Source organism: Bifidobacterium sp. wkB344, assembly GCF_003688305.1.
Lineage (GTDB): Bacteria > Actinomycetota > Actinomycetes > Actinomycetales > Bifidobacteriaceae > Bombiscardovia > Bombiscardovia mizhiensis.
Genome location: NZ_NPOQ01000004.1, coordinates 1 through 115,343, shown reverse-complemented (window position 1 = coordinate 115,343; position 115,343 = coordinate 1). Strand labels below are relative to the sequence as shown.

The window sequence follows — 115,343 nt, the reverse complement described above, 5'->3', positions numbered from 1 at the left end:
TCTTCCTTCTGGACCGGGGGATGTCCAAAAGCATCGGGGAAACAATAGCGTGCACGCAAGTCCCCGGGGTCAAGAGATGGGGCTCCATGGTCAGCCGCCGCAAGCAGTGCCCGCTGGGAGGTTCGGAGCCTTCCCGGTCTTCATGAGTATACCGATTGAGCCGGCCTTTCATGCGCTTACGGGGGTCCCCGGGCCGGATTTTCACAAATGTTCGCCTATCGCGAGCGCAGTCTGTCCACCATTTCGCCTTGAGGTGTCAACTTAGCGCACATTGTCCATTAATACTGTTCCTGGATATCGTCATTCCGTATAATGGACGATGCGACGTCGATCCTCATGCGACCCTGCACTCGGAGATTCCTTCATTGGTCGAACGAACCCTGCTAGTCGGGCCTGCGGCAGCCCGCCCGGGATTGCGTGGCGGAAAGGAAGCCCGTGGAAACATTCATCCTCATTCTGTGCATACTTGCTGCCGTCCTCGTCTCTTCCTTTATTTCCAGATTCATTCCCCGGATCTCCACCCCTCTGGTCCAGATCGTCCTGGGCGCAGTAATGGCCCTGCTGCCCATTTTCCCGCGGATGCGGCTGGATCCTGAGCTGTTCATGGTCCTCTTTATCGCTCCCCTGCTCTATTACGAGGCCCACACCATCAACAAGGTAGAGCTGCTCAAAGGACTGCGATCATCCCTTTCCCTGGCCATCGGACTGGCTGCTCTGACCATGCTCATGGTAGGTGTCATTCTGCATGCTGCCTGGCCCATGTTCCCGCTGGCTGCAGCCATGGCCCTGGGCGCCGCGCTAGGGCCCACCGATGCAGTGGCCGTTTCCTCCCTGGGCGAGAGCGCCGACCTTACACCGGACGAACATTCAATTCTTGCCGGCGAATCGCTCTTCAACGATGCCACCGGCGTCATCGGCTTCCAGTTCGCCATCCTGGCTACCGTGACCGGCTCCTTCTCCCTGCCCCAAGCCCTGGGCGAGTTCTTCGTCGAGTTCGTGGGCGGCATCGGCTTCGGCCTGATTATGGGCTTTGTGGTCAATTGGCTCTTTGAGTCAGCCCGTCGCCTGGGCTGGGAAACCACCACCACCAGGATCCTGCTGGAGCTCTTCCTGCCTTTCCTGATCTACATGGTCGGGCAGAACATCCTGCATGTGTCCGGAATCCTGGCCGTGGTCTCCACCGGACTGCTGGTTCGCTTCGACCACACCGGAGTAGGCCCCAACACATCCAAGGCCAACATCGTCTCATCCAGCGTCTGGAAGGTGCTCTCCTTCAGCCTCAACGGCGCAGTCTTCGTCCTTCTGGGCATGCTGCTGCCAGCAGCCATGGGCACCAGCTGGCGAGATCGGCGGGTCAGCAACTGGATGCTGGTGGCCACCATCACCCTGGTCTGCCTGACCGTGATCGTACTGCGCTTCATCTGGACGGCCAGCGTCCTGATCTTCACCAAGGACCACGAAACCGGCAGCAGGCCAAAGATCACGTCCAAGCTCCTGAGGTCAGCGGCCGTCATGACCTTCGGCGGCCCCAAGGGGACCATCACCCTCTCTCTGGCCCTGACCATCCCCTATATGACCGATGACGGATCTGCCTTCCCCATGCGCAGCGAGCTGATCTTCGTGGCCGCCGGGGTCATCATCGTCACCTTGGTGCTAGCCAATTTCGCTCTGCCGCTGCTGGCACCCTCCCAAAACAGCGAAGTTCCGGCCCAACAGGTCGAAAAATCCATCAAGGTGCTCAGAGGCACGGTCCGGGAGCTCTCCAGCAGAATCACTGACGAGAACCGACTGGCCATCCAGCACGTGATCAAGCAGTACAACCACCGCATCGCCAAGCTCAAGTCGCGGATCGGCCAGTATTCCCCCAAGGACTTCCAGGACCTGCAGGTGCAGACCATGGAGTGGGAGCAGGATTACATGGAGGAACGGCTGAGCCGGATTGAGGAGGCCCAGGATCTGCTGGAGGAGCGGCTCAAGAGCAAAGACGCCAGTATTGAGCAGGCACCTGCATCAGCACAGCCTGCGACCGAGGCCGAACCCAGCACTGAGGCCGAGACCGTAGCAGACAGGGATGCCGATGCCCAGCTGATCGACCGGCGCAGCGAGCGTGGCGACGACCAGGATGAACTGCTGAATCTGCGCAGCCAGGAACAAGCCGCCCGCAGGATTCTGTCGACCATATCCGGGTCCCTCTTCCACTTGGACAGGGGCGGAGAGCTCCGCTGGAGGGCCTACACGGCTCGCAGGCGACTCAGGGGCCTGTTGCACAGCCAGTTCCACCGCCTGAAGCACCTGACCCAGCCGATCGACAAGGATCGCGTCTTCGTGGCCGGACGCCACCTGCAGGCGGAGATGAACCACTTCCTGATTGAAAAGCTCTACTCCGAGCTGGGCAAGGGACGCTTCAAGACCGAGGACCTGCTCAACACCATCATCAACCACCAGATGATCGAATCCTCGGCGGAGGGAAAGACCGAATACGCGGGTATGCCTGCCGTCAGAGATCAGGTGGAGGAGGCCAAGCGCGAAGGGTATGCCATCGAGCTGGGCCAGATCCAGGACATGGTCGAATCCGGAGAGATCTCGCGCACCACGGCCAGGAAGATGCGCCGCAACGTCTACGTCATGCAGGTCGATGCCGACTCAGCCCTGTGAGCCGACCTACATAAGGCCCGAGGTCACGTCGATCTCGCCCAGCCACTGGCGAAGGTCGTTCATCTCGCGCATGTCGACGGCATGGTCCAAGTGATCGTACTCGGTGGTGTGCAGCCATACGTGCTCGTCCAACCAGGCGGCCAGGGCCCGGAATTCGTACTTGGGCACCGTGGTGTCATCCGAACCGAAGCCCAGGAAGACCGGCTTGTTCAAGCCAGCCAGGCGCTCATCCGCCGGAGCAGTGCCGGACACCAGACCTGGGGCAAGGAACCCGGACAGGCATATGGATGCCCGGTAGCGCTCAGGGTTGACCCGAAGCAGATGAACCGCCAACATAGCCCCCTGGGAGAAGCCCATGGCCACCACAGGTCGGTCCTCGGGGATGTTGGCTGAAACCCAGGCATCCACAGCCCGGGCCGCTGCGTAGCCATCCCGATCCAGGTCCTCCTGTTCGGGGCGCATATCGTGAAACCATGTGTACCCCGGGCCGAACATGCCGCGCTCGCTGCCCGGCACCACCATGGGCGCCCGCAGGGATGCATAGTCGTTGTAGGGGGCCACGTAGCGCATCAGGTCAGCCATGTCCTCCTCGTTGGAGCCCCAGCCGTGCATCAGTACAAAAATGGGTCGCGAGGGGTTGCCTGTGCCCTGCTTGCGGGACCAGCGGACCTGCTCGACCTTAAGCTCCTGCCCAAAACGTCCGGGCACCACCGTGGAGGGCCGGCCCACCAATCCGCCATCATCCTTTTGTGCTTGATCCATATCTGCCACGATAGTCGACTGGTCCGGTCATTCAATGCTGGCTCATGAGCGGCTCAGCCTGGCCACCCCACTGGCCCTGCAGTCCGGTCACCTGGGCCTTGCTGCCCACCACCATCCAACGCTTGCCGGTCAGCAGCCATAGATCCTGGGGCTGCAGCCCACCTCCGTAGCGGGAGAGCAGATCAGGCACGCGGGCGCGGATGGGACCCTTGGCCAGAGATGCCGCAGAATCGTTGTCGAAGACCACGTAGGCCATGGTCGTATCCGTGCAATACCGGGCCTGGGAGATGCCCACATACCCGTCTAGGCCGATGTCATGCCAACCCGAAGCACACTGACCGACAGCCTTGTCGATACCGCCGGTCATAGCCTGGGCCGAACTGATGGGCGCTTCGTCACGCGCAGGAGCCTTGATGATGCCCTTGGGAAAAGAGTTGGCGATGAGCAGGCCAGCTACGGTCAGGAGCATTCCACAGATAAGAAGAATAATGCCCGCTGAGCCCACCGAGGGTCGGTTCGGGATTGTTCCGGAGTGACGGGCTATGACGACCAGGATTATGGTCAAAAGGGCAAAGGCCACGGAGACGCCCACCCAAGCCGAGATGCCCACCTGGCCTATGACCCCCAGCCTGGAGGGGGCTATGGCATGGGCCAGCAGGGCAGCGCCCGCCAGGGCAGAGACCAGCCCCGTGACCGCTGCAAACCGACTCCATATGTTGGCATGGGCTATCTGAATAGGGCGCTCATCAATATCAGGGCGAGGAGGATAGGAGGCTGGCAGACCCTCGTCATACCCGCTGTCCGCCAGCCGCTGATCCAGCTGGTTGAATCCATCGGCCATCGACCTCGCCACCTTTCACGGTTGGTTTCAGTCTATGGGGGCGGACACATGCAGACCAGCGACGGCGGCCAATGCTTCACCATCCCAACATCCTGCTGAGCTGATAGATGGGCATAATTACTTACTTCCGCGACACTTGGCATCCGTATAGGCCCGGTGGCGGCGAAAGATACAAGAGCCCAGCTGGAGTTCAGCCCTTGATGTCTCGGGGATCCTTCTTGCCTATGGTGCGCTTGTCGCGGATTTTGTTGCCACCCTTGTTATGGATGTTGACCTCGCCGCCGCCGGACCGGTCTGCAAAGACCTTGGCCTGCTTGGTGGCCTCCGCCTTGGTAGCGAAGGTGCGGGAAACGCGTGAGGCTCCGGCCCGCTTGACTGTCCAGAGATCGCGATCCCCGTCGTATTGCACGTGATAATCAGCCATGATGGCCGTCCTTTCCATACTTCCCTGTACTCCCTCATCTTCCACTGCCCGACCTGAGGCACCGTGCTTCGACACTCCAGAATTTTCAGGAATATTGTTCATCAAAGACCCGGCCCTGTGTTGCAACTCCTATCTCAAATACGAAGTGGCTCTGTGATTAGAGCGGAGTCCGGCGACAACTCGACATGATCCTGCGAATACCAAAAAGCACACGCATGACTTCGGCATTTATTCTTCCGCGTTTGTTATTGAGCAATAATTTTCAAGAGTCTTCTTACCTAGAACCAACAAAAAGCCGTTTAGGAATAAGGCGCTTTGCGGAGATATACGGACTCGATAAGCCTATGAACTGGAAACACCCACGTAAGCACCCCATATTCCATATGTCAGATTTGCGACATATGGCGCGAGCTCAAAACCAGATTATGTTAATAAAGCTCAAAATATATGCAAATATGAAAGGTTTGAAATCCCGATCTTCATCGACATGTCCGTGAATCCGACTGGAGCGGGCGACGGGAATCGGACCCGCCTCTGAAGCTTGGGAAGCTTCCATTCTACCAATGAACTACGCCCGCAAATCCGGCTACCGGGGTCAGACCTCGGCCAACCGCATGCGAGTCACCATGGTAGCAGGTCTCGGCGATGTGCGCGAATCACCAACTCCGGGCACGGTTGCGAGACAGGTCTTCAATCCACTTTCAGACGGTGCCGTCAGGCTCGATCAGGTCGGCAACCACTGTGGAGCAGGCCCCAAGCAAGGCGGCATCCTCACCCAGGGCCGAGCGGTCAACTACAAGGGGCCGCCGGAAATCAGTGGCCAGGGCATCGTTCATGGTCTTCTCCATGGCGCTCAGAAAGATGCGGTTGACCACCCTGGAGTCGCCCAGAACAGCCACGCGAGGAATGTCCATAAGACCGGCAGGCATGGTCAGAACACGGCCCAGCAGTTCACCGGCCCGGCGCAGAATGCTGGCCAGATTGTCAGGATCCCTGTCCATTGCAGCAGTCAGCTTGGGAACACTGATCAGCGATTCCAAGCAGCCGCGCTTACCGCAACGGCAGTGAGGACCGGTGGGGTCCACCACCACATGGCCGATCTCGCCGGCCGCACGGTTGCAACCGGTCACCAGCTCGCCGGAGACCAGCAACCCTGCCCCAACCCCGTCACCCAGGTGGACCAGCAGCAGGTCGGACTGACCTGAGCCAAACTGCTGCTCGGCCAGAACCTCATTGTTGGCATCGTTGTTGACCGTAACCTCCAGGCCTGTCTTCTCATGAAGATAGCCGCGCAGATCGGTCTGAACCCAACCCAGGTTGGTGGCATCATCGACCACGCCTTCAGCACTGACAATGCCGGGACTGGATACGCCGATGCCCATTATGGGATGGGTTGCACGTTGCATCAATGAATCGGTAAGCTCTCCCACCAAGTCCAGGGGAACCTTGCCGTCAGCAGTCAACGGAATCTCCTCACGTGCCACCACCTGCCCGGTCAGATTGAGCACCGCCCCCCTGAAGACGTAAGGAGTGGAAAGGTCCAGGGCCAGGATGCTGCGCCCGTCAGGATTGATGCGCAGCAGCCGTCCCCTCTTGCCCGGCCCGGTGGATTTGCTATAACCCACCTCCATGAGCAGATGCTCGCCCAGCAGCTCGGCCACGATGTCCGATATGGCGACCCTGGTCAACCCTGAAGCGCGGGCCAGATCAGCCCTGGTCATACTGACATCGGGGTAGAGCAGCCTGAGCAGGATGGCTCGGTTGTGATGCCGCACCGACTTGGGCAGCGCCTTGGACAGGTTGGCGGTATTGCTGGTCATAATTCGCCTGACGATAGATAATGCGGGAACGGGGACCCGCCATGGGGATTGGGCCTTGAACCCCGTGACCATGCCCATCCATGCTTGCTCCTTATATTGTAAACTTCCTTGCCCTGGCAGGCCCAGATCTCGTCATAGCAGTATCAAAACGGTTCGTTTTCAAGACTGCGCAATAGCATCGTAGACAAGACCACGGGGGCTGCCAGTAAAAAGTTCAGTTTCCTAACAATTACGTGTTAGGCTGTGAACAGATACCAGAAACAGCTGCATCCCCTCGCTGAGCAAAGGAGCGATCGCCATGACCACGACATCGAACCATTCGGGAGACTCACCGTCCGCTATCAATCCCCGATACCTGCTGGGCAACGAGGCCAACCGCATCTTCATGGCCTCGCAGACCTACGGTTTCCTGGACTTTGGGCGCGGGTTCCCCACTGAGCAGGGCGGCGCCGGCTGGCTCAATGACGACGGCAGCATTGACCCCGACCAGGGCATCCAGACCTGGATCACCTGCAGGATGACCCACGTCTACGCCATCGGCAGCCTCCTGGGCTACCCGGGAGCGGCGGAACTGGTTCACCGCGGTGTTCAGGCCCTTCAGGGCAACCTGCACGACGACGAACATGGCGGCTGGTACCCCTCGGTCTCCTGGCAGGGCCAGCCCGAGAGCGGCAAGTCCTGCTACACCCATGCCTTCGTAGTCCTGGCTGCCTCCTCGGCCATGCTGGCTGGCGACCCCGACGGGCAGGCCCTGCTGGATCAGGCACTGGAGATCTTCAACCGCTACTTCTGGGATGACGAGAAAGGCCTGGCCGTCGACACCTGGGACAGCGGCTTCACTCGGCTGGACCCCTACCGGGGGCTCAACGCCAACATGCACAGCACCGAGGCCTTCCTGGCCGTGGCCGACGCCACCGGCAAGGAGGAGTACCGCGAGCGCGCCGGACGCATCATCGACCAGGTCATCAGCTGGGCCGAGAACAACCAGTGGCGCATTCCCGAGCATTTCAACAGCGACTGGCAGGCCGACCTGGACTACAACCAGGACAACAAGGCCGACCAGTTCAAGCCTTACGGAGCCACACCGGGCCACGGGATCGAATGGGCCAGGCTGATCACCCAGTACGCACTGAGCAAGTTCGATCAGGAGGCCGACCGCCGCCGCTACATCGAAGCTGCCGAGCACCTGTTCGCCAGGGCTGTTGAGGATGGCTGGGCCGCCGATGGAGCCGAGGGTCTGGTCTACACCACGGACTGGCAGGGCCGCCCGGTGGTCCACGACCGCATGCACTGGACCCTGGCCGAGGCCCTGAACACCTCGTCCACCCTCTACGCAGCCACCGGCAAGGCCACCTACGCCAACTGGTACGCTACCTTCTGCAGCTACGTAGACCACTATCTGATCGACCACCAGGGCGGGTCCTGGTGGCATCAGCTGGATGCCGACAACCATGTCATCGGCACGGTATGGCCCGGCAAATCCGACCTCTATCACGCCTTCCAGTCCACCCTGATTCCCTACAACGATCCGGCAGTCTCCATCGCTACGGCCATCAAGCAGGCCTGCGGACAGGGACGGGTGAACCAGGGCCAGGCCCGCTGAAACCCCATGGCAACATCGACCCCGCATCCCAGAGCGGACGCAGATAGCGTCCAGGCCGGCCCGATCAGCCTGGGAATTGACATCGGAGGCACCAAGATCGAGGGCGTGGTCATGGATGGTGACGAACACCTACTGGCCTGCCATCGAATCCCCACACGCGAGGGCAACCAAGCGGTTCATGACGACACAGTGACACTCATCCGCCACCTGCTGGATCAGGTGGGCCCGAACCAGGGTCCGGTCACCGTAGGCATGGGCATCCCGGGGCGCGTGGATGCCAATCGGGGAATGGTGGATGACGCGGTCAACCTGGGTATCCGCCACATGGCTCTGGGCCCTGCCGTCGCCAAGACTACCGGTCTGCCCGTCCGCGTCGAGAACGATGTCAACATCGCTGCTCTGGGAGCTGCCTCGCAGGCTGGCAACACCCTGATGGCCCCTGGAACTTCACCCCACGCCCAAGCTGCTCGGGACCAGGCCCGACGACCCGGGTCAGAGCCTGGGCGTGACGAACCCAGGGCCCTGCCCGACCAGAATGACCACGTGGTGGCCTTCATCAACCTAGGCACCGGTCTGGCAGCAGGCATCATCCGCGGGGGCAGGATCGAACACGGAGCCAGCGGGGCAATCGGCGAAATTGGCCACATCTCGGTGGATGCCCACCAGTTCCCCTGCAAGTGCGGTCAGTGCGGCTGTCTGGAGACCGTGGCCTCAGGTTCGGCCGTGGAAGCCCTCTGGCCGGGAATCGCCCACCCCCTGCCTGACCTGATCGCCCAGGCAAGCCAGGGGAATCAGCGTGCCCAGGAAGTCGAAGACATTATCGGCCATGGCATTGCCCTTGCCGTACAGATCGTGGCCCTGACCATCGATCCCGCAGTCATCATCCTGGGCGGCGGCATGAGCAGAACCGGCCAACCCCTGCTGGATATGGTCACCGAGCATCTGAATAGGAGCGCGGCCTGCAGCCACTTCATCGCCTCGCTGAGTCTGCCCGACCGGCTGCGTCTGGCCCCGGCCGACCTGCCCATCGCAGCCATCGGCGCCGCCCTGGCAGGGCGCATGGCCGCTGATAGTCGCCCATCTGACCTTATTGGAAAGGAAATCGCACCATGACCGAAATTATCATCGTCAAGTCCCAGGAGGAAGCCGGCGAAATCTACGCCCGCTGCACGGCCGACCTGATCCGGCGCAAGCCTGACTGCGTGCTGGGTCTGGCCACGGGGTCCAGTCCCCTGGCGGCATACCAGGCGCTGGCCGATCTGGTCCACAAGGAGGGAATCGACGTCTCACAGGTACGCGGCTTCGCCCTGGACGAGTATGCAGGCCTGGACCCAGCCCACCCACAGTCCTACCGGTCCACCATCGACCGGACCGTAGTCGAACCCCTGGGACTAGACCCCGCCAAGGTGAGGGTGCCCAATGGGAACCTGGACACTATCAAGGACGCTGGCCGGGTATACGACCAGGCCATCGAGGATGCCGGCGGCGTCGACCTGCAGATCCTGGGCATCGGCACCGACGGGCACATCGGCTTCAACGAACCCGGATCCTCCCTGGCCTCGGGCACCCGCATCAAGACCCTGACCGAACAGACCCGGATCGACAACGCCCGCTTCTTCGACAACGACATAGACCAGGTGCCCACCCACTGCATCACCCAGGGGATCGGGACCATCCTCAAGGCTCGCCAGCTGGTCCTCCTGGCCTTCGGCGCCGGCAAGGCGGAAGCCGTGGCGGAGAGCGTGGAGGGTGGCATATCATCCTTCTGCCCAGCTTCCGCTCTCCAGATGCATCCACATGCCACCGTGATCGTGGACGAGGCCGCCGCCTCCCGCCTGCGCAACCGCGACTACTACAAGTGGGCATATGCCAACAAGCCTGACTGGCAGTCCATCTAGAAGGCAAACCAAACATGTCCAAGGAAGCATACGAGTCGGCGGGGCTCGCGGTCGAGTCATCCCTGAATGGACCGGCCCATCCCCTTGTCCTGACCGGCGCAAGACTGATAGACGCTCGAGGAATCAGGGAAGATAGCTGGATTTTGGCCCTGGAGGGCAGGATTGAACAGGTCGGACAAGGCAGAGAGAGCCTGGAATCCGCCCTGAGGGCCGCTGGCCTGCCCAGCCTGTCCCCCTCCGTCCAAGCTGGATCAGATACCCATGACGTGAATGCTGACGGTGTGGAGTTCATCGATGCGACCGGCTTCATCCTCACCCCTGGGTTCATCGACATCCACTCCCACGGCGGCTGGGTTCACTCTTTCGATGACGGCGACGAGGCCATTCGCACAGCCAGGGCCTGCCATATGGTCCATGGAACCACCAGGCAGGTGCTCAGCCTGATCACCAACCCAGTCGACACGATGTGCACCAATCTGCGCTCGGTCAGGCGGGTCATGAACTCCAGGCCCGACGTACTGGGCGCCCACTTGGAGGGGCCCTTCATCGCCCTCTCCCGGAAGGGAGCGCACGATCCCAAGTGCCTGCGCGACCCTGAACCCGCGGTTCTCGACAGTCTCCTGGAGGCCGCCGACGGTTGCATACGCCAAGTGACGCTGGCCCCCGAGCGCGATCACGGCTACGAGGCCATATCCCGCCTGGCCGGATCCGGCGTGGTGCCTGCGGTCGGCCATTGTGATGCCGACTACGACCAGACCCGGCGTGCCTTCGATGCCGGTGCCCGCATACTCACACATGTTTTCAACGCCATGAACGGCATCCACCACCGTCAGCCAGGGCCCATTCCGGCCGCCGTGGAGGACCCTCGGGTCACGGCCGAGCTGATCAACGACGGTTTCCATGTGCAGGACCCCTGCGTCGATCTGGCCTTCAGGCTCTTCCCCCATCGGATAGCCCTGGTCACCGATGCCATGGAGGCTACCGGCTGCGAGGACGGCGCCTACAAGCTGGGTTCCCTGGCTGTAACCGTGAAGGGCGGCCACGCCCGCCTGACCTCCAACGGAGCCATCGCTGGTTCAACCCTGACCCTGGATGTGGCAGTCGGCCGAGCCGTCCAGGCCATCGGCCTCCCAGCCCCACAAGCCGTGGAAGCCGCCACTCTGACACCTGCCCGGGCCCTGGGACTTGACCGCCCCAACCCGATCACCGATGCTCCGCTGGGTCTTCTGGCACCCGGCTATGCTGCCGACCTTCTCCTCCTGAACCCGACCGACTGGTCCGTTAAAACCGTGGTCTGCAACGGGCGCAAAATTCAGATCTAAAGCACGGATAGCCAAGGGCAGCGGAGAGGAACCACCGCTATATTGGCAGGCGGCCGCCTCAGACCGCTGTTCTCTCAGTACCCTACCTGGGCTCCATGCCCGGAATTCACCTGGGTCTGCCCCATCTCCTGGCTCATCTGCATCAGGCGGGCTATGCGCTCATTGGTGGGCGGATGGGTGGAGAAGAGCCTGCTGAATCCTCGAACAGAGAAGGGATTCTCGATCATCATGGCGGCGGCGCTCTGGGTGCCGGCGGTCTGCGGCATAGGCGCGGCCTGAGACCCATAGGATATTTTGTTCAGCGCCGATGCCAGAGCCGCCGGGTCCCCAGTCAGCCGACTGCCGTCCTCGTCGGCGTCATACTCACGGGTGCGCGAAATGGCCATCTGGATCAAGGAGGCGCCCAGAGGGGCCAGAATCGAGCTGATTAGCACGCCCAGGAGGCCGAAGACACCGGAATCGTTATCCCTGTCCCGGCTGTCGCCGCCGAAATACATGAGAGAGTAACCCAGATAGGTGATGACCGTGGCCATGGCCGAAGCCACGGCAGAGGTCAGAATGTCATGGTTGTAGACATGCATGAGCTCGTGGCCCAGCACTCCGCGGATCTCACGCTCGTTGAGAATGCGCAGGATTCCCTGGGTGCAGCAGACGGCAGCATGGCGCTCGTTACGGCCTGTGGCGAAAGCGTTGGGCGAGTCGGTGGGGGCAATGTAGATGCGGGGCATGGGCTTGCCGGCCCTCCCCGACAGCTCTCGGACGATCCGGTAAAGGTCGGGCGCCTCCTGCTCGCTGACCGGCCGGGCATGCATGGAGGCGATCGCCACCTTGTCGGAGAACCAGTAGGACCCGAAAGTGGTGGCCAGGCCTATGAGGATATAGATGCCCAACGTCCCCTGGCGACCGCCAGTCAGCCACCAGATGAGCATAATAACGGCCCACATAAGGGCGAACAAAAGCGTCGTTTTAAGGCCGTTGAAATGTCCGTGAACCTTCAGCTTGCCATTCATGGGTTCCATGGTAGACAATGCCGCTGAATTTTTGCTGAACGACCGCTGAAAAGATGAAACTGTCGATGTCCCCTCTTCATCTCAGAACAATACGATTGGATCTCCGCTCTTCTTGTCACGAGACTTAGGAACATACCGGGCTTTCTTCAACCTCCCGTTTTCATCAAAGAACCGACGCAGGCTCATGGTCTGCACCCCAAAATGGTCTGCGATGTTAGGGATCTTGGGCTCTTTCTTCATGTGCTGCCCCTGTTGCAGCGGGACCCGGGCCTCATCCGTCACGATGACTGCCCCCTCGACCTTGGCCACGGCGATCAGCCAGGGATCCGCCTTGCTCTCTGGCTCCCAACATTGACGTGACTCTTCTGCGTAATGCCCGCAGGTGACCAGATAATCCTGGATTTGCGCATAGACCTGCGCATACCTGTCATCCTTATGACTTATTTGGCGGCCTTTGAACACTGCACGCACCCAAAGATCCAGCATATCGGGATCAGCGGCTTGCTCGTTGACCAGCTCGTCGTAGACAACATCCACCATGGCAATCGCCTTGTCCTCAGCCAGCTTTTCCATCCATCGCCAGAAGGGGTGAAACTCCTTGTAGTTGAAAGGATGGTTGAGCCGGTAGGAGGCGATGAAGATGTTGGAATCAGGCAGGTAGAGGGTAGCGGTCATATCAGCTTCTTTTCACGAATCAATCCCTGATAAGACTGCGGGGAGCGCACCCCCACCAGGTCGAAGCCCTCAGTTGGAGCCAGTCTGCCCCCGTCCATGGCGGCATTGACCAAGCGGACGAAACCGGTATCGACCCTGGAGGCATTGGTCCTGTTGCCATTACCATGGGACTCCCGTTCCTGACGATGAGCAGTCTTGTCCTGAAGATGCCGATCCATTCGTGCCCGCAGCTCCGCAAGCGTATCCTCGCCAGTCAAGCCGAACTGACGGGCTTGTATTCCCATGACCAAGGCACTCAGATGGAAGTCGTCAGCTATCGACTCCGCGGCATCGGCCGGCTCCTTGCCCCCGTCCAACTTCTCCTGCCAGAGCTGCCGAAAGCGCTCATCGCCAATCACGGCCTTTACCACCGCCCGGTTTATCGCGCGCTCCGTGGCCTTGCGATCCCCTTGGCCGCCAATGCCGTCGAAGAGCTCCTGAGTGCCCAGCAGTACGTGTCCCACCTCGTGAATCAAGGTGAAGATCATGCCGTCAAAGGAATCGTTTCTGTTGATGAACACCAGCGGGGCCATGTCGTCGATCAGCACGAATCCCCGGAACTCCTGGAGATCCAGTTTTCGAGAACTCACGGAGCCCACCTGGGAGTTGAGCATGATCATGATGCCCGCATCAGATGCCCGTTCCTTGAGCTGACGGAAACGGTCGCTGGAATTGCCGCCCTCCCAGGCAGAGCGCCCATCCAACCCAAGGGTGGAGCGAAGCGCATCAGCCAGGGCATCGTCCTGCTCGGAATCTCGCACCGAACCTACCAGCGGGTTGGCATCCAAGCCAGACTCAAGCAATTCATCCCTGGCCCACTCCTGCCTAAATCGCATTTGGTCGATGGTGTCCTGCAGATTTTTGCTGGGCTGAACAGACGTGTTGCCTACAGTCCGGTAACGGACCAGGGGCTCAAGGCGACGCTGGGGCACAACTGACCGGACCAAGGCACCGAAAGGCACATGCAGGGCCCTGCTGAGCTGCTCTACCTTGTTGAAGGATACGGACACGGGTTCCTTGGATTCCAGCCAATCCGGCAACTGGCCAAGCCCTCGGCGCTGAGACAGGGCCACTGGATCGGCATCACCCTCCTCAACGGCCCACTGGAGAGTGGCCGGATAGAGAGTCAGGTTAGCCATGTCACGCTCCTTCGATTCCGTGATGGGCTCTAATGACAATGATAGCTACGCAAGGCCCATCCGTCTGCAGTAAGCACCCAGTATTGAATGCTAAGAAAATAGGACCCGGGTGAGGATTCGTGAACCTCATCCAGGTCCTGCCACTGCCGACACAGGCCTAAGAGCGATCGCCTATTCGCCGTGGGCGAGCTGGCGGAGCTGGTCGGGGTCGATGACCTTGATATGCTCGCGGCCGACCTTAGCGCCCTCGGCCCGCTCATAGGCATCCACCCGCTTCCAACCGGCGAAGTCGATAGGCTGGATGCCCTTGTCCGCCAGGAAACGATCAATTGAATCATCGTCCCGGTCCTGGGCAAAGCGGCCACGAGTCGGGCTGGCCGCCAGGTCATCCAGCATGTTGCCGATGGTCTCCAGGGCATCGGATTTGGTGGACCCGATCAGGCCCACAGGCCCCCTCTTGGCCCAGCCCGTGGCGTAGAGACGGTCGATGGGTCGGCCGTCCTGCCCCTCGGGAGCAGTGGTCACACGACCTTGGACGTTGGAGAGGGTGTAGCCGGAGAAATCGTAGGGAATGCCGGGAACCTCGGCAGGCTTGTAGCCGATGGCGTGGTAGACGGCCTGTACCGGATACTCCTCGTACCGGCTGGTCTCCTCCATGGCGCCCTCGGGCGTGACCTTGGTCTTCTCCACGCGAATGCCGGTCACCCTGCCGTCCTGGCCGATGATTGCGGCAGGCATCCGGTAGAAGTGCATATAGAAACGGCGGTCGGCGGGATTGCCCTCGAAGTCGACGCCGCCGTCCTCAGCCATGTCCTCGGCCATTTCCCTGATGGTGAAGAGCTCCTCCAGCATCTGGCGGGTCAGCTTGTCGGCACCGGCCCGGTCGATGGTCTCCTGATCCAGGTCGAAGTCCTCCTCGTTGATGATGATCTGCACTCCGGGCAGCTTCTCCAGCTCGCGCAGCTCCTGGACCGAGAACTTGGCCTGGGCCGGGCCGCGGCGGATGAACATGTGCAGTTCGCGGGCCTGGTTGCCCTGAATCCCCTGGTAGACATTGCCGGGGATGTCGGTGCCCAGCAGGTCGTCAGCCCGCCGCATCAGGATTCTGGAGACATCCATGGCCACGTTCCCGCCTCCGATGACGGCCACCTGCTTGGCATCCAGGGGCCAGTCCTGGTCAGCGTCGGGATAGCCGTCATACCATTCGACGAAGTGGGCGGCCCCGTGAACGCCATCAAGCTCGTGCCCGGCGATCTCCAAGGGACGGTCGTCCACCGCACCGGTGGCGAAGAGGACCACATCGTAGCGTTCAAGCAGATCATCCAGGTTGACGTCCCTGCCGAACTCCACATCCGCATAGAGGTGGATCTCGGGATTGTCCAGGGTCTTCTCCAAGGCGCCGGCGATGTACTTGATGCTGGGATGGTCCGGGGCCACGCCGTAACGGACCAGACCGAAGGGGACGGGCAGCTTCTCGAACAAATCAATCCGGGCCCGGTCGCCCAGTCCAAGGTCGGCGCCTTTCTCCCGAAGCTGCCGCAGCAGAATGTCAGAGGCGTAGACCCCTGCTGGCCCCGCGCCTATGACGGCCACGCGCAGGGGGGAGCCGGCTTCCTCGCCGCGGGCCGGTGCGGGCATGGTGGAATCGTTGACAGTAATATCGCTCATGCTTGTCAGCCTAACGCAAAGCGTCGGTCGGGAACAGAGCTAGTCGGGCTCCATCCCCGGGACTTTCACCAAGCGTCGCGAAATGGCCTCAGTCCCGGTCTATCAGCGCAGTCAGGGCCCAGAGGATGGAAACCACGTCGATGGCCTCCTGGGTAAAGGCGCCGACAACCACCGGGATCAGGTCGAAGGCGGCACAGAGCATGCCCACCGTGGCCAGTGTCAGTCCCAACATGACCGCCTGGAGCATGACCCGCTTGGTCCTGCGGGCGATGGTGATCGATCTTGGTAGACAGGCGATGTCGTCATTCATGATTACGGCCTGAGCGGACTCAGAGGCAGCCGTGGTAGTGCCGTCAGTGATGGCCATACCCACGTCGGCGGCAGCCAGGACCGGAGCATCGTTAACCCCGTCCCCCACCATCACGGTGATTGATTTGGTCACTGACTCCCCCAGGAATTTGGACAGCCAGATGTCCCAGAGGGGCTGTCGGTTGGGCTCCTCCTTGGAGGCCTTGGCGATCAGATCGGCCTTGTCCTCAGGGAATAGGCCGGCATGCAGGTCGGTGATGCCCACCTGGTCGGCGATGATCCGGGCCGAGGCCTCCTTGTCACCGGTAACCATGGAGAGACGGGTGATCCCCAGCTCCCGAAGCTGGGCGATGGTCTGGGCGGCATCCGACCTGGGCACATCCTTCATGACGATTCTGGCAGCCAGGACCCCGTCAATAGAGACGTAGGAGGCCATCTCGTCAGGCGCCAGGGGGCCAAAGGAATCACTTGAATTCCCGTCGGCCACGAACTGGGCCCTGCCCACCTTGACCTGATGGCCGTCGACCATACCCTGGACCCCGTTGCCGGAGTCCTCCTGAACCTCCTGCGCATGCAGATGGATCTCGTCATTGCTCTGCGCCCGCAACCGCTCCTGGGCGGCAGCCCCGGCCTCAGCGATCCCGTTGGCCAGGATGTGGACCGAGTAGGCCTCCACAGCGCCCGCCATAGCCAGAATCCGGTCTGTATCGACCTTCTGCTCCCTACCCTCGGGCAGGTCGATCTTGGCCACTTGGGGACGTTTGACGGTCAGCGTGCCGGTTTTATCGAAGAAGATGTGCGAGACCCGGCCCAGATTCTCGATCACGTCCTGGGTTTTGATCAGCAGACCCGCCTTGGCCAGCCTCCCGGTCCCGGCCATGTAGGCCACAGGGGCGGCGATCAGCAGAGGGCAGGGGGTTGCCAGAACCAGAACCTGGGCGAAACGGGTCGGCACACCGGAGATGATCCAGGCCACGCAGGCGATGATGAAGGCCACCACGGTGAAGGGAACCGCCATCAGGTCGGCTGTTCTGACGACTGCAGCCCGCGAGTTCTGGGCGGAACGCACCAGGTTGAGGATGCGCTGATACTGGGAATCACGGGCCAGCTGCCGGGCCCGCATCAGGAAGGTGCCCGAGCCATTGACCGCCCCGGACATGACCTGGGCATCCTGGTAGAGCCTGCGGGGCATGGGCTCACCGTTGATGGTGGACATATCCAGGGTGGCGGTGCGGCTTATCAGCTCGCCATCGACGGGCACGGTCTCACCGGGCTTGACCACCAGGAGATCGCCCAGGCGGACCTGATCGACCGCCACCGTGCTCCAGTCGCTCTCCTTGGGAAGGCCATGCTCCCCCTCCGGCAGGTCTACCTGGACTACATGGGCCACCTGAGGAGCGGCCTGAACCAGTACCGTCAGGTTGTTCTGTGCCCTGTTCCCTGCATACTGCTCGATGGCATCGCCGGAGTAGAGCATGAGGACCACGGCCCAGCTGGCCCAATACTGCTTGACAGCCAGGGTGGAGAGAATGGCGACCACAGCCAGGATATCCACGCCCACGTGGCCCTGGCGAACGTCATCGATCATCCCCTTGAGGGTGTCCACCAGCGAAACGGCCACCAGGACGGCGACCAACCATTGGGCAGCCTGGCGATAGGGGTGCCAGAGCAGGCCCATGACCAGCCCGCATATCAGAACCACCCAAAGCATGGGTACTTTCTTGGCGAAACCCAGGATTTTCGACATGACCACTTCCCCGCTCCGGACTTGTCAGCCTGACAGCCGTAGCCGGATCACGGCTCTCTTCTGCACCTGACATATCAAGCCTATACCGCGCCAGGCCCAGCGGCGGACGGCGGATATGACAAGGGGCCGCGCCCGTCATCTGACGGATGCGGCCCCTAGGGGTCAGCCCCGGATCACTGCCCGAAGAAGAAGCGGAAGGGATCCATGGAATCGTCGTCGCCCGAACCGCCTTGGTCAGAGTCGCCGTCCTGACCGCTGCCGTCCGAGTTCCTCTTGTTGGTCCTGGGCTTGCCCTGAACGGTCTGCTCCTCGCGGTCCAGAGTGGCGTTCACTTCGGAGGTCTTGCCGTCCCTGACCACGGTGATCTTGACCGAGTCACCGAAGGCGGCAGCCCGGACGAAGCCCAGCAGGGAGTAGTTGTTGTTGACTGCATGACCATTGAAGGCCACGATGGTGTCGCCAGTCTTGATGCCCGCCTTGTCGGCCGGGGAGCCGGAGACCACCTTGGTGACCTTGGCCCCGCCTCGGGTGACCCCATCGGCCTGTGCTGTGCTGCTCTGGATGGTGACACCCAGGGAGACATGCTTGGCCTTGCCGTCCTTGATGATCTCATCGGCGATCCGCTTGACCAGGTTGGACGGGATGGCGAACCCGATGCCGATGGATCCCGCCTCGGACTTGGAGGAGGCCATGGAGGCGATGGAGGAGTTGATCCCGATGACCTCGCCGGCCGCGTTGAAGGTGGGGCCGCCCGAGTTGCCGGGGTTGATGGCCGCATCCAGCTGGACCGCGTTGGTTACGATCGGGTTGTTGTTGCTCTCGTCCATGACCGAGACCGGGCGGTTCAGAGCCGAGACGATGCCGGTGGTGGCCGTGTTCTCATAGCCCAAGGGATTGCCGATGGCCATGACATTCTCGCCCACAGCCAGCTTTTCGGAGTCGGCGAACTTCACAGGCTTCAGGTCGGAGGGCGCCTGATCCAGGCTGAGGATGGCCAGATCGGCCGTGGTGTCGGTGCCGACCACCTTGGCCGTGTACATCTGCCCGTTGGAGAGGGTGACGTGAATCTCCTGAGCGCCATCGACCACGTGGTTGTTGGTGACCACATGGCCCTGGGTGTCGAAGACCGCGCCCGATCCGGCCCCCACCCCGCTCTTGGTCTGCACCTGGATAGAGACCACGGACTCGGAAACCTGCTTGCTGATGGCCTGCCAGTCGGGAGCCTGGCCGCCCTGGACCTTGGCTGTGCCCTGGCCCGAGGAATTGGAGGAGACCCCGTTCAGCGAGGAGGACGAGGGCAGGGTGATCCATCCGTTGGACAGTGCCGCCCAGCCCAAGCCCAGCATGAGGGCTGCGGCCACTAGGGCGGCCACCACAGCGGTGAAGACGTACTTGCCCGTGCCGCTCATGCTGCTGCCGGCGTTATTGCCAGGACCGGACCGGCCGTTGTTGGGGCCGCCGGATCCGAAAGGCACGAAGGGACCCTGGCCGGAGGGCTGGCCACCCTGGGGGCTCTGGCCGGCATTCGGACGGGGCTGGCCATTCTGCCCGAACTGGCCTGGCTGTCCGTATTGTCCGAAGAAGCCCTGCTGAGGACTGGAGCCATACCCCTGGCTGGGCTGCTGCTGACCCTGATCGCTGGCGGGCGGGCGCGAGCCTGCAGGTGCGTAGGCACCATACTCGGGCGCAGGCCGGTAGTAAGACTGCTGCTGCGTCTGCGCATCCTGCCCTGTGGCCGAGTCGCTGGAAGCGGAGGTTGAAGCCCCGGTGCCACTGCCGTCATCCGACGCGGTTTCCGCAGTCGTGGACCGTGCATTGCCACCAGGCATGGCAATAGGGGTCGTGGGCCTCTGATCCCAGGCCTGAGTCTGCTGGTCCCCTGCTTCTGGCCCGGGAACCTGAGCAGAATCGGTCTGATCCGCGGAGGATCCCGTCTCCTGCTCTTGATTGGCGGCCCCGCGCTCGATGTGGCTTGGCTGCCAGGACTGATCGTCATCGCCGCCCCTCCAAGGGTCGGCCTTGTGCTCTTCAGCCATTTCTGCTCCTTCGGATCGATGCCGCTGCCTGCTATTCGGTCACGCTTGTCAATCTACCCCGTCGCCCGCGCTTTTTGCTGTTTCCGGCTGACAGGCGAAGCGGGTCCTCGCATGCATTGCTTCCAAGTCTAGGGCCGAAATGCTGAATGTTGTCTGGACATTGCATGAAAGTCATATCGACTGTACGCAGGGCAGCAACGGGACGGTTGGATGTCTTGGATACAGTGGAGCCATGAGCCTGATCACCAACCCGCTGGGAGCCACGCCGGGCCGACCCGGCGACCGCACCGCATTCTCATTCGAGACCCTGAACCGTCTGCCTGACAGCCCCGAAGGCCTGGGACGCAATGGCCGCCGCTACGGCCGCACCGGCATCATCCACACTCCTCACGGAGACATCCACACCCCCGCATTCATCCCCGTGGCCACCCAGGCGGCCATGAAGGCCGTCCTGCCCGAGCAGATGCGGCAGCTGGGCGCCCAGGTCCTGCTGGCCAACGCCTTCCACCTGTTCGAGCGCCCCGGCTCTGACATTCTGGACCAAGCTGGAGGCCTGGCCCGGTTCATGAACTGGGACGGCCCCACCTACACCGACTCGGGCGGCTTCCAGGTGCTCTCGCTGGGGGCGGGATTCAAGAAGACCCTGGCCATGGACGTGACCGGCATGAAGTCGGACCAGGTGATCGCCGAAGGCAAGGAACGCCTGGCCTTCGTGGATGAGGACGGGGTCACCTTCAAGTCCCCGCTCAACGGCGACCGGCACCGCTTCTCGGCCGAGATCTCCATGGGCATCCAGCATCGCATCGGAGCCGACATCATGTTCTCCTTCGACGAGCTGACGACCCTGATGAACACCCGCACCTACCAGGAACAGTCAGTGGAGCGCACCTTCCGTTGGGCCAAACGCTGCGTGGACGAGCACCACAGGCTGACCCAAGCGCGGACCGGCAAGCCCTACCAGGCCCTGTTCGGCGTGGTGCAGGGGGCCAATTATGAGGATCTGCGCCGACGCGCCGCCCGCCAGATCGCCTCCCTGGACTTCGACGGCGTGGGCATCGGGGGCGCCATAGAGAAAAGGCTGCTGGGGCAGACCTGCGCCTGGATCTGCGACGAAATGCCCGAATCCCGGCCCAGGCACGTCCTGGGCATCGCCGCTGTGGACGACATCTTTGCAGGCGTGGAGAACGGCGGAGACACCTTCGACTGCGTATCCCCGGCCCGCTGTGGACGCAACGGGGCCGTCTTCACCCGTGACGGCCGCTGGAACATCAAGCGTGCCCAGTTCAAGACCGATTTCAGACCCATCGAAGAGGACTGCGACTGCTATACCTGCACCCACTACTCCCGGGCCTACATCGACCATCTGCTCCGCGCCCACGAGCTCAACGGCTACACGCTGGCCACCATCCACAACGAGCGCTTCTTCGTAAGGCTGCTGGACGAGATCCGCCAGTCCATCGATGGCGGCTACTTCGACGACTACAAGAAGGAGACGCTGGCCAGGTTCTACGCCCACGGATCCAAGGGCTGAGCCAACACGCCATTATTGCGCCGCGCAGACAACCGTGCTAACCTTTCCAGTTGTCTGCGAACGTGGCGGAATGGTAGACGCGCTGTCTTCAGGTGGCAGTGAGCTGATGCTCGTGAGGGTTCAACTCCCTCCGTTCGCACGAAGAAATGGAAATGTCTTTGGCTGACTGATGTCGGTCGAAGGCATTTTTTATTGGTCCGATGGCAGCCGAGGCCGTTCAGCCTATTCGATGTTCCAGGCACGCCCACCAGAATCCCCAGTCCGATTGGACCTGTCTGACAAGGGCTGCTAGGCGCGAACCAGCCGGGCGATGGCCTCGGAGGCCTCCTGCATCTTCTCGTCGGCCTTTTCACCCCCCTTTTCGGCAGCTTCGCGGACGCAGTGGTTCATGTGGTCGTCCAGCAGGGTCAGGGCCACCGACTTCAGGGCGCTGGTCGAGGCGGCGATCTGGGTGAGGATATCGATGCAGTAAGTGTCCGACTCAACCATCTGCTCGATGGCCCTGACCTGGCCCTCGACACGCCGCAGTCTGGTGATGGTCCGCTTTTTATCGTTGGCATATCCGGGCACGATTCACTCCATTCGCATTCATCCCATGGCCTTCATGACGCAGCCAAGACTGACTCGAATTCATGAAACCCATCTCGAAATTCACTATCAGTATACCCCTGGGGGGTATAGTGAGCCACATGAGCAGCATCCTGGTCCTTATCGCGGCCCTGGCCATCACGACGGGCATCATCTGGTACTTCTTCGCGCCCAGAAAGGCCACCCAGGCCAAGGATGAGGGCGGCCTCCAGACAGTCCACATCACAGTCAAGGGCGGATACAGCCCCCAGCTGATCCAAGTCCAGGCCGGGCGGCCGGTCAAGCTGGTCTTCGACCGCCAGGAGAGCGGAGAGTGCTCCTCGCACGTGGTCTTCAACGATTTCAACATCGACAAGACCCTGCCCGCCTTCCAGACCTCGACCGTCCAGCTGACCCCGCCCAAGGCCGGCGACTATCCCTTCGCCTGCGGGATGAACATGCTCCACGGGATGCTCCGGGCCACCGATGGACCGAAAACCGGCAGCGCCGAGGCACAATCCAAACAAGCACAGGGCAGCCAGTCACAAGGCGAGCGCCCACAAGCCGAACCCACCGAATCCGCCAAGCCCGCCCAGACCAATGGCGGCAGCGACCAGGACGAGGCGGATCAGGAGCGCACGGCAGAAATCCGTGACCTGACCAGGCGGTTCATCGTAGCCCTGGTCTTTACGCTCCCGGTCTTCATCCCGGCCATGTTCGGCATGTTCCTGCCCATGCCCCACATGCTGATGAACCCCTGGGTCCAGCTGGTCCTGATCCTGCCGGTGATGTTCTACTCCGGCTGGCCCATCCACCGCACCGGATGGCTGGCCCTGGCGCACCGGGCCCCGGAGATGAACTCCCTGGTCGCCCTAGGCACTGCCACGGCCTTCCTCTACTCACTGGTGGTCACCGTGGCCCCGCAGCTCCTGCCTGAGGGAAGCCGCGAACCCTACTACGAGGCTGTGGGCACCATCATCACCCTGATGATCCTCGGCCAGATCCTGGAGGCAAGGGCCCGGCGCGGCACTGGCGACGCCATCCGCGCCCTTGTCGGATTGAGACCCAAGACCGCCACCGTGGTGAGGACCGACCAGGACGGCAGGGAGACCACCCAGGAGATCGCCGTCGACGATGTGGCCGTCGGGGACGTGATTCAGGTCCATCCGGGCGAGAAGCTGCCGGTGGACGGCCAGGTCATTTCCGGATCATCCTCAGTGGACGAATCCATGGTGACCGGCGAGCCCATGCCTGTCCTCAAGCAGGAGGGCGATTCCCTGGTCGGAGCCACCGTCAACGGCACAGGCTCCCTGCGCTACAAGGCCACCCAGGTAGGGCAGGACACCGTTCTGGCGCAGATCATTCGGCTGGTCAAGACGGCTCAGACCTCAAAGGCACCCATCCAGAAGCTGGCCGACCGGATATCGTCAATCTTCATCCCCGGGGTCATCCTGGTGGCGCTCTGGACCTTCGTGGCCTGGTGGGCGTTCGGCCCCATGCCCCGCGGAGTATACGGAATCGTGGCGGCGGTCTCCGTCCTGGTCATCGCCTGCCCCTGCGCCTTGGGACTGGCCACCCCCCTGTCCGTAACGATCGGCACTGGACGCGGCGCCCGTGCCGGCGTGCTCTACCGGTCGGCGGAGGCCCTGCAGGGAGCGCATGACGTCGATACCATCGTCCTTGACAAGACTGGCACCATCACCCAGGGCCGACCTGAACTGGCCGATGCCCTGAGCGTGCAGGGTCTGGATGAGGATCTGCTGATCAGGGCAGCCGCGAGTGCCGAGAGCAATTCCGAGCACCCCCTGGCCCAGGCCATCGTCCAGGCCGCCAAGGACCGCAATCTGGAGCTGGTCCCGATCAAGGACTTCGACTCGGTCACCGGCGCCGGCATCGATGCAACCTTCCCCTCCGGCTCCTTCAAGAGCATGACAGAAAACAGCCGGAATGAAGAGAATACCCTCCATGTCCTTGTCGGCAACCGCAGACTGCTCGAGGGCAAGGGAATCGATCTAGGGAACGAAAAGGCGGACCAGGCTGGCGCACAATCCCTCTTGGACACCGCCCGCAGCTGGGAGGATCAGGGCCGCACAACCATCTTCGTGGCCATCGACGGCAGGCTTGCCGGGGTCCTGGCCGTGACCGACCAGGTCAAGGCCGGCTCCAAGCAGGCCATCCACGACATGAACGAGCGCGGCATCCAGACCATCATGCTGACCGGCGACAACCAAGGCACCGCCGAGCAGGTCGGCAGCCAGGTCGGGGTTACCCGGGTGGTGGCGCAGATCCATCCCGAGGACAAGGCAGGCATCGTCAAGGCCCTCCAGACCCAGGGGCACAAGGTGGCCATGATCGGCGACGGCATCAACGACGCCCCGGCACTGGCCCAGGCCGACCTGGGCATGGCCATCGGCACCGGAACGGACGTGGCCATCGAGTCCGCCGACGTGACCCTGGTCTCGGGCGACCTGAACGCGGCCGTCAAGGCCATCGACCTTTCGGCGGCGACCATGCGCAACATCCATCAGAACCTCTGGTTCGCCTTCGGGTACAACGGCCTGGGCATACCCATCGCCGCCGGCGTGCTCTACCCCTTCATCGGCCTCCTGCTCAACCCCATGATCGCCGGAGCAGCCATGGCCTTCTCATCTTTATCAGTGGTGCTCAACGCCAACAGGCTGCGCCACACGCCCCTGAAGGCCAGGCCGATCAAGGAGGCCAAGCCAATCGACATGGATGCCCTGACCAGGGACCTCAGCATTTCCACCCACCAAGAACACGACAAAGAGAAAGGAAACGAGATGGGACTCTTCCATCATCATGACGACATGCAGCAAGACCAGGCAGCGACGGACAAGGTCACCGACCCAGTCTGCGGCATGACCATCGACCCCAACACAGCCGCAGCCAAGCGCGACTACCAAGGCAAGACCTACTACTTCTGCTCGCAGAACTGCGTCGATACCTTCGATGCCGATCCTCAGAAGGTGCTCAACAAGTAAAATTGCAGGCGTATCATATTCCTGTAGACACTTTTTCTGTCTACAGGAATATTGGTGACTATCATGCGTCTGCTCAGAATGGTCGTCGAGGGCCTTGAACCCTTTGAAAACCAGACCCTGGCCCTGGATCTTTACGCCCGCGACCAGGTCCGCTCGAAAACCCCTGGCAACGGACTGACTTATCTGGAGAACAGTCCAGGCAGTCACATTTACGCGCAGAACGTGCTGTGCCTTACGGGAATCAACGCGTCCGGCAAAACCACGGCACTCAACGCCTTGGCCCTGGCCGTCAGCGTCCTGAGCAAGGATGCCAGCCCTATGCTGTCTTCCGTCAGATCCCTCAGCGCCTTCGGGCCCAGCCTGCAGATTTCTTTGATCTTCGAGTCCAAGCAGCACTTCTACCTGCTCAAATCACAGCTGGATGCGGTCCACGACGACACTTCCGACGAAAGCATGGATCTCCTGACCGACAGCACCTATCGGTTTTCTCAGGAACAACTTTGGCGCTATCCAAGCAAGCCCCTGCCCAAGTCCGTACTTCGCAATACAGACGCTTTCCAACAACGCTCGAAGCTGATCAAGGTCCGGCGTCCGGCAGCCCAATCCTCAGGTGATGCATCCACCGACACCTACCTGACCAAGGAGGCCTTCGACTACCTCTCCCCTCACTCCAGCATTGTTCTGCCCTACACCAGGACGACTAGCGCTCAGGTCATCGCCCGCATCGGACCAGAAACCTACTTCCCCATCGTTCCGGTCGGCACCATCGCCGATCCCGTGCTGCACGTCTTCGATGACAGCATCGACTACTTCCATATCGACCAGGAACACCGCGCCCATCTGCGATTTGCCGGCACCTCTCAAGAAGTGGTCATGTCCAACATGGACACGGCCGGACTGCTTTCCCTGGGCACAGTCCGCGGATCCCGAATCGTCAAAGCAGCCATCCGGGTCCTGCGCACCGGCGGCTATCTGCTGATCGACGAAATCGAGAACAGCATCAACAAAGAGCTGGTGCGCATGATCATCAACCTCTTCATGTCTACGACCAGCAACCCTCACGGCGCCACCCTGGTGTTCACGACCCACTACGCGGAACTGCTCGACCTGATCCAGCGCAAGGACAATATTTACTTCCTCAGACGCGGCGAGGACGAGCGCAAGGGCATCCAAGCGATCAATTACTCGGAGGCAGTCAGGCGCGGGGAGCTCAAGCACAGCGAGGTTTTCCTGTCCAACTATATCGGAGGCACCGCTCCCAAAGCAGCCGAGCTCAAGGCCATGCGCCAATACGTAGCCGACCTGGTGGCAGGGCAAGAACATCATGCATAGCAGGCGGGAGGAGCTTGCAAGGGCCATCGGGGACGATGCAGTTCTCTTCTCGTGCGAAGGCGTAGCCGAGCAGGTCATCGTCGACAAACTGGTCACCAAGCACCTGACCTTCATCAATCGGGATCGCATCATCACCGATCCTTACAACGACGATGCCTGGTCAACCCGCGACAGAAGCGGCGAGAGCCTGGCTCGTGACTTCCTGACCCAGGACTACGGAAGAAATGTGACCATCCTCTGCATACAGGACCAGCTGAGCCACCGCACCTTGCTGCGCCAGCCTTACGCTGAACATGCCCGGACCATCAACGTCACCACGCATCCAGAGATCGAGATGCTGATCGTCTACCGCGAGGGCAAGCTGGACGAGTACAACAGTTGGAAGTCACACCATCGCGGCGCAAAGAACAGCAAACTGAAGCCCAGTCTCTTCTGCAAGGAAGTGCTGGGCAAGGACGACCACGACTTCCGCAACATCAAGAAATATCCTTTTCTGAATCAATACTGGGATGATGCGGATGCGCTAGTCAGAGCTTTGGAACTGTACAGGGAGCTGGCCTCGGCAAAAAAGCAGGGTAGTGACTTTCTGCTGGCCGATCTGCTCGGCGTCTGATCAGCGGTCGTCAGCGAGCTGCCATGGCTGGTCGAAGAAGTCGAAGATGCGCTCCAAGTAAGGCCTCAGAACCTTGTCGGGCATCTGGTAGAGCTCGTGCATGCTGCCCGGGATGCGCACCAGCGTGGCCTGGCAGCCGCCCTGCTGGACCTGGTCGACAAAACGGTTCTGGGGCATCGGCAGCACGAACCGGTCGGGTTGCGCCTGGAAAAGCAACAGAGGAGTCTCCACCCGACTGCACCGGTCGGGACGCAGTATGGCCCGGCTCATCTCCAGGCTCTCCCTGACCCAGCCGAAGGTGGCGGCGCTGGTCTGGTAATGCACCTCCTTGGCCCGCAACTTATGGGTCCAGGACACCCGAGCCTGGCTGCCATTGGGGTACTTGCCCATATCCAGCTCGGGACGGAAGGGGCCGAACCCCGGAGCCATGCTGCGCGAGCGGCCCATCATGCAGGCGGCGTTTGTCGCCGTCCATGCCACCGAGGGCATCAACCCGGTCCGCGGCGCAATCATGGGCGATGACAGGACCGCCTTATCAATAAGTGAAGGAAAAGTTTCCAGCATCCTTGCAGCCACACCGCCGCCCATGGAATGGGCATAGAGCACCATGGGCTTGTCCTGGGCGTACTGCTGGCCCACCTGGGAGCAGAAGGCGGCCAGATCCGCCACATACCGCTGCCAATGATCCACCCATACCAGACTGGGATCGTTTACGCCCCGGCCGGAGAAACCGTGTCCCCAGTGCTCGGGAATGCAGACAGAGTACCCCTGCATCAGGAAGTACCAGGCAATCTCCTGATATTTGTCGGCGAATTCCGAAAAACCGAAGGAGATGATTACGGCCCCGCGCACGCGAGCCGACCCTGACTCCACTGCACCCTGACGAAACAGCGTCCGGTCATAACAGACGTAATGCAGAAGCCGGGAGGGATCCACGCCGCCGAGACGGGCCTTGTCCAGCACGGTTCCCCCATCCTCGCCGCCGTCATGGGAGATCATCCATCCGTCACTGCGACAGGAGGCCAGGTCAGGAAGGACGCGATCCTTCATGATCTGGTCGTAGCGGCGCTCCTCAACCAGTTGGACGCTCATGCTCTCACCCTATACCACCTTCTGTTGGACTCGGCCCTACATGAGCCGGGTGCTCTCCAGGTTTCTGACGATCCAATCATTGAAGCGGATGACGGGCTTACGCAGGACCAGCCCCAGCAGCAGCGAGGGTACCAGGAAGAGGGCCAGGGTGGCCATCTCCCGCCAGAATTCCATGCCGTAGGCTCCGGCAACGGCCGACTGCATGGCCCCGATGGCGTGGACGAAGGGCAGGAAGGGATAGACCCCCTGGAAGAAGCCGGGCAGGGTCTCCATGGGGAAGGTGCCGCCCGAGCCAGCCACCTGCATGACCAGGAGGATGACAGCGATGGCCTTGCCGATGTCCCCGAAGGAGACGACCAGGGTATAGATCAGATTCATGAAGACGAAGGAGGCGAAGACCGCCACCAGCACGAACATCAGCGGATGCACGCACTGGACCTTCAGGTAGAAGAGGTCACCCAGGGCGATCAGGCAGCCCTGGAGGATGGCCATCAGCGCGAAGACCGCGAATCTGCCGAAGTACTCCTGGTAGAGCTGAAGGCCGAAGCGGCGGGCGTTGCCTGGCGACTCCGGGCGGAAGACTCCCCAGGAGCGGCTGCCCTCGGAATCCTCATCCAGGTCATCGGCCCTCTTCCAGGCATCCTGCAGGGAGTCCAGGTGCAGGACGAAGGCCTTCTTCTTGTCGGACAGAGCCACCTTCATCATGGCTGCCAGAATGGTGGCGCCCACCCAGATGGAGAGGATGGTGTAGAAGGGGGTCATGGCCGACCCGTAGTTCATGACCGGGAAGACCGCATGCCGATGGATGCCTACCGGCGAGGACAGAAGCGCGGCCAGGGTTTCGGAATCCCCGCTCAGCAGGGTTTTGACCTCCTGCGCATCCTTGCCCTGCGAAGCCTGGGTCAGGTGTCCCCCCAGGTCGGTCAGCCGCTTGGAGGCCTGGTCCAGGCGCTGGGAGATCTCGCCCAGCTGGTCCTTGGCCTGGCTGATGTCGTTGGTCATAGGGCCCGTTAGCCCAGAGGCGCCTTTGACGGTTCCATCCAGCCCCGTCAGCAGCCGGTCGGTCGAGGTGACCACGGTGTCCATGGAGGAAGCCAGGTCGTCCAGGCGGGGCTTCAGGTCATTGCGGTACTGGGTGCGGACCTGGTCCACCGAGGCGCGGGCCTGGGCGATCCGGTTCTTCAGATCCTGCCGCTGACCGCCCAGCTTGTCCTTGCCCTCCTTGGCTGTCTGGGAGGCCTGGCTGATCCGGTCCGCCAGGTCGCGCTGGGTTGCCTGTGCCGCGCGCATCCCGGCCTGGGCCTGATCGATGGCGGTCAGCAGGGCCTGGCGCTGGTCCGCTGTCAGATTGGCGTCGGATTCCACAGTGCTGCGCAGATCCTCCAAGCTGGCGATCATTCCGTCGTAGTCAGCCGCCGATTCCCTGATCCGTTCGCTCAGGTCGTTCAGCTGGCTGCTGACGGCATCGCTCTGCTGGCCTACCTTGTCAAAGGCATCGTCGATCTTGGAGCCGATGGTGTCATAGGCGCCCGATGCCTGGTCAAGGGCAGCGTCGACCGCCTGGGCCGACCCGGAGAGGGACCTGCCCAGATCCTTGGACCCCTTGGTTCCTTGGTTCAGGACCTTTCTGGCATCGGCCATGGCGGAGTCGGATCGGCCCAGGATCCTGCCGGTGGAGTCGATCATCTGTCCGGAGGAGTCCAGAAGGCCCGCATAGGCATTCACCTGGCTGGATGCAGTGGTCAGCCGCTGTGACATCTGATCGATGTGGCCGGTCGTCCTGGTCAGATAATCCTGGACTTCGGGACTCTGAGAATAAGTGAAGACCTGGCTGGCCAGGTCGATCCCCACCTGCCCCACGGTCTTGACGAAGGTCTTGTCGATGGTCGTGGCCACGGTGTCGGCCCCCTGCTCGGTGACATGGGGGGCGATGGCGTTCTTCTTCTCGTTCAGGTAGTACTCGAGGTTGGCGTGCTTCACATCCTTTGAGAAGAGGGTCATCATGTCCGCGCTGAAATCCTTGGGAATGACGATGGCGGCGTAGTACTCGCCTGAGCGCACCCCCTCCAGGGCCTGGTCGCGGTTGACGAACCTCCAGTCCAGCTGGTCGTTGGCCCGCAGCGTGCTGGTGACCGTCTCCCCCACGTTGATCTTGACCGGGATCAGGTCGGACTTGTACCCCTTGTCGGTGTTGGCCACGGCCACCTTGATGGCCTTGGTGTTCTTATAGGGGTCCCAGCTGGCGGCGATGTTGAACCAGGCATAGAGGGCCGGGACGATGATCAGGCCCATCAGGACGATGATGGCGATGACGTTGCTGGTGGCATCGGCCAGGTCCTTGCGCAGGATCCTCCAAATGTTCCTCATCAGCGGTCACCGTCCTCGTGAGCGTCTTCCTCATCGTGGTTCAGGACTGATTCGCGCACGGCCGTGGTCAGCCTGGTCACGGCCGAGGGACCTTGCCGACGCGGACGAATCAGGGTGTGGAAGTCCATGCCAGGACGCTCGGTCAGACCCAGCTGCTGCACATAGCTGTCGCAGATGTACTCGACGATGATCAGGTAGGCGTCAATCAGGACGATGGAGGCGATGCAGGCGATCAGCATGACGATCTTGGCCTCGGTGCTGAACAGCAGGATAAGGAAGAGGACCGGCAGCAGAACCAGGGCCAGACCAGCCCGGATCAGCGTTGGATAGAGGGCCAGGAAGCGATGCGCCCGCCGCCTGATGACGGCACGGTAGTCGCCCTCACCCAGGATGGAGCGGGCCAGGCTGCCAAGGCTCAGACGACGGTCGGCCGAATGGTTCTGTTCAGTCAGCATCAGGTCAGTGGCACCCAGCCGCCGGTCGAAGAGGGCATTCAGGTTGAGCAGGTACCGCCGCACCACCAATCCGATCAAGAGGGCCGCCGGCAGGTACCAGAAGATGCGGAGCATGTCCTGCCAATAGTGGTTGCCGTACATGCCGCCGATGGTCTCGCGCATGGCGTTGATCCCGTAGGTGAAGGGGAGCCAGGGGTTCAGATTGCGGAAGAAGTCGGGCATCATCTCAATGGGATACATGCCCGAGGAGCCAGGTATCTGCAGAATGACCAGGACCACGGCCAGGGCCTTACCGATGTGCCTGAAGGAGGCGGCCAGGGCATAGATGATGTTGATGTAGACGAAGGAGGCGAAGACCCCGGCCAGGACGAACAGAGCCGGCTGATGGCATTGGATGCCCAGCATCAGGTCGCCCACTGTAGCGATCAGCGCCTGGAAGAAGCCGACGAAGACCAGCAGAAGCCAGCGGCCCAGGTAGGCCTGGGTGGCAGTGCACTTGCGGATGCCCTCCTTGTCGACCTCCAGCTTGTAGATGGCTATCAGGATGAACCCGCCCACCCAGAGGGCCAGATTGGTATAGAAGGGCGCCACGGATGATCCGTAGTTGCTGACCGGGTAGACCGTGTGCGAGGCCAGCTCCACCGGTGAGGCCATGGCCTTTCCGAAGGATTCGGGGCTCAACCCCAGGGTCTGGGACATCCGGTTCCAGGCGGCCGAGGATCCCAGGGCCGCCACATCGGTGCGGACCCCCTCCAGGTCGGACCTGACCGAGGCCAGGGAGGTCCTGGTGGTGGACAGGGTCGATTGGGCCTGACCAATGGTGGAATCCAGCTGATCCAGCAGGGCATCGGTCTGGGCGGCCGTGGTGGACAGGCTGCTCAGGGCACCCTGCAGGGAGCCGTTGGAGGCATTGAGGTTGTCCAACCCGGTAAGAAGGTTGGGCATGGTGGTCCCCGTCAGGCTTTGGCTGGCTGCGGTCAGGGCCTTGATGCCTGTGTCTCCGGTGTCGGTCATGGCCGAGCTCAGGTCCGATGCGGCCTGCTTGCCCGAGTCCAGGGCTGTCGAGGAGTTCTTCTTGAAGGCATCCAGGGATGCCTTCTGCTGCTGGTTGGTCTTTTTCAGATCATCGATCTGCCGCTGGATGCTCTCGTAGGCCGGATCCCCGGGATGCAGCCCGGACTGATCCAGACCCGACTGGAGCCGGTCCACGGCCTTTCCGTTGGCTTCGACCAGCTGGCCCAGGCCGGAGTTGACCCGGTCCACCTTGTCCTGGGTGGCGTTCAGGTCGGCCGTTATCCCGCCTGCAACTGTATTCACATCAGTGACCGCGCTTGACAGCCGAACTGACCCGTCCGCCAGGGCCTGATTCAGTGCAGATGAAAAACGAAGACTGTCGTCGCGGGTCCTGGTCATCTGGTCCTGGGCCTTGCTCAGGGTGGCCTGAGTGGCCGATATCTGACTCTGCAGATCCTTGATGTCGCTTCTGGAGCTGGCCACGGTCTGCCGGGCCTGACCCATGGTGGAACCGATCCGGTCAAGCTGGCCGTCCGTCCGATCCAGCTGGTCGATGATATCCCCCAAGTCACCCACCACCTGGCTGCGGCTCTGCTCGGCCGCGCCCTTGGCATCGCCGGCTGTCTGCAGGACCTTCCCGGCTAGGGCATCGCTGACGGCCGAGACGAAGACGGTGTTGATCTCCTGGTCGATAGTGGAGGCGCCGGTGTCGGTCACCTTGGGAGCGATGGCGTTCTTCTTCTCGTTGACGTAATAGTTCAGGGCAGGCCTGTTCCCGGTCCCTTCAACGATGCCGACCAGGTCGGCACTGAACCGCTCAGGAATGATGATGGCCGCGTAGCACTGGCCCGAGCGGACCTCTTCAATGGCTCTCTGGTCGTCGTCCATGAACTTCCAACCCAGGCTTTTGTTGGCGCGCAACTCCTGGATGACTGATCTGCCGGCGTTGATCCTGCCGGTTTGCGCGGATTGCGCCCCTCGGTCCATGCTGACGACGGCCACGGGCAGGTTCTTGGCATTGCTGTAGGGGTCCCAGAGGGCCATGATGTTGAACCAGGCATAGAGGGAGGGCAACACGGCCACGCCTATGGTCACCACCAGGGCCACGGGGTTGCGCAGTATCCGCCAGAGATCTCGCCTGAAGATGGCCAACACGGTCTTCACCGCCAGGCACCTCCTTATTGTCTGTCCGGGGGATCGCGGCGCTGGCCTGCTCCACTTGGATCGGCTGCATCCTCCCGGGACCTACGTCCGGCCCGAGTATAGCCACCCTTCCTTACTGGCCCAGGCCGGTCAGCTGATCGTGAATGCCCACTCCAGGCTGGAGGCGGAAGGGCAGGCATGCGACCAGTGGTGGTTTCATCGTATATGAGTAAGGACGAATTCCCAGGGCGACACGGGCTCCCGACAACGGTTTATGCTTTGGCCACGAACAGACGCGAGACCGCCATCGACAGGGCCACAGCCAGGCCCATGGGCATGAAGGCCATGACCGGCAGGTGACAGACCTCCATCAGCATGGCCATGGCCATGAGCGGAGCCTGCTGGGAGGCGGCCAGCAGGGAGGCAGCACCAATCACGGCGCACTGCCAGACCGGCAGGCCGGGCACAAGGCAAGCCAGCAAGAGGCCCAGAACAGCGCCCATGGCGGATCCCAGGGCTATGGACGGCGTCAGGGTGCCGCCGAAGGCCCCGGCACGGATGGTGGCTGTGGTCAGCAGGGCCTTGGCCAGTGCGAAGAGAACCAGCAAGGCGAGCGACTGAGCCAGCTGGAGCCCTGAGAACCCTGCAGACAGGCGCTGATCCATGCCCATCTGAGCCAGGGCCCGACCGTTACCCATGACCTGCGGGACGGCCAGGGCGACCAGACCGGTCAACAGAGCTACCACCGTCAGCTGCCAGATAGCCGCAGGACCAGTGGTTCTATGGGCCTCTGCCCAGGAGGTCATCCGCCGAAATCCGGCACCCAGCAGTCCCATGACCGGCCCGATCAGCAGGACCGCCGCCATGAGCCAGGGCCGGAAGGGCTCGGAGCCGACCTTATAGTAAGGAGCAAACCCTTTGATGGATCCGCCAACCAGGGTGGCCAGGGCTGACATGGCCAGATTGACCGTCACCACTTCGGCATCCACCCGCCGCAGCAGCACCTCGATGCCGAAGAAGGCACCGGTCAGAGGCGCAATATAAATGCCGGCGAAACCCGCACCAGCAGCCGAGGCGACCAGCAGCGGACCGTCCTGATCACGCAGTCCAAGTCGCCGACCCATCCTGGTCCAGAGACCGCCCAGAAGGGCCCCGGCCTCGCGCGGGGCCACCTCCCTGCCGATGGAGCCCCCGGCAGATACAAAGAAGATCTGGGTGAGCACATGGACCACGGTCCGCCCCGGGGGCATGGGCGCACCCTTAACGGCCTGGCCTACCGAGGGAACCAGCCTGGTCCTCGTCCGCAGCCAGGCCCAGACCAGCCCGGCCACCAGACCGGCAATGGTCACCGAGGCCAGCCTCCTGATCGGCGGCACCGCCTCAGCCGTGGGGGTTCCTGGAGTCTCAGCGAAACCCAACAGGCCGACCTGGGTCAGCTCGAAGAATCTTGCTAGTAGGCCCGAGGAAAGTCCGACCAACAGGCCCAGGCAGAGTACTGAGACCGCCAGACCCCAGCTACGGGGAAGCTGGAAGCCGCGATTGGATCCTGAAGCCTGGTCAGGCTTTCGTTGGGTATGCACAACCCCAATCTAGCGGAAGCAACCGCCAGCAGAGCTTTAGCCCAAGCAGCCTTTTGTCAGTCGTCAGTCCGTCTTGTTCTTGAGAGCTTCCCGCAGGAAGTCCCGCTGCAGAATAAGCAGGTTCTCGGCCACGGTCTCGTCGTTGGTCATGTGGGTGATGCCGGTCAGCGGCAGGACCGTATGGGGACGGCCAGCCGCCATCAGAGCGCCGGAGAGCCTCAGGGTGTTGGCCACGGAAACGTTGTCATCCGCAAACCCGTGGATCAGCATCAGCGGGCGGCGCAGCGAAGGGGCGTCATCAATGATCCCATTGCGGCGGTAGACGGCCGGGTCCAGACCCAGATAGCGCTCAGTGTAATGGGTGTCGTAAAGAGTCCAGTCCGTGGGTGGGGCGCCAGCGCAGGCCGCATGGATACGGTCGGGAGCCCGCAGGACCGAGAGGGCCGACAGGAAGCCGCCATAGGACCATCCGATCATGGCCACATGCCCCAGGTCGGCCTCGGGAGCAAAGTCCGGCAGAGCCGCCAGAGCCTCAAGTTGATCATCCAGAGTCACCTGGGCCATGTCCTCGAAGATAGCCCGATCCCAGGCAGGCCCACGACCCGGCGTACCCCGACCGTCGGCGGTCAGGACCAGGAAGCCCTGATCCGCCCACCACTGGGACTCCCAGTAGTAGGACTGGTTGAAGACCACCTGCTGGGCGCCCGGCCCGCCGTAAGGCTTGAGCAGGACGGGCAGGCTGTCGGCGCTGGCGTAGGGGCTGGATTCGGACGGTCTGACGATGGCAGCGAACAGCTCGTGCTGGCCCATGCGCACGAAGTCCACGTTGGGGGTGAACCCGGGATCGCTGCTGGTGTCGGCCAGGACGGCGCTCATAGCCCCCTGGCTATTGATATGACCGGCATCCACGGCCCGCCGATCAGGACGATCCTGATGCTCCGGCCGTACAGACTCACCAGTCTGCCTAGCGCTGCTGTCGGGGCGGGCTTCGCCCACCAGACCCAACCCTTCAGCACCCAGTCGGTCCAGATCTCCATCAGCTCCCAAGTAGCAGTGGCGCACCTGCCCTTGCGCCGAAGCCATGGTCCGGCCGCTGACCACAATGCCATGGCCGGCTCGCGAGGCGGACCACACTCCGGGCAGACGGTTGAGCACATGAATGGAGCCGTCATAGCCCAGGCGCATCAGGTCGAAGCTGCGGGGATCAGTGGAGACCACCGCCAGCACGTCGCGGTCCTCCACAGACAGCACCTGTCGAATCTGGCAGCCAGCAGGAGAGAATACCTTTCCGTCCAGGCGCAGCCGCGTGGTATCGGCTTCTGTATCGATGAAGGCATCCACCAGCCCGCCCTGGGGCTGGTAGGCCGGCAGCCCCGGCACCAGGTCGATCCACTGGTCGTTGCCATGCTCCTGCAGCACCCTGGTGGCCACCTTGGGCGCCGCCTCGGGATCAAGCAGGGTCATATTCTGCCCCGGCTCCAAGCCCTGGCGGGCATCCGGCACCTGCACATCCAGGATCCTGTCCTCGGTCTGCCGACGGTTCTGAACCAGCAGCAGGGGCCGATGCCCGTCCTGCCAGCGGACCACGGCCAGGTACTCGAAGGCCTGATGGTCCCAATCCACCTCGCCCACCCAGGGATCGTCGTCATCCTGGCCCAGGAGGACCAGGCTCAGCCCGACGCGGGCGTTGGCGGTCAGAGCCTGGGGATACCGCCGGGCGCGCGGCCCGACCTGGGGATTGGCCGGATCGCTGATGTACCAGATCGGCTCTTCGGAGGAATCCGTGTGCTCGACCAGCAGCGCCTTGGAATCCGGCGACCACCAGAATCCCTGGTAGCGGTCCATCTCCTCGCCGGCCACGAACTCGGCCAGCCCCAGCCGCATTCGATCATCGGTGCCTGGGCGCAGGGCCAGGACAGCCCTTTCTCGATCCTGCCCGGCATCCTGCCCGATAGTGACCACCATCAGCCGGTCGCCAGTCGTATAGGCCACCATAGTGCCGTCCGGACTGATGGCAGGATTGAGCACGGCCGAATCGCTGTCTTCCAGGCTCAGGGGCCGTGTGGAGGCGGTGAGACCATCGGGGGCTATCAGCGAGAGCCAGAGCCGACCGCCCAAGGCAAAGACCACCCGATCCCCGGCAGCATCCACACTGTAATCGACAATGCCCTCGCCGCCCTCTCGCGAGCGCTCCCTGCGAGCTTGCTCGGCGGCTGGCACCTGTTCCTGGTCCGCATCATCCAGCAGGGCCCTAGGGTCGGCCAGGAGCACCTCATGGTGGCGGCCTTCCTGGTCAAAGACGGACAGCCAGAGCCCGGTCACCAGGTCTTCAGGTCCGTCGGAGCGTAGAAAGACAGCCCGTGAGCCGTCCCCCACCGCCAGGGCCGACCGTGGCGCACCCAACGTAAACCGCAGGGTCCGGGCCTTGGCCCGCGGATATGCCTCCATCGCCCGATCCACCTCTTCGGCCATGCTCGCTCCTCTACTATCTATGACATGATCCCCATGACCATGCGTCTGCCACGATGATAAGCGCCCAGGTGCCAAAGGGGAATTCGAATAGCTCAACTGCGATGCGCCACCCAGTCCGCAGCAGACGTTAATCGTTCTACATGAGAAATTTTTATTGCCGAATATGGCCTCTTCCCGGACTTCGGCCGGCCGATGACCATTCCCTGCGGTAAAATTATTGCGTGTTATCACCAAAGACTGGTCGATGATGCCTGTTTCCCAGGGGTCGGGGTGTCAAGGCAGGACACCCCATGAATGTATCTGGGGAGCAACCGACAATAGAGAAAATAGAGGTAACCAATGAATATCATGGTTCGTTTCAAACGCGCATGCGCAGTACTCGCTGCCGGCGCCACCCTGGCAGGCGGCCTAGCGTTGCTGCCTACCGTGGCCCAGGCTGTGGAGAGCAAGAATGTCCAGACCAAGGCCGCTACTTACACAATCACGTTTAACGACACCGGTGCTGGAACCGTGATTACTCGTACTACCGGCACAGACGGCAAGCTGAAACTCGAAGATGTCCCAACGCCTACAGTGTCCCGTGAGTTGACCGAGCAGAATGTGAAACCTGACGGCTGGGTTGAGGATCCAACAAACCCAAATCAACATCCGATCGACTTCGCCAATCGTGTTTTCACCGACAATGCCAATCTCTATCCTCACTTCGTGGAGTTAAAGCCCACCCCCACACCCACATACAGGATTAGTTTCATCACTGTGAATCCGGCAGATCCGGACAATCTCGGTGCAGCCGAGATGGAATCGTTTGAAACTAATAGTGAACGCAAGCTGCCTAAAGACGAAAGTACAAACGAAGAAGTACAACCCAAGGTTTACAACTTCGATGGTTACACCTTCGACGGTTGGTTCAGCGATAATGGCGGGTCCCGTTTCGTCCCCGGTGGCGCCTACACCGCAGACACTATTTTCAGGGCCAGGTACACCAAGGTGACCACTCCCAACGAGCCTAACAAGCCTGGTCAGACCGCTCCGGTTGACAACAACACCAAGCAGCCTGCCAAGGACAACAAGGCTCCCGCCAAGGATCCGGCTAAGAAGGATGCCAAGAACAACAACACTCTGGCTCAGACCGGCGCCGACGCCGTGGCTCCTCTGGCCATTGCCGCTGGCCTCTGCCTGGCTGCCGGCATCACCCTGGGTCTGCGTCGCAAGCTGGCTCTGTGAGCCTGCAGGCTTCGGCCTGACCCATGATGATTGAAGTTCAAAGGCCCCTTGGTCCATTGTGGCCACGGGGCCTTATCCATGCCCGGCAGTCGCGGTCGTTCGAACCTGTTCATTGGAGAAATTGCAAGCATCCGACCGCCCATTACCCCCTTCCGGCAGGGTCACGTACTATGAAAGGGTTATATGGAAAGGGATGACTATGAGCGTTCTCGATCGTTTCGAGAAGAGCGTGGAAGGCGCCGTTAACGGTGTCTTCTCGAAGTTCGGCTCCAAGGACCTACAGCCCGTCGACCTGTCGAGCGCCCTCGAGCGTGAGATAGACTCACAGGCCATGCCCGTCGGTCGCGACCGCACCGTGGCGCCCAACGAGTATCGGTTCAGACTATCCACCCCAGACTTCGACCGCATCGAGCAGTGGGGTTCGGAGGCTCTGGCCAACGAGCTGGCAGACAACCTGACCAAGTACGCCGAAAGCCAGCACTATGCCTTCGTCGGCCCGGTCGTGGTCATTTTCGAGGAGGATCTCAACCTGAACAAGGGCGACTTCCACCTGTCTGCCGAGTCGGTCCAGGGCAACGCGGCACCCGTCACCACACCCGAGGAGTCCAAGGACTGCCCGGTGCTGGAGATCAACGGCCGCCAGTACCTGCTGACCGCCCCCATCACCACCATCGGCCGTGGATCCTCCTGCGACATCGTCATCGACGACGCAGGCATCTCCCGTCGACACCTGCAGATCGAGATCACCGACAAGGGCGTGGTAGCCCGCGATCTGGGGTCCACCAACGGCACCTATGTAGAGGGACATCAGGTTCCCGCAGCCACCCTGCTGGACGGCAATACCATCACCATCGGCCGTACCCGCATCCTCTACTGGGCATCGTCACAGGAACAGGATTCGTAAGTCGCCCAGACCTTGAAGTAAGGTCGAATCATTATGCTGACTGAACTGACATTCGCCATCCTCAAATACGGATTCCTGGCTCTGTTATGGGTATTCGTCTGGCTGGCCATCCGTTCACTCCGCAAAGACATCGAGACTTTCAGCCCCAAGACCTCTCATACCCGCCGACGCAGCGAACGCGCAGCCCAGGGCAAGCTGCCGGCGGCAGCCAGATCCGTACCTATCGCCCCGGCCAGCAAGACAGAGCGTGCAAGCGACGACCCCTCCTTGTTGGTAGTCATTGACGGGCCCCTGGCAGGCTCCTCCACGCCGCTGTCCGGACGGCCCATCACCCTAGGGCGCTCCTCCTCGAACACCCTGGTGCTGGACGACGAGTTCGTCTCAGGCCATCATGCGCGGGTCTACCAGGATCCTGCATCAGGCCGATGGGCCATCGAGGATCTGGGGTCCACCAACGGCACCGTCGTCTCGGGGCAGAAAATCACGGCGCCGACAATCCTACCGGCGGAGGTTCCCGTACGCATCGGTGCCACCACCTTCGAGTTGAGGTAGCCGCCCATGACCAGGAACGATGCGAGCCAAAAGCTGTTCCTCTACTCCACGGCGGTTTCAGACGTGGGGTACGTGCGCAGCAACAACCAGGATTCCGCCTTCGCCGGCGAGCGCCTGGTGGCCATGTGCGACGGCATGGGCGGCCACGCAGGCGGGGATACGGCCTCGACCATAGCCATCCGATCCCTGGCCCACATCGAACGCGACGACCGTGAGCAGGACGTGCAGTCCCTGGCCCGGATGATGGAGACCTCGGTCATCGCGGCCCATGACGCCATCGTGGGCAAGGCCAAGCGCGAACACCGGCTGTCAGGCATGGGCACCACGGTCACGGCCCTGGCGCTGGCCGACGACTCCTGGGTGCTGGCCCATATCGGGGACTCCCGGGGCTACCTGCTGCGGGATGGCAAGCTGATCCGGATGACCCAGGACCACTCCTACGTGCAGCACCTGATCGACACCGGCCGCATCTCCCCGGCCGAAGCCCGCAACCACCCTCAGCGCAACGTGGTCATGCGGGTCCTGGGGGATTTCGACATCGACCCCCGTCCGGATATCTCCATCACCAAGGCCATGCCCGCAGACCGCTGGATGATCTGCTCGGACGGCCTCTGCGGTGTTCTGGAGGACTCGACCATCGCCGAGGTGCTGTCCACGGTCTCGGACCAGGCGGAGTGCGCCCAGCAGCTGGTCACCTTCGCCCTGAAGGCCGGCAGCACCGACAACGTGACCGTGGTCATCGCCGATGCCACGCTGGCCTTGGACGCCGATGCCTTTGACCTGCCCCATCAGACCCCTCTGGTCGGCGGCGCAGCCAGCTCCAACCTGGAGGCCCTGGCTGACATCCTGGATGAGCCCGTAGCGGCTGCACCGCGCCTGCGCGACCAGTCCCGGGAGTCCCCTGCCAAGCGTGCCGCCGATCTGACTCAGGACCGGGATACCGCCAAGCAGGAGGACGAGGACGAAGATGGCCGCACTGCCCAGCCCTCGGCGGCCCGCGAGGAGAGCGGCGAACGGCATGTGCCCGACACCAGCGAGATCCCCGTCGTCCGCAAGAAGGACGGCTCGGCCTCAGCCGACCCCTACGACCCCGACGTGGCTGACGCCATCCACAAGGAGCACCTGGAGCAGCGCAAGCGCCAGCGCTCCAGGCACCGGAGAATTCGACTGATCCTGGCCGGCATCATCACCTTGGTAATCCTCGCTCTGGCCGGAGGCACAGGCGCCGCCTATCGCTGGAGCCAGGAACAGTACTACCTGGGCACGGATCAAGGCCATGTGGTCATCTACCAGGGTGTGCCCACCAAGGCCTTCGCCCTCTCGCTGTCCCACCCGGTGCAGACCACGGACATCGCCGTCAAGGGGCTGCCCCAGTCCTGGCGTGACCAGCTGGAAGAGGGCATCACCGTCTCCAGCATGGACGACGCCCAGGAGCACGCCAGCCTGATCCGCAAGGAGGCCGGCGACCTCAAGCGCGAGCGCGCCAAGACGGCTGCTTCCCCGTCAGCCTCGTCCTCGCCGTCGAAAACCAGCCAGGACGGGCGGCACTCGTCATGATCGCCATCCGTCTGCGCCGCATAGGCCTTCTGCTCTTCTCCCTGCTGGTAGGGTTCATCGGCTTCTTCCAGATGTTCGCCCGCTCGGCGGGCCGCTTCCCTGGAGACTACGCCGCCCTGCTGGCAGTCACCGCCGCCCTCTTCATCGCCCTCTGGGTCCTCTTGGAGATTTTCCAGCCTTATGGCAGCCAGGCCATCCTGCCCAGCATCGTCATTCTGAGCTCGCTGGGCATCACCCTGATCACCCGCATAGATCTGCGCAACGCCCGGATCGGCCAACCCACACGAGTGGGCTTCACCCAGCTGATCTGGCTGTGTCTGGCCCTGGTCCTGTGCGGGTTGCTGGTGGTGCTGCTCCGGGACTACAGGCTGTTGCGACGCTTCTCCTATGTGAGCATGGTGGTGGGCCTGGTCCTGCTCCTGTCGCCCATGCTTCCCGGCATCGGCCGCGAGATCGGCGGCGCCCGCATCTGGATAGGCGTGGGGTCGCACACCCTGCAGCCCGGCGAATTCGCCAAGCTCTTCCTGGCCTTCTTCTTCGCCGCCTACCTGTTCGACCACCGAGACCAGCTGGCCGTGGGCGGCAAGAAGGTGCTAGGCATGCGGATGCCCCGAATCAAGGATCTGGGCCCCATCATCATCGTCTGGCTCATTTCGCTGGCCGTCCTGGTCATCCAGCATGACCTGGGCACCTCGCTGATGTACTTCGCCATGTTCGTCTCCATGCTCTATGTGGCCACCGGCCGCACCAGCTGGATCGCCATCGGCTCGGTCTTCTTCGTCATCGGGGCCGTGGCCGCATCCATGATCTTCGCCCATGTGGGCGCCCGCGTGGACGCCTGGCTGCACCCCTTCAGCGACGCTGAGTTCAGCAAGGCCTTCGGAGGATCCGGCCAGCTGGTGCGCGGCATCTTCGGCCTGGCCGCCGGTGGGCTGACCGGCACCGGCCTGGGCCAGGGACGCCCCTGGATCACCCCCCTGGCCAACTCCGACTTCATCTACACCTCGGTGGGCGAGGAGCTGGGGCTGAGCGGCCTGCTGGTGGTCCTGGCCCTCTACCTGGTCATCGTGGCCTCGGGCATGATCACAGCCATGAAGATCAAGGACGGCTTCGGCAAGCTCCTGGCCTCCGGCCTGGTCTTCACCATGGCCTTCCAGGTCTTCACCGTGGTGGGCGGCATCACCCTGGTCATCCCCCTGACCGGCCTGACCATGCCCTACATGGCGGCGGGCGGCTCAAGCCTGGTAGCCAACTGCATCCTGGCCGTCCTGCTGATCATCATCTCCAACGCGGCCAACAAGCCGGCGCCCGAGGTCAGCTCGGACACCTTCAAGTACGAGGCCCTGGCCGTCCTGCGCCAGCAGGAGACCAGCAAGCGCAGCGGACAGGACGACTCGGACCATAACGATTCGAACCAGGATGAGGAGACCGACCTGCCAGCCACCGGCCGCATCCCCGCCCGCCAGGTGCGAGGAGGTGGACAGTGAACAAGGCCCTGCGTCAACTTTTCAACGCCGTCATCGTCCTCTTCGTCATCCTGGGGCTTTCCAGCTCCATCATCATGGTGATCCGGGCAGGAAGCCTGAACTCGGATCCGCGAAATCTGCGCGCCCTCTACCACGAATATGCGGCACCCAGGGGAGCCATCCTGACCTCGGACGGCGCCGTCATTGCCCAGTCCGACCCCATCAACGACTCCTTCCAGTACCAGCGGCACTACAACAAGGGGGCCGTCTACTCGCCCATCACCGGCTACTACTCCATCACCAGCCCGGCCGACCGGGGAATCGAAGCCTCGCGCGACCGCCTGCTGAGCGGCCAGTCGGACAGCCTGTGGATGGACCGGCTCAAGTCCCTCTTCACCGGCACCCAGAACAAGGGCGCATCCATCGAGACCTCCATCAATCCCGGCATGCAGGAGGCGGCCTATACCATGCTGGGCAACCTGTCCGGATCGGTGGTGGCCATCGAGCCCTCCACCGGCCGCATCCTGGCCATGGTCAGCACGCCGAGCTACAACCCCGGCGACCTGACCGCCCACGACAGCGGCGATGCCTCCCAGGCCTACCAGAAGCTGGCCTCCCGCTCCGACAACCCCATGCTCAACCGGGCCACCTCGCAGCTGTATCCGCCCGGGTCCACCTTCAAGGTGGTCGTGGCCGCCGCCGCCCTGGAGTCCGGCCAGTACCACCCCGACAGCCAGCTGCCGGCAGGAGCCTCGTACACCCTGCCCGGCACCAACTACAACCTGACCAACGCCACAGCCACGGGCAACGGGGTCAACGGCAGGATCAGCATGGAGAACGCCCTGGCCTACTCCTCCAACACCGCCTTCGCCCAGCTGGGTGTCAGCCTGGGCGGCAAGACGCTGGCCGAGCAGGCCCGCAAATTCGGCTACGGCTCCACCATCACCTTGGACGGGACCAACTCCACAGGCCGGCCCATGAAGGCTGTAGCCTCCAAGTTCCCCGAGGACCAGTCCCAGGACCGGCTCGCCCTGGCCTCCATCGGCCAGGGGGACACTCTGTCCACCCCCATGCAGGCGGCCATGACGGTCGCTGCCGTGGCCAACGGGGGCAAGCTCATGCAGCCGACCCTGGTTGACCGGGTGCGCTCCAGCGATCTGAGCGTCATCAGCGAAACCACGCCCTCGGTCTACTCGCAGGCCTTCTCCACGGACACCGCCAAGGCCCTGACCACCATGATGGATGCGGTGACCACCAAGAGCTACCCGGAGCTGGCCATCCCCGGCATGCAGGTGGCGGCCAAGTCCGGCACGGCCCAGATCGGCGCGGGCAATGCGGCAAATGACGGGTGGATGGTAGGATTCGCCCCGGCCGATAACCCCAAGGTGGCTGTTGCCGTCGTGGTGCATGGCATCTCCTCCTATGGCATGGAGATCGCCGGGCCGATCATGAAACGCGTCATGCAGGAGGCTGCCAAGTGAAACTGGTACAGGGACAGCTCATCCATCGACGGTACCGTCTGGACCGCCGTCTGGCCCAAGGGGGCATGGGCGAGGTCTGGAAGGGCTACGACATCGAACTGGGCCGTGTGGTGGCCATAAAGGCCCTGCGCGAGGACCTGACCAACGAGGAGTCCAAGCTGCTGCGGCTGCGGGCCGAGGCGCACAATTCCGCCAACCTGGCCCACCCCAACATCGCCGCCCTCTTCGAGTACTACGAGCATGACGGCATCGGATTCCTGATCATGGAATACGTGCCCAGCCAATCCCTGGCAGACATCTACCGGGACCGGGGCGCCCTGGACCCCATCGAGCTGCTGCCCATCCTGATCCAGACGGCCCGGGGGCTCTACGTGGCCCACTCCCACGGTGTCATCCACCGGGACGTCAAGCCGGCCAACATCATGGTCTCCGACACCGGCGAGGTCAAGATCACCGACTTCGGGGTCTCATACTCCACCAACCAGGGGCAGATCACCCAGGACGGCATGGTGGTGGGCACGGCCCAGTACATCTCGCCCGAGCAGGCCCAGGGCCTTCAGGCCACCCCCCAGTCAGACATTTATTCCCTGGGCGTGGTGGCCTACGAGGGGCTCTGCGGGCACCGGCCCTTCACCGGCGCCACCCCGGTGGACATCGCGGCGGCACATGTCAACGACCCTGTGCCGCCGCTGCCCGACTCGGTGGACAACCAACTCATGAACTTCGTCATGTCCATGCTGGCCAAGGACCCGCGGGACCGCCCGGCGAATGCGCTGGTGGTCTCGCACACACTGGCCAGGATCGAGCAGCGGCTGCTGGATCAGCAGGTGGGCGAGACGGAGGTCATCAATCCACGCGCACCCATGCCTCGACGCATTATGAGCAGGCCGCACGCGGTAAAAGACATCTTCAGGCCCTTCTGGGGGCACTATGGAGAAGGAAGCGCACAGCGCGGCCTTGAAGCGACGAACGGAGGGGATACCCTATGAGCATCACACTGCCGCCGTCCCTAGCGGACGGACGATACCGTCTGGGACAGCTGATCGGACGCGGTGGCATGGCCGAGGTCCACAAGGCTGTGGACACACGTCTGGGAAGGACCGTCGCGGTCAAGATCATGCGGTCCGATCTGGCCAACGACGAGGTCTTCCTATCGCGGTTCCGGCGTGAGGCCCACTCGGTCGCCCTGCTCAACAACCCCAACATCGTCTCCATCTACGACTCGGGCGAGGAGATACTGACCGACGACCAGGGCAACCATGAGCGGGTGCCCTACCTGGTCATGGAGTACGTCAAGGGCCAGACCCTGCGGTCCATCCTCAAGGAGAACGGCGCCCTGAGCCAGCGCGACAGCGAGCAGGTCATGCTGGGCATGCTGAGCGCCCTGGACTACTCCCACCACATGGGCGTCATCCACCGGGACATCAAGCCCGGCAACATCATGATCTCGGAGCAGGGCATCGTCAAGGTCATGGACTTCGGCATCGCCCGGGCCATGGACGACTCGGCCGCCACGATGACCCAGTCCCAGGGCGTGGTGGGCACGGCCCAGTACCTGAGCCCCGAGCAGGCCCGCGGCGAGAGCGTGGACATGCGCTCCGACCTTTACTCGGCCGGCTGCGTCCTTTACGAGATGCTGACTGGACGGCCGCCCTTCAACGGGGATTCGGCCGTGGCCATCGCCTACCAGCACGTCACCGAGGTGGCCACTCCGCCCAGCAGCATCGTGCCCGGCCTGCCGAAGATGTGGGATTCCATCTGCGCCAAGGCCATGGCCAAGGACCGGCAGAACCGGTATGCCACGGCCTCCGCCTTCAAGAGCGACATCCTGGCCTTCATGAACGGCGGAACCCCGGTGGCTGCCGCCTTCAACCCGCTGACGGACCTGGCCAACGTCAAGGCCCGCAAGGATGCCGAGCAGGGGACCGAAACGGCCACCATGCCGCTGACCGAAGAGGAGACGGCCGCCACCCAGGCCTTCAACCCCGTCCAGGATTCGCTCAACCCTGCTGCCACCGGCGTAGCCACAGCTGAGCGCACAGCCGCCAAGACGGCCCAGCAGAAGGCCAAAAAGCGCAAGAAGATCATCATCGGCGCCGTCCTGGGAGCCCTGCTTCTGGTAGCCGCCGGGCTGGGTCTCTGGACGGTCGTGAACCGGAACCATCATCAGATGGCCGAGGTGCCCACCATCAACGCGCAGATGTCACGGATCCTCGCCCGCGAGAAGGTCACCGCCGCAGGCTTCCACTACCAGGAGAAGGAGGACCACGACTCGGCTGAGCCCAAGGGGACCTTCACCAAGCAAAGCCCCAAGGGCGGAAGCATGGCCCCCAGAGGCTCCACAGTGACCGTCTGGTTCTCCTCCGGGCCTAAGGACACGGCCATTCCCGATGTCAAGGGCATGAACCAGCAGGAGGCCCGCAGAACCCTGGAGAAGGCCGGATTCAAGGTCTCCCCCGCCGCCTCGGTGGAGGACAGCCAGGACGTGCCCAAGGACCATGTGACCCGCACCGATCCCGCCGCAGGCCAGAGCGTGGCCAAGGGAACCAGCATCCTGATCTACATCTCCTCGGGCATGACCAAGGTGCCTGATCTGTCTGGCAAGACCAAGGACGACGCAACCAAGACCCTGCAGAGTCTGCACTTCAACATCACCATCCGCGAGCAGGCCTCCAACACCGTGGCCAAGGATATGGTCATCAGCACCGATCCGGCTGCCGGGTCCTCCGTCCAGCAGGGAGCCATGATCACGGTTACCGTCAGCAACGGCATGCAGTTGGGCAACTACATCGGCATGACCCTAGGCGAAGCCAAGCGCACCCTGGGCCAGGGGGTCAAGATCACGGTCAACGGCCCTGGCAACGACAACGCCGAGGTCACCGGCCAGGATCCTGCCGCAGGCGCCTCCTTCGACAAGTCCAAGGACACCATCACCCTGACCACAGCCATCCGCATCCCGCCCTTCTCCCAGGGCGAGACCTTGGGCAGCTACCGGCAGAAGCTGACCAACAGCGGTGTCAGCGCCGACAGGATCACCTCCATCGGCAAGGACACGGACAAGGTGACCGCTGTAAACCCATCGGCAGGAAGCAGGGTGGACGACAACACCCCCATCACGGTGACCACCATCAGCTCCGCCAACTGACCTGATATGGCCCCGGCGGGCACAGTCCTGCCGCCGGGGCCATATGTTGGGTCATATAAGGCCGGGCAGCATGAGTAGGGGTGAATACCACCGTGGTGTCTTAGATAAACTAGGGCAATCACTTCCGGCAGTCGGCAAGATATGACATCAATAAGCGGCGGGGCCGCAGGATCACATTGGATCCTGCGGCCCCGCCGCTCTTCCTATGCCGTCTAGGTCAGAAGGTGGAGTAGTTGGACATCTGTCTGAGCATGGGCACGTTGCTGGCCAACCATGGGAAGCCCCATTCCATCAGGGCACAAACCAGAGTCAACAGAAGCAGAATCAGTAGAAGCCATCGAATCGGGGCTATGCCGGACTGGTGCCGCAGCAGCCAGCCGTAGAGGCTGATCATGGGCTGGGGCTTCTCGCCCTTACGAATCTGCTTCAGCAAGGGGTACCGCCAGGCAGCCAGTGCCGCCAGGTAGATGATCAGATAGGCCGCTGCCAAAACCAGGAAGACCGGCTGCAACGAACCCAGCCTGGCCATGATCGAGCCCTTGTCGTCGGCAAAGGCCACGTTGCTGCCTCGGTCGCCCAGCAGCTCCTTGGGCACACCGTCGGACACCTTGGCCCAGTAGCCGAATTCGCCCCAGCTGATCCACCGATGGGTGGCCGTGGTGTACTTGGGCTCGCAGGTGGTCAGTGTGATCATGCGCCGATCAGGAGCGTCGTTGGGCGAATAAGGGTTGGGGGCGATGACGCTCACCTCTTCGGGCGAGACGATCTTGTAGCGGGTGTAGTGGTAGACGTACCAGTAATCCTTGGTGCGCAGGACGATGGCGTCGCCCACCCGCAGCTCGTCCACATGGCCCAGCGGCTCACCATAGCCGGCGCGGTGTCCGGCAATGGCCACGTTGCCCATTTCGCCCGGCATCTGCGTATTGGGGTAGTGCCCCAGTCCCGCGTAGGCCAGCTCTCGGGGTGACGTGCCCTGAACCACGTTGCGCTCCCAGTGCTGCCCAAACCGAGGAATGTAGGCCTGGGCCATCAGTTCACCCTCGGAGGCCTGCTTGGGCTGCACCGGCGGCGCCCCTTTCTGCGGCTTGGCCACCTTGCGGGAGTCGCCCGATCCTGGGTTGCTCCAGGAGGTCGAGGCGCGTGCCTGCAACTGCTGATGCTCGGACTGCACGCCGGTCCACCAGAGCTGCCAGACCACGTAGAGGGCGCAGATGACGGCCAGGGTAATCAGCAATTCCCCTACGATTTCTGCAATGCCCACCAGCCAGGTTCGTCGCTTATCCGCCGGCTTATCGGCCGCCGGCTTGTCGGCCGACGTCTTGTCGTTCTCCGCGTCCTCTGTCGTCATTTACCGTGCCTTCTCATCTAGCGATGCGTACTGGAGTGGCTGCAGGACAGCCGTCGTCTCAGGGAATCTCAGATTGTCCGAAGATTCGACATTCCAACCCAGACCCACCGTGTTCACATACTCCTTGTAAACGCGGATGGATGGCGAAGCATTCAGGGACTTGGTCATCCGATCGACTGGTCCTATGGCTGAAATCTTATATGGCGGCGAGTACTTTCGGCCGTGCAGTAGCAGCACATTGCCCACGCATCGCACGGCCGTGGTGGGCAGCACCCGCTGATCCTGGATCCGCATGGATTCGGCTCCCCCGGCCCAAAGCGCATTGACCACGCTCTCCACATCCTGCTGGTGGATGACGTAATCGTTGATGTTGGCCGTCGACCCGTCGGACCCCACCTTCTGCTGCCAGAGCGGGGAATCGTTGAGGGTCACCGTCAGCCCCGGCCCCTGGACGGCCTTGAGCACCGTGCCTGAGCCAGGATCCTCGCGGGACTGGTCCGAGCTGCCCTTGTCGTCGGTCAGGGTCTTCAGCGCGTTGATCTGCGAGCTCATGTCATTGATGTCCTTGCGCAGCTCGGCAGCCTTGTTCTGGCGCTCCTCCACCAGCCCGGCCGTATCCGAGGTGACCGTGACCGTCCTGTTGACACGGATGTTGGTGGTCAGCATGTACCCCACCAGGGCCAGCACCACAGCCACGGACACTGTGCCGACCAGGGACCTGCGCGCACCGTGCCGTCCCGTCCGTCTGGTCATAGGCATACCCTCATCCTCGTCTGCGATAGTATTACGTTCGAGTCTAACCGCTACTATGGCTTAGTAGATCTACTGAAGGAGAATAACCTCATGGCAGAGCATCAACTCCATGATGACGAGGACCAGGCGGTGGACGAGGCCAAGACCGCTGACACTGGCGAGGACGCCGAGGACGAGGAGTACGGCCTGTCCATGGACAAGGTGGAGGCTGTGCTCAACCAGAACGTTGACAAAAAGCACATGACCCCGCAGATGCGCCGCATCGTCCAGCGTCAGGAGGAGAACACCCGCCGCGTGGAGGACACCATCAAGAGCACCAAGGCTAATCCACGTTGGTTCGTGCCTCTCTTCGTCACGCTGATGGTGGTGGGCCTGATCTGGATCGTGGTCTACTACATCGCCTCCACTCGAGGCAATGTCTTCCCCATCCCTGGCATCGGCAACTGGAACTTGGCCGTGGGCTTCGGCATTCTGCTGGTCGGCTTCCTTATGACCATGTGGTGGCACTGAGTAAGCCGCATTGTTCTTCAGGGACCCCGCAACCGTCCAGGCACGGCTGTGGGGTTCTTTGTATACCCATCCACACCTGAGCGTCAGGCATGTGTGGATTCGGCTGCTCAGCTCCACCGATTTCATCCACTAGTTCCAGACTCAAGCCAAAGTTATCCACAATCGCCCGAATTTCTCGTGGACGCACTAGGACACTCGTCCACAACCCTACTGCTGATTGGGTTCTGCCTTCACTTATCCACTTTTTACTGCTATATATGCACCAGTTCTGGATACTTATTCCCAGGTTATCCACACGATTGTCAACAAATGTGGATAGATGACATCCATGTCATTTGTTGAAAACGAGACCCAAGACGGGGAAGAAAAAGTTGACCGTCGACAGCAGGGCGGTCAACTACAGACAGATGCTGATTTTCAGCGCATAGGGTTGGCCATGTTGCAGCCCAGAGCCAGCAGGACCAGGACCGCTAGGAAGATCAGCGTGGGCAGCAGCCAGGAGGGCAGGCCATGCACCCGCGAGCTAGGCCGGCCCATGTACAGCAGGGCCAGCATGAAGAGACCGCCGACTATGAATCCGCCCACATGGTCCTGCCAGGCGATGCCGGGCACAAACAGGGGCATGCAGAAGTTGATGGCCATCCAGACCACCATGGAAACGATGTCAATCCCCAGACGGCGGTAGACCACCAGGATGGCGGCAAAGAGCCCGAAGAGCGCGCCCGAGGCCCCGATGGCCGACGTGCCCCATCCGTTGGGCGCCAGGACCGCATAGACCATCAGTCCCAGGTCTCCGCCCAGCCCGCTGATCAGATAGAGGGCCAGAAAACGCCCGTGCCCTATCAGGTTTTCCAGCACCGGCCCCACAACCCAGAGGGTGATCATGTTGAAGAGGATGTGCGAGACATTGGTGGCGTGCAGAAATATATTGGTCACGAACATCCAAGGCTCATGAATAGCTGCGATCGGCACAAAGGCCCAATAGCCCAGCAAAAGACGCTGGTAGCGAAGCGGAGCCAGCAGGTACAGGGCCATCTGGACGACCCAGGCCACTATGCAGATCAGGGTGATGGCTATGGTTACCACCGGAGCATGGTCACCCCAGTGCCGCCGGATCCATCCCAGCGGCCCCCGACCGTTCCCTCCGCCTGTGAAACCGGTGCCCGTGCCATTGACCATGAACCTTACCTTACCTGACCGTCCGGCCCGGGGTGTGCGGTTTCCGTGCCGCAATGGCACCGATGCGCCCCACAGTTCGCCGCTTTCTACTAGGATGATGACTAGGTCGGTCGAAGTGGGCAGGACCGACGAAAGTCGTCGAAAGGAGCCAAACATGGAGAATTCATCTTCAAACGGCTGGAAGTTCTTTGCACTGCTCTTCGGCACGCTGCTGGCCGGCGTTGTCGCTCTGTTCGTATACAAGCAGCAGAACCCGGATTACGATCCCTGGGAGGAGCCCTGGGAGAACAGCTCATCGCCAGTCGACCTGGGCCTGGCCAAGGATGAGGAGGACAAGGGATCCGAGGATCCTGAGACCCCTCTGCAAGCGGGCGCACAGGCCTGACCGTTCCGGTCGGGAAGGAATCCGACCCAGCGTCGAAGACGTGAGGGCAACGGATTCCTTTTTTCATGCCTGAATTCGGCTCGGCTGCAGCCTGCTGGGACACGCCTGTTGGGGCGGCGCGTCACAATGGAGCCATGAGTGCCATACGGGAAGCAGACATGGAAGAAGGCCGCCGGGATTTTCTGGCCTGGCGCGATGCAGCCAAGGAGGCCGCGAACAATCTGGGCCCGGAGGGCGACCGGCTGACAGTGGCCCCGCAAACCGACAGGCGCCGCAAGGCCATGGCTGTCCGCTATTCCCTGCACATGCTGGAGATCAAGGCCCCCGGCCCTGGCGTAGAGGTCAGGGTGGCGCCTTGGGGGGCCGTCAAGATTCTGGATGGGCCGGCATCCGACCCGCATAACCTGACTCCGCCCGACGTCATCGAACTGGATCCGGATGTCTGGCTACGGCTGGCCACCGGCATCACCAGTTGGAGTGAAGAAGCCGCCGCCGGTCATATCAGCGCCGTGGGCGAGCGCGACGACCTGCACGAGCTGCTGCCACTGGTATGAGGCCGGCTACCTCTGCGGCCGGCTACTTGCTCGACGACCCCTTGGCCGCGGTCTTCTGGTCCTTGTGGTGTGTGAGCGCGCTGGGCACGGGAATGGGTATGCGCTTGTGGGGCTTGGGCGTGGCTGGCATCTCCCCAGAGGTGGCCTTGGCAGCAGCCTCAGCGGCCCACCGGGCGTAATCGTCCAGATCATCGTCCCTGGAATCCTCGGGGTCCTGGCCCCCCGATTTGCGCGAATCCGGCTTGGAGTATTCCTCTTCAACCATTTTGAAGGGATCTTTGCCCCTGGTTCCGGGTTCCTTGCTGCTGAGCTCTTTGGCCAGCTCGTCGTAATCCGTGTCCGTTGTCAGATATTTGAGCTTCCGGGCTATTTTCGTCTGCTTAGCCTTCTGACGTCCGCGGCCCATCCGACCCCCTTCGCCAGGTAACGTGCACTTAGGCAACTTGAATGTGAATTTGCATCATTTATGAGAGTACCACCTGAGCATCTTGTCGGCTCGGACTTTTACCATAAAAGCAATTCCCAGAACGACATTCGGCACGACGGCAAGGGTGGGACCATGCAGGAAGAAGTCACAGCGGCAGGCAACGAAATCAGCGACAGCTTCAGAGCCGCCAAGCATCGGTCCGACCAGGTGCTGGCCGAGCTGGACAAGAATCCGAGCCGCTACACCATGCTGACCGGAGACCGTCCCACCGGCAGGCTCCACCTGGGCCATTACTTCGGGTCCATCCGCGAGCGCGTCCAGATGCAGAATCGCGGCGTGCACACCAACATCGTCATCGCCGACTACCAGGTCATCACCGACCGGGACACCACCGAGCACATCCGCGACAACGTGCTCAACCTGGTGCTGGACTATCTGGCTGCGGGCATCGACCCCAAGAAGACCATGATCTTCACCCACTCGTCCACCCCGGCGGAGAACCAGCTGCTGCTGCCCTTCCTCTCCCTGGTGACCGAGGCCGAGCTTCACCGCAACCCCACCGTCAAGGCCGAGATGGAGGCCAGCGGCCACGCCCTGACCGGCCTGCTGCTGACCTACCCGGTCCACCAGGCCTGCGACATACTCTTCTGCAAGGCCAACGTCGTGCCCATCGGCAAGGACAACCTGCCGCACGTGGAACTGACCCGGACCATCGCCCGCCGCTTTGACGAGCGCTACCCCGGCCAGGCCCCGGTCTTCCCCGCGCCTGATGCCATCCTGTCCGACACCCCTGAGATTCCGGGTCTGGACGGCCGCAAGATGAGCAAGTCCTACGGCAACTCCATCATGCTGGGTGCCACCGCCGAGGAGACGGCCAAGCTGATCCGCAAGTCCCCCACCGACTCCGAGCGCAAGATCACCTTCGACCCTGTGAACCGCCCCCAGGTCTCGGCCCTGCTGACCACGGCCGGCCTGGTGACCGACCGGAGGCCCGAGGAGATCGCCGAGGAGATCGGCGATGCCGGCTCAGGCGCCCTCAAGGCCTACGTGACCAAGTCGGTCAACGAATTCCTGGCACCCCACCGGGAGCGCCGGGCCGAGCTGGCCAAGGACATGGACACCGTTCGCGACATCCTGGTCGAGGGCAACAAGCGCGCCAACCAGATAGCCGAGGAGACCCTCGATCAGGTCCGCTCGGCCATGGGCATGCGCTACTAGACGTCGTACCGCCAGGAGCGGTCGGTCAGCACCCGGGCCGTGACCAGCCCGATCGGCAGGCAGATGATGACCATGAAGGCCCGGAAGGCCCAGTCCAGGGCGTTGAGCGTATTGAACTGCCCCAGGTAGAACATGGCCCGGTACATATACAAGCCGGGCACCATGATGACGATTGAGGGCACGGTCAGGCTGATTCTCGGATAGCCTAGGTGCGGCGGCAGCAGGCCGTGACGGACCGAGGAGCGCCAGACCGTGGCCAGCATGCCGGCCAGGAAGGCGCCCAAGAAGGCGGCCATCTCCGGGGGGACATGGAAGATGTCCTGCATCTCCAGGCGCATCGTGTCGGTCAGAGCGCCGATGACGGCAGCCACCAGGGCCATGCGCTGGGGTGAATTGAATAGGACCGAGAAGCCCCAGACCCCGCAGAAGGCTGCGATCAAGCGCAGGCCGGCCATCAGCCAGGGGCTCAGGTTCATGGGTTCAAAGCCCTGGGGGTTGAGCATGACCATCCGCGCCACGGCCCATCCGCCCAGCGTGGCCACCAGGATGATCGAGAAGGCGTAGGTGATGCGCTGCACCCCCGAGGGGAAGTCCAGCTTGGCGATGTCCAGTCCGCCGGTGACCAGGGGGAAGCCGGGAATGACGAAGAGGATGGCGCCGATGTAAGCCGTGTCGTGCTTGAGTGCCACCGGGTCGAAGATGCCCACCAGCCTCAGCGTGCCGACGCAGGCCAGGGCGGCGATGATGACCGCCACCCCGGTGGCGAAGAACTGGTTGATCCGCCTGCCCAGCATCTGACGGCGCACCCACTGGCCTATGCCAGCGCCGACGAAGGCTCCGGCCATGTCGTAGGGGCCGCCGCCCAGCAGGAAGACGAAGGCTGCGCAGGCTACGGCCGAGGCGAAGCCCGAGAAGAGGGGCGAGTAGAGGGGCTTGCGCCGCTCGATCAGGTCCAGGCGTTCGTGCGCCTGCCGGACCGTGATGCCACCCGTTGCCCGCGTCTGCGAGGATGCGGACTCGTCAGGGGAGGCAGGCTCTTTGGAGTCTGTGGCCTCTTTGAAAGACGCAGACCTGTCGGGAGACACTGACTGTTCGGGGAACACGGCGCCCTCGGAAGACCTGGCCTTCTCATGTGCTTCGCCTTGAGTTGACGCAGATTGTCCGGACGCAGCCTTGGAATCGTTGGAATCCTCCGGCCGAGGCGTGGAGCCTACGGTGCCCAGACCGACGGCCGTCCTGGTGTCTATGGCCGCTGCATCGATCCGGTTCTGGCTGATCTCGTCCTCATTGTGTACGGCGGTGGCCACCGCATCCTTGAGCGCCTTGGCCGCATCCTGGTCCTGGGCCAGCACCTCCTTGACAGCCTTGCGGGCCGCCGCGTAGACGTTCGGCTCGTCCAGGTTGTCCACCAGCTCCCGGGAGACCACCGTCATGGTGTGGTAGGTCCCCGCCTGCCCGCACTTGACGCTGAGCCAGTCCGCGAAGTGTTCCAGCAGCCAGATCCGCTCGGTGTTGACCCCGGTGGTGGGCAGGTCCACCACCTCGGTGATCCGAGACACGCCATCCGTGCAGGTGGCCTCGATATCGGTCAGGTTCACGTCGGCCCGCACATGCACGCCCATGGGGTAGGCAATCCTGTGCATCATCTCGCGCACGCGGAAGCTTCCCGTGCCGGCCCCCAGCTCCAGCATGCCCACCCGCACAATCAGGCTGGTCTTGGCCGCGATGCAGGCCTCGACGATGGGTTTGTCATAATCGCGTTCAATGTCCTCCATGTCCAGCGGAATGGAGTGGGTGTGGTACTTGCTTACCCGTCTGACCTCGGCTGCGGTCCTGCCGCGATAGCCGTCCTTGGAACTCCTGCTCTTGAATTTCACACCCACATTCATACTCCACCCGGGTCACGTGCCCTTGCACCGCCGCACGGGACCATGAAACGTATTCGACCTGAAAGCGTCCTAGAATGGGCCGCGAGCCATCGAACCGAAGGCTGTGGGCCTGCAACGCCGACCACCAAGAACCGCGGAGGAGCCGTGGAATGGTCGAAGACCGGGCAACCTGCGATTCGACAAGGAGGACTGATGACAGACAGTAATCAGCAAATCACGGCTGCCGATGCGACCCTGGTCACATCCGGCACCGGGACCAAGGGGCCGGAGGAACGCAAGCTGCCTCAATCGTTGGATGAGGACATGGCCTTGTGCCTGCGGCTGCTCAGGGATGTGTTGGGGGAATTCGATCAACAGCTGCTCAAGCGGTTCGACTCCCTGCGCGAGGACGTGATGACGGCCAGCGCCGAGCACTTCAACCGCCACCCCTCGGACCCCGTGCCCGACGAAGACGGCCTGTCCAAGGCCGTGGCCCTGATCGACGACACATCCGTCAAGGATTCCCAGCTGCTGGCCCGCGCCCTGACCACCTACTTCCACCTGGCCAACCTCTGCGAGGAGAACTACCGGGTGAAGGTCCTGCATGAGCGCGAGGGCAAGGTGGACCTCAAAGTCAAGGGCACCGACCCCATCAACGAGATGACCAGCGCCTATAGCCAGCTGCTTCAGGAGATGGGCCCGGCCAAGGCCTCGGAACTGCTGGAGAAGCTGGAGTTCCACCCCGTCTTCACCGCCCACCCCACCGAGGCGAGGCGCAAGGCCGTGGAGGGCAAGATCCGGCGCATCGCCAACCTGCTGGCCGTCCGCCGCGGCCTGGGCGGTTCCGAGCTGGAGGAGAACGAGCGTCTGCTGCACAACGAGATCGACGCCCTCTTCCGCACCTCGCCCATTGCAGCCAAGAAGCCGACGCCCGTTGAAGAGGCCAACACCATTCTGGACATCTTCGACGCCACGCTCTTCGAGACCATTCCCAAGGTCTACCGCCGCTTCGACGACTGGATGCTGGGCAAGAAGGCCGGCATGGTCAAGCCCGTCTGCCCCGCCTTCTTCCACCCGGGCAGCTGGATCGGCTCCGACCGCGACGGCAACCCCAACGTGACCGCCAAGGTCTCGCGCAAGGTGGCGCGCAAGTTCTCCGACCACATGCTCAAGGCCCTGGTCAAGGCCACCACCACCGTGGGCCGCAATATGACCATGGAGGTGACCACCACACCGCCCAGCCCCGAGCTGAGGAGCCTGTGGAGCCACCAGAAGGAGATGAGCGAGCGCCTGACCGACCGGGCCACCACCATCTCGCACAACGAGCTGCACCGGGCCGTGGTCCTGGTCATCGCCGACCGCCTGCAGGCCACCATCCAGCGTGACGCCGACCTCATGTATGCCGACTGCGACGACTTCATCGCCGACCTGCGCGTGGTCCAGGACTCCCTGGCCAAGGCGGGCGCGGCCCGTCAGGCCTACGGCCCCCTGCAGGATCTGATCTGGCAGGCCCAGACCTTCGGCTTCCACATGGTCGAGATGGAGTTCCGCCAGCACTCCCTGGTCCACGCCCGCGCCCTGGAAGACATCCGCGAGCACGGTCTGCATGGCGAGCGCGGCGAGCTGCAGCCCATGACCCACGAGGTGCTCGACACCTTCCGGGCCCTGGGAGCCATCCAGAAGCGCAACGGCCAGAAGGCCGCCCGCCGCTACATCATCTCCTTCACCAAGTCGGCGCAGAACGTCAAGGACGTCTACGAGCTCAACCGCCTGGCCTTCGAGCATGCCGAGGACGTGCCGGTCATCGACGTGATCCCCCTGTTCGAACAGCTGGAGGACCTGCAGAACTCGGTGGACGTGCTGGAGGAGATCATCAAGATCCCCGAGGTCCAGGCCCGGCTCAAGGAGACGGGCAACAAGATGGAGGTCATGCTGGGCTACTCCGACTCCTCCAAGGATGCCGGACCCGTCTCGGCGACCCTGGCCCTGCACTCCGCCCAGGAGCGCATCGCCAAGTGGGCCGAGAGCCATGGCATCGACCTGACCCTCTTCCACGGACGCGGCGGCGCCGTAGGCCGTGGCGGCGGCCCTGCCAACCGTGCGGTGCTGGCCCAGCCTGTGGGCTCGGTCAACTGCCGGTTCAAGCTGACCGAACAGGGCGAGGTCATCTTCGCCCGCTACGGCAACCCGGTCCTGGCCATCCGCCACATCGAGTCCGTGGCTGCGGCCACCCTGCTCCAGTCCGCGCCCAGCGTGGAGGAGCGCAACACCACCATGACCGAGAAGTACGCGGACATGGCCGACAAGCTGGACCAGGCCGCCCACGAGCGCTTCCTGGACCTGCTGCACACGCCGGACTTCGCCCCCTGGTTCTCCATCGTGACGCCCCTGAACGAGATCGGCCTGCTGCCCATCGGCTCCCGGCCGGCCAAGCGCGGTCTGGGCGCCAAGTCCCTGGACGATCTGCGGACCATACCCTGGGTCTTCTCCTGGGCGCAGGCCCGCATCAACCTGGCCGCCTGGTACGGCCTGGGCACCGCCTGCGAGAAGTTCGGCGACCTGGAGACCCTGCGTCAGGCCTACGAGGAGTGGCCGCTCTTCAGCACCTTCATCGACAACATCGAGATGAGCCTGGCCAAGACCGACGAGCGCATCGCCAAGATGTACCTCTCCCTGGGCGACCGGGACGACCTGAGCCAGAAGGTCCTCTCGGAGATGGAGCTGACCCGCAAGTGGGTTCTGCAGATCGTAGGCGACGAGTGGCCCCTACAGCACCGCCACGTGCTGGGCCAGGCCATCCGGATCCGCTCTCCCTATGTGGACGCCCTGTCGGTGACCCAGGTGCGCGCCCTGCGGGCCCTGCGTCGTCGCAACGACAAGGAGGAGCTCAGCAAGAGCCAACAGGCCGACTTCATCTACCTGATCCTCTGCACCGTTTCGGGAGTCGCCGCCGGCCTGCAGAACACCGGCTGATCCCCGCTTGACGGTTTAAGGATGAGGCCCCGTTCTCTTGCAGATAGCAGGAGGCGGGGCCTCGCCGTATTCAAGTGCCTTTGATGTGGTCGTGTGTTGTTTTCTGACTGGGTGGTAGGGTGAAAAGCGGGGGATGTCGAGAAAACGACTGGCTTGCGCCATCGGCTCCTGCGATTTGATGCAGGGCTGGCGTTGGCAGGCAGAACGTTGAATAGGCAAGCGGCATAGATACCGTTTGGTGTTTGGTGAAGGGGTTTTGGTTTGATGCATCTGGTTTCCCGTCTGCGCCGCATCCTGGCGATGGCTGTCATCCTGCTGGGAATGCTGGCCGGCTTGGGCGTCGCATCCGCCCAGGCGGATGCTCCTGTCCACACCGGGGGGGGGGGGTCGTCAGACCCCTCGCGTAGCTGAGCAAACCCCCGGCATTCCCCCCAGCAGCGCAACCAGCACCCCGCTGCCCTCGCCATCGCCAATACAAGCCACCACACCATTAAGCCCGACAGCAAGCCCAGGAACCCCGTCATCGACGACAGGAACACCCGGCAGCGCAGACGCCGCTCCTGCCAAGCCATCCGAAAAGTCGGATGGTCAGGCTTCGCACACAGTGCGCTTCGACCCGGCCGACGGCAGCAAGCCCACCCAGGCGACCGTGAAAACCGGCACGCTCGCCGATCCCCCGCAGCAGAACCCTCAACGTGAGGGCTTCCGGTTCGACGGATGGACGCTTGACGGCCAGCCCTTCGACTTGCAGACCCCCATCCTCCAGGACACCACCCTGAAAGCAGAGTGGACCAAGGCCACGGACTGGCGGCTGAACCCGGATCACGGGCCCGCCTCCGGCGCACGGCTGACCATCAGCCCGCCCGACAGGCAGGAACCTCAATTCGCCAGCATCCACGCCGCAGGAAACCAGATAGTCGGCCTGGCCGGCGACGGGCGGATCTACACCTGGACGCAGGACAGCACGCCCAAACCAGTCCCCTCCCCCGCCCAAGCATCCGACGGGTTCCACTACCTGCAGGTTTCGGCCGGCAGCCACCGGCAGGCCGCACTCGGATCCGACCAGCAGATATACGCCTGGAACAGCGGACAAACAACTCCCACCATCCTTGACACCGGCCAGAACACCAGGTTCACCAGCATCAGCCTGAACGATGACCTCCTGCTGGCGGTGGACCGGCAGGGACAGGTCCACGCCTTCCAAGACAGCCAGAACCCGAAGCCCGACGAGCATGCCACGACCAGCCTGCCCGGAAAGACGCAGGCCGTCACCGCAGCCGCCTCCGCCAGCCGGATCCTCGCCCTGGATACGGACGGGCAAGCCTGGACCTGGGACGCAGGCAAGACCGGAAGCGTTAATTCTGAACGCGTCGAGCAGGACCCGGGCACACACACCGTCCAAGCGCAAGCCCTCAGCAAAGGATTCCTCCTCCTGGATTCAAAGGGACAGGCCCGGTACCTGGCCGACAACACAACCAGTCCCACAGCCGCCGGCCTGCCGGACGGCGAGCAAGCCAGCCGGATCACCGCCAACATGGACCAGGCCATCATCGTCGGCAAGGACGGCCACGTCTGGGCCTGGAAGCCAGACAAAACACCCATGCGCGCGGACAACGGGAAGCATAGCTACATACGAGCCGTGACAGTCGGCAGCAGGATCATCGCCATTGACGAGCAGGGTAGCATATTCACCTGGAATCCTGACACCCAAAGTAATCAAGGCAAGCCAGCCAGAATCGGCACCACACAGGCACCCATCCTGGAATCAGCCAGCATGGACGGCCAAGCATTGACGCTCGGCAAGAACAACGACTCGTGGCAGGTGGACATGCCCGCCCGCAAGCCGGGAGAAGCCGTCATCCTCATCACCGGCAGGCAGGACGGCCAGCCTTTCACCAGAAGCCTCAACTATACGGTCGACCGGCCGCTGACGCGAGCTGCCGAACCAAGATCGACGCTCACGGTCCATTTCGACACGGGCGGAGGAAGCCCCATACCAGCAGACCAGAGTTTTTCCACCCCATACGGCAGGGTGAAGCGGCCTTCCCCCGACCCGTCTCGTGACGGTTTCCTGTTCGACGGATGGTTCATCGGGCAGGTCGCCTATGATTTCAGCAGGCCCGTCGACAAGGACCTGACCCTGACCGCCAGATGGACGCCGGCAAGCCGGAACAGCACGTGGGGCATCAGCCCCGATAAGGGCAGCCAGCTGGGCAGGGAATCCACCACCATCACCCCGCCTGACAGCGCCAGCCGGGGCATCAGGTTCAGCCAAGTCAGCGGAGGAAAAGACTACAACTATGGTTTTTCCTTGGCGGTGGGCAGCGACGGGAACGCCTACGCCTGGGGATGGAACTACAATGGCCAGCTCGGCGACGGGACGAGAACTACCCAGACTATGCCGGTCAGGGTGAAGACACCCGACCGCAACACGTATCCGGATCTGCCCAAGGATTTCACCTACGTACAGGTCAGCGCAGGAGGCGATCATTCGCTGGCCCTGGGCAGCGACGGCAACGTTTACGCCTGGGGAAACAACGGCAATGGCCAGCTCGGCGACGGGACGACCACCGAGCGGCATGCGCCGGTCAGGGTGAAGACACCCGACCGGAAGACGTACCCGGACCTGCCAGTGGACTTCACCTACCTGCAGGTCAGCGCCGGAGGCCAGTATTCCCTGGCCCTGGGCAGCGACGGCAACGCCTACGCCTGGGGATACAACTACTATGGCCAGCTCGGCGACGGGACAGGCAGCGGCTATCGGAATGCGCCGGTCAGGGTGAAGACACCCGACCGCAAGACCTACCCGGACCTGCCAGTGGACTTCACCTACCTGCAGGTCAGCGCCGGAGCCTCTTATTCGCTGGCCGTGGGCAGCGACGGGAACGCCTACGCCTGGGGATACAACGGCAATGGCCAGCTCGGCAACGGGACAAGCAGCGACCGGTATACGCCGGTCCGGGTGAAGACACCCGACCGGAAGACGTACCCGGACCTGCCAGTGGACTTCACCTACCTGCAGGTCAGCGCCGGAATAGATCATTCGCTGGCCCTGGGCAGCGACGGCAACGCCTACGCCTGGGGATGCAACTACTATGGTAACCTCGGCAACAACAGCGCCAGCGGGTACAGTGACGCGAATCCTGTTCCTATGCGCGTGCGCGACCCTGCCAACCCCACCGACAAGAGCAAAGGACTGCAAGCCACACAGGTCAGCGCCGGATACCATCTTTCGCTGGCCGTGGGCAGCGACGGATACGCCTACGCATGGGGAGACAACTACTATGGCCAGCTCGGCAACGACAACAGCTACCGCAATTCGACTGTTCCTGTGCGCGTGCGTGACCCTGCCAACCCCACCGACAAGAGCAAAGGACTGCAAGCCACACAGGTCAGCGCCGGATACAATCATTCGCTGGCCGTGGGCAGCGACGGCAACGCCTACGCCTGGGGACGCAACAACTATGGCCAGCTAGGCGACAACAGCTACCGCAATTCGACTGTTCCTGTGCCGGTGTCGTTCAACCTGGCTCTGGTGATCACCGGTGTCAGGTTCGATCAGACCGCTGTATCAGGCCTGACGCGCGGCGATGGCAGCAGCGTCAGCGTGCTCACGCCCGCGCACCAGCCGGGCATGGTCACCGTCAGCGTGGACTACACGCTGGGCGGCGCACCCCAAACGCCGGACACCTCCTTGAAGTACACGTACCTGCCTGCAGGCGTGCTCCCCAAGGCAGGAGGGGAGGGCATCCTGCTCGCCCTGGCCACGGGCATGACCGGCATGGGCGGCGTCCTGGCCTCGCGCCGCCACCGGAAGGAAACACGCCAACTGGTTCACGCTTCGCACGAGTAAGAGCGGCCGGGCGGCGTATCAATCCCCCCGCCCCCGGCCCATCAAGGGGGAGCAGGGAGGAAAAGTGTCACTGAAGGCTCAAACCCCAAGTGAGCCGACACTTCCCTCCCGCGCCCCCACCACACTTCTGCAGGCAGCAGCCGAGGGCAGGCATGCACGCCCCCGCCTCTGCCTGGCAGAGGCGGAAACACAGTCAGCCTGGCCGCTGTTTACTCATTCCGCCAGCTTTGAGTTCCGCCGACACTAGATCAGGCTGTCATAGTCATTGCGCGATGATAAGGTTGTATCACTGTACAAAGACGCAGAAACGGATGACATGCACCGTCTGTTGGGGAGACAGTCGGCAGAGTTCTTGGGAGGCTCTGTAAATGGCATTATCGAATATTCCCCACTGTACTTCGCACGAGTAAGGCCGGGTTCCCATCACTGCAATCCGGCGAACTGGCGGCTGTGCCCATCCCAACCGAGCACGGTCGCCATCTACTTTTAAACGGCAGAAAGATACCCGTCGTAACGCTCGGGCTTGTCCGCGAACTCCAGGCCAGCCGGCTGATACCAGGAGTATCGGCGGGTGCCGCCGCCGTCAGTCCAGATCTCAGGGCAGTCGTTGACCAGCCAGTCCGACGGAATGGCATGGGCGCCGCCGGTCGAGGCCAAGGCCAGCGCCTGCCTGAGCTGGTCCTCCTGGTCGGCGGTCAGGCTGCCGGGACGGGCCGAGAAGAAGAGCGGAGTGCCGGTCCGCGTCAAGAGGTCCATCCACTGACGGTTGAGCTCCCAGTCGATTGATTCGGATATGCCCACGCAGTCGGCGTCGGTGGCGTAGAAGCTTCCGTGCTGGGGCAGGCGGAAGGCCAGGGTGTTGACCCCGATCTGCCTGGTCCGCTCCCACTGCAGGCCGCTGGTGTCATCGCCGGTCCGGTTGATCTGCATGAAGCCGACGCCCAGGTGGCCGACCACGTTGCACCCCTGAACCAGCATCCCGGTCTTGGTGGCCTGCTCGAAGATGGCCCGGTAGAGCTGCTTGACCACCTGGGCGCTGGTCAGGCTCCGGTCGTAGAAGTGCCAGCCGTCAGGGCTGGGCCAGGGGTTCATCTGGAAGCCCCACCTGCCCAGCAGGTCGAAGGTGCTGAAATCATGCTTGACCAGCTGGTAGCCCCACTCCCCCAGCTGGGCGATGTCCTGGCGGATGTAGTCCAGGGCCTGCGGGTTCGAAGGGTCCAGGCATCCGTTGTGCGGGAGCCTGAACTGGTCGGCAATGGCCTCGTCCTCGTTGAGGAGCGGACGGTACCAGATGCCCGGTTTGATGCCCATGGCCTTGATCTGGTCGGCCAGGGCGCCCATGTCGCCGAACTTCTGGTTGCCACGCCGCCAGGGGCCGCCGTTGTAGTCCTCGAGCCGGTGGTGGTCCTGCCAGCCATCGTCCACGACCATGGTGGGGCGGTGGGCGTTGCCCTGGGTCAGGTCGGCCAGATACTCGGCATCGGCAAGAATCCGGGAACGGCTGGAGTCCCCGTAGGCGTAGTACCAGTTGTTACTCCCGTAGACCGGCTCAGGGGGCATAAGGCCCTTGCGGCTGATCCGGGAGCAGAAGTCGCTGGCCACAGCAAAGACCGGGCCGCCAGCCCGCTCCTGGAGCGGATATTGCAGGCAGATGATGGTGGCCGCTTCAAGCTCCCGACCGTCCAGTACCAGCCCACTGCCGCCGTTGCGCAGGTCAAGGAAGAGGGTGATGCCGGCCGTATCGACCTGCCAGAAGCAGAAGGCGTTGGCACCGGTGGCCACCCCGTACCCCTCGGCCTGCTCCTGACCCGCCGCCAGGAAGTACCAGGGCATGAACCGGTTGGCGCGCATGGTCTGGAAACCCATGCGGCCGTAGCCACGCTCCCAGGCGTCTCCCAGGTAGAGGTCGTCGGCGGGCATGGGCCTGGTCCAGCGCAGGGCCAAGGAGCGGATGGGGGTGGAGCCGGCGGTCAGGCTGACCGTCAGAGCGGATTCGCCCTTGAGGCTGACCCTCGCATCGGGGGCTGCGTGGAAAGGCCTGCCTGCGGGCGCGGTCTCCCTGTCGGCATCGGTGGTCAGCGTGATCCAGTCCGGCTCTCCCAGGCTAAGGCTGGTTGGGTTCATGATTCAGTGCTCCTTCATCCCTGTGGTGTGGCAGATGGCGGCGGGTCAGACCCGGACCAGGTCGATCAGGCGGATGGTCTCGGGCTGGCAGCGGGGTATGCGGATGCCCACGCGCTCAAGATAGGTGGCGGTGACCTCGGCGGTGCCCAGCGGACCCGTCGGATCCAGATGCTCCAGCGAGGCCCTGGGCTTGGCGGGGCCGGTCCAGGCCAGCCGATACCGGGCCTTGGGGTCCAGACCGGGAATACGTAGATAAACACCACGATTATGCAGGGATTCGTCCAACTGGACGTGGGCCAGGATGGCACGGCTGCGGTCGGGGGCCACCACGCCATGAGCCAGGACCGAGGGGTCGGCCAGGTCCAGGCGCACCACGCGGCCGGAGTGGAGGAAGCCGCGGTTGGCCTTGTACCAGGTGATCCATTCCTTGAGCCGCTCCAAGTCCTCTTCGCTGGCCTGGCGGATGTCCCACTCGATGCCCATGGACCCGAAGACGGCCGTGGCGGCCCGGAAATCCAGGCTGTAGGTTCTGCCGGTCTGCTGGGAGGAGGGCTGGGAGATGTGGGCGCCGATGTACTCGGGGGCCACGGTCTGCTCGGTCCAGCGCTGAATCAGCTGCCTGCTCAGGGCATCGGTCATGTCGGAGTTCCAGAAGCGGCGGATCTTCTCGATCACGCCCAGGTCGATGCGGCCGCCGCCCGAGGCGCAGGACTCCCACTCCACCTTGGGGAAGCGAGCGCGGAGAGCGTCCAGCAGGCGGTAGTAGGCCAGGGTCTGCTCGTGGATGGCCGGCGCGCCACCGTGGGCCTGGGAACCGGCCTCAAGCAGGTCGCGGTTGTGGTCCCACTTGACGTAGTCGATGCGGCAGGACTCCAGGACTCGGGTCATGGCCTCCAGCACGTGGTTGAAGGCCTGGGGGTTGGTCAGGTCCAGGACCAGCTGGTTGCGCTGCAGCTCCGGGTTTCTGGAGGATGCCCTCATGACCCACTCAGGATGGTCGCGGAAGGCGTCCGAATCCGGGTTGATCATCTCCGGCTCGAACCAGAGGCCGAACTGCATCCCCAATTTATGGACATAATCAACTAAAGGCTCCAGACCCTGGGGCCAGACCGCCGGGTCCACCCACCAGTCGCCCAGACCGGCCTTGTCGTCCCGGCGCAGGTGGAACCAGCCGTCGTCCAGAACGAGCCGCTCCACCCCGATGCGTGCGGCCCGGTCGGCCAGGTCACGCAGGGTATTGAAGTCGTGGTTGAAGGTGATGGCCTCCCAGACGTTCAGGATGACCGGCTGCTCGCGCGGATGCTCGGGCAGGGTGCGCTCCCAGGCGTGCAGGCTGTTCATGATCGGATCCATGCCATGGTCGGAGGCCGTGGCCACGATCCAGGGCGTGCTGTACTCCTGGCCCTGGTCCAGGACCACCTCACCCGGCAGGAGGAGTTCGCCAGCGCTGACGCCGGCCGGGGTGGCGCTGTTCCGATCCACCCGGAGCACGGTGTTCCCGCTCCAGGCCGGCTGAACACAGAGCACCCTGCCGTGATGGAAGTCGAAGCCGGGGGTGCCCACCATGACCACGGGCCCCTCGAAGCCGGTGCGGCCCCAGCGGAACTCGCGCACCCAGGCCCCGTCGGCCAGGTCGTGGCGCTGGGGGCTGCGCTCACGCTCGTGCCTGCCGGCGAAGTCCAGAATCTGGGTCTGCTGGTCGTCCAGGGGCAGGCGGACTTCCAGACCCTCCAGCAGGAAGGGATCGGCACCCAGGTTGCGCAGGGTGTGGCGAATCCGCAGGGAACCGCCGGCCATGGCCTCCACCCTGGTCTCCAACCCAAGCTGGGCATCCTCGTCACGGGCCTTGATGGTCAGCGAGTCGGCGGTCTGCTCGGTCTGGCCTTCCACCAGGAAACGAGGCGACCAGGAACGCCCGGCCTGGATGCCCTCGGGGCCTTGGGCGATCCGATGCCCGGTCAGGCCCGGATGCAGGTAGACACCCGTAGCGTGCTCGAGCAGAAGTGAGGTATTGAGGTTGGTCGCCTCAGCACTCCCGCAACTGTCGAAACATGATGCAACCTGCACACCCAGTACCTTCGGCAGATCTCCGCCAGACTGTGGGGAGACCAGCGCCAGACGGGTGGTTTCGGGCCCACCAAGGTCATTCCCCGGAAAGACAATCATGGGTGTCACCAACTCCTTTATTGCTTGATCGGTTTTCTACCTCAATTACTTAACCGAACCCGCGACCATGCCTGCAATGAAGTACTTCTGCAGGAACATGTACGCCACCACAATTGGAGCGGCGGCGATCAGTGCTGCAGCCGCAGCAATACCAAGATTGTTTGCATTGGCCGAGAAGAAGGAGGCCACGCGGGGAGCGATGGTCTGGGCCTGCGGATCGGTAAGAATATAGCTCGACAGGGCATATTCATTCCAAACGGAAGAACCGGTCATGATAATCACCGTTGCGGTAACCGGTTTGAGCATTGGGAGAATCAGGCGGCCGAACACCTGCAAATGGGTGGCGCCGTCCAGAGCACCAGCCTCATCAATAGCCGGAGGAATCGCCTTGATAAAGGCCGTATAGAGGAATACCGACAGAGGCAGCTTCAGGGCGGTCAGCACCAGAATAATTCCCCAGTAGTTATTGATTCCGCCAATTTTGACCAGAAAACTGTACAGCGGCACCATGATGCTCATAGGAGGAATCATCATCATGGACAGGATGAAGGCGGATACATACTTGTTCCACCTAGTCATCCGACGTGCCAGCGGATAGGCGGCGGCCGCGCCAAGCACGCAAACCAGGAAGGTAGCCCCAACAGTCACAATGGCGCTGTTCAGAACGGCGTGGAGGATGCCGCCCTCGCCAATGGCCTCCGACCAATTGCTCCAAGCCAGGTCATGCGTGCGCATAACCACGGAGGGCGACAGGTCATCAGACGGTTTGAACGATGTGGTGATAGCCAGGTAGAAGGGAAGCAGCTGGCAAATACAGACGATGACCAGGAAAAGATAGATAGCCCACCTTCCCCTGCTGTATGCCCGAGCAGCCGTATGTTCTTTAGACAACTTGCTGTTTCGACTCATCTCAGGCCTCCCAGTCCAGCTTGGCCAAGCCCTTATTGACCAGCCAGGTCACTATGGCGATCAGGATGAACAGGAATACCCCAATGGCAGAGGCATATCCTGCAGTCTGATTGTCAAAATAGGTGATTCCGATGTAAGTGGAGATCGAGTTCGTCGCATAGCCAGGTCCTCCGTTGGTCAGCACCTTGACGATGTCATAAAGCTTGAGGCCACCGATAAGGTTGAGCACCACACTGGTCGTGAATGAAGGTGCCAACAGAGGAAGGGTTATATTCCAGAATTTCTTCCAGCCATGGGCCCCATCGACTTCAGCGGCCTCAACAACCTCCTGATCCATGGTTTGCAGACCAGCCAGATAGATAATCATGGAGATACCAACGAACTGTATGGAATTAACCAGAACGATAATGGCTACCGAGAACCCGGCGTTGTTAAACCAGGCGACCTTGTGGAACCCCATGGCAGTCAGCATGGCGTTCAAGGCTCCCTGCTGGTACTGGAAAATGAAGTAGTACATGATTCCCATGACCACAGGAGCGACAAGGGCGGGAAGATAGATGATGGCACGAATCAGGGTACGGCCTTTGATCTTGGCATTGAGCAGGAGCGCCAACGCCAGACCCAGCACCTGTTGCACAACGGTGCTGCCGATGCCATAGATGAATGTGTTCACCACCACTTGTTTGAAATTCGCATCAGTCCACATCTGCTTGTAGTTATCAAAGCCGATGAATGCCTTCGCATCGTTATAACCATCCCAATTAGTAAAGGAAAGCTCGATGCCTGATATCAACGGATAGATAATGAATACCACCAGCAGCACCACAGCAGGCAAGTAAAAGAGATTGATGGACGAACCAGCGAACTTCTTGTACCGATTCACCACCACGGTGCTTGTCTCAGCCTTTTTGCCGGGAGAGCTGGGGGATGGGCTCGCGCCCGTCCCATTTGCTCCCCTGGTGGGCTGGTTGATTACACTCCGATTCGTGTCATCAGCCATTTCTGCGCTCCTTATATCTCCCGAATTAAGCGATTACTTCTTTGTCTGGAGACTGTCGAAGGAGGTCTTTGCCTGATCGGCAGCACTCTGTGGATTCAACTGACCGGTGATCAGCCCATCTGTGGACTTAGCCAGAGTGTTGTACATGCCGCCGGGCAGATAGGTCCTATCGAAGAGGGGTACGGTCTTGGTCTTTTGATCATTCATCCAGTAGTCGTAGGTCTCTTGGAACTGGCCTAGGGCAGACTTGACGCCAGTCAAAGCTGAATTGTTCATGCTGACATTCACTAGTTGCTGCAGGTTGGCAGGCTCAGCCATAAAATCAATGAATTTCAGCGCGGCATCCTTGTTCTTGCTGGTCTTGGATACGCCGAAGGTCAGCATGTCCTCACCAGTCGAGAAGTAGGGCTTGCCAACGGTCGAAGGAACAGGCATCATGCCCAGCTTGACCTTAGGATTATAGGACTCGATCAACTGTGCGTTCGTGTTCGACCGGAAGAAGAAGCCGGCCTTGTCGGCGGCCATCAACCTGGCGATGTCGTCAAGCGTCGCTGAGGTGTAATCCACGTTAAAGTAACCGGAATCCCTCCAATCACTGACCATGGTTGCGTACTTCTCATAGACTTTGGTATTGAATTGGCCCTCCTTCAGGCTTTTCAGCTCGCTCTCCGTATACATGCCCGGAAGGATGTAATCGGCGATGCTGCCATTGGGACCGGGATCTTTGGGCGAGGTAATGATTGGCGTCTGCCCGGCGGCCTTGAGTGTATCGCATGCCTTCTTGAAGGCATCCCAAGTAGTGATGGACTTGGGATCAATTCCGGCATTCTTCAGAACGGTTTCGTTGTACAGTATGCCAGAAACCTGAATGTCTGCAGGCAGAGCATAGAACTTGCCATCGGAGGTCTTGTACACATCATTCCCCAACGGCTTCAACCTCTTGGCCCAGGGTCGGTTCTGCATGGGCTCAAGGAAGTTGCCATAACGGTCACGGGACCAACCGTGCGTGGCCCAGATATCCGGCGGATTGTGCCCAGCCAGACGGACTTTGATGTCATTTTCGTTGTTATTAGTACCTGGATCAACCTTGATCTTGACGCCAGGATTCTTTGCTTCGAAAGCCCTGGCCAGCTTGGTGATGACTTTCAGTTGCGGCGTACCCGTCGACTGCATGGTCATGAATTCAATCGTCTTGGTACCGCTCGAGCCTGATGACGATCCGCCGCATGCACCCAAAGGTGTCAGTGCAAGCGCACAGCAGAGGCCTGCGATGACCATTTTGCCTTTCCTCATCAACCACTCCTTTGTAGGTCGTCTATTTCCACGAGGCGCCACAGTTATCATCCGACTGCGCCGTCTTGGTATATCTGAGTATATACGTGTAGATTATACTGTCAAATTCCCGCACGACGAGCAAAGCAGAATCAAGCGAATTTCATGGGCCTATAAATCGTTCTCATTACTGGATTATTAAAGAATGATTCATAAAATTTTGCTCATCCAATATTTCCGGAACTGGCTATGCCTTGATATAATCTACTCGTGTAAATCATTTTTTAGATACTTTTACTAAACTGGATATCACCGTCAGGAATGGGGGCAATCATGACAGAGACGTCTGCAAATCAACAACGCCAGAAGCGGGCCACCAGGGCTGATGTGGCACAGCTAGCGGGAGTTTCGACTGCTGTGGTCAGCTATGTCTTCAACAATGGGCCAAGAAGGGTTGCGCCGGCGACCTCAGAAAAGGTGCGGCGCGCAGCCAAGCTCCTCGATTATCGCCCCAACACCACTGCCCGCGCCCTGCGTACTGGGTTTTCAAAGATGATGGCCGTCATCGTCCCGGACTCCTCCAACCCTTTCAGCGCCGGCATTTACAATGAGCTGCAATCGGCCGCATCCCGCCACGGGTATTCCTTGATGTTCATGAACGTCAAAGGTGATCCGAAACTGGAGGAGGATGCAATCAGCAAACTAATCGAACGCAATGTTGATGCCATCTTCCTTTCAACCTCGCGCACCTACGACCAGATCAGCATGGCACCCCTCGACCAGAGCCGATTTATCTTTATGGATCAGCCTCGGAGAGTCAGGAATGCCAAGAGCGTTTCAACTGACTTCTATTCCTCCGCCATGACGGCCACCGAACATCTGATAGGGCATAAATTCTGCAGCGTGGACATGCTCTACGGCGGCCCGGAGGAGGATCGAACCGATGATCGCGTACGGGGCTGGTATGCCGCCCACCAGAACAACAATCTGCCGGCCGGCCGCATCATTCGGTCCTACTTCACTCGCGAGGGTGGGTATCGGGGGACGCTACAGCTTTTGGACAGCAACCACCAGCCCCAGGCCATTTTCGCTGGTTCCGACATGGAAGCCATGGGTGCTCTTCGGGCTCTACATGAGCGCGGGCTACGCATCCCCGAGGACGTAGCCATCGTCTCCTTCGACGGCACCGTCGACTCCCTCTACACCTGGCCCCAGCTGACCACCATGCAGCAGGACACCGAGAAAATCGCAGCCTGCGCCATGAATGCGGCCTTGGATCCGGACCAGGTCCCTGACGTGCAACTGATCAAGGCAGATCTGGTCATCCGCCATTCCTGCGGCTGCTGACATGGCAAACTAATCAAACCGTATAAGTTCCGAATAATATCCATAGTTTTTCATCAATGCAGACCTGCGACATATATCAGAAAAGGCGCTGGCATCACTGCCACAAAAGCAGTGACACCAGCGCCTTCTCAGACTCTGTTCAGGCTCAGACCCAGGGTCAGGCCCCGATCAGATCCAGCATTTCGGGAACGGACTTCTTGCCGAACTCCACGGTCTCCTGGCCGTCCTTGCGGATCACGATGCAGGGGACGCTCATGACCTGATACTGGTCCTTCAGCTCGGGGAAGTGGGCCAGGTCGTAAGCCTCGGCACGCACCTTGCCGTTCTGGGCAGCCACACGCTGGGCGGACAGGACCGTCGTCGGGCACATGGTGCAGGTCAGGGAGACCAGCATCATCACGTCCACCTGGTCCTTGATGGCGTCGATCCGGTCCGAGGTAGGCTGATCCACCTGCTGGCCGGGGCCCGCCGCATTGTATAGGGCCAGGACGAAGGAGTTGAACTCGTGGCCGCTGGGCACGCCATGGAAGGCCAACCCGGTCGGCTGGGAGACGCCCTGGTCGTCCAGACGGCAGATGCGCACGCTAGGCCGAGCATCGGGCAGGTCGCCGGCGGGATCGTAGTCCTTGCCGTCCTCATCCGTGCGGGAGTCCACCCTGGAGGTTAGCTTGCCGTCGGAGAGTCCGACCAGCTCGTCCACGAAGGCCTCCAGCTCCTTGGAGACCTGGCTGCCGTCCAAATCCAGGGCCAGCTCCAGCTTTCCGGTCATCTTGCCGAAGACCATGTCCAGCTGCTTGCGGATGTCCGGTCCGAAGAAGCCGGAGGTCTTGGCCGGGGCCTGGTCGTGCTCCTGGGCCACAGGCGCGGGTGAGGTGCCCGAGGCCAGTGCGGAATTCTCGGCCTGCCGCTCAGAACGGGCATAGGGGGAATCCTCGGGACGCGGCGGTACCAGACCGGTCTTGTCCGACATGTTGGAGGCGTATCGCTCCAGCTCCACGGCGGCCACAGCCCCATCGGCGGTGGCGGTGATGACCTGGCGCAGGTTCTTGACCCGCAGATCCCCGGCGGCGTAGATGCCGGGCACCGAGGTCTCCAGGTAGCCGTGGGTCAGCACATAGCCGTGGTCGTCCAGATCCACCACGCCCTTGAGCATGCCGGTCTGGGGCACATAGCCGGCGAAGACGAAGACGCCGAAGGTGCCGCCGTCCTGGGGCTTCCAGGTGGTGGTCTGCCCGCTCTTCCGATCCAGGATGGTGGCCTCGACCAGCCCGCCGGGGCCTGCGGAGACCCCCTTGAGCTCGGTGGAGTAATGGATTTCGATCTTGTCGTTGTTCCGGGCCTCGTCAGCCACGGCGGCGTCGCAGGTGAAGTCCTCCTCGCGCACCAGCAGGGTCACCTTGGTGGCGTACTTGGTCAGGAAGACCGACTCCTCGGCTGCCGCGAACCCGCCGCCTACCACCAGGACCTCGCGCCCGGTGAAGAACTCGCCGTCACAGGTGGCGCAGTAGGCCACACCGCGGCCCGCGTACTCCTGCTCCCCCTGGAAGCCGATCTTGCGGGGGCTGGCGCCGGTGGCGATCAGGATGCCGAAGGTGCGCAGGTCGCCCCGGGAGGTGTGGACCACCTTGATGTCGCCCTGGGCCTCGATGCCAGTGGCCTCGGCGCTCATGAACTCGGCTCCGAAGTTCTGGGCCTGCTGGCGCATGGTCTCGGTCAGCTTGCGGCCATCGGTGCTGGCTACGCCCGGGTAGTTGACCACGTCGGCCGTGATGGTGATCTGGCCGCCGAAGTCGTCCTTCTCCAGGATCAGGGTGCGATACCGCGCCCGGGCCAGGTAGAGCCCTGCGCTCAGGCCTGCAGGGCCGCCGCCGATGACGACCACGTCATAAAGATTCTTGTCTTCCGTCATGAATGCCTCTTCCGAAGGAATGCACAGATGTGCTGGTGTTGGATGCTGGTCGTGAATACAGAAAAGGGAACCCGCCCTGGTCGCTTCCGATCGGCGAGTTCCCGATGTTGGCAGCTGCGGATCAGAGCTGGCCGACCAGATCCAGGCTGGGCTCGATGGTGTCCTCGCCGGGCTCCCACTTGGCAGGGCAGACCTGATCGCCGTGCTCGTAGACGAACTGGGAGGCCTGGACGCGGCGCAGCAGCTCGTCGGCGTTGCGGCCCACGTTGGAGGAGATGACCTCGTAGGCCACGACCTTGCCCTCAGGGGTCAGAATGAAGTCGCCACGCTCTGCCTTGCCCTCGGCCTCGTTATAGGTCTGCAGATCCTTGGCCAGGGTTGCGGTCGGATCGGCCAGCATGGGGTACTGAACCTTGGCGATCTTCTCGTTGGCCTCGTGCCAGGCCTTGTGGACGAACTCGGTGTCGCAGGAGACGGAGTAGATCTCGCAGCCGATCTTCTTGAAGTCCTCGTACTTGCTGGCCAGATCCTCCAGCTCGGTGGGGCAGACGAAGCTGAAGTCCGCAGGGTAGAAGAAGAGCAGGGACCAGTGGCCCAGCAGATCCTTCTTGGAGACCGGGAAGGTCTTGTTATCCTGGTAGGCCTGCGTGGTGAACTCAGTCAATTCGTGCTGAAGCTGTGACATGAAAAAAATCCTTTCGGGGGCATTGGGAACGTCGGCCTGAAGCCGAACCTGTCTCCGTATTTCATGCTAGTCAGGAAGCGCTGTATGGGGAAGACGGAGGTTCGCCGCTGGGGTGTGACATAGGGCACATGGGGCGCCCATACCCTAGCATTGGAGGCATGGCATTATGGCTGAACATCCTGCTCATTCTCTTCTTCCTCCTGCTCGGTTCCGTATTCTCTGGGACTGAACTGGCGCTGGTCTCCCTGCGAGGCTCGCAGCTGGAGCAGATGGAGCAGCAGGACGCGCGCGGCGCCCGGGTGGCCCGCATCGCCCGCGACCCCAATACCTTTCTTTCTGCCGTACAGATCGGCGTGACGCTGACGGGCTTCCTCTCTGCCTCCTTCGGCGCATCGTCAATCGCCCCATACGTGGTGCCCGTCCTGACCGGATGGGGCGTGCACGAGGGTCTGGCCAGCACTCTGACCACGGTGGTTCTGACCCTGATTATCTCCTACTGCTCCATCGTCATCTCCGAGCTGGTGCCCAAGCGGATCGCCATGCAGCGCACCGAGGCCATCGCCAGGGCTGTCGTTCCGGCCATCGACGTCTTCACCACCCTGTGCAGGCCGCTGATCTGGCTGATCGGCAAGAACACCAACCTCATCGTGCGCATCCTGGGCTTCGACCCCCAACAGACCGACACCGAGGTCAGCGACGACGAGCTGCGGATGCTGGTCTCCTCCAACACCAACCTGAGCAAGGACGAGCGGATGATCCTGGGCGACGTCTTCGATGCCTCCGAGACCAGCGTGGCCGAGGTCATGCGCCCCCGGGCCGACGTGGTCTTCATCGCCGGGGACATGCCGCTGCAGGAGGCGGTCGAATTCGTGCACGACGAGCCCTACTCGCGCTACCCGGTGACCGGCCGCGACTTCGACGACGTGCTGGGCTTCGTCCACGTGCGCGACCTGATGGACGTGCGCAATCCCCAGGCCAAGACCGTGGCCGACGTGACCAGGCCCGGCATCGCCCTGCCAGGCACCTCCAAGCTCCTGCCCAGCCTGGAGAAGCTGCGCAAGAAGGGCATCCACCTGGCCGTGGTCATCGACGAGTACGGGGGCACCGACGGCATCGTCACCCTGGAGGACATGACCGAGGAGCTGGTGGGCGACATCCGCGACGAGTACGACCTGCCCGAGGAGCAGAACCCGGCCCATCCCCAGGCAACCGCCTTCGTCAATGGGGTTGCCACGGTCGACGGCGGCATGACCATCGAGGACTTTGCCGACCTGACCGGGATCGAGCTGGAGGATGGACCATACGAGACCCTGGCCGGCTACTTCCTGGCCCAGACCGGGCGGATGGGGCAGGTGGGCGACGTGATCCACTCCGACGACGGGTATGACATGGTGGTGACCAAGGTGGACGGGCGGCGCATCGAGACCATCGAAGTCAGGCGCCGGCAGGAGGCCGAGGACCAGGCCGACGATGATGACGACAGGAAAGATGAAGACAGGTCGAATTCCGAAGCAGGAGCGGACCGAGGATAACCGGACCGGATCTAATCTGAGCGAGACCGATTTGACCGAGAATTGCTTTGCCAGCTCTAACCTGACCGAGGTTGGTCGAAGCTAAGAAGGAAGACGACAATCCAAGGCGGGCCGAGACGATACTGCGACCAGAGCCTAGCTATCGTCTAACCGAATCCAGCTATCCTCTAGCCGGTGCTCGGCTAGCAGTCAGCCGGTGACCGCCCTCACGCCAGTCAAGGAAAAATGACTATCAGCGTAGCCGATGGTCCGTGAATGATTTCACTGGTTGATTCCCGCAAAATCCAAGCGTTTCCTTGCTTTTTCCTCTAGTCTGGAGGTACAAGGTCGGGCTGACCCGACCGTAGGCATAATTTCATATTTAAGGAGTGGTTATGGCATTGAACTTTACCGTACCGGGACTCGACGAAGCGACCAGCGAGAAGGTCATCGCCATCCTGCAGAGCCGTTTGAGCCAGGAACAGGAGACTGCCCTGATCCTCAAGCACGCCCATTGGAACATGAAGGGCAAGGAATTCATCGGCATCCACGAGATGATGGACCCCGAGGTTGACTCGGTGCTGAACATGGCCGACGAGACCGCAGAGCGCATCGCCACCCTGGGCGGCTCCCCCGCCGGACGGCCCGACGACATCATGAAGAACCGCGACTGGGATGGCATCACCATGACTGGCCGCCAGGATGCCCTGGACTACCTGAAGGCCCTGGACGCCTACTACACCACCTTCATCAAGCGCGACCGCGAGGCCATCGAGAAGCTGGACGACCTGGACGTCATCAGCTCCAACATCGTGCAGGACCATGTGCAGGAGCTGGAGCACTTCCAGTGGTTCATGCGCAGCCACCTGTTCTGAGTTATTAAGTTACTGAGTTACTGAGAACTCATCACCGCCCCCGATAGGCGGTATGCCGGCGGCCCTGCATCATGAAGGTGCGGGGCCGCTGGCATTTTCTCTGACCGAGATAGACTGCGGGAATTCAGGATAGAATTGGCACTTGGGAGACAGCCGGGCGCTGCCTCACGCCGGGAAGACTGGTCGGCCATGGAAGACCGAACTCTACCCGCCCGACCAGGAGCATCATGCCGCCCACGCCTACATTCCCAGCGTTCCCAGTCAATCCACAGCGTCAGGATTACGACGATTCGGATTCGCAACAGAATCCTAAACTGTTCAATCCAAGGCAGTCGGGCCCCCAACCCTCAGACCTCCAACTGAATTCCGGGCCATCGGGTTCCAGGCCATCGAATGCCCAACCATCAAATCCTCAGCATGGGCAGGGCGGATCTGACAGGGACTGGCACAAACGACTCCATCTTTCAAGCTTCTTCACCGCCCTGTCGTCGCTGGCTGAAAACGATCGAATCACCGGGCTATTCATGATGGCCTGTGCCTTGGCCGGGCTGATCCTGGCCAATCTGCCAGAGACCGGGCCGGGGCTGAATGCTCTTGCCGCTTGGATTCCTCTGGACCTGCCCGGTGGACTGAGCCTGTCTCTCAAGGACTGGATACAGGACGGGCTGCTGACCATATTCTTCCTGACCATGGGTCTTGACTTGCGCCAGGAGGCTGCCACGGGCACTCTGCGCGACCACAAGCAGGTCCTGCTACCCATGCTGTCTGCTTTGGGAGGCGTAGCCGTTCCGATTTTGATCTACTGCCTACTCAACCTGGGCTCCCCTGCCGGTTTGCGCGGCTGGGCTGTCCCAACGGCCACCGATGTAGCCTTCTCCCTGGCGGCTCTGCAACTGCTCCTGCCCAAGGCCGGACCCGCCCTGCAGGCCTTTTTGATGACCCTGGCCATCTTCGACGACCTGGTCGGCGTCCTACTGATTGCTTTGGGCTACTCCAGCTTGGGGCAACCGAGTTGGCTGCTTGTCTGCCTGGCCGGTCTTGTGGTCTGGGCCGTGCTGGTCCGAGCGGCTAGCCGTTTCTCCCGGCTCTGGCGACCCTTGATGCCGCTGTTCCTGCTGGGTGCCCTTGCCGGCGGTCTACTGGCTTGGTACGGCCTCTTCAAAGCTGGAATCCACCCGGTGCTAGCGGGAGTGGCAATGGGTCTCTTGACCCCTGTTACCAGGTCGACCAAAGCAGAATCGACCGGAACCAATCCAGCTGGGACCAAAGCAACTGGGATTGAGTCGAGCCACGTCCGGGCATCATCGCCTGCTGAACAGTTGGATCGTCTGCTGACACCCTTGAGTGCCCTGGTGGTCCTGCCCGTGTTCGCCTTCTTCTCGCTGTCCATCTCCCTGGATCAGCTGGGACCCGGACTGCTGACGGACCGGGTCTTTTGGGGGGCCACGCTGGGTCTGGCCTTGGGCAAACCCTTGGGAATCATGACCATGGTGATCCTGGCAAGTCATCTGGGGCTGCAGCGGCCTGCCGGCTCCACGACCGGAAACATGGTTGGACTCTGCCAGCTCTGTGGAATCGGCTTCACTATGTCCTTCCTGATCGCCAACTTGGCCTTCGCTGGATCCCCACACTTGGAGTCAGCCCTACTGGGCGTGCTGGCAGGGTCGGTCCTGTCCGTGCTCATCGTGGCCGTGGGCACTATCCCCAGTCGGCTGCGGTCCGCCAGGCACAGATAGCTTAGCTGCCAAGGCTCAACCTCTGCCAGAACCGGTTCCTGCCAGAATCAACCTGCCAAACTCGGTTTTGACAGGAATCAGTTTTGACAGAATCAGTCCCTTATCAGGCTTAGCTGCGACGGTAGAGCTTGGTGTAGGAGCCCTCAGCGCGGGGGCGGACCACAATCTGGTCGATGTCCACAGTGTCGGGCTGCTCCAGGGCCCAGGTGACGCATCCTGCGATGTCGTCGGCGGTCAGCGGGTCGGGCACCCCGGCGTAGACCGCATCGGCCCGGTCGCTATCGCCGCCGAACCGCTTCAGAGAGAACTCGTCGGTGTGGACCAGGCCAGGGGCAATGTCTACTACGCGCACCGGCTGACCGATCAGCTCCAGCCGCAGAATGCGGGCCATGACCCGTTCTGCCGCCTTGGAAGCGCAGTATCCGCCACCGCCCTCGTAGGGCTCGATGCCTGCCGTCGAGGAGATGACCAGGACCGTGCCCTCCGACTCTTTCAGAGCCGGGAGCAGCTTCTGGATGACCCGCAAAGTGCCGATGACGTTCAACTCGTACATGCCGCGCCAATCGTCCAGGCTGGAGGTAGCCACCGGGTCCTTGCCGAAGGCTGCACCGGCGCAGTTGACCAGAGCCTTGACCGGCCCACCCTTGAGCACGGCGTCGACGGCCGCCTGAGTGGAATCCTCGTCGGTCACATCGCAGACCTCATAGGTGAAGTTCTGACCCAGCTGGTCGGCCAAGGCCTTGAGGTTGTCCTCGCGCCGGGCCAGGCCGACCACCTTCCAGCCTTTGTCCACCAAGGCCCGAGCACTGGCCTGGCCGATGCCGCTGGAGGCGCCGGTCACCACGGCACGCTTGATTGTTTTCTTGGATTCCGTCATCTCATCCGCTCCTTCATGATCTATTCCCCCGGATTGACTCCACGCTTGCCTCCGGTTCGCAGGGAGCCTGCCTAGCTGCTGCAGGATCGCCCTTCTTCTTTAACGCTAGCGCACCAGCATGGGCTGTGGCAGATTCTATTCGGTCTTCGATGACAAATGTGGCGCATTAAACCAGCCTTGAGCAGGGTCGGAACGAATCAAAGGCAGATTAGTTGAGTCAGAATAGGTCAAAGTCAGATCGGGCTAAATCAGGCCGTATAGTCAGGTTAGATCAGGATCGAAAGGATGCGTCAAAAACCAATCCTGCTTCGTACGAGATGGCCTAGCGGGGGCTCCGATTCGGAACTCATCAGTACGAATGATGTTGTGGATTCATAATTTACTGGCCCGCAGTGCGCAAGTTCAGAAATCACGCCGAGTTCACAGCTCCCGAAATCATGACTCTGGAAATCATGACTTCAGATGTCGAAGCCTCGGAGGTCACAGAGCCAGATAGCGGTTGAGTCGACGACGGCGCTCAGTCCAGTCGGGCATATAGCGATCCATCCGCGCGCGGAAGCCGGGACCGTGACCATGCTCGTAGAGGTGGGTCAGCTCGTGAACCAACACATACTCCAGCAGGTCGGAATCCAGCCAAGCCAGGTCGGTATTAAGCCGGATGCTGCCAGTGGCGGGAGTGCAAGAGCCCCAGCGAGTTTTCATCTTCCGCAGACTGATGCGCTCGGGCCGACGACCTACCACAGGGACCCACCGATCAAGCAGAGTCGGCAGCCTCTCCTGGAGAATTCTCTTGGCTTCAGCCTCGGATCGGTCTGGAGACAGCGGACCATCGGCTCCGGGTTGAGCGTAGACATCGCGTGAGCGAGCCAGACGTTCTCTAGTGGTTGCGATCCAGCGGTGCTTGCCTTCGATAAAGGCACGAATCTGATCATCACTCAGGGCCAGAGGCGCCGTCACTTCCAGATGACCGTCAGGCGGCTTAACGCGAAGATAAACGTTGGCGATACGCTTCCTAATGACTAGAACGGTCTCGCCACCGACCTCTAACTGCTCTGACCGGACTGGTTCCGCACGCCGTTTCCGACTCATGACCCCCATTCTTCCGCCAAGACGCGACGCGACGCCGCCGAGATTGACTTGAAGGGACACTATGGTAAGCTATCCATTTGTGTGATTCTTCGGTCACACGGCATGGGCCTGTAGCTCAGCTGGTTAGAGCGCATCCCTGATAAGGATGAGGTCGGAGGTTCAAGTCCTCCCAGGCCCACGCAATCTTGCGCAGTTGAAGTTCTTTACACATTCACGGGGCTATGGCGCAGCTGGTAGCGCATCTGCTTTGCAAGCAGAGGGTCGCCGGTTCGAATCCGGCTAGCTCCACTTTGAAAGTGTGGGTTTATTGAGTTTCTAAGATCTCATATTTTTCATAACTTTATTGATTCATGCGACTGCTCATGATTACGAGAGGCTTAAGTCTATTCACATTGCTTGTCGCCTTCGGGAGAAACTCAACCTGCTCTTTTCTATGCCACCTGCTCGTAAGCCTAAGAGTTACAACTGTAAATAGCTAGACTATTGCCCGTAATTTGTTGAGCAGCAGTGGGCTTTGAAGCTTGTCAGACCTACTCTGATTATATTAAAATTATTTTTGTCTAACCTTTGTATGCCAGCCACAACCGTCCGTATATCGCAAATATCCATCGCGGGTTCGTTATTGGGATAAATCTATCCTCTTGATCTTTATGCAAGATGTTTAATCTCAATTAATTCATAAGCTCCTTGACAATTGTCAAAAACCGTAATTGTTGTTTAAGCTCGACGATCTTTCCTTATGCGCTTTACCTCCAAATGATGTAAAACGACTGCGAAACAATTCACATATGTGCGCAATTCTTAGATTTTTATCTTCAGCCTTTACTATAGGGAAAACAAGCTTGCGTGCAGTGCAACAGGAACCGCGGAGAATAGACCACAGAAGCTATAAGCCGCTTCACCTCAAACAAAAGTCATTCATATAACTTATGATTTAGGAGGGGTCATTGCTCTAGCTACATCAATAATAACAAGTCGGCGTTACTACAATCTCGGAGTATCGTTTTTATGTGGCCGCCCACAAGCTCGAACAGATAAGGACAGGTCTTCCAACAAATTTACAGAGGTCAATATCGCCTCGCCTTGATTCAGCTTCATTATTTGGCTAATCGTATTGTCGCTGACGTAATTCTGAATAGTACCCAGCTCCCTAGCACTCGTAAGCCGATGAATTATCAATGTACCAACCTGGCCGAGCAACTCAGGTGACACATCGTTGGGATTCTGCGTCGTAAGAAACAGAAAAATACCTTTTTTCCTGCCCTCACGTGCAATAGATGTCAACCCTGAATAAAATGAGTTCTGATCAGTCATTCTTTTGGCATATCTATGAACTTCATCTACAAAAATCACATAAGCACATCCCTTTTTGTGTGGCCTATTCAACAGATAATTACTGATCAAATCAACAACCATGCCACCGATTCCATCAGTTGTTCCGATATGGGAAGCATTGACATACAGGGAGGTTTTTGGCTTATTAGCAAATCTATCAAGTTCGCTGAACAAGTCTTTCCAGTTCTTATTAGTACGGGAATTTCTGAAGAATTTTTTAAACGAAGTATTATCAAACTGATTCAGTATTTTTTCGCGTAGCCATTCGTAATTATTGATACGGAAAGTGCTTCGCGTGTATTTTCCTTTCTCCACGCCCTTCCCCTCTTCTACCGCTTCCTCCGTAATCTGTTCTGGTAGAAGGTTGACGTCAAAGCTGGTGTCTTCTTTTCCAACTTTAGACAGTTCATTCTGGACTTCTGTGATTATTCTCCCCTGCTTGATGAATGGACCAAAACGTCTAAATTTGGCTTGATAACGCAACGAGCGTATAGCGTCAGACAAAGTACCTTGTTGCGTGTTTTCATTGCAGTCGAAAATCATCGACCAGTCTAGAACCGACAAACTGCCCGAATCCACTACGGTGTCAGAGCCGAGAGTTAGCTTTTCCATCTTATCATCTTCAGTGAATGAGTCCTCATACTCTCCAGTAGGATCTATTAAGAGTACTTTCTTATGAGCGCTGACCAACCAATCGAGAACCGACAAAGCCGTAGTTGACTTTCCCGAGTTGGTTGTTCCGACCACCATGAGATGTCTGTCAAAAAGGGTCTGAGGAGAAACCAATTGCAATGCCTCATTCTGAAAACAAGACAAACGAGCAAACGAGTTGGGAATATTGTCGTCGTCCGACTCATCAGGGGAATCTTTTTCGTCAATGTGCAACTCCATTGAAGAAACAAAATGTTCAATAACAGGCCCATTGGCCAGATATACTTTTTCAGTGACTCCTGGCCTTGAAAATCCAGGAAGTCTGAATGACCTATCACCAGCTCCCTCGAGGCCGAGAATATCTACCGTAGCTTCTGCATACACTTGTTCTTTGTGACTTTCATCAGACAGAAACTCACGCGACGCACCAATCGGTATTCGGTTCTGTACAACCTGTCCAAAATAAATCCCCGATATCGAATCAATTGTTACATAATAGTTGATTGTATTAGGCACTAAGTCCGACTGGCGTAACAGGCGATGAGTCAGCAGAGACAAATTATCTATTTGTATAGTAACTTCCCGTGAAGAGACCTGAACAACTGTCCCGAGATAAAAATTCTTTTTGTCTAGGTTCTGTTCACGTTGGAGACCTGAATGTCCGTAATTTGCACGGTTGCCGTAATAATCGTCAAGCATTTTCATCCATCTTCAAATAGGTAGGCAAATCGTCATTGAGCGCTGCTCGTAGAAAAGCGACCCGATATCCTTCATCAATAAGTTGCTTCAGCTTGCCGAGATTTGAGGACTCGTCTGAATCAATCGAATAATTTGTGAACAACATCGACAAGCCGTCATTGTGTCTTAATGCGTCATTCACCATTTCAAAAATATGCGCATCGCCAAAGCTAAAGCCTACAGTTACAAGTAAAGTCCTAGGCCGGTTGAGCAATTCTCTGAACTTGTAGAATAAATCTGAATAAGGCGCACGGTAACTCTGCTCATATTTGTTTGTGCTTGGAAATATCAATAAAGGCGAATCTAGATTTGCTGACTTTGAAACCCTTCTGACCGTTCTGACTTTGTCATCTTTCTTCCAAGTAAGTGAACCATGAATTTTCAAAAGGTTCATTACTTTTTTGTCATATATTACTTCTTGCGTCTTGATGTTTGGTACATCTTTAACAAAATTCCAGTCGAACATCTTTGCGTCGAAAATCGGCGTATCACTAAAGGTAAATCCATCAAAAATGGTGTAGCTACCCTTAGTTGCAGCTTCTTCGATCAGCGTGTCATAATTCGTCGTTGCGATCGACAGTTTATTTCCGTCACTTACCTTACGGTTAAAGAAATTAATCAGGGCGAGATGATTCATGCATTGATCATCAAAATCATACTTAGTTTTATCAACGATGATTTCCCGAATTCGCTTTAGGGTTCTTGTATATTTACCACTGTATTTTGTGCTAATAAACTCTTCAGCTTTTTCGAGTTGCGATAATACAGACTCTAGATCATCCTGGTCAGAAAAAGGCGATTTGTCCGAGAATGCCAGCTGCTTCATCCGACTCATTGAATAAAATTCAGAGCTATGCTCGGAAAGCTCCGTGCCAATAGCTGTAAGAATGCCCGACATAGGCAATCCATAGCTTTCATTTGGCGTAGGGTCACCAGAACCTGAGTCGTCTTTTTTCTTTTTGGGAACTATCGAAGCGCCAGCCCCCAACAACAGGACCACTTGATCAAAGTACGGTCGCAAAAAGTCCGCGACCCTGCTAGTTATTTCCTCTTGAAAATCTGCCCAACCATACTCATTCTCATTATTATGCCCGCTCTTCACCGAGGAATTGTCTAAAGAATCTATTGGTTGAGGAACCCGCAACAGCCGATTTTTATTTTTGTATATATATTTTGGACCATCTTTTAGATCTGGATTAAGGCATTTCTTCAAAGTCGTATTTTGAGAGATGAAGTAAATCCCTTCCTGCTTTGCCTGGACTGGGTCCGCGCTCACCGTGCCCGTCATAATTCCCCTTCGTAGCCGTTGCCTGACTCTTAGTATTGCTAAAAACATCTTATAACCACAAGCATTACGGACAGCTCGCCATATCGCTCATTTAACAATCATTAATACTCGGCGGGTACTATAGGCTTAAAGACAATAATTCTAAAAGAACCGCCCATGTTACGGATATGCAGACCTGATACAGATTGAACCCCAGAATAAAGAACAAGCACGCCACAACTTTCATATGCCTTCCAAAAGAGGGCAAAACCGCCGCTAATAAAATATAAGGATTAGGTACAGCCGTTAAGTATTAGGCTTCTTTGCCTTTTCCGGTGCCCGAAACCACATCATCTCAACCTTGTCATATGCGTTGACCCCTGTGTCTTACTCAAGCATATCGCTTTCAAAACCGGCTCTCTCGATCGCCAACATTGAGGCGGAAGCCTGCGACAGGCTTATACGAAACAAAACCACAGACTGTCTGAAGTTCAAGATTGGCTACTTCACGCATACACATACTTGTTTCACTGACTTTGGCTCTCACAGTCGAATTCCAATCACAGCCACACCCATTTATTGCTGAATTGACTTGTATTAGCCCAGATTGCTATCACAAACAATATAAGCAATGATCAGGAATTCGAGCCGACACAGGCATCTAGCTATCTGTATAAATTCATAAAGAAATAAGCCTACCGTCCTGCAGCGTCAGCAGCCGGTCAGCTCGGGCAAGGACCGAGGGTCGGTGAGAGACGATCATGCAGGTACGGTCGCCCTTCCGCTCAATCAGCCTGGTCAGGACACGGCCCTCCAAGAGAGCATCCATGTTGCTGGTGGGCTCGTCCAGGAGCATGAAGGGCGCCGAGCTCAGGAAAGCGCGAGCCAATGCCACCCGCTGCCGCTGCCCTTCGGACAGGTCCGAACCGTTGTCGGCAAGTAGATGATCCAAGCCATCAGGCAGCTGGTCGATCAAATCATCCAGACAGGCATCATGGGCCGCCTGCTCAATATCCGCCCTGCTGGCATCGGGCCGAGCCAAGGCGATGTTATCCGCCAAGGTGAGACTGAATATATAGGTGTCCTGGCTCACCAGAGCCTGCCGGGCGCGCAGGTCGGCGGTGCGGATGGTCTCGATGGGTAAGCCGGAGACGGTCAGGGCCCCGCCGCCGCGCTCCTGGAACCGCATCAGCAAGTCGATCAGGGTGGACTTGCCGACTCCATTGGCCCCCTGGATACCAATCAACTCGCCAGGTTTGATGGAAAGATCCAGATTATCCAAAACCGCAATTCGACCGCAATGTTTACCCGAGTCAATCTTACCCGAGTCAATCTTGCCAGCGTAGGAGAAGGAAACCGCCCTGGCCTCCTCTCCAGTGAACTCCGTCAGGGGATTCCCATGATCGGATTCCACCTCATCCACAGGCGGCTCCTTGTCCAAGAGCGCGAAAACCCTCCTGGCAGCAGCCAGAGTAGGCTGCAGGCCTGCACCTAGCCGGGCCACAGGTATCAAGGGAGCGAAGGAGGAGAGGAAACCGATCAGTCCGATCATCCCCCGAGCAGAATCCACCAACCCTGCCGAACCTAAGTGGCAGGCCATCAGTGTGAAGACTCCAGCGCAGATCAGAGTGACCACATTGGTGACCATGTCGTTGGCAATGGTCCGTCCAGAGGTGCGCCCGCGGGCATCCAGCATCTGGTCCGTGGCAGCTCCCATCAGGCGACGGGTGTTCCCCAGAGCGCCCAACCCCGCCAGTTCAGTGCGGCCCTGCAGAGCCTCCAGAAGCAGGGAGTGCAAATTGGCTTGGGCTGTTCGCTCCTGCATGGCTACCTTGAAAGTGGGCCTTGCGCTCAGGATGGGGATGAGCAAACCGACGATCAGATAGGAGACCAAGGCGGCCAGGCCCATCCAGGGCGAGAGCCAAGTGAGCAGGGCCAGGTTGGCCAAGGAGGTCACCAAGGCGATGGCGATGGGCGATAGGGTGTGAGCGTAGAAGATCTCCAGCAGCTCGATGTCGTTGGTAATCACCGTCACCATGTCTCCGCGCGCCTGGTCGCGCAAGCCGGCCGGGGCCAGGGACCGCATCTTGTTAAAGACCGTCGTACGGATGTCACGGAGCATACTGAAGGCCATCTCGTGGTTGTAGTACTGCTCCCCATAGGCCATGACCCCCCGGCTGAGAGCAGTCAGAACCGCCACCAGGGCCCAGACGACCCACTGCCCATTCAGCGGCGGCCAGACCGTGACCAGACCGATCAGGGTCGCTGCGGCTGCCATCATGCTCCAGACCGCAAAGAGGTGCCCCAGGCTGCCACAGAGGATGGCCTTGCCCTCCGTACCAGCCAGAGGCTTCATCAGCTGGGCCATACGGCGCATCATCATCAGATTGCTCGTTGTCTGCTGCATGTCATCACTCCCCGTCCTCATACTGGGCCTGCTCCTTCCACTGAGCGGCAAATCCGCCCCCGGCATCCATCAGTTCACGGAAGCCGCCGCTCTCCGCCAGACGGCCCTTCTGCAGAAAGAGGATGGAATCGGCATTGCGGACCCCAGCCAGGCGGTGGGTGATAGTCAGAACCAGGGACTCCTTGCCCAGCGCGTCCATCAGGGCTGCCAGTGTAGCGTCATGCTCGCGGTCCACGGCGCTGGTGGCCTCGTCGAAGATATAGACAGGGGAACGCCGCAGAAGCCCGCGGGCAATGGATAGGCGCTGGCGCTGCCCACCGGAGAGGTTGCCTCCTTCAGGATCGATGTGAGCGTCCAGCCCGCCCTTGCTTTGGATAAGACCGGTCAGACCGACCTGATCCAGCGCATCCAGCAACTCCCAATCCGAGTAGCCCAGTCCGGCCGGGTCGAGATTCGACCTGACGGTCCCGGTAAAGAGATGGTCGGTTCCCCGAACCACGGTCTGCAAGCCGACCAGGTCCTGGCGCGACAGATCGCTGATCTGGCGACCGCCAATAGTCAGCTCTCCAGCATACCCCTGAAGACGCCCAGACAGCAGGCCTGCCAAGGTGCTCTTGCCAGAGCCCGAAGCGCCGACCAGACCCACATGCCCCTTGGCCGGCAGGTCGAAGTTCAGATCGGTCAGGGCCTGGAAGCCGTCAGGATAGGTGTAGGTCAAATCGCGAGCGCGAATGCCCAACGAATCGTCGTCAGACATTTCTGCCTGATCTGCCTGCTCCGAGCCCGATTGCGCCGAATCAATTTTCTGCCTCCTCGCGCCGGCAGAACCCGATGGAGAAATTTGGACAGTATCCAATGCAAAGTTGGAAGCGGATCCCGATACAGGAATTCGGACAACATCCGAAGCTGGTTCCAAATCGGATTCCGATGCAGGTTCCGATGTAGGTTGCAAAGCAGACTTCGAAGCAGATCCCGAGTCGGACTCCCGAACTACTCCCTCTGATGCTTCGAGGCTCGTTTCTGGATCCACTTCCTTGGATGCTTCCGGAATCGTTGCCGGAGCAACTTCCGACGCCACTTTCTTGCGTAACTCAGGAGTCGTCCCCGGAGCCGCCGACTCCCCGTCGCTCCCCTGCCGCGCTTGGAGAATATCGTCAATGGCCTTGCCCTGTTTAATGGCGACCATGCCGGAATGCATCATGTAGACCAGCTGCCGCTCAGGTGCAAAGAGCCGGACCCCGGCCAGGGCGACAACCAAGCACGACAGCACTCGGGAGGGCCCGCCCTGCCCGATCAGGACCGTTGCTGCAACCGCCAAAATAAGACTGGTATAGATGACCAAGTCGGCCTTGATCAGCGAGCGCAGCTGACCGCCCAGGACCCCCATGGTTATCCGGCGGAATCCCTCGGACTCCTCGGCCAGGTCGTCTGCCTGCCGCTGGTCTGCCCCGAAGATCTTCAAGGTGTTGAGCCCCCTCAGGGCATGCTCGAAATGGACCCCGACCTTGTCATACTTGCGCAGTTGACCCAGCTGAATCTTGATGTTCTCGCCCATGGTGGGCTTGGAAGCCAGGGGCAGGGCCACCATACCGATCACGACAATCCCCGCAGCCAGCGGGCTGACAGGCAGGAGGACGACCAGGGTCACGACCAGCATCAGGGCGGTCTGGACCAAGGCCGGAATATAGGCCGTGAAGTAGGAGACAACCGACTTGACCCCCTCGGTCGAAAGCCTAGCCAGGGTCTGCGCTGGAACGCCCAGGTCGTCCTCCTGCCTGTTGGGGTCGAACACAGATAGGTACAGGGCCTGGGAGAGCGCCTTGCCCATACCATCGGCCAGCCGGGCACTGACGGACTTGGCGACCGCCTGGGTCAGGAACCGAACCAGGATCAGCCCGCCTATCAAGACCGCCAGAGGCCCGGGCCGATTAGGCACCCAGGCAAGGGCATGAGGAACAGCCAGGCCAAGAGAGCAGCCCACGGCCGCAATGGCCACCGGCAGGAGGAGCACCTCCGCCAGCGCGCCGATCGTCTGCAGGAGGGCCAGCAGGAGGCTGGCGCCCATCCTGGCTCCCGGTAGATGAAGTAGTCGCTTGCTGATCATGCCTGTCCTCCGTGCCGCCTTTCTGATACGCCCCTATCAGTGGACACTAACAAAATCCTCGCGCGCCAGGCAATACCTTTATTGTGAAGCCCTGGCAAGGGACATAAAAAAATATCATTTACTTTCCCTCCCGGTCCTCCTAGACTTGACGACACAACCTGACATCGGCGGATATGGCCCAGGGCCGAGCGACCGCCACCCGGATGGGAGCGATCCTTTATGAAAGCACTAAAGACAAAAGACCTGGTCAACGTCGGCATTTTCACGGCCCTTTACTTCGTCAGCATGGCAGTGGGCAACTTCATCACCGTCTTCCTGGCGGGCCTGGTCATGCCCGGCCTGTCCTCCCTCTCCATCCCCGCTGTGGTGGGGCTGGTCTCCGGCCCGGTCTACATGCTGATGATCCGCCGCGTACCCAGGTTCGGGGCCATAACCATCGTCGGCGTCATCATGGGCCTCTTCCTGCTGGTCTTCGGCCACTTCGCCCTCTCCTTCATCCCCTACGCCTTCTGCGGCCTGCTGGCTGACCTGGTTCAGTCCTCGCTCCGAGAGAGCCGGCCCAACCTGGCCCGTTACCTGAGCTACGTCATCCTCACCTTCGGCTGCACCGGCCCCGTGCTTCCCCTCTGGTTCATGAAGGATGCCTACGTGGCCAGCCTGGTCCGCCGTGGCAAGAGCCAGGAGTACATCGACGGGGTCTTCGCGCCCATCACCGGAGCCACCTTCCTGGTCTGCATCCTGGCCACCCTGGTCGGCGCCCTGCTCGGGGCATGGATAGGCGCCAGGATCGTCGACAGGCATTTCAACCGGATACCCGCCAAGCAATGAGGCCCATCTCCATCTACACCAGATTCCTGCTGGTCATCTTCGCCAACGCCCTGATTTTCGTCACCCTGCCCACCCCGCTGGTCCTGGCCATCAACATCTACTTCTGCAGCTTCCAGGTCATCGTGGGCAGGGTCAGAAAGGGCCAAGCCTGGCTTATGGTCTGCCTGGTCTTCGCCCTGGGCGCCTCCCTGGCCATGGTTTTTCCCGAGAATCTTCCGGGACATTATCTGCTCTTCCTCTTCGTCGGCGTGGGCAGAATCCTCCCCCTGGTGCTGGTGGCGGCCTTCATGATGGGCACCACCAAGGTCTCGGAGCTGGTCTACCTGCTGCGCAAGATTCATGCCCCCCAATTGCTGGTCATCCCCATCAGCGTCCTCTTCCGATTCTTCCCGACCGTCAGGCACGACTATGCCCAGATCAGACGGGCCATGAAGTTCAGGGGGATCGCGGTCACCACCGGCGACATGCTCCGGCACCCGTTGCGAACCATGGAATACATCTACGTTCCCCTGCTCAACAACGCCACCAACGTGGCATCCGACCTGACCTCGGCCGCCCTGACCAGGGGAATCGGCGACCCCGGACCCAAGACCTCCATCGAAAGGATCGCCTTCACCAGACTGGATGCGCTCATGTGCGCCCTGGGTCTGGTCCTTATGGGATGTGGAGCCTATGTTGCAATGTTCCAGGCTTAGCTTCACCTACGAGGGCGCCAGCAGGCCTTCCCTCGAAGAGGTCTCCTGCCGGATGGGCCAGGGCCGGCTGACCGTGGTCACCGGACCGAGCGGTTGCGGCAAGACCACCCTGTCAAGGGTCATCAACGGCCTGATTCCCGAACTCTACGAGGGCAAGCTGGAGGGAAAGTGCCTGATCGGGGGCGAGCCCACCACGGCACGGCCCATCTACCGACTTTCGGAGCAGGTGGGGTCGGTCTTCCAAAACCCCAAGACCCAGTTCTTCACCACCGACGTCCGCAGCGAGCTGGCCTTCCCCCTGGAGAACACCGGTGTCCAGCCGGAGGCCATCCGGGAGCGCATAGGCCAGGTGGCCGACCTCTTCGACATCACCCCGCTCATGGACCGGGACATCTTCTCCCTGTCCGGGGGCGAGAAGCAGATAATCGCCATCGCCTCCTCCTGCATGATGGACCCGCAGATCCTGGTCCTGGACGAGCCCTCAGGCAATCTGGACGTCGAAGCGGTGGCCAGCCTGGCGCAGATCCTGGGCCGCTTGAAGGACCGGGGCCTGACCATGGTCCTGATCGAACACCGCCTCTACTACCTGGACGGCCTGGCCGACGACTTCCTGGTCATGAAGGACGGCAGACTGGTGGAGCACCTATCCCCGGCAGCCATGAGGGGACTGGATGGACCAAGTCGCCAGGCCATGGGGCTTCGGGCTCTGAACCTGGACACGACCGAGGATACGAGCGCCCCAGCCACGGCCATCACCAAGAAGACCCCCGACTTGCTCCGGGTCAGGAATCTGACCTATGCCTACCATCACGACCAGGCTCCTGCCCTGGATGTGGACGACCTGACCCTGTCCAGCGAGGACATCACCGGCATCATCGGCCGCAACGGTGCCGGCAAGAGCACATTCGCCTCGGTCCTGACCGGTCTGCTCAAACCTGGCGACAAGTCGGAAATCAGCCTGAATGGGACGAAGCAGACCGCCAGGGAGCGTGTTGAGGACTCCTACATGGTCTTTCAGGATGTCAACTACCAGCTCTTCAGCGAGACTGTGGAGGGCGAAATGCTCCTTGGAGCCAGGCGGACCGACCTCTTCGAGGAGGTGGCACGAAAGCTGGATCTGGAGCGGCTCCTGGGCCGACACCCCAACACCCTCTCCGGCGGGGAGAAGCAGCGGGTGGCCATCGCGGCCGCCATACTGTCGGGCAAGCGCCTGATTGTTCTGGACGAGCCCACCAGCGGTCTGGACCTGCTCCACATGAACCAGGTGACCGGGATGATCCGCTACATGCGCTCCCTGGGGGTCATGGTGATCGTCATCTCGCACGATCAAGAGTTCCTGGCACAGACTTGCCAGCGGTTCATCACCTTCCGCCAGGGCAGACCGGTCAGGGACAGCCGCAAACTGGGCAACCTCCTGCAAGCCCTCTGAACTTCTGAGCCCTTGCAGGGTCGGTGAACATGACGCCACCCGCCAGGCGGTTCTCCTGTGCTCCGGACCCCGCGAACGTATACAGTAGTGGGGAAAAGAGCATCAGGGGCGTCCCTCGCGTCGGACGGCCCCGCCGCACAGCCAGGGTTACGAGAGGGCATGATGGGCTATATCGACGTCATCGGAGAGACGAAGCGGTATGTGACCGGCGAAACGACCATCGTGGCCAACAACGCCGTCACCTTCTCCATCGAGAAGGGCGAACTGGTGGTCATCCTTGGCGCCTCGGGGGCGGGCAAATCGACAGTACTGAACATTCTGGGCGGCATGGACACCTGCAACGAGGGCCAGGTGATCGTGGACGGGAAGGACATCGCCGGATACGACGCCCGGCAGCTGACCACCTACCGTCGCTACGACGTGGGCTTCGTCTTCCAGTTCTACAACCTGGTGGCCAACCTGACCGCCAGGGAGAACGTGGAGCTGGCCTCGGAGATCGTGGACGATGCCGCAGACCCGGTCCAGACCCTGATCGACGTGGGCCTGGGCGACCGGATCGACAACTTCCCCGCCCAGCTTTCCGGCGGGGAGCAGCAGCGCGTGGCCATCGCACGGGCCGTGGCCAAGAATCCCAAGATCCTGCTCTGTGACGAACCCACCGGGGCCCTGGACTACCGGACCGGCAAGCAGGTGTTGCGTATCCTCCAGGATCAGTGCCGCAAGAAGGGCGCCACCGTGGTCATCGTCACCCACAACGCGGCCATCGCCCCCATCGCCGACAGGGTCATCCGCATGCACGACGCCCGGGTCCAGGCCGTGCAGACCAACGACAGCCCCGAAGACATCGAAAACGTGGAGTGGTAAGGATGCAGCCCGTCAGGAAGGTGCTCTGGCACGACATCCGAGTCTCCCTGCGCAAGTCCCTGGGACGGTTCATCTCCATCGTCTGCCTGGTGGCGCTGGGTTCCTTCGCCCTGGTCGGGCTGAGCGTTACGGGGCCGGACATGCGGCAGGCCGGCAACGCCTACCTGTCCAACCACCATCTGGCCGATCTGATGGTCATCAGCAGCTACGGGCTGGACCAGGAGGATCGGGATGCCATCGACACCGCCCCTGGTAATTCAGGCATCGAATACGGGTACCTGAAGGATGTGGTGCTCAAGGGGACCGACAAGAGCCTGCGCATCTACTCCGCCCCCGACCGTATCTCCACCTATGAGCTGGTTGACGGATCCATGCCGACCAGGCCTGACCAGGTGGCGGTCGACACGGCCCTGGCCGAGAATCACCCCATCGGCAGCAGCATCCAGGTGGACGAAAAGGCCGACCAGCTGGGCAGAAAGGTCTTGAGGCACCACAAGCTGCGCGTGGTGGGCACGGTCAAGTCAACCGAGATCCTGAGCAAGGTCAACATGGGTCCCTCCACAGCCGGATCCGGGTCGCTGGACTCCTACGCTGTGACCACGCCCGGGGCCTTCGACTCGGACGAGTACATGATCGCCCGCCTGACCTTCAAGGACCTGGACCGGATCCGGGACCACTATTCCGACCAGTACATCCAAGCCCTGCAGACCCACAAGGACGATCTGAACAGGATTCTGTCAGGACGCTCCACAGCGAGGCTTAACGCCATCAAGGCCCCCCTGAAGAAGCAACTGGACCAGGGGCAAGACCAGGTAGACCAGTCCAAAGAGAAACTCGAAGGAAACCGGCAGCAGCTGGAACAGGCCAGGAAGGATCTGGACCAGGGTGCCCAGAACATACAGTCCGCCAAGAACCAACTGGCCGCCAAGATAGTGCAGGCCCAGGCAGCCATCGACCAGGGGCAGCAGGAGGTGGATCTGAGCTCGGCCGTACTGGCTCGAAAGCAGAAACAGTACCAGTCCTCCGCCAGCCAGGTGGCCCAAGGCAGGCAACAGGCCGACCAGGGGCAACAGGCCATCGATCAGGGGCAGGCCAAGCTTGATGGTTCCCGCCAGCAGCTGGAGGGCGGCAAGGCCCAGGCCGACCAGGCTGTAGCCCAGGCCCAGGAAGCGCAGAAGCAATGCAGACAAGGCATTGCACAAATCACCGGCCTCATTCAGGCCATCGATGCCCAACTGGCCACACCCGGGCTGACCCCCCAGCAGCAAGAGGAGCTCAACCGCGGGAAGGCCAGGCTGCAGGCACAGCTGACCGAGCTTAACCGGCAGTCACCGCAAATCGACGCGCTGGCAGCCAAGGCCAAGGCGGGCCGCGATGCCTTCATGACCAACCAGTACACCCCCGGCATGGCCCAGGTTGCGGCCAACCAGCAAACCCTGGACGCAAAGCGGCGGGAACTGACCCAGGCAAGAGCCAAGGTGGAAGAAGGCGAGCGCCAACTGGCCCAGGGCAAGGCCCAACTCGACCAAGGCTCAGCACAGCTGGCCCAGGGTAGGGCCAAGTTGGCCCAGGCCCGGCAGCAACTGGCCAACAGCCGTGCCTCAGCCCAAGGACAGATCGACCAGGCCCAGGCCACCCTGGATCAGAAAACCGCGGAATACCAGACCAAACTGGACAAGTTCAAGAGGGAGAGCCCGGACGCCCAGAAGAAGATCGACGACTCCCAGAAGAAGCTGAACAAGGCGGCTGACCAGCTGAGCCGACTGGAAAAGCCGGTCTATGCCCTGGACTCACGCCGGGAAGCGCCCGGCTCGGAGGGCTACAAGGTCTACGCCTCCGTTTCCTTCATTGTGGACTCGCTGGCCAAGGTCTTCCCCTACTTCATGTACCTGGTGGCCGCCCTGGTCACCTTCACCACCATGACGCGCTTCGTGGACGAGGAGCGGATCAACGCCGGAACGCTCAAGGCCCTGGGTTACAGGGACCAGGATGTCATGGCCAAGTTCCTGGTCTATGGCGGAGCGGCCTCGGCCCTAGGCGCGCTTCTGGGCATCATCGCCGGCCACATCCTTCTGCCCTGGATCGTCTACCAGGCCTACGCCCACGCTTTCGACATGCCGCCCATCCACTACGGCTTCCACCTGCCCATCACCCTTCTGGCCTGCCTGCTGGCCTTCCTGAGCGCCGTGGTCCCGGCCTTCCTGAGTGCCTGGCGGGAGCTGCGCGAGAAGCCGTCGGCCCTCCTCCTTCCCAAGCCGCCCAGCGCCGGTTCGAAGATTTTCCTGGAGCGCATCCCCCTGATCTGGAACCGGCTCAACTTCACCCATAAGGTCACCGCCCGGAATATTTTCCGCTACAAGCAGCGGATGCTGATGACCATCTTCGGGGTCTGCGGGTCGGTGGCCCTCCTGATGGCAGGATTCGGCGTGCAGGGATCCATCTCGGCCATCAACGAGCACCAGTTCGGCCAGGTGATCCGCTACGACCTGATCGCCGCTGAGAACAGCCAGGCCACATCCGACCAGCGCCAATCCATCAAAAAACGGCTGGAGAAGCCCGATGTGAGCCGTTCCCTGAACGTGCGCTACGAGGAGATGAGCAAGACAGCCGGCCACAACGCCGACAAGCAGTCCATCACCATGATTGCGCCGGCCAGCGCCGAGCACCTGGACGACTTCATCCGCATGGACACCCGGTCCGGGCACAAGCCCCTGAACCTCAAGGGCGACGGCGTGATCCTCTCCGAGCGGATCGCCCAGCTGACGGGGACCAAGGCCGGCGACAGAATCACCCTGCAGGATTCAGGCGGCAGGGACAGGACCATGCGGGTGGACGGCATCTGCGAGATGTACCTGGGACACTTCGTCTTCATGAGCCCAACGGCCTACAGGACCGTCTTCCACCAGGACTTCTCGCCCAACGCCCACCTGGTCACCTTCAAGGACTCCAGCGCAGAGAACACCAGAAGGCAGGCCGCCTCCTTCATGCGGATCGACGGGATCCAGGGGGTGGTGCAGAACACCACCCTGATGAGCCAGATCGACACGGTGGTCAGGTCCCTGAACATGATCATGCAGGTGCTGATCATCGTGGCGACCCTACTGGCCCTGGTCATCCTCTACAACCTGACCAACCTGAACGTGGAGGAGCGGATCCGCGAGCTGAGCACCATCAAGGTGCTGGGCTTCTACGACCGCGAGGTGACCATGTACATCTACCGGGAGACCATCCTCCTTTCGGCCATTGGCGTCCTGGCCGGGTACGGATTCGGGGCCTGGCTCCACCACTACATCATCACCACCGTCCCGCCGGACAACGTCCTCTTTGACCCCTCCATCAGCTGGGTGGCCTTCGTCGTGCCCCTGGTCATGATTACGGTCATCACGGCCGGACTGGGCTGGATGGTCAACAACAAGCTCAAGCATGTGGACATGCTGGAGGCCCTCAAGTCGGTGGACTAGCCCATATCGGCATTTACCCATACTGATGGCGTAAGCTGGCACTTCAAGAGTCCATGAGTCCATGCCATTGAGAATCCAGAAAGCGGAGGACGACGGTGCTGCAGATCGAACACATCTCCAAACAATATAAAACAGGGGACTTCGTCCAGCAGGCCTTGAATGATGTCAGCGTCAACCTGCGCGACAACGAGTTCGTGGCCATCCTGGGCCCCTCCGGATCCGGCAAGACCACCCTGCTCAACATCATCGGCGGGCTGGACCGCTACGACCAGGGCGACCTGATCATCAACGGCACCTCCACTAAGAAATACAAGGACCGGGACTGGGACTCCTACCGCAACCACACCGTGGGATTCGTCTTCCAGAGCTACAACCTGATCCCCCACCAGAGCATCCTGTCCAACGTGGAGCTGGCCCTGACCATCTCGGGGGTGCACCGGCAGGAGCGGCGGGAGCGGGCCAGGAAGGCCCTGGAGCAGGTGGGGCTGGGCCAGCATGTGAACAAGCGGCCCAACCAGCTCTCGGGCGGGCAGATGCAGCGGGTGGCCATCGCCAGGGCCTTGGTCAACAACCCCCGCATCCTCCTGGCTGACGAACCTACCGGAGCACTGGACTCCGAGACCTCCATCCAGATCATGGACCTGCTCAAGGAGGTGGCCCGGGACCGGCTGGTGGTCATGGTCACCCACAACCCCGAGCTGGCTCACCAGTACGCCACCAGAATCGTGGAGCTGCACGACGGCTCCGTGATCAGTGACTCCGACCCTCTGCCCGACGACCAGGTGCCCATCCGCCGGGCCCGCCACCGCACCTTCGGCAAGGCCTCCATGGGGCTGCTGACCTCCCTGTCGCTAAGCTTCAACAATCTTCGAACCAAGAAGGCGCGAACTGCACTCACGGCCTTCGCCGGCTCCATCGGCATCATCGGCATCGCCCTGATCCTGTCGGTGTCCACCGGAGTCAATCGCTACATCGACAGGATACAGCGGGAGACCATGACCTCCTATCCCATCACCATTCAGGAGCAGTCTTTCGACCTGAACAAGATAGTGGATTCTGCCCAGGAAACCCAGAAGGAGGCCAAGGCCCACAAGGACCTCAAGGCCATCCAGCCGGACGACTCCAGCGTCAAGGGGGCCTCCAGCCTGACCAGCAGCATCACCCAGAATAATCTGACAGACTTCAAAAAATACTTGGACAATCCCAAGAGCGAGATCCACCAGTATGTGGGGTCCGTGGGCATCCAGTACTCCTACGCCACCAAGTTCTCGGTCTTCGGGCACGATCCGGACGGCAAGCTGGTCTCCGCAGATAAGGTGACCATGAATGGGCAGGACGACGCCAGCTCCACCGCCAGCCAGATGGCCACGGCCAACACCGACAGCGACATGGGCGACATCCAGTCCATGCAGATGTCCTACCTGACCGGCAAGACCGAGAAGAACAAGGCCCCTGAGATCTTCGGCGAGATCATGCCCGGGGCCGATGCCAAGACCACCATCAGCAAGGTAGTGACCGACAACTACCAGGTGGTGAACGGCACCTGGCCCAAGGCCAAGGATCAGGTGGTCCTGGTACTGGACAAGAACAACCAGATGCCCGTCACCAGCCTCTACAAGCTGGGCATCCTCCCCTCCAGCCAGTACACCGACATGATGAACAAACTCAACAGCGGCCAGGAGGTCAAGGTCGACACCAAGCCCATCGAATACGCCAAGGCCATGGACCAGAAGCTCTCCCTGGTGCCCGCCGCTAGCCAATATGCCAAGGGGACCGACGGCCACTACCACTACATCGGCGACAACACCGACCAAATGACCAAGGCCGCCGACCAGGGCCTGCAGCTGCACATCGTCGGCATCGTCCGTCCCAACCAAGGAGCCAAGGCCACGCCGCTCAAGGTGGGCGTCGGGTATACCCGCCAGCTGACCGACTACCTGATCGACCAGGCCAAGACCAGTCCCATCGTCACCGACCAGGAGGCCGACCAGGGCCACAGCGTCCTCAACGGGATGGCCTTCGCCCCTGCCGACGATGCCGCCAAGGCCAACGATGCCAAGGCCTACATCGCATCCTTGGGCGTTACACAGAAGGCCAGCATGGCCCAGGAGATCATGAAGGGTTCGGCAGCCATGGCCGGCCAGGAGGCCCAGGGCCGGGCCGGAGCCGCTGCAAGAGCCCAAGGTTCTGCCGGCATCCCCACGGGGGCCTCAGCCGAGCAGCAGACGGCCCAAGCCTTCGACCAATACAGCGCCACCGCCCCGCAGGACGCTCTGGTCGCCATCTACAACCAGTACGTCTCCACCGGCACCTACGCCGACAACTTGAGCGACTTCGGCCTGATCTCCCGGGATGCCCCCTCCCGCATCAGCATCTACACGGATAGTTTCGAGAACAAGAATTCCGTGGGCGACTCCATCAAGCACTACAACGACAAGGCCGCGAAGAAGAACAGGATCGTCTATACCGACTACGTGGGTCTGATGATGAATTCGGTCACCACCATCATCAACGTCATCACCTACGTGCTGATAGCCTTCGTCGGCGTCTCACTGGTGGTCTCCTCCATCATGATCGGCATCATCACCTACATATCGGTTCTGGAGCGGACCAAGGAGATCGGCATCCTGCGGGCCATGGGCGCCTCCAAGCGGAACGTCTCCAACGTCTTCAACGCCGAGACCGGCCTCATCGGACTTCTGGCGGGCCTGCTAGGGGTGGGCATCACCCTACTGCTGATCATTCCGGCCAACAGCATCATGCACCACTTCATGGGGACCACCGAGGTCAACGCGGCCCTGCCTACCTCAGGTGGTATAGCCCTGGTCATTCTGAGCGTGGTTCTGACCCTGATAGGCGGCCTGATCCCCTCACGGAAGGCAGCCAAGCAGGATCCCGCCACCGCCCTGCGCACCGAGTGAGGCTGAGTGACACCGGGTGGCACTGGCAAAGAAGTGAGTTCCCGCACAGTCGGGCCCTAACGGCGGTCCCTCTTTACTCGGGAATGCCATAATGAACCCCGTGAATGAACAACCCAATCAGATGACAGATCAACAGAACAGGCAACCCCTCTTCCCCGGACGGGCCTTCATCAGCACCGTCCTGGACGTGGTCGAGAGCAAGAAGACCATGAGCGGCGCCCTGACCGGCAAGTACATGCAGCGAGCCACCATGGCCGGCCTCTTTGTGGGTATCTTCTTCACCGCCTTCTTCGTCATCATGGGCCAGGCCGGCCAGAACCCCGCCGACCATGGCCTGATCCTGGCAGGCCGGGTACTGGCGGCGACTACCTTCGGCTGGGCCCTGGTCCTGATCTACTACACCAACTCCGAGCTGCTGACCTCCAACATGATGGTGGTCACCATAGGCGCCTACCACAAGCGCCTCGGATGGCTGGCCTCCCTGCGGATCCTGGTCCTCTGCCTTCTGGGCAACCTGGCCGGAGCCCTGATCGTGGCCGTCATCCTGCGCTTCTCATCCATCGTCAGCGGTCCGACCCTGGACCAGATGCTGGCGGCCGCGGCAACCAAGACCGGCTACGTCTCCGGCGGTCCCATGGGCTTCGCCGACCTGTTCGTGCGCGGCATCATGTGCAACTTCTGCATCAACATCGCCATGCTCATGGTCTACAACGGCAAGCTTTCCAACGACTTCACCAAGTGCATCATCATGGTCGTGGCCGTCTTCGTCTTCGCCTTCTGCGGATTCGAGCACTCGATAGCCGATTCAGCCCTCTTCCTCATCCTGGGCGTCTTCGGGCGGGTCAACGCCTGGAAGGCAATCCTGGTGGTCCTGGTGGCCATGCTGGGCAACTACATAGGTGGCGGCATCCTGATCGGTCTGAACTTCGCCACCATGAACGATGAGCGCCGGTTCAAAGCCTGATCGAAGCTGCCACATACAGTTGCTACAGCCGATTTTCACCGGCCGTGTCCTGACCGTGGTGGAGCCGTGGACTCCCGAATGATCAGTCGCGACGAGATCTGCTCATCCCCCATCGCGCGGCTCTGTTGCAGCTGATCAAGGTCTGGCTCCTCCTCTTCACTAGCCTTGTGGAGACCGTAATCACCCTTGACCTCCGGCTGGTCATCACTGTCAGGCCAATGAGCCAAGCGCTCAACAGCCTTGGCTCCTATTCCCTGGAAGTTCTGCCGCCAGGTCGTTATACTTGGGACGGTTACTTCACCGATGGGGTTGCCATCGAAGCCGGCAACGCTGACGTCTTCGGGAACCTTCTTGCCCTCGAGAAGAATGCCTCGTATGACACCTGCGGCCACCTCATCGTTGCCGGCGAAAATTGCTGTGATCTCCGGGAAGGAGCACAGGTAGCGTCCAATCTGCTCCGCCTTCCGGAAATCCCAGGTGCAGGGCAAAGGTTCCTCGATAGGAGCCCCCGCTTCCTCCAGAGCACGCCGCCAACCCAGGGATCGCGTATATTTATTGCCGTTTTCGGGAATGGATACATGGAAAACGGTTTTATGCCCCAATCTCAGCAGATACTTGGTGATCTGGTATCCGCCTTCATAGGCACCTATCAGCAGGCTCCCCGAAGCCAGATCAGCTTCATCCACGATTACAGTGGGGAGCGATTGTGCAATGTATCCAGCGAAAGAGTGCAGGAGGCTGGAACGTTCCACGTCCAGGATGATGCATCCAACCGGCCTGTTCTGGATGAGCTGGTCTACAGTCTCCTTGACTTTCTCATGACCATTGCCGACCAGGGTCACCGTGACCAGATAATGCCGTCGGCGTGCAGCCAGTTCAATCCCCTGCACCAGCTGCATGGATCCGTATAGAGATATATCCGTGGCGATAACCGCAATGGACTGAAATTCATTGGATACCAAGGCTCTAGCAATGGTATTGGGTCGGTAATTCAAGTCCTTGACAGCTTCGGCTATGACCTTACGTTTGCCGTCGCTCAGGTTGCGGCCACCATTGAGATACCGGGAAACCGTGGAAACGGAAACACCGGCCTTTCTTGCCACATCCTTGATGGATGGAGCCCGTCTTTTCCCCGCAGCCATCTGCAACCATCCTTTCAAACACGCAGACGCCCGGCAGGCCTATTACAGGCTGCCGGGCGGCCGACGCAAACTATCAATCACCCTATCTGATTGTGTCACAACGGACAGGTCCGTGGTCCTTCATACACCGTGCTACTTCTCACTTCACTGCCCCTCCGGTTATCCCTGAGATGATCTTCTTCTGTGCCACGGCGAAGATGATCAGCAGGGGCAGGCTCATCAGAATGATATAGGCAAAGATGTAATGCCAATTATTCAGATAAAGTCCGGCATTAGCCACGTTGTATAGGTTCAGCGGGAGGGTGTCCATCTTGCCCGAGAGGATAAAGAGTGCGTAGAAGACATCATTCCATATGTACAGAATGAGCAGGATGGTCGCCGAAGCCATTGTGGGCCCAAGGAGAGGCAAAACAATCGTGAAGAAGACCCTCATAGGTTTAGCTCCGTCGATGCGAGCAGCTTCCTCTAAGGAGATCGGGATGGTGCGAATGAATCCGGTAACGAAGAAGATGACCGTCGAAAGGTAGATCCCCACATAGACGCAGATCATGCCGATAGCTGTTCCCGCCAGACCGATCATCTTCAAAAGCAGCATGACCGTAACCACGGCCGGCGGCAGAATCAGTCCAGATATGCATAGGGCATATACCAGGGCCATGGCCTTGGTGGCTCGTCGAGCCAGAATCCATGAGGCCATGGAACCGAAAATAAGGGCCACCACAACAGAGGGAAGCGTTACCAGGAGAGAACCGAAGAATGCCGGAATCATCTTGCCCTGAGAAAGGACAATGCCGAAGTTTTCGAAGAGATGCCACTTGGTTGGCAACGCCAAAGACAATCTTAGGGCCTCAGCCTGATCCTTGCCTGCGGTAACAACCAGCAGGTAGAAGGGCACCCCTAGGCAGACCACGACCAGGAAGACCAGGAGGACGGTGTGAAGCACCCTCTTGCCCAGAGCTCCCTTGTGTCCGGCAGCATGCACGCCAGAGTTGGTGGTGACGGGTTCAAAACTCGCATTGCTCATAGTATCTTGGCCTCTCTTCTGCGAAGGTACCAAATCAAAGGAATGGCAATAATCATCACGACAATAAAGAGCAGGAGGCTCATCATCGTCGACTGTGAATACAGACCCTGACCGAAGGTTCTCCAGACGAAGAGGTTGAGGATCTCAGTGGAGCCACCGGGGCCACCTGCTGTTGTAGCCTGCACGGTGTCGAACCCGTTCATTGAGCCAAGAAGGGAGGTGGCCACATTGAAGGTCACGGCCGGGGCCAGGAGCGGGAATTTGATCTTCCAGAAAATCTGCCAGGAATTGGCTCCATCGATTTCGGCTGCCTCAAGGATATCCTCATCGATGGTTTTGAGCCCGGACAGGTAAATGAGCATGGCCAGGCCAGCCCATTTCCAACCCTGGATTGCGGACACTATGACGATTGACCAGGTGGTGCTTCCCAGCCAAGCCGTGCTGATGGTCCTTCCAGCAAAGAAGCTCAGTATCTGGTCCAAGGCTCCATTGGCCTGGAGGACGGCCTGCCAGACATATCCCACGGCGAGGGCCGACATGAGCACAGGGATGAAGAAGAGTACCCGGGCGATGCGGTTTTCTGTCGTGTCTTTTTCAAGAAACACAGCCAGAATCAAACCGAAAGTATTCTGGAAAAGAGCGACGAAGAATGCGAAGACTAGTGTGGTCCTCAAATCCCGGAGCAGTATCCCGTTTTTGAAGAGGCTCATGAAGTTGTCGAAGCCATTGAAGGAGATAGTCGTTTTGAAGGCAGACCAATCAGTAAAGGCATAGATAAAGTTCAGGACTGTGGGGACGAAGAAGAAAACAAGTAGGACAGCCCCTGCTGGAACCAGGAACCGAAGCGGGTAATTCTTTTTCATAACCGCGGTTTCGCTATTGGAACCAATAGATCGGTTCATACCTAAGCGTTTCCGGCCTTTTTCAGCAGGACCCGCAGCGAGCGCATCAGACATAAAAGGTCCTTTCTTCCGATGTGATTGTCAAATTCGTAAGTATGGATCCAGGAAGAACGGCCGGAGGAATTTTCCATCCCCCGGCCGCTGCTTTCCTTAGAAGCCCTTCACCCCCTGGGCCTTAGCTACCTGTGAGAACTGATCCTGCGTGGTCTGGGCGACCTGTTCCGGCGTCATAGTCCCATTGACCATGCTGGCCAGGTTGACATAGAGATCAGGATTAGCCAGGGCTTGGAGCTGCATGGAACCAACGCTGTGCTGAATGGATTGTGCCGCATCCAGGCTGGCCTGGGGCACAGTGTTCGGCGAATCGACGTTCTTCAGAACCGAAATGATGTTCTGCTGCTTGATGAAAGCTTTGTAGCCATCGGTCATCCAGAAATTGAGGAACTGTCTGGATGCTGCCTCGCGCTTGCTGTCCCCGCTCTTGAAGGCCACGACCCCATTGGAACCATCAGGAATGATGGTGGTATAGTTGCCATCCTTCGACACGGGGAAGTAGCCAATCTTCTTGTCCAGAGCGCTCTTGTCGTTGCCGGCCAAGGCGGAGATGGCCAGGAATTGACTGGCATTGCCGAAGATCATCCCGGTCTTTCCGTCCCACAGGGCCTTCTCCTGGGCGGTGTCCTTGGCCGAGCCGGCATCAGCATTGTAGAGCCCCTTCTTGAAGAGGTCCTGATAATTGGTGATGGCTTCCATAATGTCCTTGCCGGTGAATTTATCCTTGCCCTGGTTCACACGGTCCCAAAGGCCCCCTTGTGCCGCTTCAGCCAATTGGACCTGGACAGCCCACTGCGTGCCCCATTGGGAACCACCCATTTCAAAGAGCGGCGAATCCACGCCAGGAACATTGGCATCTTTGATTTTCTGAGCAGCCGCCACGAACTCGTTCCAGTTCTTGGGTACCGCCTCAAGCCCTGCGGCCTTGAAGACATCCTTGTTGTAATAGACGCCCATAGTCGAAGGGGCGCTCACCATAATCGCGTATCTGCTGTTTTTGTAGAGCCCTGCCTCGTCGTCTATACCCTTCTTGTAGTTCTTCTCAAAGGGGGCATTGTCTAGTTTCTGCAGCTTACCTTGAGCAACCAAACCGGTCAGCATGGACCTGGTCGGTTGCCAAAAAGCCAGGTCGGGAGTATCACCGGTCGTGATTTTGGTCTGTGCATTGTTTTCATAGACTTCCGGAATGGTAACCAGGTCAACCTTGGCACCCGTGGCTTTTTGGAAATCCTTTATCACCTGAACCGGAATCTTGTTGGCCTGGGGCGAGCTCCAGAACTTCAAGGTCACGCCGTCCAACTTGGCACTCGCCTCAGGCCAGTAGCCAGATGCCTTGGTGTCAGTGTCATCGCTGCTGGCAGCAGGATTGCCGCATCCTGCTAAAGTACCCACGCACAAACCCGCAGCAATCACCAGACCAGCCAAGGCTCGAACAGTCTTTCGCGAAGAATCGGTCTTCCACTGGATTAACTTCATTGTTTATCCCTTTCCGCCTCCGCCACCCGCTAATGGCGGGATGGCAGGGCTTCTCACTACATCACTCATGTCTTTTCAGACTGAAGGCCAATCACTCCCTGATTAAGAGGGTCCTGGCCGTATACCCTTCTTCGGGCATATGAACTTCTAGACTCCCCCTTTCTTTGTGCCAGACATAACGCCAAGAATCCGACCCACCATCCCGGTCCGTAAAATTCGGATAGAGAACCTGCACCCTGCAATCTCTGTTTGTGAACATAGGCAGAGGCAGATCGAGATGACCATCCGATGTGCACCTGGACCAAACAGTGATCAGAACACCGTCTCTGATCCCGCCTGCTCCTTGATCGCATGCACTCCTGATGCCAAGCGCAAGCTTGTCGTCATACCAGCCAGGCAGTCCCAATGGCCAGAACGGCACACCCGTAGCTACCCGATCACCGATGACGCGACGGTAAACATCAATCGCATCTCGGACCATATTCAATTGGTGCTCCGAAAACCGATTCAGGTACCCTGACAGGAAAAAGTGCCCCAGGAGGGTGTTGGTCAGAGCGAAGGAAAAACTCTCGTCATCCATGCCGGCAGCCGGATACGCCCAATTGCCAGCCTGTTCGGGAAGCATGGCCATAGGCGCTGTGGCACTTATGCTCGCATACCTGCCATAATCTTGCTGATCCGATGTAGAGAGGAGATGGAATATGGAAGACTGGGCGAAATCCGTCCGCATGCCTCCGGAAGAGCAGTTTTCGAGGATCAGGTTAGGATGCCGACGATACAGCCCCTTGATCCATTCTCTATAGGCTCGGTTGTGACCGAGAAGACCGTCACCAGGGCTATCCGAGTGATATGTGGTGCCTGGTCCAGGCATGACATTGTAGTCGAACTTAAAATAGCCAACCCCGAAATCTCCGACAAGCCTGTCAATCACTTCGTTCATGTGCCCTATGGTCTGAGGGTTTCTGAAATCGAGCAGATATCTATTCTGTTCCACTACACGATGTCCTGCGTGCTGGAAGAAGGCGGAATCCGGCAGTTTCTTGGCCAAGGGACTTTTGATTCCCACAACCTCTGGTTCAAGCCACAAACCTGGTATCATGTGCTCACGCTTAATAGCATCCATGACCTCACCAAGGCCTCCGGGAAATCGGGTCGTGGATGGCTCCCACTCACCGACTGATGGCCACCAATCGCCGGTGTCGTCATACCAGCCGGCATCGATGCAGAATACTTCAGCACCCATGCTGCCGGCTGCCTTGATCAAAGGCAGCAATCGATCTGTGCTTGGATCGCCGTTGAGCGTATTCATATAATCGTTGAAGATGATCTCTGGAGTCTTCAACTTATCCGACGCAAGATGCCAGTGTCGCCTGTAATCCGTAACAGATTCAACAGCCTGATCAAAGTTGCTAGCAGGAGTCACCGAAACAGGTACCGAGGTGAATTGCTGGTCCTTGTGAAGCACCACGGACCAATCATGATTTTTATAGGTCGGCCCGCTGAGTGCAAAGTAACCCTCGCTTTTTTCGCCTTCGCCCACCTCCCAGCGCCATGGTCCATTGTGCTCGATCTGAAAGAGCCAGGTGATGCCCTGCTTCGGCGAAGTCAGAACACCCATCGGCAGAGCTTGCCCTGTGGAAAAAGTCCCCTCCGATACACAGGAGTAGGCACCTTGAGGCGTCCGGCCCACCATGTCATTACTAAGGAGGGGGCATATTTCACGGAGTAGTTTCCAGGACCAACGTCCCTCACCAAGCCAGTCATTCTGACACTCTGCCAGCTGCCAATCTTCCAGCCCGTCCTTAGTCTCTTCAAAACCATTCGCCTGTCCGAAGAGCTGACAATAGGTGGGGAAAGATTCAAGGACCAGGTCGTCTTCCGCGGTGTTTTTAATGCTTGTCGTGACCTTGAACATCAGGTCACCGTCAGCTATCTGGAACAACTGGCGACATTCTATCCCCTGTTCTTGGCTCTCCTGGAGTATTTCCAGGTTGCTGACTCCATTCGTATGCCAGGTTTTCCAGGAGACGAATCGCAGAGCCTGACCAAGGGATGTCTCAATAAGCCTACGTCCACAAATCGTATGACCAGTACCGCGACCAGAGGCTTCTATCTGCACCATCGGCAAACGATCAGGAAAAGTGATGCGTTGTGTCTTCGACCCAGAGGTATCGGCAGGCACACGACCGGACGATGACCCGACTGGTTGTGGCAGGGATGAATACGTCTCATGGCACGGGCTAAAGGTCATGGAGACTAGACCAACAGGTTGGTCATTTCCGACCTCGAACTCCAGTTGTATACAATCGTTCCCCCACCGTAAGGGTGAAGATATAGTTGAGTCTCCTTTTGGTATCGTTACCAATTTGAAGACCTCAGAACTATCCTCGCTCTGCATGGAATCTCCTTACAGCTACATTGCTTTATGAACTAGCTTCTCCCAGTATAACTGGTATCGTTCCCAGCGCAAGTTGCAATTGCGTTTGGTGTCTGGCCTTTCTCTCCGTAATCCAATCACCCAATAGACGAACCGGCCTTTTCCTGGGGCTTTACAAGCACTGGGAGAATGAGCGTTTGGCTATCCTCGCACCAATTTCTGTTGGAATCAGAGCAATGCCTGAAGGGTACTTAGGCGGCGACTTGCATCATTGGCCACACCCGGCAACGGGGACTGATCAGCGCATCTTTGCTCCTCTTTCCGCCGAGCACCAGAAATTATGGCAGTGGACGCGCTTACGAGACTGATCGGAACTACCTATCATGAAGAAACCCAAGAGCCTATAAACAGGCAGAAAACGGAGGTTCATGATGAGCGAGGCTGAAACCGCAGCCAACAAGTCCTTGGTACAGGAGTTCTACGACCAAGTCTTTAGCCGGGGAGATACCAGCAACATCGACAAGTTCATGCGGGACGACTATATTCAGCACAACCCCACCTGCGCCGACGGTAAGGCTGGATTCCTGGAGTTCATCAAGGGATTTCTGGCCCTGGGACCGCAAATCGAGATCATCAGGCTGAATGGCGAGGACGACATGGTCTACGTCTTCTTCAAGTGCACGTTGAAGAACGGCCACGTCAACAAGGTTTGCGACATCTACCGGCTGCAGGACGGCCAGCTGGCTGAGCACTGGGACATCATCGAGCACAACGTGGAGGGTGTACAGTCCCGGAACAGCAACGGTCTCTTCTGACCCTTATCCAATCCCGTCACCAACCAGGCCGGGGTTCTCTTGTTGCCTGACCATGGTCCAACAGCAAGAGAACCAGGAGGATTCAGCGAGCGCGAATGACCTCTCTGACCGGCAGCACGCTCGCGGGCGAGACCGAAAGCTCATCCAGGCCATAATCCAGGAAGGTGGCCGTAAGATCCTTGTCGGCACCCAGCTCGCCGCAGATCCCGCACCAGATGCCAGCCTGGTGGGCGGCATCCACGGCCATACGAATCATGCGCAGGACGGCAGGCGAATGCGGGTCGGCGAACTGTCCCAGGTTGGGGTTCTGCCGGTCGCAGGCCAGGGTGTACTGGGTCAGGTCATTGGTTCCAATGGAGAAGAAGTCCACCTTCCGGGCCAACTCCGGCGCCATGACAACCGAGGCCGGGGTTTCGACCATGATGCCCACCTGAATGTCCTCCTTGAAGGCCTCGCCCCTGTCACGTAGCTCTTCCATGACCAGGTCGATGATGGCCCTGGCCTGATCAACCTCTTTGGTGGAGGTGATCATGGGCAGCATGATGGAGATGTTCCCAAAGGCCGATGCCCGCAGGATAGCCCTGAGCTGCACCTTGAAGACCTCCGGCCTGGTCAAGCAGATACGGATGGCCCGATATCCCAGAGCGGGATTGGCCTCATGTTCCAGACCGAAGTAGCCGACCTGCTTGTCAGCCCCGATATCCAAAGTCCGGATGATGACCGGCTTGCCGCCCATTCTCTGGGCGACCTCTTTATAGGCCTGGAATTGTGACTCCTCAGTGGGGAAGTCCTCGCTCTCCAGGTAGAGGAACTCACTGCGGAAGAGTCCGATCCCTTCAGCATCGTTGGCTTCGACCGCATCCAAGTCCGAAGGCCTGCCGATGTTGGCATAGAGATGGACCTCCTGGCCTTCCTTGGTTCTGGTGGGCTTGCCCTTGAGCTCCTGGAGCTGCTGCACACGCTCCCGGAACTCCCGCTGACGGATTTTATAGGCCTCAAGGGTTTTCCGGTCCGGATCGATCAGCACCAGGCCCTGGCTGCCATCCACAATGGCTGTCAGGCCCTGATCCTCCGGCCTGGGATCCTGACCAAGACCGATGACGGCAGGCAGCCCCATGGTCCTGGCCAGGATAGCCGTATGGGAATTGGCCGATCCCTGGCTGGTGGCGAAGCCCAGTACTTGTGTGGGGTCCATCTGAGCCGTTTGGCTGGGAGCCAGGTCGGCAGCCATGACGATGGTCGGCCGGTCAGCCCCGCCCGCCTGTGCACCCGAGCCAAGGTTGTCGATCAGACGCCGGGAAACGTCCTGCACATCGGCAGCCCTCGCCTGCATATAAGGGGAGTCCATGCCAGCGAACATGGCGGCGAACCTCTGCGCAGTGGTATCCACCGCGTACTCGGCATTGACCTTGTCCGATTGGATCAGCCCCTCGACCCCTTGCACATAGTCCGGGTCTTTGAGCATGAGCCGGTGGGTGTCGAATAGCTCGGCCTTGTCCTCACCGAGCCTGGTAGCGGTATCCTCCCTGAGCTTGGCCAGCTGATTCATAGAGACCTGCTGGGCCTGGCGGAAGCGTTCGATCTCGGCACGAGGATCACCGACGGTGCGGCGCACCACCTGCCTGGCCTCTTCCAGGACCTTGACGGGCCCTATGGCAATGCCTGCCGAGACGCCGGTGCCTCTCAGCTCCCTCATAGATTCTCCTTGAAGAAACTCTGCAGCTCCTCGACAGCCTTGTCCTGATCCGGGCCATCCACGCTCACAGTGATCGTATCGCCCTGCTTGGCCCCCAGGCCCATGACCGCGAAGATGCGTTTGGCATCGGCCTTATTGCCCTTGTCATCGAGGGTAATGACGGACTGGTACTTCTGCGCCTGCTCGACAAGCCTGCCTGCAGGTCTTGCATGCATGCCCTCAGGGTCGGAAATGGTGACGGTGAATGCGCTTGCCATAGCTGCCTCCTCAGTCCTTGCTGACATAACGGCCGTTGTCGAACCGGTATCCAGTGGACTGTTCATACTCGTGGACCATCTGATCCCAAGAATCCTCAATCCTGTCGGTCAGTCCAAATAGCCCCGAACGCCCAATCACATAGATGTCAGGATCGGCATCGGAGATCAGCTTCCAGTGGGCCAGATTGGTGGATCCGTCCATCTCGATCTGATAACCATAACCGTGCTCATCGCGCAGCTTGCGCAGTTGGACGATCTTGTCCAGGCAGACCGACAGGAAACGCTGGCCGGCGAAGCCTGGATCGATGGTCATGATGGTGACCTTGTCCAGCAGATCGATGTAGGGAAGGATGGTGTCAACCGGCGTCTCCGGGTTGAGCACCATGCCCGCCTTAAGGCCCGCATCGTGGATCTGATCGATCAATCGGAAGGCCACCCCGTTGGACACCTCTGCTGGCATGCAGATCATCTCGCACTTGATGTCGATCAGCTGCTGGACCCAGAAGGGGGCATCGGTCACCATCAGATGGGCCGACATGGGCAGGTCAGAGATCTTGCGCGTCTGCTCGATAAACCAAGGCGACAGGGTGATGTTAGGCACGAAATGGCCGTCCATGATGTCGATGTGGTAGAGGTTGGCTCTCTCGTTCAGAAAACTGATCTGCTCCTTGAACTGGTCCAGATCCATGGTCATCAGCGAGGGGGCCAGCTGGATTTGCCGCGAGCGCTTGGTCAACGTTGGTGTGCTTGTTGCTGTCATTGTGGAATGGTTGTCCTTCTGTTGGTTTAGATGACCTGGATATCATCCAGGTCAAGGTCCTCTTCGTCGTCTGTTGCTGCAGTAGCAGGCTCGGCGGCGTCTTCAGGAATTGACTTCTTGATCAGCGCATAGACAATGCCGGTCACCAGGACGTTGGCGGCGATGGCCAACAGTCCCACCCACCACTTGGCACCCATGGTGGGGAGCATCAGGAAGCCGCCGAAAGGCACGGTGGCACCCTTGCCGTTGGATAGGCTCATCAGGATGGCGCCCTCGCACATGCCGCCCAGACCAGCGGCGACGATTCCCCTCACCAGATCGTTCATGACGATAGGGATGGATCCCTCGACAATGTTCACAACGCCCATGGGCACTGCGGACTTGAGGGTCTCCACCTCCTCATGGGTGTAGATCCGCTTGCGCAGGAGCTTGGCGACCAGATAGGCGAAGCCGAAGCCGATGGGGGTGGCCGTGTTGGTCAGCTGCAAGGCTGTGACCGGGCCGTTGATGCCCTGGGCCTGCAGCGTCAGCGCAAAGGCGAAGGCGGTCTTGTTGATGGGACCGCCGAAGTCAACGATGCTCAGCGCACCCAGCACGGCGCCGAAGATGAGGTTGGAGGCCCCATTCATGCTTGTCAGCAGGTTGGTCAGCCAAGTGGTGAACCAGGCCACAGGGGTGCCGATGATGTAGACCATGATCAGCCCGCTGGCCAGGGAGGCCAGGAAAGGCACGATCAGGGTGGGCATAAGCCCCTTGGCCCAGCTGGGAACTTTGACGTAACGCAGCACCGCGTAGGCCAGCCAGCCGCCGATATATCCGCCTATGATGCCGCCGATGAAGCCGGCACTGATGGCTACAGCCGCCAGACCAGTCACGAAGCCTGGTGCGATCCCGGGCTTGCCCGCAATCGAGAAGGCGATGCCGGTGGCAATGATGACCGGGAGCAGCCCCAGTGCCTTGCCGCCCAAGGTGGCCAGGGCCTGGAAGAAGTCGAACTTCCCCATGACCAAAGTGTCCTGGGCCTTGCCGCCGAAGGCCATACCGATAGCGATAATGAAGCCCGCGCCGCAAACGATAGGGATCATATAGGAGATGGCCGTCAGCAGATGGCCCTTGAAATTGGCTTGCTTCCAAAATTGTTTCATGATGACTTCCTTGTCCGCATGGTTGATTGCATGGTTACTATTTGCCGACGATTTCGTGCAGTTTGGCGATCAGTTTGTTGGGCGACTTGATCGCCGTCTCGGTGGAGACCTTGACGGTCTTCTTGCCCTTGAACCGCTCTTCATCGGCTATCTTGATGTCAATGGCCAGAATGACCACGTCCGCCTGCTTAATATCCTCTTCGGTCAGGGCATTCTCGATGCCGATGGTGCCCTGGGTTTCGATCTTGATATCGTCGCCGGCCGCCTTGGCTGCATCCTCCAGCTTCTGCTGGGCCAAATAGGTATGTGCGATGCCAATGGTGCAGGCGGTCACTCCTACGATTTTCATGATTGCTTCTCCTTTGTTGTTATTCGGTTACGTGACGAATCATCTGGTCAGAGCCGTCACGACCTGGTCGGTGTTCTCGGCCTGAAGGAGGTCGTGTACCACATCGGCCTTGGCCAGCTTCCTAGCAAATTCCGAAAGCAGCTGCAGGTGTCGCTTGGATCCCTCATCATCGGCACCGACGGCAAACAGCACCACAACTTTCGCTCCGGTGTCATCCAGGGATTCCCAGGGGATTTCATGGTCCAGCACAGCAATAGCGATGCCGTTCCTGCGAACAGTGTCGCTGCGGCCATGAGGGATGGCTACATGCTCGCCGATGCCCGTCGCACCCTGGCCTTCACGCTCGTACAGGGCTTTCATGAAGACCTCCGGCGAATCGATGTAGCCTGCGTCATGAAGCCTACGGGTGAGCTCGGTGAAGACCTCGTCCTTGGTCTTGGCCTTCAGCCCTGTCACCACGGTGCTCTTATCGATCGCCGCGCCAAGTGATGCTGCGTCCACCATCATTTCCCTTCTGTCGTCAATATCTGTCGAACATCCTTGATAGAGCCTGTTCCCAGCAGGCCCAAAACTTTCTCGTCGCCCATTCGCCGGTAAAGATCACGCAGGTACTGCAGGTCCTTCATCGAGGGGTTCTGCGGGATAAGGATCAGCAAGAGTCTGGATACGTCATGCGATCCGTCCCACTGTGGTATAGGTCGGGAGAGCTCCAAGTAGAGAAGCAAGCATTCATCAACGAAAGATCCCTGCGCGTGTGGATTGGCCAGCTGGTCTGCAATGACTGTGCTACCCGACGACTCACGGGCAAGCAGGTCCTTGACCAGGAAATCGGCAGACCTGATGACGCCCTTGGACTGTAAATGAGTGCATATGCAAGCGAATAAAGCATGCACTGAATCTTTGTGCGCGGGCGCTGCTGTAGTGACGGTGTGATGCGGCAAGATTGCAGAGTCTTGGTTCCCGAAGCCACCAGAAGGCTCCTGCTCAATCAGGATTTTCATCGTCCGACCTCCCCGTTATGGATATGGTCGGCCATCCGTTCCAGCCGCTCCTGATCCTCAATGGTCAGCATGGCACTGACCACCAGCATCGGCCGCTTCAGCTCTTCGGACAGGGCAACTGTAGAGACTACAAGATCAGTCATCGGGTACCGCTCCAAGGCCTTTTCTACATCTCGGGCGGCCACAGTCCCTATGACGTCCATATCGGAGAACCGCCGCTCAATCTTTGATTTCAGCAGCTGTGCCGTGCCCAGCCCGGTCGTGCAAACCAGCAGGATGTTCAAGGGTCTGCTGAGATTTTCCACAGCCTGAGCGAAATACACAGTGATGAAGCCGATTTCCTCATCATCGATGATGGGGAGATGCTCGTGCTCCTCCAGCCGGCGTGTGGCCTTCTTCACTGTGCTGAACAGGTTCGGATATTCCAACCTGATCTGCTCAAGAAGGTTGTTGTTGACTCTGATGCCGTTCTTCAACCTGTTGAGCAAGGGCTTCATATGCTTGGAGAGCCTGGCAAAGAGCTCGGACTGATCGATTTGCGCGTAACGAGGGTTCAGAGCAACCTGGTCAATCAAATAGCGCGTGGCCCGCCGAACCGGATCAGGCATGTCGTTGGCAGCAGGCAGATCATCCTCGATCCTGGAGGAAGCCAAATATTGATAGAGATCGTAAACTTCAGCATCGGGCAGCTGCGCATCCAAATACATGTTCACGTCGGCTATGACAGCCCGGCAGACATTCATGACCTTGGAGCCTTCATCGGCATTTGCGGCCTGCTGCTCGCCGGCTCGTTCCTCCATGAGTGCTCCAACGCTGCGGAACCGTTCGATCAGGATGTACAGATGGGTGAAGATGTTGACCCGGTATGGATAGGGGATTTCGGTGTGAAGCAGTTCCTCGATCAGATCCAACTGTTTGTCGACAAAAGCCGCGTCACGCTGCTCAATGTCCTGGTCGGACTGCATGAACCGTCGATTGCCAGGCTGGCCTTCATCGACAAACAAGCTGCCGATCGCCCGGCGGATGTCTGCCTCCTCGCCGTTAATCCAAACGAACCCGCTGACATGTTCGATGGAAAGCTGGAAGCGGCTCAGCATCAGCCTCAGGGAGCGAAGATCGGTCGCTACGGCGGAGTCACCGATGAAGTATTTGCCCCAGAGCTCGGTCACCCTATATCGCTGTGGCGCCGTGAACAATAGGCGCTTGACGATCTCATCCCGGCGTTCAATGGATGTCAGACGACTGACATCGACGTTGGCCTGACCGATCACAAATCCTGAATCCCCGAACGACAGCGTCTCAGGGTTTTTAAGCCGATACCCGCGCCCTCTCTTAGACTCGATAATGGTCACGGGCCGATACTGCTCGTTGATCTGCTGAACTGCTCTAGTTATGGTTTTGGTTGAGACTTTGAGTGCATCGGACAATTCGGAACCGCGCACATACTCGCGCCTGTTGAGCAGATAGCCGATTAACGACTTCTTGAACCCGGTCTCCATTGCCCTCGAACCTCCTTTATGTTTAGGGTAATGTGGCCACTTTCGGCACTGGACGGTGTGTAGTATTCAGCATTGTCCCTTGTCTGCGGACTATGCACTGGGTGTCAGGAAACCTATAGGAGCAAGAGAGGCTGAGAGGTTGCTGGGATGCGTCGTCATCGATAAGAATCGGCATCATGCTGCCGTGCATCAGAATTCAATGGCTTCTGCAATTCAACGAAGGTACGGCAGGATGTCTGCTTAGCTGCACGATCCGCAGTACTTTATAGGAGCGAAGACCTGCTTAAGCTTTATGGTTTACATAACTTATCAATACTGGATTGTTATACGTCGTATATTGGTGATTTAAACAAAAGAAAAGGCCTCTGGTGACTTGTGTCATCAGAGGCCTTTCAATGTGTAATGGCGGCGGTGTGCTACTCTCCCACACTCTTCCGGGTGCAGTACCATTGCCGTGCTGGGTCTTAGCTTCCGGGTTCGGAATGGGACCGGGCGTCTCCCCCAGGCCATGACCGCCGCGAATCTTCAATTCTGCCAATCCTTCTCGTGAAGGGTTGGGGTTTCCTGGCGGTTTGGGGACCGGATGGTGGACGCGTGTTCCGATTGTCTGATCGCCTGTGCGTGTTCGTGTTCATTGCCGCAGGCATGTTTCGCAGCCGGGTTGATGCCGCCACCCTTATAAGGGTGGATGGTGTGTTGTCTTCGACCATTAGTGCCGGTCGGCTCCGCCCCTTGCGGGGTGTCCACGTCCGGTCTATCGACCATGTGTTCTGCATGGGGTCTTCAGAAGCCCGAAGGCTTCATGGAATCCTTATCTTGGAGGGGGCTTCCCGCTTAGATGCTTTCAGCGGTTATCCCATCCGAACGTAGCCAACCGGCCGTGCCGCTGGCGCGACAACCGGCATACCAGAGGTTCGTCCACCCAGGTCCTCTCGTACTATGGGCAGGGCTCCTCAAGATTCCAACGAGCGCAGAGGATAGAGACCAAACTGTCTCACGACGTTCTGAACCCAGCTCGCGTGCCGCTTTAATCGGCGAACGGCCGAACCCTTGGGACCTGCTCCAGCCCCAGGATGCGACGAGCCGACATCGAGGTGCCAAACCATCCCGTCGATATGGACTCTTGGGGATGATCAGCCTGTTATCCCCGGGGTACCTTTTATCCGTTG

Annotated in this window: 83 protein-coding genes, 4 tRNA genes and 2 rRNA genes; 39 read left to right on the top strand and 50 right to left on the bottom strand. The window is 60.5% G+C overall.

From position 1 onward, the window contains the following. The first annotated feature begins 435 nt into the window (after positions 1-435). Positions 436-2,655, top strand: a complete 2,220-nt coding sequence (locus tag CI601_RS00470; RefSeq protein WP_121913913.1) for a sodium:proton antiporter — start codon at positions 436-438, stop codon at positions 2,653-2,655. 6 nt (positions 2,656-2,661) lie between these two features. Here CI601_RS00470 and CI601_RS00465 read toward each other — a convergent pair whose 3' ends face one another. The 5 genes from CI601_RS00465 to CI601_RS00445 all read right to left on the bottom strand — a co-directional run bounded on the left by CI601_RS00465 (position 2,662) and on the right by CI601_RS00445 (position 6,502). Further along, complete coding sequence (locus CI601_RS00465; RefSeq protein WP_183129690.1) at positions 2,662-3,417, bottom strand: alpha/beta hydrolase; 756 nt, start codon at positions 3,415-3,417, stop codon at positions 2,662-2,664. 31 nt (positions 3,418-3,448) lie between these two features. Next, complete coding sequence (locus tag CI601_RS00460; protein WP_121913912.1) at positions 3,449-4,258, bottom strand: hypothetical protein; 810 nt, start codon at positions 4,256-4,258, stop codon at positions 3,449-3,451. Positions 4,259-4,448: 190 nt separating this feature from the next. Beyond that, positions 4,449-4,682: a DUF2188 domain-containing protein gene (locus tag CI601_RS00455; protein WP_045934889.1), complete on the bottom strand. Its 234-nt coding sequence runs from the start codon at positions 4,680-4,682 to the stop codon at positions 4,449-4,451. A 504-nt stretch (positions 4,683-5,186) separates the two neighbouring features. Then, positions 5,187-5,260: transfer RNA gene (locus tag CI601_RS00450), tRNA-Gly, on the bottom strand. 123 nt (positions 5,261-5,383) lie between these two features. Beyond that, positions 5,384-6,502: an ROK family transcriptional regulator gene (locus tag CI601_RS00445; protein ID WP_183129689.1), complete on the bottom strand. Its 1,119-nt coding sequence runs from the start codon at positions 6,500-6,502 to the stop codon at positions 5,384-5,386. A 298-nt stretch (positions 6,503-6,800) separates the two neighbouring features. Between CI601_RS00445 and CI601_RS00440 the strand changes: the two genes are divergently transcribed. Genes CI601_RS00440 through nagA form a run of 4 tightly spaced genes read left to right on the top strand, consistent with a single transcriptional unit; the run spans position 6,801 to position 11,325 of the window. Next, positions 6,801-8,105, top strand: a complete 1,305-nt coding sequence (locus CI601_RS00440; RefSeq protein ID WP_121913910.1) for an AGE family epimerase/isomerase — start codon at positions 6,801-6,803, stop codon at positions 8,103-8,105. A 6-nt stretch (positions 8,106-8,111) separates the two neighbouring features. Further along, complete coding sequence (locus tag CI601_RS00435; protein WP_121913909.1) at positions 8,112-9,218, top strand: ROK family protein; 1,107 nt, start codon at positions 8,112-8,114, stop codon at positions 9,216-9,218. After that, positions 9,215-10,003, top strand: coding sequence for a glucosamine-6-phosphate deaminase (nagB, locus tag CI601_RS00430; protein WP_121913908.1), 789 nt, complete (start codon positions 9,215-9,217; stop codon positions 10,001-10,003). Before CI601_RS00435 ends, nagB begins: the two co-directional genes overlap by 4 nt. 14 nt (positions 10,004-10,017) lie before the next feature. Next, entirely contained in the window at positions 10,018-11,325 is a 1,308-nt protein-coding gene (nagA, locus tag CI601_RS00425) for an N-acetylglucosamine-6-phosphate deacetylase (RefSeq protein WP_121913907.1), read from the top strand. A gap of 74 nt (positions 11,326-11,399) precedes the next feature. On the opposite strand, the gene htpX is transcribed toward nagA, so the two are convergent. From htpX to CI601_RS00395, 6 genes are all read right to left on the bottom strand, one after another. Further along, entirely contained in the window at positions 11,400-12,335 is a 936-nt protein-coding gene (gene htpX, locus CI601_RS00420) for a zinc metalloprotease HtpX (RefSeq protein WP_121913906.1), read from the bottom strand. Positions 12,336-12,416: 81 nt separating this feature from the next. Then, the gene (locus tag CI601_RS00415; protein WP_121913905.1) at positions 12,417-13,010 is read right to left on the bottom strand and encodes a DUF4411 family protein; all 594 of its coding nucleotides are present in this window, start codon (positions 13,008-13,010) and stop codon (positions 12,417-12,419) included. Further along, entirely contained in the window at positions 13,007-14,188 is a 1,182-nt protein-coding gene (locus CI601_RS00410) for an ImmA/IrrE family metallo-endopeptidase (protein WP_121913904.1), read from the bottom strand. Before CI601_RS00410 ends, CI601_RS00415 begins: the two co-directional genes overlap by 4 nt. 171 nt (positions 14,189-14,359) lie before the next feature. Further along, on the bottom strand, positions 14,360-15,826 hold the full coding sequence (locus CI601_RS00405) for an FAD-dependent oxidoreductase (protein ID WP_121913925.1): 1,467 nt from the start codon (positions 15,824-15,826) through the stop codon (positions 14,360-14,362). Between the two features lie 118 nt (positions 15,827-15,944). Further along, positions 15,945-17,912, bottom strand: a complete 1,968-nt coding sequence (locus CI601_RS00400; RefSeq protein WP_121913903.1) for a heavy metal translocating P-type ATPase — start codon at positions 17,910-17,912, stop codon at positions 15,945-15,947. A gap of 173 nt (positions 17,913-18,085) precedes the next feature. After that, a complete protein-coding gene (locus CI601_RS00395) occupies positions 18,086-19,948 on the bottom strand; it encodes a trypsin-like peptidase domain-containing protein (RefSeq protein ID WP_121913902.1) in 1,863 nt (620 codons plus the stop codon). A gap of 232 nt (positions 19,949-20,180) precedes the next feature. Here CI601_RS00395 and tgt point away from each other — a divergent pair, with 232 nt between their 5' ends. Both tgt and CI601_RS00385 read left to right on the top strand, forming a co-directional pair. After that, positions 20,181-21,479: a tRNA guanosine(34) transglycosylase Tgt gene (tgt, locus tag CI601_RS00390; RefSeq protein WP_121913901.1), complete on the top strand. Its 1,299-nt coding sequence runs from the start codon at positions 20,181-20,183 to the stop codon at positions 21,477-21,479. A gap of 56 nt (positions 21,480-21,535) precedes the next feature. After that, positions 21,536-21,618, top strand: a tRNA-Leu gene (locus CI601_RS00385). A gap of 149 nt (positions 21,619-21,767) precedes the next feature. Here the strand turns inward: CI601_RS00385 and CI601_RS00380 are convergent. Further along, entirely contained in the window at positions 21,768-22,049 is a 282-nt protein-coding gene (locus CI601_RS00380; protein ID WP_121913900.1) for a metal-sensitive transcriptional regulator, read from the bottom strand. Between the two features lie 119 nt (positions 22,050-22,168). Between CI601_RS00380 and CI601_RS00375 the strand changes: the two genes are divergently transcribed. The 3 genes from CI601_RS00375 to CI601_RS00365 all read left to right on the top strand — a co-directional run bounded on the left by CI601_RS00375 (position 22,169) and on the right by CI601_RS00365 (position 26,993). After that, a complete protein-coding gene (locus tag CI601_RS00375) occupies positions 22,169-25,048 on the top strand; it encodes a heavy metal translocating P-type ATPase (protein ID WP_121913899.1) in 2,880 nt (959 codons plus the stop codon). Between the two features lie 63 nt (positions 25,049-25,111). Next, positions 25,112-26,380: an ATP-binding protein gene (locus tag CI601_RS00370; protein ID WP_259465264.1), complete on the top strand. Its 1,269-nt coding sequence runs from the start codon at positions 25,112-25,114 to the stop codon at positions 26,378-26,380. Beyond that, positions 26,373-26,993: a hypothetical protein gene (locus tag CI601_RS00365; protein ID WP_121913897.1), complete on the top strand. Its 621-nt coding sequence runs from the start codon at positions 26,373-26,375 to the stop codon at positions 26,991-26,993. The genes CI601_RS00370 and CI601_RS00365 overlap by 8 nt, the downstream gene beginning before the upstream one ends. Here CI601_RS00365 and CI601_RS00360 read toward each other — a convergent pair whose 3' ends face one another. The 5 genes from CI601_RS00360 to CI601_RS00340 form a co-directional block, all read right to left on the bottom strand. Beyond that, the gene (locus CI601_RS00360; protein ID WP_121913896.1) at positions 26,994-28,085 is read right to left on the bottom strand and encodes an alpha/beta fold hydrolase; all 1,092 of its coding nucleotides are present in this window, start codon (positions 28,083-28,085) and stop codon (positions 26,994-26,996) included. It lies immediately after the preceding gene. A 36-nt stretch (positions 28,086-28,121) separates the two neighbouring features. Further along, positions 28,122-30,452 carry a YhgE/Pip domain-containing protein gene (locus CI601_RS00355; protein WP_121913895.1) on the bottom strand — a complete coding sequence of 777 codons (2,331 nt, stop codon included), beginning with the start codon at positions 30,450-30,452 and terminating at the stop codon, positions 28,122-28,124. Further along, positions 30,452-33,085 (bottom strand): YhgE/Pip domain-containing protein, encoded by a 2,634-nt coding sequence (locus CI601_RS00350; RefSeq protein WP_121913894.1) that lies wholly within the window; start codon positions 33,083-33,085, stop codon positions 30,452-30,454. Before CI601_RS00350 ends, CI601_RS00355 begins: the two co-directional genes overlap by 1 nt. Before the next feature lie 251 nt (positions 33,086-33,336). After that, a complete protein-coding gene (locus tag CI601_RS00345; protein ID WP_183129688.1) occupies positions 33,337-34,644 on the bottom strand; it encodes a chloride channel protein in 1,308 nt (435 codons plus the stop codon). A 63-nt stretch (positions 34,645-34,707) separates the two neighbouring features. After that, positions 34,708-37,116: a prolyl oligopeptidase family serine peptidase gene (locus CI601_RS00340; RefSeq protein ID WP_121913892.1), complete on the bottom strand. Its 2,409-nt coding sequence runs from the start codon at positions 37,114-37,116 to the stop codon at positions 34,708-34,710. A 339-nt stretch (positions 37,117-37,455) separates the two neighbouring features. On the opposite strand from CI601_RS00340, the gene CI601_RS00335 reads away from it, so the two are divergent. From CI601_RS00335 to pknB, 8 genes are all read left to right on the top strand, one after another. Then, positions 37,456-38,340 (top strand): LPXTG cell wall anchor domain-containing protein, encoded by an 885-nt coding sequence (locus tag CI601_RS00335; protein ID WP_121913891.1) that lies wholly within the window; start codon positions 37,456-37,458, stop codon positions 38,338-38,340. A gap of 199 nt (positions 38,341-38,539) precedes the next feature. Next, complete coding sequence (locus CI601_RS00330; protein ID WP_015021121.1) at positions 38,540-39,244, top strand: DUF3662 and FHA domain-containing protein; 705 nt, start codon at positions 38,540-38,542, stop codon at positions 39,242-39,244. 33 nt (positions 39,245-39,277) lie between these two features. Next, on the top strand, positions 39,278-39,796 hold the full coding sequence (locus CI601_RS00325) for an FHA domain-containing protein (protein ID WP_121913890.1): 519 nt from the start codon (positions 39,278-39,280) through the stop codon (positions 39,794-39,796). A 6-nt stretch (positions 39,797-39,802) separates the two neighbouring features. Beyond that, a complete protein-coding gene (locus CI601_RS00320) occupies positions 39,803-41,353 on the top strand; it encodes a BofC C-terminal domain-containing protein (protein ID WP_121913889.1) in 1,551 nt (516 codons plus the stop codon). Further along, entirely contained in the window at positions 41,350-42,840 is a 1,491-nt protein-coding gene (locus tag CI601_RS00315) for an FtsW/RodA/SpoVE family cell cycle protein (protein ID WP_121913888.1), read from the top strand. The genes CI601_RS00320 and CI601_RS00315 overlap by 4 nt, the downstream gene beginning before the upstream one ends. Next, on the top strand, positions 42,837-44,300 hold the full coding sequence (locus CI601_RS00310) for a penicillin-binding protein 2 (protein WP_121913887.1): 1,464 nt from the start codon (positions 42,837-42,839) through the stop codon (positions 44,298-44,300). Before CI601_RS00315 ends, CI601_RS00310 begins: the two co-directional genes overlap by 4 nt. Further along, entirely contained in the window at positions 44,297-45,289 is a 993-nt protein-coding gene (locus CI601_RS00305; RefSeq protein WP_024627542.1) for a serine/threonine-protein kinase, read from the top strand. The genes CI601_RS00310 and CI601_RS00305 overlap by 4 nt, the downstream gene beginning before the upstream one ends. Further along, entirely contained in the window at positions 45,286-47,445 is a 2,160-nt protein-coding gene (gene pknB / locus CI601_RS00300; protein ID WP_121913886.1) for a Stk1 family PASTA domain-containing Ser/Thr kinase, read from the top strand. Before CI601_RS00305 ends, pknB begins: the two co-directional genes overlap by 4 nt. A 217-nt stretch (positions 47,446-47,662) precedes the next feature. Here the strand turns inward: pknB and CI601_RS00295 are convergent, their stop codons facing one another. Both CI601_RS00295 and CI601_RS00290 read right to left on the bottom strand, forming a co-directional pair. Beyond that, positions 47,663-48,793 (bottom strand): class E sortase, encoded by a 1,131-nt coding sequence (locus CI601_RS00295; protein ID WP_121913885.1) that lies wholly within the window; start codon positions 48,791-48,793, stop codon positions 47,663-47,665. Further along, positions 48,794-49,546, bottom strand: a complete 753-nt coding sequence (locus CI601_RS00290; protein WP_101431771.1) for a DUF881 domain-containing protein — start codon at positions 49,544-49,546, stop codon at positions 48,794-48,796. A gap of 90 nt (positions 49,547-49,636) precedes the next feature. Between CI601_RS00290 and crgA the strand changes: the two genes are divergently transcribed. Next, entirely contained in the window at positions 49,637-50,056 is a 420-nt protein-coding gene (gene crgA / locus CI601_RS00285; RefSeq protein ID WP_024627538.1) for a cell division protein CrgA, read from the top strand. A 417-nt stretch (positions 50,057-50,473) separates the two neighbouring features. On the opposite strand, the gene CI601_RS00280 is transcribed toward crgA, so the two are convergent. After that, the gene (locus tag CI601_RS00280; protein WP_121913884.1) at positions 50,474-51,235 is read right to left on the bottom strand and encodes a rhomboid family intramembrane serine protease; all 762 of its coding nucleotides are present in this window, start codon (positions 51,233-51,235) and stop codon (positions 50,474-50,476) included. A 154-nt stretch (positions 51,236-51,389) separates the two neighbouring features. Between CI601_RS00280 and CI601_RS00275 the strand changes: the two genes are divergently transcribed. Both CI601_RS00275 and CI601_RS00270 read left to right on the top strand, forming a co-directional pair. After that, positions 51,390-51,620: a hypothetical protein gene (locus tag CI601_RS00275; protein ID WP_015021110.1), complete on the top strand. Its 231-nt coding sequence runs from the start codon at positions 51,390-51,392 to the stop codon at positions 51,618-51,620. 134 nt (positions 51,621-51,754) lie between these two features. Further along, on the top strand, positions 51,755-52,174 hold the full coding sequence (locus CI601_RS00270; RefSeq protein ID WP_121913883.1) for a sterol carrier family protein: 420 nt from the start codon (positions 51,755-51,757) through the stop codon (positions 52,172-52,174). A 22-nt stretch (positions 52,175-52,196) separates the two neighbouring features. Here the strand turns inward: CI601_RS00270 and CI601_RS00265 are convergent, their stop codons facing one another. Further along, positions 52,197-52,580, bottom strand: coding sequence for a DUF3073 domain-containing protein (locus tag CI601_RS00265; protein WP_121913882.1), 384 nt, complete (start codon positions 52,578-52,580; stop codon positions 52,197-52,199). Positions 52,581-52,733: 153 nt separating this feature from the next. Here CI601_RS00265 and trpS point away from each other — a divergent pair, with 153 nt between their 5' ends. Continuing rightward, on the top strand, positions 52,734-53,819 hold the full coding sequence (gene trpS, locus CI601_RS00260) for a tryptophan--tRNA ligase (RefSeq protein WP_121913881.1): 1,086 nt from the start codon (positions 52,734-52,736) through the stop codon (positions 53,817-53,819). Here trpS and CI601_RS00255 read toward each other — a convergent pair. Further along, a complete protein-coding gene (locus CI601_RS00255; RefSeq protein ID WP_259465263.1) occupies positions 53,816-55,594 on the bottom strand; it encodes a threonine/serine exporter family protein in 1,779 nt (592 codons plus the stop codon). The genes trpS and CI601_RS00255 overlap by 4 nt on opposite strands. A 306-nt stretch (positions 55,595-55,900) precedes the next feature. Between CI601_RS00255 and CI601_RS00250 the strand changes: the two genes are divergently transcribed. The 3 genes from CI601_RS00250 to CI601_RS00245 all read left to right on the top strand — a co-directional run bounded on the left by CI601_RS00250 (position 55,901) and on the right by CI601_RS00245 (position 62,513). Next, complete coding sequence (locus tag CI601_RS00250; protein ID WP_045923784.1) at positions 55,901-58,660, top strand: phosphoenolpyruvate carboxylase; 2,760 nt, start codon at positions 55,901-55,903, stop codon at positions 58,658-58,660. Between the two features lie 264 nt (positions 58,661-58,924). After that, complete coding sequence (locus CI601_RS08395) at positions 58,925-59,071, top strand: hypothetical protein (RefSeq protein ID WP_183129687.1); 147 nt, start codon at positions 58,925-58,927, stop codon at positions 59,069-59,071. Positions 59,072-59,264: 193 nt separating this feature from the next. After that, entirely contained in the window at positions 59,265-62,513 is a 3,249-nt protein-coding gene (locus CI601_RS00245; RefSeq protein WP_121913879.1) for an InlB B-repeat-containing protein, read from the top strand. A gap of 486 nt (positions 62,514-62,999) precedes the next feature. On the opposite strand, the gene CI601_RS00240 is transcribed toward CI601_RS00245, so the two are convergent. From CI601_RS00240 to CI601_RS00220, 5 genes are read right to left on the bottom strand one after another with little or no spacing between them, the layout of a single operon-like run. Next, positions 63,000-64,637, bottom strand: a complete 1,638-nt coding sequence (locus CI601_RS00240) for a glycoside hydrolase family 36 protein (RefSeq protein WP_121913878.1) — start codon at positions 64,635-64,637, stop codon at positions 63,000-63,002. 45 nt (positions 64,638-64,682) lie between these two features. Next, a complete protein-coding gene (locus CI601_RS00235; RefSeq protein WP_121913877.1) occupies positions 64,683-66,803 on the bottom strand; it encodes an alpha-galactosidase in 2,121 nt (706 codons plus the stop codon). A 45-nt stretch (positions 66,804-66,848) separates the two neighbouring features. Further along, on the bottom strand, positions 66,849-67,712 hold the full coding sequence (locus CI601_RS00230) for a carbohydrate ABC transporter permease (protein ID WP_121913876.1): 864 nt from the start codon (positions 67,710-67,712) through the stop codon (positions 66,849-66,851). Between the two features lies 1 nt (position 67,713). After that, positions 67,714-68,712 (bottom strand): carbohydrate ABC transporter permease, encoded by a 999-nt coding sequence (locus CI601_RS00225; RefSeq protein WP_121913875.1) that lies wholly within the window; start codon positions 68,710-68,712, stop codon positions 67,714-67,716. 33 nt (positions 68,713-68,745) lie between these two features. Further along, entirely contained in the window at positions 68,746-69,891 is a 1,146-nt protein-coding gene (locus CI601_RS00220; protein ID WP_259465260.1) for an ABC transporter substrate-binding protein, read from the bottom strand. A gap of 426 nt (positions 69,892-70,317) precedes the next feature. Here CI601_RS00220 and CI601_RS00215 point away from each other — a divergent pair, with 426 nt between their 5' ends. Then, complete coding sequence (locus CI601_RS00215) at positions 70,318-71,331, top strand: LacI family DNA-binding transcriptional regulator (RefSeq protein ID WP_121913873.1); 1,014 nt, start codon at positions 70,318-70,320, stop codon at positions 71,329-71,331. Positions 71,332-71,488: 157 nt separating this feature from the next. On the opposite strand, the gene CI601_RS00210 is transcribed toward CI601_RS00215, so the two are convergent. Next, the gene (locus CI601_RS00210; RefSeq protein ID WP_121913872.1) at positions 71,489-73,240 is read right to left on the bottom strand and encodes an FAD-dependent oxidoreductase; all 1,752 of its coding nucleotides are present in this window, start codon (positions 73,238-73,240) and stop codon (positions 71,489-71,491) included. Positions 73,241-73,361: 121 nt separating this feature from the next. After that, positions 73,362-73,925 carry a peroxiredoxin gene (locus tag CI601_RS00205; protein WP_015021096.1) on the bottom strand — a complete coding sequence of 188 codons (564 nt, stop codon included), beginning with the start codon at positions 73,923-73,925 and terminating at the stop codon, positions 73,362-73,364. 158 nt (positions 73,926-74,083) lie between these two features. Between CI601_RS00205 and CI601_RS00200 the strand changes: the two genes are divergently transcribed. From CI601_RS00200 to CI601_RS00190, 3 genes are all read left to right on the top strand, one after another. After that, entirely contained in the window at positions 74,084-75,457 is a 1,374-nt protein-coding gene (locus CI601_RS00200) for a hemolysin family protein (protein WP_259465259.1), read from the top strand. Between the two features lie 374 nt (positions 75,458-75,831). Then, complete coding sequence (locus CI601_RS00195) at positions 75,832-76,311, top strand: Dps family protein (RefSeq protein ID WP_121913870.1); 480 nt, start codon at positions 75,832-75,834, stop codon at positions 76,309-76,311. A 227-nt stretch (positions 76,312-76,538) separates the two neighbouring features. Next, the gene (locus tag CI601_RS00190; RefSeq protein ID WP_121913869.1) at positions 76,539-78,047 is read left to right on the top strand and encodes a Na+/H+ antiporter NhaA; all 1,509 of its coding nucleotides are present in this window, start codon (positions 76,539-76,541) and stop codon (positions 78,045-78,047) included. Positions 78,048-78,156: 109 nt separating this feature from the next. On the opposite strand, the gene CI601_RS00185 is transcribed toward CI601_RS00190, so the two are convergent. Then, on the bottom strand, positions 78,157-78,924 hold the full coding sequence (locus CI601_RS00185) for an SDR family oxidoreductase (RefSeq protein ID WP_110412254.1): 768 nt from the start codon (positions 78,922-78,924) through the stop codon (positions 78,157-78,159). Positions 78,925-79,404: 480 nt separating this feature from the next. Next, complete coding sequence (locus tag CI601_RS00180) at positions 79,405-80,013, bottom strand: M48 family metallopeptidase (RefSeq protein WP_121913868.1); 609 nt, start codon at positions 80,011-80,013, stop codon at positions 79,405-79,407. Between the two features lie 104 nt (positions 80,014-80,117). Here CI601_RS00180 and CI601_RS00175 point away from each other — a divergent pair. Both CI601_RS00175 and CI601_RS00170 read left to right on the top strand, forming a co-directional pair. Beyond that, positions 80,118-80,191, top strand: a tRNA-Ile gene (locus tag CI601_RS00175). A 37-nt stretch (positions 80,192-80,228) separates the two neighbouring features. Then, positions 80,229-80,301 (top strand) — tRNA-Ala (locus CI601_RS00170). Positions 80,302-80,997: 696 nt separating this feature from the next. On the opposite strand, the gene CI601_RS00165 is transcribed toward CI601_RS00170, so the two are convergent. The 4 genes from CI601_RS00165 to CI601_RS00150 all read right to left on the bottom strand — a co-directional run bounded on the left by CI601_RS00165 (position 80,998) and on the right by CI601_RS00150 (position 88,515). Then, a complete protein-coding gene (locus CI601_RS00165; RefSeq protein WP_220702610.1) occupies positions 80,998-82,704 on the bottom strand; it encodes an ATP-binding protein in 1,707 nt (568 codons plus the stop codon). Further along, positions 82,691-84,025 (bottom strand): SIR2 family protein, encoded by a 1,335-nt coding sequence (locus CI601_RS00160; RefSeq protein ID WP_183129685.1) that lies wholly within the window; start codon positions 84,023-84,025, stop codon positions 82,691-82,693. Before CI601_RS00160 ends, CI601_RS00165 begins: the two co-directional genes overlap by 14 nt. A 658-nt stretch (positions 84,026-84,683) precedes the next feature. Continuing rightward, a complete protein-coding gene (locus tag CI601_RS00155; RefSeq protein ID WP_183129684.1) occupies positions 84,684-86,432 on the bottom strand; it encodes an amino acid ABC transporter ATP-binding/permease protein in 1,749 nt (582 codons plus the stop codon). Continuing rightward, complete coding sequence (locus tag CI601_RS00150) at positions 86,416-88,515, bottom strand: ATP-binding cassette domain-containing protein (RefSeq protein WP_121913864.1); 2,100 nt, start codon at positions 88,513-88,515, stop codon at positions 86,416-86,418. The genes CI601_RS00155 and CI601_RS00150 overlap by 17 nt, the downstream gene beginning before the upstream one ends. Before the next feature lie 219 nt (positions 88,516-88,734). On the opposite strand from CI601_RS00150, the gene CI601_RS00145 reads away from it, so the two are divergent. The 7 genes from CI601_RS00145 to CI601_RS00115 all read left to right on the top strand — a co-directional run bounded on the left by CI601_RS00145 (position 88,735) and on the right by CI601_RS00115 (position 99,677). Beyond that, positions 88,735-89,343 carry an MptD family putative ECF transporter S component gene (locus tag CI601_RS00145; protein WP_121913863.1) on the top strand — a complete coding sequence of 203 codons (609 nt, stop codon included), beginning with the start codon at positions 88,735-88,737 and terminating at the stop codon, positions 89,341-89,343. Beyond that, on the top strand, positions 89,340-90,038 hold the full coding sequence (locus CI601_RS00140; RefSeq protein ID WP_183129683.1) for an energy-coupling factor transporter transmembrane component T: 699 nt from the start codon (positions 89,340-89,342) through the stop codon (positions 90,036-90,038). The genes CI601_RS00145 and CI601_RS00140 overlap by 4 nt, the downstream gene beginning before the upstream one ends. Beyond that, positions 90,016-91,467 (top strand): ABC transporter ATP-binding protein, encoded by a 1,452-nt coding sequence (locus CI601_RS00135; protein ID WP_183129682.1) that lies wholly within the window; start codon positions 90,016-90,018, stop codon positions 91,465-91,467. Before CI601_RS00140 ends, CI601_RS00135 begins: the two co-directional genes overlap by 23 nt. A gap of 162 nt (positions 91,468-91,629) precedes the next feature. Continuing rightward, on the top strand, positions 91,630-92,331 hold the full coding sequence (locus CI601_RS00130) for an ABC transporter ATP-binding protein (RefSeq protein ID WP_121913924.1): 702 nt from the start codon (positions 91,630-91,632) through the stop codon (positions 92,329-92,331). A 2-nt stretch (positions 92,332-92,333) separates the two neighbouring features. Next, positions 92,334-95,792, top strand: a complete 3,459-nt coding sequence (locus CI601_RS00125; protein WP_121913860.1) for an FtsX-like permease family protein — start codon at positions 92,334-92,336, stop codon at positions 95,790-95,792. A gap of 95 nt (positions 95,793-95,887) precedes the next feature. Continuing rightward, positions 95,888-98,713, top strand: coding sequence for an ABC transporter ATP-binding protein/permease (locus CI601_RS00120; protein ID WP_121913859.1), 2,826 nt, complete (start codon positions 95,888-95,890; stop codon positions 98,711-98,713). A gap of 121 nt (positions 98,714-98,834) precedes the next feature. Next, positions 98,835-99,677, top strand: a complete 843-nt coding sequence (locus tag CI601_RS00115) for a formate/nitrite transporter family protein (protein WP_259465258.1) — start codon at positions 98,835-98,837, stop codon at positions 99,675-99,677. Positions 99,678-99,712: 35 nt separating this feature from the next. Here the strand turns inward: CI601_RS00115 and CI601_RS00110 are convergent, their stop codons facing one another. From CI601_RS00110 to CI601_RS00090, 5 genes are all read right to left on the bottom strand, one after another. Continuing rightward, a complete protein-coding gene (locus CI601_RS00110; protein WP_121913857.1) occupies positions 99,713-100,819 on the bottom strand; it encodes a LacI family DNA-binding transcriptional regulator in 1,107 nt (368 codons plus the stop codon). A 139-nt stretch (positions 100,820-100,958) separates the two neighbouring features. Then, the gene (locus CI601_RS00105; protein WP_121913856.1) at positions 100,959-101,843 is read right to left on the bottom strand and encodes a carbohydrate ABC transporter permease; all 885 of its coding nucleotides are present in this window, start codon (positions 101,841-101,843) and stop codon (positions 100,959-100,961) included. Beyond that, a complete protein-coding gene (locus tag CI601_RS00100) occupies positions 101,840-102,706 on the bottom strand; it encodes a carbohydrate ABC transporter permease (RefSeq protein ID WP_121913923.1) in 867 nt (288 codons plus the stop codon). Before CI601_RS00100 ends, CI601_RS00105 begins: the two co-directional genes overlap by 4 nt. A gap of 189 nt (positions 102,707-102,895) precedes the next feature. Then, positions 102,896-104,275 carry an ABC transporter substrate-binding protein gene (locus CI601_RS00095; RefSeq protein ID WP_121913855.1) on the bottom strand — a complete coding sequence of 460 codons (1,380 nt, stop codon included), beginning with the start codon at positions 104,273-104,275 and terminating at the stop codon, positions 102,896-102,898. A 91-nt stretch (positions 104,276-104,366) separates the two neighbouring features. Continuing rightward, a complete protein-coding gene (locus CI601_RS00090) occupies positions 104,367-106,190 on the bottom strand; it encodes a glycoside hydrolase family 36 protein (protein WP_121913922.1) in 1,824 nt (607 codons plus the stop codon). Between the two features lie 893 nt (positions 106,191-107,083). On the opposite strand from CI601_RS00090, the gene CI601_RS00085 reads away from it, so the two are divergent. Beyond that, positions 107,084-107,467 (top strand): nuclear transport factor 2 family protein, encoded by a 384-nt coding sequence (locus CI601_RS00085; protein ID WP_121913921.1) that lies wholly within the window; start codon positions 107,084-107,086, stop codon positions 107,465-107,467. Positions 107,468-107,549: 82 nt separating this feature from the next. Here the strand turns inward: CI601_RS00085 and ptsP are convergent, their stop codons facing one another. The 10 genes from ptsP to CI601_RS00035 all read right to left on the bottom strand — a co-directional run. Beyond that, the gene (gene ptsP, locus CI601_RS00080) at positions 107,550-109,163 is read right to left on the bottom strand and encodes a phosphoenolpyruvate--protein phosphotransferase (protein WP_121913854.1); all 1,614 of its coding nucleotides are present in this window, start codon (positions 109,161-109,163) and stop codon (positions 107,550-107,552) included. Continuing rightward, positions 109,160-109,420 carry an HPr family phosphocarrier protein gene (locus tag CI601_RS00075; protein ID WP_121913853.1) on the bottom strand — a complete coding sequence of 87 codons (261 nt, stop codon included), beginning with the start codon at positions 109,418-109,420 and terminating at the stop codon, positions 109,160-109,162. The genes ptsP and CI601_RS00075 overlap by 4 nt, the downstream gene beginning before the upstream one ends. A 10-nt stretch (positions 109,421-109,430) precedes the next feature. After that, positions 109,431-110,180, bottom strand: coding sequence for a D-allulose 6-phosphate 3-epimerase (alsE, locus tag CI601_RS00070; protein WP_121913852.1), 750 nt, complete (start codon positions 110,178-110,180; stop codon positions 109,431-109,433). 26 nt (positions 110,181-110,206) lie between these two features. Further along, positions 110,207-111,325, bottom strand: a complete 1,119-nt coding sequence (locus CI601_RS00065; protein WP_121913851.1) for a PTS fructose transporter subunit IIC — start codon at positions 111,323-111,325, stop codon at positions 110,207-110,209. Between the two features lie 37 nt (positions 111,326-111,362). Then, a complete protein-coding gene (locus CI601_RS00060; RefSeq protein WP_121913850.1) occupies positions 111,363-111,674 on the bottom strand; it encodes a PTS fructose transporter subunit IIB in 312 nt (103 codons plus the stop codon). Positions 111,675-111,713: 39 nt separating this feature from the next. Continuing rightward, the gene (locus CI601_RS00055) at positions 111,714-112,178 is read right to left on the bottom strand and encodes a PTS sugar transporter subunit IIA (protein ID WP_121913920.1); all 465 of its coding nucleotides are present in this window, start codon (positions 112,176-112,178) and stop codon (positions 111,714-111,716) included. Next, positions 112,178-112,675, bottom strand: coding sequence for a PTS sugar transporter subunit IIA (locus tag CI601_RS00050; protein ID WP_121913849.1), 498 nt, complete (start codon positions 112,673-112,675; stop codon positions 112,178-112,180). The genes CI601_RS00055 and CI601_RS00050 overlap by 1 nt, the downstream gene beginning before the upstream one ends. Beyond that, complete coding sequence (locus CI601_RS00045; protein ID WP_121913848.1) at positions 112,672-114,174, bottom strand: PRD domain-containing protein; 1,503 nt, start codon at positions 114,172-114,174, stop codon at positions 112,672-112,674. Before CI601_RS00045 ends, CI601_RS00050 begins: the two co-directional genes overlap by 4 nt. Before the next feature lie 403 nt (positions 114,175-114,577). Then, positions 114,578-114,694: ribosomal RNA gene (gene rrf, locus CI601_RS00040) — 5S ribosomal RNA — on the bottom strand. Positions 114,695-114,864: 170 nt separating this feature from the next. Next, a 23S ribosomal RNA gene (locus CI601_RS00035) occupies positions 114,865-115,343 on the bottom strand; the annotation flags it as partial.

What these genes read in the sequence shown, in the direction of transcription:
- CI601_RS00235 (WP_121913877.1), bottom strand. Translation starts at nt 66,803, where the DNA reads ATGATTGTCTTTCCGGGGAATGACCTTGGTGGGCCCGAAACCACCCGT.
- CI601_RS00435 (WP_121913909.1), top strand. Translation starts at nt 8,112, where the DNA reads ATGGCAACATCGACCCCGCATCCCAGAGCGGACGCAGATAGCGTCCAG.
- CI601_RS00445 (WP_183129689.1), bottom strand. Translation starts at nt 6,502, where the DNA reads ATGACCAGCAATACCGCCAACCTGTCCAAGGCGCTGCCCAAGTCGGTG.
- CI601_RS00320 (WP_121913889.1), top strand. Translation starts at nt 39,803, where the DNA reads ATGACCAGGAACGATGCGAGCCAAAAGCTGTTCCTCTACTCCACGGCG.
- CI601_RS00230 (WP_121913876.1), bottom strand. Translation starts at nt 67,712, where the DNA reads ATGAGTCGAAACAGCAAGTTGTCTAAAGAACATACGGCTGCTCGGGCA.
- CI601_RS00055 (WP_121913920.1), bottom strand. Translation starts at nt 112,178, where the DNA reads ATGGTGGACGCAGCATCACTTGGCGCGGCGATCGATAAGAGCACCGTG.
- CI601_RS00255 (WP_259465263.1), bottom strand. Translation starts at nt 55,594, where the DNA reads ATGGAGGACATTGAACGCGATTATGACAAACCCATCGTCGAGGCCTGC.
- CI601_RS00110 (WP_121913857.1), bottom strand. Translation starts at nt 100,819, where the DNA reads ATGGCTGCGGGGAAAAGACGGGCTCCATCCATCAAGGATGTGGCAAGA.
- CI601_RS00075 (WP_121913853.1), bottom strand. Translation starts at nt 109,420, where the DNA reads ATGGCAAGCGCATTCACCGTCACCATTTCCGACCCTGAGGGCATGCAT.
- CI601_RS00335 (WP_121913891.1), top strand. Translation starts at nt 37,456, where the DNA reads ATGAATATCATGGTTCGTTTCAAACGCGCATGCGCAGTACTCGCTGCC.
- crgA (WP_024627538.1), top strand. Translation starts at nt 49,637, where the DNA reads ATGGCAGAGCATCAACTCCATGATGACGAGGACCAGGCGGTGGACGAG.
- CI601_RS00375 (WP_121913899.1), top strand. Translation starts at nt 22,169, where the DNA reads ATGAGCAGCATCCTGGTCCTTATCGCGGCCCTGGCCATCACGACGGGC.
- CI601_RS00135 (WP_183129682.1), top strand. Translation starts at nt 90,016, where the DNA reads ATGTTGCAATGTTCCAGGCTTAGCTTCACCTACGAGGGCGCCAGCAGG.
- CI601_RS00280 (WP_121913884.1), bottom strand. Translation starts at nt 51,235, where the DNA reads ATGGTCAATGGCACGGGCACCGGTTTCACAGGCGGAGGGAACGGTCGG.
- CI601_RS00340 (WP_121913892.1), bottom strand. Translation starts at nt 37,116, where the DNA reads ATGGCCGAAGAGGTGGATCGGGCGATGGAGGCATATCCGCGGGCCAAG.
- CI601_RS00105 (WP_121913856.1), bottom strand. Translation starts at nt 101,843, where the DNA reads ATGAGCAATGCGAGTTTTGAACCCGTCACCACCAACTCTGGCGTGCAT.
- CI601_RS00200 (WP_259465259.1), top strand. Translation starts at nt 74,084, where the DNA reads ATGGCATTATGGCTGAACATCCTGCTCATTCTCTTCTTCCTCCTGCTC.
- CI601_RS00295 (WP_121913885.1), bottom strand. Translation starts at nt 48,793, where the DNA reads ATGACGACAGAGGACGCGGAGAACGACAAGACGTCGGCCGACAAGCCG.
- ptsP (WP_121913854.1), bottom strand. Translation starts at nt 109,163, where the DNA reads ATGAGGGAGCTGAGAGGCACCGGCGTCTCGGCAGGCATTGCCATAGGG.
- pknB (WP_121913886.1), top strand. Translation starts at nt 45,286, where the DNA reads ATGAGCATCACACTGCCGCCGTCCCTAGCGGACGGACGATACCGTCTG.
- CI601_RS00290 (WP_101431771.1), bottom strand. Translation starts at nt 49,546, where the DNA reads ATGACCAGACGGACGGGACGGCACGGTGCGCGCAGGTCCCTGGTCGGC.
- CI601_RS00405 (WP_121913925.1), bottom strand. Translation starts at nt 15,826, where the DNA reads ATGCCCGCACCGGCCCGCGGCGAGGAAGCCGGCTCCCCCCTGCGCGTG.
- CI601_RS00165 (WP_220702610.1), bottom strand. Translation starts at nt 82,704, where the DNA reads ATGAAAATGCTTGACGATTATTACGGCAACCGTGCAAATTACGGACAT.
- CI601_RS00085 (WP_121913921.1), top strand. Translation starts at nt 107,084, where the DNA reads ATGAGCGAGGCTGAAACCGCAGCCAACAAGTCCTTGGTACAGGAGTTC.
- CI601_RS00395 (WP_121913902.1), bottom strand. Translation starts at nt 19,948, where the DNA reads ATGGCTGAAGAGCACAAGGCCGACCCTTGGAGGGGCGGCGATGACGAT.
- CI601_RS00370 (WP_259465264.1), top strand. Translation starts at nt 25,112, where the DNA reads ATGCGTCTGCTCAGAATGGTCGTCGAGGGCCTTGAACCCTTTGAAAAC.
- CI601_RS00355 (WP_121913895.1), bottom strand. Translation starts at nt 30,452, where the DNA reads ATGAGGAACATTTGGAGGATCCTGCGCAAGGACCTGGCCGATGCCACC.
- CI601_RS00325 (WP_121913890.1), top strand. Translation starts at nt 39,278, where the DNA reads ATGCTGACTGAACTGACATTCGCCATCCTCAAATACGGATTCCTGGCT.
- htpX (WP_121913906.1), bottom strand. Translation starts at nt 12,335, where the DNA reads ATGAATGGCAAGCTGAAGGTTCACGGACATTTCAACGGCCTTAAAACG.
- CI601_RS00360 (WP_121913896.1), bottom strand. Translation starts at nt 28,085, where the DNA reads ATGAGCGTCCAACTGGTTGAGGAGCGCCGCTACGACCAGATCATGAAG.
- CI601_RS00090 (WP_121913922.1), bottom strand. Translation starts at nt 106,190, where the DNA reads ATGTTCAAGGTCACGACAAGCATTAAAAACACCGCGGAAGACGACCTG.
- CI601_RS00095 (WP_121913855.1), bottom strand. Translation starts at nt 104,275, where the DNA reads ATGAAGTTAATCCAGTGGAAGACCGATTCTTCGCGAAAGACTGTTCGA.
- CI601_RS00220 (WP_259465260.1), bottom strand. Translation starts at nt 69,891, where the DNA reads ATGACCATGCAGTCGACGGGTACGCCGCAACTGAAAGTCATCACCAAG.
- CI601_RS00130 (WP_121913924.1), top strand. Translation starts at nt 91,630, where the DNA reads ATGGGCTATATCGACGTCATCGGAGAGACGAAGCGGTATGTGACCGGC.
- nagA (WP_121913907.1), top strand. Translation starts at nt 10,018, where the DNA reads ATGTCCAAGGAAGCATACGAGTCGGCGGGGCTCGCGGTCGAGTCATCC.
- CI601_RS00330 (WP_015021121.1), top strand. Translation starts at nt 38,540, where the DNA reads ATGAGCGTTCTCGATCGTTTCGAGAAGAGCGTGGAAGGCGCCGTTAAC.
- nagB (WP_121913908.1), top strand. Translation starts at nt 9,215, where the DNA reads ATGACCGAAATTATCATCGTCAAGTCCCAGGAGGAAGCCGGCGAAATC.
- CI601_RS00240 (WP_121913878.1), bottom strand. Translation starts at nt 64,637, where the DNA reads ATGAACCCAACCAGCCTTAGCCTGGGAGAGCCGGACTGGATCACGCTG.
- CI601_RS00205 (WP_015021096.1), bottom strand. Translation starts at nt 73,925, where the DNA reads ATGTCACAGCTTCAGCACGAATTGACTGAGTTCACCACGCAGGCCTAC.
- tgt (WP_121913901.1), top strand. Translation starts at nt 20,181, where the DNA reads ATGAGCCTGATCACCAACCCGCTGGGAGCCACGCCGGGCCGACCCGGC.
- CI601_RS00185 (WP_110412254.1), bottom strand. Translation starts at nt 78,924, where the DNA reads ATGACGGAATCCAAGAAAACAATCAAGCGTGCCGTGGTGACCGGCGCC.
- CI601_RS00190 (WP_121913869.1), top strand. Translation starts at nt 76,539, where the DNA reads ATGCCGCCCACGCCTACATTCCCAGCGTTCCCAGTCAATCCACAGCGT.
- CI601_RS00250 (WP_045923784.1), top strand. Translation starts at nt 55,901, where the DNA reads ATGACAGACAGTAATCAGCAAATCACGGCTGCCGATGCGACCCTGGTC.
- CI601_RS00365 (WP_121913897.1), top strand. Translation starts at nt 26,373, where the DNA reads ATGCATAGCAGGCGGGAGGAGCTTGCAAGGGCCATCGGGGACGATGCA.
- CI601_RS00440 (WP_121913910.1), top strand. Translation starts at nt 6,801, where the DNA reads ATGACCACGACATCGAACCATTCGGGAGACTCACCGTCCGCTATCAAT.
- CI601_RS00460 (WP_121913912.1), bottom strand. Translation starts at nt 4,258, where the DNA reads ATGGCCGATGGATTCAACCAGCTGGATCAGCGGCTGGCGGACAGCGGG.
- CI601_RS00265 (WP_121913882.1), bottom strand. Translation starts at nt 52,580, where the DNA reads ATGGGCCGCGGACGTCAGAAGGCTAAGCAGACGAAAATAGCCCGGAAG.
- CI601_RS00410 (WP_121913904.1), bottom strand. Translation starts at nt 14,188, where the DNA reads ATGGCTAACCTGACTCTCTATCCGGCCACTCTCCAGTGGGCCGTTGAG.
- trpS (WP_121913881.1), top strand. Translation starts at nt 52,734, where the DNA reads ATGCAGGAAGAAGTCACAGCGGCAGGCAACGAAATCAGCGACAGCTTC.
- CI601_RS00195 (WP_121913870.1), top strand. Translation starts at nt 75,832, where the DNA reads ATGGCATTGAACTTTACCGTACCGGGACTCGACGAAGCGACCAGCGAG.
- CI601_RS00060 (WP_121913850.1), bottom strand. Translation starts at nt 111,674, where the DNA reads ATGAAAATCGTAGGAGTGACCGCCTGCACCATTGGCATCGCACATACC.
- CI601_RS00455 (WP_045934889.1), bottom strand. Translation starts at nt 4,682, where the DNA reads ATGGCTGATTATCACGTGCAATACGACGGGGATCGCGATCTCTGGACA.
- CI601_RS00115 (WP_259465258.1), top strand. Translation starts at nt 98,835, where the DNA reads ATGACAGATCAACAGAACAGGCAACCCCTCTTCCCCGGACGGGCCTTC.
- CI601_RS00125 (WP_121913860.1), top strand. Translation starts at nt 92,334, where the DNA reads ATGCAGCCCGTCAGGAAGGTGCTCTGGCACGACATCCGAGTCTCCCTG.
- CI601_RS00465 (WP_183129690.1), bottom strand. Translation starts at nt 3,417, where the DNA reads ATGGATCAAGCACAAAAGGATGATGGCGGATTGGTGGGCCGGCCCTCC.
- alsE (WP_121913852.1), bottom strand. Translation starts at nt 110,180, where the DNA reads ATGACAGCAACAAGCACACCAACGTTGACCAAGCGCTCGCGGCAAATC.
- CI601_RS00180 (WP_121913868.1), bottom strand. Translation starts at nt 80,013, where the DNA reads ATGAGTCGGAAACGGCGTGCGGAACCAGTCCGGTCAGAGCAGTTAGAG.
- CI601_RS00145 (WP_121913863.1), top strand. Translation starts at nt 88,735, where the DNA reads ATGAAAGCACTAAAGACAAAAGACCTGGTCAACGTCGGCATTTTCACG.
- CI601_RS00150 (WP_121913864.1), bottom strand. Translation starts at nt 88,515, where the DNA reads ATGATCAGCAAGCGACTACTTCATCTACCGGGAGCCAGGATGGGCGCC.
- CI601_RS00140 (WP_183129683.1), top strand. Translation starts at nt 89,340, where the DNA reads ATGAGGCCCATCTCCATCTACACCAGATTCCTGCTGGTCATCTTCGCC.
- CI601_RS00225 (WP_121913875.1), bottom strand. Translation starts at nt 68,712, where the DNA reads ATGGCTGATGACACGAATCGGAGTGTAATCAACCAGCCCACCAGGGGA.
- CI601_RS00270 (WP_121913883.1), top strand. Translation starts at nt 51,755, where the DNA reads ATGAGTGCCATACGGGAAGCAGACATGGAAGAAGGCCGCCGGGATTTT.
- CI601_RS00100 (WP_121913923.1), bottom strand. Translation starts at nt 102,706, where the DNA reads ATGAAAAAGAATTACCCGCTTCGGTTCCTGGTTCCAGCAGGGGCTGTC.
- CI601_RS08395 (WP_183129687.1), top strand. Translation starts at nt 58,925, where the DNA reads ATGCATCTGGTTTCCCGTCTGCGCCGCATCCTGGCGATGGCTGTCATC.
- CI601_RS00045 (WP_121913848.1), bottom strand. Translation starts at nt 114,174, where the DNA reads ATGGAGACCGGGTTCAAGAAGTCGTTAATCGGCTATCTGCTCAACAGG.
- CI601_RS00155 (WP_183129684.1), bottom strand. Translation starts at nt 86,432, where the DNA reads ATGAGGACGGGGAGTGATGACATGCAGCAGACAACGAGCAATCTGATG.
- CI601_RS00210 (WP_121913872.1), bottom strand. Translation starts at nt 73,240, where the DNA reads ATGACGGAAGACAAGAATCTTTATGACGTGGTCGTCATCGGCGGCGGC.
- CI601_RS00065 (WP_121913851.1), bottom strand. Translation starts at nt 111,325, where the DNA reads ATGAAACAATTTTGGAAGCAAGCCAATTTCAAGGGCCATCTGCTGACG.
- CI601_RS00050 (WP_121913849.1), bottom strand. Translation starts at nt 112,675, where the DNA reads ATGAAAATCCTGATTGAGCAGGAGCCTTCTGGTGGCTTCGGGAACCAA.
- CI601_RS00160 (WP_183129685.1), bottom strand. Translation starts at nt 84,025, where the DNA reads ATGACGGGCACGGTGAGCGCGGACCCAGTCCAGGCAAAGCAGGAAGGG.
- CI601_RS00400 (WP_121913903.1), bottom strand. Translation starts at nt 17,912, where the DNA reads ATGTCGAAAATCCTGGGTTTCGCCAAGAAAGTACCCATGCTTTGGGTG.
- CI601_RS00415 (WP_121913905.1), bottom strand. Translation starts at nt 13,010, where the DNA reads ATGACCGCTACCCTCTACCTGCCTGATTCCAACATCTTCATCGCCTCC.
- CI601_RS00275 (WP_015021110.1), top strand. Translation starts at nt 51,390, where the DNA reads ATGGAGAATTCATCTTCAAACGGCTGGAAGTTCTTTGCACTGCTCTTC.
- CI601_RS00215 (WP_121913873.1), top strand. Translation starts at nt 70,318, where the DNA reads ATGACAGAGACGTCTGCAAATCAACAACGCCAGAAGCGGGCCACCAGG.
- CI601_RS00315 (WP_121913888.1), top strand. Translation starts at nt 41,350, where the DNA reads ATGATCGCCATCCGTCTGCGCCGCATAGGCCTTCTGCTCTTCTCCCTG.